The sequence below is a fragment of the Pelagerythrobacter rhizovicinus genome, assembly GCF_004135625.1.
GTDB lineage: Bacteria > Pseudomonadota > Alphaproteobacteria > Sphingomonadales > Sphingomonadaceae > Pelagerythrobacter > Pelagerythrobacter rhizovicinus.
Genome location: NZ_SDPV01000001.1, coordinates 1452023 through 1563515 on the forward strand (window position 1 = coordinate 1452023; position 111493 = coordinate 1563515).

Below are 111493 nucleotides of genomic sequence, written 5' to 3' on the forward strand. Positions count from 1 at the left end.
AGCAGCCGAGATAGACAGCCACAGCCAGGAGAAAGACGTTGAGGAAGGTGCCCGGGCCCACTGTGCCCATGACCCAGGCGACGAGGGCGAACACACCGAACGGCGCGAACTCCATCACGATCCCGGTGACCTTGAGCATGGTTTCCGAACCGGCGTCGAACAGGTCCACAAGGGGTTTACCCCGCTCGGCCGCGAGAATCAGCCCGGCGCCGACCATGATCGCAAAGAAGATCACTGCCAGCACGTTGCCTTCGGCGAATGCTGCGAATGGATTTTCGGGCACGATGCCGAGCAGGCGATCCGCCAGCGAGCCGGGCTCGCCCACTGGCCTGGCTTCCGCGCCGCTCAGGTCGATTCCGTCCCCCGGTCGGAAGATGAGGGCGAGCATGATACCGATCACGATGGCGAAGAAGGTCGTGCCGAGATAGAGCGCGATCGCCTTGCCGCCGATCGAGCCGAGGCGCTTCGGGTCCTTCATGGCGGTGACACCGGCAACGAGCGTCACGAAAACGAGCGGCACGATCAGCATGCGGATCATCCGGATGAAGAGATCGCCGATCCACTTGATCTGCTCCGCTGCCTGCCCGAGCACGAGCCCGGCGAGGGCGCCGAGCACCAAGGCCGCCAGAATCCGCTTCCACAGGACGATGGCAAACCAGCGACGAGCGAGCGAGCGGATCATGGGCAGGTTCCTCGTGAAGGCTGGCGCAGCAGGACGCGCCCGGAGTGCACACCCGTAGGCCGGCCGTTCTCGATGGCCAAGCTGCCGTTGACGATGAGGTGGACGACGCCTTCCGAGAGCTCCTCTGGATTGGCATATCCAGCCCGCGGCACGAACCGCTCTGCATCAATGATGACGATGTCGGCGAACGCATCCGCTTCCAGATAGCCCCGGTTGGTCAAGCCGAGCGTGTCGGCGACCAGTCCACTGCTTCGCCTGACGAACGTAGGCAGATCGAGCTTTCCCGATGTGACGAGATCGCGATAGGCCTTGGGATAAGTCGCATACTTGCGTGGGTGGCCGGTGCTGCCGTCCGAACCGGTCATAACCCAGGGCTGCACTGCAAATGCCTCGATGTCGGACCGATCCATGTTGAAGGAGGCGACGCGCGCGTCCGAGCGTCGCAGGATCGCAATGGCAGCTTCGATCGGCTTCGACCCCATCGCCGCGGCGACTTCGGCCAGGGTCTTGCCGTCCCATCTGTCGGCATCACCGATCCCCCGTGTGATCAGAAGCGTCTCCGCCCCTCCACGACGACGAAGATTCTCCGCCATTTCCGTGCGTAGACGTGCGGCGGCCTCCGGATCGTCGAATCGTGCCCGCAGCCCCGGCATGCCACCGTCGAGCGCCCAGCGCGGGACGAGTGCATTGCTGATACGCGTGCCGGAGGCGCGCCACGGATACTGGTCCGCCGTAACTCGCTGTCCGCGAGCTCGCGCCTCGTCTACCATATCGATGATCTCGCCGCTCGAACCCCACACGTCGGGGCCAAGTGCCTTGATGTGGGCGATGTGGACTGGCGCGCCGGCCTCCCGCCCGATCGCAATCGCTTCGGCTACGGATGCCTTGAGGCCGGTCGAATAGCTGCTTTCGTCGCGCAGATGGCTATCGTAGATCGCGCCGCGTTTGCCCGCCTCGCGAGTGAGGGCGACGATTTCACCGGTTTCGGCAAACGTTTGCGGCGCGTAGTGCAGCCCGGTCGAGAATCCCAGCGCACCTTGGCAGATGGCGCGCGCGACCCGCCGCTGCATCCTGGCAAGCTCGTCAGCTGTCGGCGCGCGGTTCGTTTCGCCGAGCACTTCTTCCCTCACCGGCCCGAACCCGACCATCAGCCCCACATTCGTGCCGACGCCTGCGTTCTCGAGCCCGGCGGCTTTCTCCGCGATGTCCGGAGAGCCACCGCCGTCATTCCCGATCACCACGGTTGTTACACCCTGATGCAGGTAGGCGGGATTCTCCCGTCGGTCGGGATCGCTGGACAGGAGGTCGCCGTCGGCGTGTGTGTGCGGATCGATAAAACCGGGCATGACCAGCAATCCGGACGCATCTAGGATCCGGGCGGCATGCACTGCCCGTTCCCCGTCGGGTCCCACGTACACGATGCGGTCGTCTCGCACCGCGATGTCCGCTGTCCGCCCGGCCGCGCCCGTGCCGTCGTGAACTTCACCGCCAACGATGAGCAGGTCTGCCGCCGGCAGTTCCGCCGCCGCCGCCGAAGGAACAGCGAGCAGGGCCGCCGCCAGACGGCTCGCCATCTTGCACCGAGACTTCATGCCTTTTGCGCTCAGAACCGCTTCCGGATCGAGGCGTACCAGTAGCGGCCCCGGCTCGAATGCAGCGCTCCCAGATAGCCGAAACTGCTATCGGCAAGCGGCGGCTCCTCGTTCGTCACGTTGCGCACGCCCAGGCGAAGCCGTGTGTTGTCGAGCGCCCCCTTGTCGAACGTATATTGCACATAGACGTTGGCGTAGGCCCAGTCGTCCACCACCCACTGCGTGCCGTCGTCCAGCGTTGCACCGGTATCCTTGACCGAACTGACGTAGCGGCCGAACACGCCGGCGCCGAAGTTGCCGAGGCGCCAGGTGAGCGAGGTTGAAAGCCGCCAGCGCGGGTTGCCATCCTGCCGCAGCAGACCTTCCGCGCCGTCGACCACAAAGCCCTGGAAGATCTCGCCCGCCGCCTGGGCGTCGATGATCTCCTGCGCTTCAGGCGAGGGTTCCTGGTCGAACCGCAGCAGGTGGGCCGCGTTGACGTTCAGTGTAAAGTCGCCAACCGCGGTATCGTCGAGTTCGTAGAGCAGCGTAAAATCGATTCCCTCGATCCGGCGCGGCAGCAGATTCATGTACCGGTCGCTCACGAAGAGGATTTCGCCCACCGGCTCCAAGCCGGTCCCTGCGAAGTTATCGATATCTTCCTGCGTCGGTGTATCGCGGACGACCGCGGGATTCGATGAGCCGCGGGTGCGTAGGAGATAATCGTAGGCGATCTGGTTGTCGTCGCCGAAGATGCCGACCACGTCCCTCTGATTGATCCGCCAGTAATCGACTGTCGCCGTGATCCGTCCAAAGCGGTTGTTGGCGATCATGGGCTGGAACACGACGCCAAGGCTATAGGAATCGTTCGTTTCCGGCCCCAGTTCGTCACTGCCCTCGCGCTGACTCACGACCGACTGCGACCGGCCGCAATCGTCGAGGCTGGCGATCCGACCCGCGCGCAGGTCCGCCTCGCAGCGCACGTAGTCGAGCCGTCCGTTGCTGCGCTCCAGCCCGTTCTCGTTGATCTGCACCAGGTTCGGTGCGCGGAAACCTTCCGAATAGGAGCCGCGGAACTTGAGCCAGGGAAACACCGTCCAGGCCGCCGCCACCTTGGGTTTCAGAATCTCTCCGACGTCGGAGTAGCTTTCGAAACGGGCTGCGGCCTGTACTTCGAACGCCCGGACGAGCGGGATTTCCATTGACGGGCTGATGACCGGAATGGCGAACTCGAGATAGGCCGAGGCGACATCCCGCTCCCCCGAAGAGTCGGGCGTAGCGCTGGAACCCAGCAGGTCGCTGGTGGAAATGTCGCCCGACACGGGATTGGTGAAGGTGATGGTCCCGTCGAGCCGCTCGTCGCGGTCGTCTTTGAACGCCTCGTAGCGGAACTCACCGCCGAACGCGACGCCAACGTCGCCGGCAGGCAGAGCGAACAGGTCAGGCCGCGAGACGCGCAGGTCCCAGAGGCCGAGCTGGGATTTGTTCGTGCGATAGGCGTCTACCGTGATCGCATCGATGATCGCCTGGTCATTGCGCGTGGTGTCGCCGTTGGAGAAATCCTCCAGATTGCCGCCGTTGAAGACGTTGTAGGCCATCGGCGTTTCCAGCGCGAGCGACTGCTGCAGCAGCGTGTTGCTGATCCGGTTGGACTTGTCCTCCGTCTCGGCTTCGGACCAGAGGAGAGCCGATTCCCAATTCCATCCCTCGACTTCCCCCCGCAGGCCGGCAAGCAAGCGATAGCTGGTGTTCTTGACCTCGATCACCTCCGGACCGGCGTCGACGAAGCGATAGTCGTTGAGGACCATCGCCACGCCTTCATCGGGGATATCGAGCCCGGGCAGGCGATTGGGGTTCACGCTGCCGTCGGAAAAGTGCGTCGGACCGAACGGATTCCAGTAGTTGTTGGCCGGCACGATGATGTCGACTGCGGTCAGCGGCGCATCTGCTTCCCGATGGGTCGTGTAATCCGACAGGTAGAGGCCGGCTTCGGCAAAAAGCTCCAACCCGCTGTCGAACTCGTGGTTGGCGAACAGGAACGAATTGAAGCGCTGTGTATCGCCCACGATCCAGCGATCGTGCGCCAGATTGTAGCGGTACATCCGGTCCTCGTCGTTGACCGAGTTCTGCGTGCTGTTGTCGGCGCACAGACCGTTACCGAGGTCCGCGAGGCAGCCGGCGATCGTGTCGGGCTGGATATGCCAATAGTCGCTCGGCGAGGTGATGGCCGTTCCGTTCTGATGGACGGTCGCCGTATAGCCGTAGAGCTGGAATTCGCCGAACGGCGAGTTGGTCGAACGGTTGTCGAAATCGGTATCGCCCTCGAACGGTGTTCCGTCGACGAGCCATCGGGTATCGTAATTGCGCGCATAGCGCCGATCGCTTGCTGGCATTCCCTCCCGGGCGAGATAATCGACGAACAGCGAGACATTCGTGCGGCCTTGGTTGAAGGTATGCCCCAGCGCCGCGTTGCCGCTGAACTCGCGCAGCGACGTACCCTCGGACCCGCCGTACTGGACCTCTGCGGTCACGCCGTCGAAATTGTCGCGCAGCACGGTGTTGACGACGCCGCCCACGGCATCGGTGCCGTAGATCGCGGCCGCGCCGTCGCGCAGCACCTCTAGCCGGCGGACACCAGCAACCGGGATCGCGTTCGCGTTGACCGACGTGACCGGGACGAGGTTTTCCGTCTGATATCCGGGATGAAGCACCATCCGGCGACCGTTCAGCAGGACGAGAGTATTTCCCGTCCCGAGCGACCGCAGATTGATCGAAGCGACATCGCCGCGCGCGTCGTTGATGCCGCCGGTAGTGCGCTGTTCGTTGAACCCCACATCGCCGGCTTGGGGGATGGCGCGAAACAGCTCATCACCGGAGGATGCGGCGATTGCGTCGATACCGTCTGCATCGAGCACGGTGACCGGCAGCGTCTCGGTGATCTTCGACCCCCTGATCTGGGTGCCGACGACCACGATTTCGGCGTTCTCCTCCGCTTCCTGCGGCTCGGGAACGGCGACCGGCTCCGGCTGCGCAAGCGCCGGGGCTGCTAGACCGGCCGTGGTCGCCATGAAGAATGCGCGCATGAGCGTGCGCTTGGAGCGTGTCATCAGCTTCCCTCCCCTGGAAGAATGAGTGTCTAGCGGCCCGGCCGCCTGTTGCACTTTTGTGGCACCGCAGCGATCGAGAAGGCAAGAAAGCCCGTCCGATAAACAGTTCGCATCGATATAGCCTGAGGTTATACTCTCTGCCCGGGCCTCGTGCTCAGAATGTCCTCTACCGTGTCGAGAAATCCCGACAGCAACGGTGCCTCTGCATTCTCCTGGAGGAAATACGCCGACACCGGTGCGACGATCGGTGTTCGGAACCGATAGAGCCCGATGACATCGCTGCGCATGTCGCGTGCGGTGAACTCGTCGACCACCGTCACTCCCACGCCGCGCTCCGCCAATGCGAGGGCGACGTAGTAGGTTCGCGCCGTGACAACCTCGCGCGGTACGACCCCGAGGCGGTCGATCTCATCGACCAGCACGGCGCCCGACGGTCCGCTGTCGCGAAGCCCAATGAAGTCCCGATCTGAAAGGTCCTCGATGTCGACCACTCCGTCGGCAGGCACGTACTGGTCCTTTCGTGCCGCGACCAAGAGCTCGATCTCGCCGATCTGGCGAACCGCCAGTCTGGACTTGGCGGCGGCTCCGTAGCCGATCGCCACATCACATCCGCGCTCGTACAGCGACGAGGCGATGTCGCGCGTGTGAAGCGTGTCGAGTTCGAAGCTGACGTCGGGATGCTCTGCCCGAAGGCGGGCAATCGCCTCCGGGATCACGCCAAAGCCCAGCGAAGGCAAGAGCCCCAGCTTTATATGTCCGCCCCTGCGCGAACCGATGTTCTGCGCAGTCCGCCTCAGCGAACGGATCATCCGGTAGACCTCGTCCACTTCGCCGAACAGTTCGTGTCCGGCTTCGGTCGGCTCGAGCCGCCCCTTGCTGCGCCGGAAGAGTGGATAGCCGAGCTGGTCCTCAGCATGGCGCAGCACTTTGCTGACCGAGGGCTGGGAGACGTTCAGCTCTTGAGCGGCGCCGGTGACCGAACCTGTGCGATAAACGGCGTAGAAAACTTCGATATGTCTGAGGCGCATCGGCTCCCTTTAATGGCCGTCCGACAGCACGCAACCGTTCGCGGCCCCGCCGATTGCCGGCATCGTGCAGCATTTGCCGCAGCAATCCATCGGACGCCGCGGATTGTCGCTGCCCTTGAGCGATGCTTCCTCGACAGTGACGCCGCCAGCGACAAGCTGGCGATGATAGCCAGTGATCCGCTAGTTCGCGCCACCCGGCTTTCTCGATCGGAAGGCCGGAACGCTCCGAGCTCAGTTCTATATTGGTTTTTGCCCGCGCAAATGCGCCGTTTGACGCGCCGACCTTCTTCCCTGCCCGGAACGATCACACGAATTCTCACACGAGTGACGTCAAAGCGGGGGCAAAGAATGGCCGATCTGACCATGCGACGAGTGTGCGAAATGTATGATTCCGGCGCGCTTCGCCACCTCAAGGCCGACGGAAAACCGCCGAAAATGCGACGTCCTGGAAGCGATTCGCGAATGGTAGCGGAGGAGGGACTCGAACCCCCGACACGCGGATTATGATTCCGCTGCTCTAACCACCTGAGCTACTCCGCCCCACGGGGCTTATGCCGGCCGCGCAGCGGCTTCGGCGCCCCCGCGGGTGCGGGGGCAGGCGGCGCATTTAGGGCGGGCTTGCGAGCCGGTCAACCTCGGTTTTTGCCGCGGAACGGCCAGCGCTTGACGAACTCCCACGGCCCGCCGCGATAGTAGTACAGCGCAAGCGCGGGAAAGCTGAAGCCGCGCGGCTCGATCTCGGCCGCGAGCGTGCGTTGAAGCTCGCGCGCCGCCCGCACCGGCACTTTGTTCTGGATGGTGACGTGGAGGCGCGGCTGGTGCGCGTCCTGCGCTGTCAGCAGGCCGTGAAACCGCGCGGCCAGCTCCTCACGAAGCATCAGCATCGCGGGACTGAAAAGGCGCAGTGCGGTGCCCTCCCCAAGCGGCAGGATTCCCTCGAGTCGCGCTGCGGGCGGCGCGTACCGGGCCGCGGCCGCGGCGAGCTCGTCGCGAACCTCGTTCTCGGCACTTGGCGGAAGCACGTGGAACAGGGTGACATGCGCTTCCAGAACGTTGCGCTCGGGCGGGTAGTGCGCTGTGCGCAATCGCGTCGCCCAGCGGTGGAGGTCCGGCGGCAGTTCTGCCGTGACGATCAACGGCGCAGATGCCGCTCCGGTCACATCTCTCCACGTGCGCGGCGAATGGCGAACCACTTGTCGACCGCTTCCTGGTGCGCGGCATAGTCCGAATTAAACACGTGCCCGCCCGTGCCGTCGGCGACCATGTAAAGCGCGTCGGTTTTCGCGGGATTGAGTACCGCGGCAATGCTCTCCCGCCCCGGGTTGGTGATCGGGCCCTTCGGAAGGCCCGCCATCGAATAGGTGTTGTAGTCGTTGATCGCCGCAATCTCCGACTGGCGGATGCGGCGGCCGAGCGGTTTGCCCTTCGTGATCGGGTAGATGATCGTCGGATCCGCCTGGAGGAACATGCCGTCCTTTACCCGGTTCGAGTAGAGCCCCGCGACCATCCGCCGCTCCTTCGGCAGCGCGGTTTCCTTCTCGACGATCGAAGCCAACGTCACCGCCTCCTCGATCGTATCGACGGCGATGTCCTCCCCGCGTTTGGGCCACGCCTCAGCGAGATAGTTACGCATCGCCGCCTGCATCCGCGCGAGAACCGCGGTCCGCGCCTCCCCTCGCTCGAAAGCATACGTGTCGGGCAGGACGGAGCCTTCTTCAGGCACCGGAATCTCGCCGGTCAGCAGCGGCTCCGCCATCAGCTTCTCGTAGACGAGAATCGACGGCATGCCCTCGGGAATGGTGATGAAGCGGCGGATCACCTCACCGTGCTGGAACGTGTCGAGAATGCCGCCCTGCCCGATCCCTGCCGGGAGGCGGAACTCGCCGGCCTGTATCGGGTCGGAGCTGCCGAGCAGCTTGGCACGCAGCAGGAAGCCGTCGGCCGAAGTGATCAGCCCCTCGTTCTCCAGCTTGTGCGCGACGGCTGTCAGCGTCGCGCCCGACGGGACGATGAACGCCGTATCCTTCTGCACCTGCGCGGAGCCGAAGGCCAGGCTGCCGAACACCACGGCCGTGAGCAACGCCAGGGCGGCGAGCGCCCCGGCGACGATGCAGCCGCGCCGGCGCATGTCAGTCGACCTTCTTCATCACCAGGCTGGCGTTGGTCCCACCGAAGCCGAAGCTGTTGTTGAGCACGGCGCGAACCTCCCGCTTCTTCGCCTCGTGCGGGACAAGGTCGACGCCTTCGGTCCCCTCGTCGGGGTTATCGAGGTTGAGCGTGGGCGGAACGATCTGGTCGCGGATGGCGAGGATGCAGAAGATGCTCTCCACGGCACCGGCGCCGCCCAGAAGGTGCCCGATGGCGGACTTGGTGCTGCTCATCGACGCGCCGCCGAGGTCGTCGCCCATTACGCGCTTGACCGCGGCGAGCTCGATCGTATCCGCCATCGTCGAAGTGCCGTGCGCGTTGACGTAGTCGATCTCGGAAGGCTCGAGACCCGACTTTCGGATCGCCATGCGCATCGCGAGTTCGGCGCCCTTCCCTTCCGGATGCGGCGCCGTGACGTGGTAGGCGTCGCCCGAGAGACCGTAGCCGACCACCTCGGCATAGATCTTCGCACCGCGCGCCTTGGCGTGCTCGTACTCCTCGAGCACCAGCACGCCCGCCCCTTCGCCCATGACGAAACCGTCGCGGTCCTTGTCGTAGGGGCGGCTCGCTTCGGTCGGGCGGTCGTTCATGCTCATGTTGAGCGCGCGTGCCTGCGCGAAGCCCGCGACGCCCAGCGGGTTGATCGTGCCTTCCGCGCCGCCTGCGAGCATCACGTCGGCGTCACCCTCGCGGATCATCCGTGCGGCGTCTCCGATCGAGTGCGCGCCAGTGGAGCACGCGGTCACGACGGAGTGGTTCGGCCCCATCAGGCCGTACTTGATCGAGACCTGTCCGGAGATGAGGTTGATCAGCCGGCCGTGAACGAAGTGGGGACTCACGCGGCCGGGACCGCGCTCGTGCAGCACGATCGATTCGCTCTCGATTCCGGGCAGACCGCCGATGCCCGAACCGATCGAGACGCCGGTGCGCTGCTTGAGATCGTCATCCATCTCGGCGAGGCCGGCGTCCTCGAGCGCCTGACCGGCGGCATCGATGCCATAAATGATGAACGGATCGACCTGCCGCTGGACCTTATGATCAACGCGCTTGTCGGGGTCGAAGCCCCATTCGTGATCCTTCGCCTTCACTTCGCAGGCAATGGTGCACTTCTGGTTGCTCGCGTCGAAGCGGGTGATCTGCCCCGCTCCGCTCTTGCCGGCGATGAGGTTCTTCCATGTCGTCTCGACGTCGCCCCCCAAAGGGGTCACGAGGCCCAGACCGGTTACGACCACACGGCGCATCTGCTTCTCCAAACTCAATCGGCCCCTGTCTGAACGCACAACAGGCCCAACCCGTTCGGGCTGAGCCTGTCGAAGCCCCGCTTTTTCTTCTGGTGTTTCGACCGAAAGAAGAACGGCCCCTCGACAAGCTCGGGGCGAACGGGGGATGAGGCTTGCGCGTTAGCCCTTGTGCTCTTCGATGTACTTCGTCGCATCGCCGACGGTGGTGATCTTCTCGGCCGCGTCGTCGGGAATCTCGACGCCGAATTCTTCCTCGAAAGCCATCACCAGCTCGACGATGTCGAGGCTGTCGGCGCCGAGATCGTCGATGAAGCTCGCATCCTGGGTCACCTTGTCGGCTTCGACGCCCAGATGCTCGACGACGATCTTCTGCACGCGGTCGGCGGTATCGCTCATACTATGCCCTCTGTGTATTGGGGTTAAATGTTGCTTTCGCCCTAATGAACGGCGAACGCGCTGGCAAGTGCCCGCTCAAGCGTCCCCGGCCCGATCGACGCGCGTATCCTCGCCCGGCTGCGGCTTCGGCGCATCGACGGTGCGGATGTGCACGTCCCGAAGCTGGCGCGGGCTCACCATGGAGGGGGCACCCATCATCAGATCCTGTGCACGCTGGTTGAGCGGGAAAGCGATGACTTCGCGGATGTTGGGCTCGTCGGCCAGCAGCATGACGATGCGGTCGATCCCCGGGGCCGAGCCGCCGTGCGGCGGCGCACCGAGCTTGAACGCCTCGATCATGCCCGAGAAGTTCGCGTCGACGTCCTCCTTCGAATAGCCGGCGATCTCGAACGCCTTGTACATGATGTCCGGCCGGTGGTTCCGGATCGCGCCCGAGGACAGCTCGTAGCCGTTGCAGACGATGTCGTACTGCCAGGCCTTGATGGTCAGCGGGTCCTCGTTCTCCAGCGCCTCCATCTCGCCCTGCGGCATCGAGAAGGGATTGTGGCTGAAGTCGACCTTCTTCTGCTCCTCGTCATACTCGAACATCGGGAAGTCGACGATCCAGCAGAACTTGAAGCAGCCCTGCTCGATCAGGCCGAGCTCCTCGGCGACGCGGGTCCGCGCAGCACCGGCGAGCTTGGCCGCGTCCTTCTCCTTGCCCGCGGCGAAGAACAGGCCGTCGTTCTCGCCTAGCCCGAGTTCGGCATAGAGCTTCTCCATGCCTTCGGTGCCGTGGTTCTTGGCGATCGGGCCGCCGAACTCGCCGCCCTTGCGGGTGACGTAACCTAGCCCGGCGAAGCCTTCGCGCCGCGCCCAATCATTCATGTCGTCGAAGAATTTGCGGCTCTTCTCGTGCGTGTTCGGCGCGGGAACGACGCGAACGCGCCCGCCGGAGCCGACGATCTTCTCGAACAGGCCGAAGCCGGACGTTTGGAAGTGATCGGTGACATCCGAAATGATCAGCGGATTGCGCAGATCCGGCTTGTCGGTGCCGTACTTCAGAATCGCCTCGGCATAGGGGATACGCGGGAACTCGCCCGCGGGCGTCACGCTCTTGCCGTTCGCGAATTCCTCGAACACGCCGGCAAGCACCGGCTCGATCGCCTGGAACACGTCTTCCTGCGTGACGAAGCTCATCTCGAAATCGAGCTGGTAGAACTCGGGGCTGCGGTCTGCGCGCAGATCCTCGTCCCGGAAGCACGGTGCGATCTGGAAATAGCGGTCGAAGCCGGCGACCATCAGAAGCTGCTTGAACATCTGCGGCGCCTGCGGGAGCGCGTAGAAGCGGCCCGGGTGCAAGCGGCTGGGCACGAGATAGTCGCGCGCGCCCTCGGGGCTGGAGGCGCCGAGGATCGGTGTCTGGAACTCGGTGAAACCCTGCGCAGTCATACGGCGACGGATCGAAGTGATGACCTGACTGCGCAGCATGATGTTGCGGTGCATGGTCTCGCGGCGAAGGTCGACGAAGCGATACTTGAGGCGGATATCCTCCGGATATTCTTGTTCGCCGGCGACCGGCAGCGGAAGTTCTTCGGCGCGGCTTTGCACCGCCACCCCACGCGCGAAGACCTCGATCTCGCCCGTCGGCAGGTTCGGGTTCACCGTACCCTCGGCCCGCGCCTTGACCTCGCCGTCGATGGTGACGACCGACTCCAATTTGAGCCCGTCCAGCACCCCCAGCGCCGGGCTGTCCTCGTCCGCGACGATCTGGGTCAATCCGTAGTGGTCGCGCAGATCGACGAACAGCACCCCGCCGTGATCGCGCTTGCGATGGATCCAGCCCGAGAGACGAACAGTTTCGCCGACGTTCGCCTTCGCCAGTTGTGCGCAGTTGTGGGTACGATAGGCGTGCATCTAAAATCTTTCCATTTTCGGAGCTATGGCGCTAAGGGCGCGCCACCGATGGCGCACCGCGGCATGTCGCGCGCGCTAACAGGGGAAGCACGGGCCTTTGTCAAGGCACCGGGCACCCGAGTGGCGGTACTCCGCCCCACGACAGAAAAGATCGAATGAAGATACACGACCTGATTACCACCACCGACGCGCTCGCTGCGCTGTGCGAACGTCTTGCGAAGTCCGACTTCGTCACCGTCGATACCGAATTCATGCGCGAGAACACCTACTGGCCGGAACTGTGCCTGGTGCAGATCGCCAATGACGAGGAAGCCGCGGCGATCGACCCGCTGGCAGACGGGATCGACCTCGCCCCCCTGCTCGACCTGATGTGCGACAACGAGGACGTGCTCAAGGTTTTCCATGCGGGCGGGCAGGACGTCGAGATCATCTACAACCTGACCGGCAAGACCCCGCATCCGATCTTCGACACGCAGATCGCCATGATGGCGGTCAGTCAGTCGGAGCAGATCGGCTATGCCAACCTTGTCGAAGCGTGGCTCGGCATCACGGTCGACAAGGGCGCCCGCTTCACCGACTGGAGCCGCCGCCCGTTGACCGCCCGACAGATCGAATACGCGATTGGCGACGTCACGCATCTTTCCAGGATCTTCCCCAAGATCCTGAAGAAGCTGATGAAGACCGGACGCGGCGAATGGCTCGATGCCGAGATGGAGAAGCTCGCCGATCCGGCCAATTACCGCAACGACGCGGGCGAGGCGTGGCGCCGTATCCGCCAGGCCGGCCGCAATCCGGCCGTGCTCGGCCGGCTGAAGGCGCTTGCCGCCTGGCGCGAGAGCGAGGCGCAGCACAAGAACATCCCCCGCGGTCGCATTATGCGCGACGAAACGCTGGCCGACATTGCAAGCCATCCGCCGAAGCAGCAGGCCGATCTCGTCAAGGTGCGCGGACTTTCCAACGCCTGGAAAGACAACGACATCGGCAAGCGGCTGATGAAGGTGCTCGAAAAGGCCGAGCCGCTGCCCGCCGACGAGATGCCCGACAAGCCCAAGCGCGGCGCGCCGCTCGGCAAGGAAGGCGCGCTGGTCGCCGATCTGCTCAAGCTGCTTCTCAAGATTCGCACACGCGAGATCGACGTTGCAGCCCGGCTGCTCACCCGCTCGGATGAAATGGAGGCGCTCGCCGCAGGCGTACGCAAGCTGCCGGTCCTCCAGGGGTGGCGTTACGAGGTATTCGGACGGGATGCGCTCGACCTGGTCGAAGGCAAGCTCGCCTTCGCGGTCAAGGGCGGCAAGCTGAATATGACGCACATCGACGACGCGGCAGACGACATGGCCGAGGCGGAAGCGGCCGAGTAATCCTTCGGGGGTCTTCGCGATGCCGCTCGGCCACTCCCAAGCCGCTCCTCGGAATGAGGGATGTGTTCCTTAGAGGGCCCGTTATCTAGCAATGTCCACCTATCTCCCCACGATCAAGCAGCTCCAGTATCTCGTGGCGCTGCACGAGCATGGCCATTTCGGGCGCGCGGCGGAGGCGAGCTTCGTCTCCCAGTCGACCCTTTCGGCCGGCATCCGCGAGCTCGAATCGCTGCTCGGCGTGACGCTCGTCGAGCGCAGCCGCCGCGTGGTGCGCTTCACCACGCTGGGCGAGCAGGTGGTCGAGAAGGCACACCGCCTGCTGCGCGAGGCGGAGGAACTGTCGGACCTCGTCCGCGCGAGCGGCAAGCCGCTGTCGGGCACGCTGCGGATGAGCGTGATCCCCACGATCGCCCCCTTCATGCTGCCGCGCATCCTGCCGCGGCTGCGCCGCGAACGTCCGGATCTCAAGCTCTTCCTGCGCGAGGAGACGAGCAACGACGCGGTGGAGAGCCTACACCACGGACGGGTCGACTGCGTGCTGCTCGCCCTTCCGTTCGCGACCGGCGAAGTCGACATGGCGCATATCGCCGACGACCGGCTCTATGTCGCCTTCCCGAAGGACGATCCGCGCGATCCGCCCGCAGCCATCCCGCCTTCGATGATCGACGAGGGGCGACTGCTGCTGCTCGAGGACGGGCACTGCCTCAAGGAACACGCGCTCGCCGCCTGCAACCGGCCCGAACTGCGCGCCTCGGCGACGATGATCGGCACAAGCCTGCACACGCTGGTGCAAATGGTGAACAATGATCTGGGACTCACGATGCTGCCCGAAATGGCGATCGATGCGGGTATCCTTCACGAAACGGAGGTCGTCGCCCGCCCGCTCAAGTCGCAAGCCGCCAGCCGCGAGATCGCGCTCATCTGGCGCAAGAACTCGCCCCGCAAGGCCGATTTCGAGCTGCTGGCTGAGGAACTGAGGGCCGGCTAGGACGCGTTGAGGGCCCGTGAGCGCCGCTTAGTCCATGTGCTTGATACCGACCCGCAGGTAGTCCCAGCCGGTAATCACCGTCAGCACGGCGGCCGTCCAGAGGGTCACAATGCCAACGAGGTGCGGCACGTTGAAGCTCGTATCGCCAAACGCCATCATCCAGCCCGGCAGCGCGCCGCCCAGAATGAGCGCTCCGAGCGAGATCATCTGCGCTGCGGTCTTCCATTTGGCAAGTTTGCTGACCGGCACCGAAACCTGCAGCGGCCCGAGAAATTCCCGCAGGCCGGACACGGCGATCTCGCGCATCAGGATGACAAGGCCCGCGATGACATGGAAATCGCCCGCCACCGGACCGCGCAGCCACCCCTGCGCCGTCAGCACCAGGATCACCGCGGCGACCATGATCTTGTCGGCAATGGGATCGAGAAACACGCCCAGCTTCGAAACCGTACCGCTCGCACGCGCCAGATAACCGTCGAAATAGTCGGTAACGCCCATCAGACAGTAGAGCGCGAAGGCGAGGAGATATCCGAAAGCCCAACTTGGCCACCACAACAGCGCTACGAGGAGCGGTATCGTCACAATACGCGACAGTGTCAGGATGTTCGGCAGGTTGAGCACGGCCACCTTCCTAACGCCTCCTTCCGCAGGGAAAAAGCCATGCTTTCCACTTGTCCGCGCTGTCCTGCACTCTACAGGAAGCGCAGGCCGCAACGGGATCGGACGCAAGACGCATGACCACATCGACGCATATCCTGCGCCGCCGCCGATTCCTGCCCCTGTTTGCAACGCAGCTTTTCAACGCGTTCAACGACAACCTCTACAAGACGGCGATGGTCCTGTTCGTGGTCTACGTCGTCTACAATTCCGAGGCTGAAGAGGCGATGTTCAGCGCGGTCGCGTCGGGCGTATTCATTCTCCCCTTCTTCGTTCTCTCTGCGCTGGCCGGTCAGCTCGCCGACATGAGCGACAAGGCCCGTATCATACGTGTGGTGAAAGCCTGCGAGATAGGGATCATGGCGGTGGGCGGCGCGGGTCTGCTCATCGCCTGGCAGGACGTCGAATGCGCCGCCACGGCCGGACGATGCGTCATTGCCCCTCCGTCGGTCCTTGCGGATGTGGCAATTCCGCTGCTGCTTGCCGCCCTGTTCGCGATGGGCGTTCATTCGACCTTCTTCGGTCCGATCAAGTACGCGATCCTGCCCCAGCACCTGAAGCCGGAGGAGGTTCTCGCCGGCACCGGCCTGGTCGAGGCGGGAACTTACATCGCGATCCTGTTCGGCACGATTCTCGCTGGCTGGATTCCGGTGGAAGCAGCCGCCGCGTTGGTTTTCGCCGTCGCGATCGTCGGATATCTGGCCTCCCGTCACGTCCCGCCTGCTCCAGCGCAGGGCGAGATCGAGCCGATCGACTTCAATATCTTTCGATCCTCGTTCGTGCTGGTACGCAATACGATGCACGACAGTCGCGTGTTCCTGGCGATCATGGCGATCAGCTTCTTCTGGACGATCGGCGCGGTCCTGTTCATCCAGTTCCCTCCTCTCGCCAAGAACGTGCTCACCGCGAGCCCGGAGGTTGCCAGCCTCTTCCTGGTGGTGTTCTCGGTGGGCGTCGCGATTGGCTCGGTCTCGGTCAATGCGCTGCTCAAGGGCACCGTATCCGCCCGCTATTCGCCGCGCTCGGTAATCGTGATGGCGATGTTCGTGGTCGCGTTCTACGTCGTGTGTCGCGCGTGGACACCAGCGCCCGGCGACATGCTGATGAATGTCGGCCAGTTCATGGCGCAACCACTGGCGATCCCGCTCCTCGTCTGCCTGCTCGGGATCGCAGTCGCTGGCGGAATGTTCGTCGTGCCGCTCTATGCCTTCCTGACGACCTTCGTGCCGCAGACACAAACCGCACGCACGATCGCGGCGAACAATATCGTCAACTCCGGCGCCATGGTGGCGGGCGCGATACTCGCGATGGGGCTGAGCGCGGCGGACGTCGCGATCGTGGACCAGCTCCTGCTGAGCGCCGGCATGTGCCTGATCTCAAGCTGGCTGGGAAAGAAGCTCTACCTCGCGGAGTCGCCTGCGGCGGCGGATTGAACGGTCAGGCGATGAACGCGGTGATCCCGACAACGCCGCTGACGTAAACAGCTGCGAAAGAACGCACTTCTGCGATGGATGGGCGCCACCGGGGGGGACGCAAGAGATCTCCCTCCGTTCGCGTGACATGCGGAGGCAGGCTCGCCCGAAACGGATGGCGGGCGGCTTCGTCGGTGAGGACAAGAGATCGGCGCATGGCGGGTGATTAACGTTCTGCTAACCATTCGGCTCCCACCCTCTGCAGAATGTCGCACCGCGGGACGGTTTGACCGGCGCCGCATACGAAAAAGGGCCGCATGACGAGCGGCCCTTTCGCGTCCGTAGCTCGGCTAATCAGACCTTGTCGCCGACCGCGCCTTTCACCTCGCCCTTGAGGTTCTGCGCCTGCCCCTTGCGCTCCTGCGCCTTGCCTTCGGCGTCGAGCCGCGGATTGCCGATCACTTCGGCAGCCGCCCGCTTCGCATTGCCAGCGATCTCGTTGCCGAGGCCCTTCGCCTTGTCCTTGAATTCACCCATGAGGAACTCTCCTGCGTTATCTGCCGGCGGGCGGGATTGCGCGCCATCTTGCAGGACCAACGCGGACGAATGTGCCTCGTTCCGCTCGCTAAGCTCCTGCCATAGACAGAATTTTCTTCCATTCTGCGGGGCGCACTTCGGACACGGACAGCCGCGACTGACGGACAAGCTCCATGTCCGCTAGCGCGGGCTCGGCCTTGACTTGCTTGAGCGTCACCGGCCGTGGCAGCTTCTCTTTCGGCTTGACCTTCACTGCCGCCCACTTCCCCTCCGGGTCGGTCGGGTCAGCGATCCCGGCCACGCTGATCTCGACGACGCCGACGATTTCGAGCCCGATGTTGGAATGGTAGAAGAACGCCTGATCGCCGATCTTCATCGCGGCGAGATTGTTCTTCGCCCGGTGGTTGCGCACTCCGTCCCACGTCCCCTCGCCTTCCGCGACGAGATCATCCCAACCGTAGACGTCGGGTTCGGATTTCATCAGCCAGTAGCGGGGCACGCAAACACTCTCCTTCGATCGCTTGTCGGACGCCGACGTGCGATAGCGGCCGGAGCGGCGCCTGACTACCGGCGGGAGCTTGCCAACGATGTCGGTCGCGGGTGCTTAACCTCTTCTTCAACTCGTTCGGGCATATGAAAGACATCGGGATATCTGGGGGCGAGGTGGCGGCGGTCGCCGATTCTATGGGGTCACGCAAGCAAACAGAACCGCACGTTCCGGCCGCCAATCGCGATCTGGTCGCGATGGGAATCGCGGCCGCGGCGATCCTGATGTTCATCGGCACAGGCGGATCGGTTCTGCCCAAGGCGATCCGCGGGTGGCTCGGCACCGGACCTGGACCGGACGACCTGCTCGTTAGCGCCATGCTGCTCAACATCGCGCTGATCATCTTCGGCTGGCGGCGCTATGTCGAACTCGTCGCCGAGATCGAGCAACGCAAGGCGGCGGAAGAGCGCGCGCGCGAGCTCGCGGATACCGATCCGCTGACCGGTTGCCTCAATCGGCGGAGCCTTCCATCTTCCGCCGAGGGCCTCATCGCACGTTGCTCAGGCACCGCGAACGCGGTCGCCTTCGTGATGATCGATCTCGACAACTTCAAGCAGATCAACGACCTGAACGGGCATATAGCCGGTGACAAGGTGCTGCGAGAGACCGCGCAGCGCCTCCGGGCCGTCCTCCCTCCCGAGACGTTGATTGCCCGGCTCGGCGGCGACGAGTTCGCCTGCGTCCTGCCCTACGATGCTGCGAACCCGAGCAGGATCGACCGGTTGACGGAGCGCATGATCGAGCGGATCGCCGAGCCGGTCGACCTGTCTGGCCATTCGGCGGAAATCACGGTGTCCATCGGGCTCGCCTCCACCCTGCACGAGCCGTTCGACGGGATATCGGACGCCCAGGCCTTCCTGCACCGCGCCGACATTGCCATGTATCACGCGAAGAAGCGGGGAAAGAATCGCTACTACTGGTTCGAACCACAGATGGAGAACGAGCGCCGCTTTCGCAATGCGCTCGAGGCCGGCATCCGCGCCGGCCTCGCCAACGGCGAATTCGTGCCCTACTACGAACAGCAGATAGATATCGAAACCGGCAGCCTCACCGGATTCGAGATGCTTGCGCGCTGGAACTCGCCCCGTTTCGGCCTGGTTTCGCCCGAGGTATTCATTCCGGTCGCCGAGGATATGGGCGTGATCCCGCTCCTGTCCGAACAGCTCATCGAACGCGCGCTTGAAGATGCGAAGCGGTGGGATCCGGCGCTGACGCTGTCGGTCAATATCTCGCCACTGCAGCTCAACGATCCCTGGTTCGCCCAGCGCATGCTCAAGCTGCTGGTGAAGCACAATTTCCCGCCGCAGCGGTTCGAAATCGAGATCACGGAGAGCTGCCTGCACGAGAATGTCGCGCTGGTCCGCTCGATGATCCTCAGTCTGCGCAACCAGGGCATAAAGATCAGCCTGGACGATTTCGGCACGGGCTATTCCAGCCTCGCACAACTGCGCTCCCTTCCGTTCGATCGGATCAAGATCGACCGCAGCTTCGTCAGCGAGATGGGGCAGGACGGCGACGGATCGAAGATCGTCGATGCGATCGTTTCGCTCGGCGAAGGGCTCGGCATGCCGATCACCGCCGAGGGTATCGAGGACGACGCTGTCCTCGCGCGCCTGCGCGAGCTGGGACAGCTCAAGGGCCAGGGATATATCTACGGCCGCCCTGAAACGATCGAACAGGTCCGCGAGCGGCTCGGTGCGCTGGGGCGGCTGACCGACAACGCACCGGACGGCGCCGAGACGATGAGCAAGAGCGCCTGACACTGGACGCGCCGCCATGCGGCGCATAGATGCGCCAGCAATGCGCGTTCCCTTCGTCAAGATGCACGGTCTCGGCAACGACTTCGTCGTGCTCGACGCACGCGGCGAACGCCTCCCGACGATGACACCGTCCACTGCTGCGGCACTGGCCAACCGGCGCACCGGGATCGGATGCGATCAGGTGATCCTCCTCGAGCCCTCCGAAGCTGCCGATTTCCGCATGCGCATCTTCAATTCCGATGGCGGCGAGGTCGAGGCCTGCGGCAATGCGTCGCGTGCGGTGGCGCTGCTGCACGGGGCGGAGGCCCTGGTCGAGACGGCGGGCGGCACGATCCGCGTCCAGCCCGCGAACGGCGGCGCGCGCGTCGACATGGGCGTGCCCCGCTTCGGCTGGGAGGACATTCCCCTCGCCTACGCGATGGACACGCTGACGATGCCGGTCGGATGGGAGGCACTCGAGAGCCCCTCGGCGGTGAACGTCGGCAATCCGCATGTCGTGTTTTTCGTCGAGGATTGCGACGCGCTGCCACTCGAAGCCCTGGGCCCGCGGATCGAGCGCGACCCGCTATTTCCCGAGCGCGTCAACGTCAACGTCGCGACGGTGGAGAGCCGCCGCCGAATTCGCCTGCGCGTCTGGGAACGCGGCGCGGGGCTCACCCGCGCCTGCGGCACCGGCGCCTGCGCCACCGCGGTCGCCGCGATGCGGCGCAGGCTCGTCGAGCGCGAGGTCGAAGTGCAACTGCCTGGCGGCGTGCTGACGATCGCCTGGGGGGAGGACGGCCGGATCACGATGGCCGGACCTGCCGCCGAGGCCTACCGCGGCAGCTTCGAGTGGGACGATTTCGCATGAGCGCCGGCCCCGAGGTGATCTCGCTCGGCTGCCGCCTCAACATCGCCGAGAGCGAGCATATACGCGCCATGCTGGCCGGCGAACGCGACGTGGTGGTGGTCAATAGCTGCGCCGTGACGGCCGAGGCGGTCCGCACCACGCGCCAGGCGATCCGCAAGGCGCGCCGCGAGCGGCCGGACGCGCGCCTGCTCGTCACCGGCTGCGCTGCGGAGGTCGAGCGCGAACAGCTCGCCGCCATGCCCGAGGTCGACGGGCTGGTCGCGAATACGAGCAAGCTGGACCGGCGAGCCTGGAACGCGCCCGAGCGCGCGCCCGCAATTCCCCCGCGCCGCACGCGCGCCTTCGTCGCGGTCCAGAACGGGTGCGATCATAGCTGCACCTTCTGCGTCATCCCCGCGGGCCGCGGCGCGAGCCGTTCGCTGACGATCTCGCAGGTCCTCGCCGAAATCGACGGCCACCTGGCGCAGGGCGCGCCCGAGGTGGTGCTGACCGGCGTGGACGTGACCTCGTGGGGCCACGACCTGCCCGACCGCCCTCCTCTCGGCCGACTCGTACAGGCCATCCTCGATCGCTTTCCTGAGCTCCGCCGTCTGCGGATGTCGTCGCTCGATGGCATAGAGATCGATCCCCTGCTGTTCGATCTCTTCGCCGGCGAACCGCGGCTCATGCCGCACCTTCATCTCTCCCTGCAGCACGGCAACGACCTGATCCTCAAGCGCATGAAGCGCCGTCACTTGCGCGCCGACGCGGTGACGCTGGTCGCGCGACTCAAGCAGGCGCGCGCCGAGATCGCCATCGGCGCGGACCTGATTGCCGGGTTCCCGACGGAGGACGAGGCCGCGCACGCTGATAGCCTTTCGATCGTGCGCGAGCTAGGCATCGTCCACGGACACGTGTTTCCCTACTCACCGCGACCGGGCACTCCGGCCGCCCGCATGCCGCAAGTGGCGCGCGCCACTGTGAAAGCGCGCGCCGCGGAATTGCGCGCCGAGGTCGCCCGCACGCGCGACGCCTGGCTGGACACGCTCGTAGGCGCGCCGCAATCGGTGCTCGTCGAAAGCGACGGCACCGGCTATGCGCCCAACTTCGCCCGCGTCACCGTGCCGCAGGGGACCGCGAGCGGCGCAACCGTGACAATCACCCCGCAGCGACACGAGAAAGGCCTGCTCTCATGAGCGAGACGAGCTGGAGCGAGCGGCTCTTCGGCGGCTTCCGCAAGACATCCGAACGCCTTTCGAGCAATCTCACCGGCGTGGTCGGCACCGCGCGGCTCGACGACACGACGCTCGACGATGTCGAGGATGCGCTGATCCTCTCCGACCTCGGCCCCTCGGCTGCCGCGCGCATCCGTGCGCGGCTGGCCGAGAAGCGCTTCGGTCTCGAAATCTCGGAGCGGGAGCTGAAGGAGGCGGTGGCCGAGGAGATCGCCGCAATCCTGCGCCCGGTCGCCAGGCCGCTCGAGATCGTCGCCTTCCCGCGCCCGCAGGTGATCCTCGTGATCGGCGTCAACGGGAGCGGCAAGACGACCACGATCGCCAAGCTCGCGCACTGGTTCCAGGAGGAGGACTACGGGGTCATGCTGGCGGCAGGCGACACCTTCCGCGCGGCGGCGATCGGGCAGCTTGCCACCTGGGCCGACCGGATCGGGGCGCCGATCGTGCGCGGGCCCGAGGGCGGCGACCCGGCCTCGGTCGTGTTCGACGGAGTCAAGGCCGCAACCGAACAGGGGATCGACGCGCTGGTGGTCGACACCGCCGGCCGGCTGCAGAACAAGCGCGAGCTGATGGACGAGCTGGCCAAGATCCGCCGCGTTCTCGGCCGCCTCAATCCCGAAGCGCCGCACGATGTCGTGCTCGTGCTCGACGCGACCAACGGGCAGAACGCGCTCAGCCAGATCGACGTGTTCAAGGAAGTCGCAGGGGTCACCGGCCTCATCATGACCAAGCTCGACGGCACCGCGCGCGGCGGCGTGCTCGTCGCCGCCGCCGAGCAGTACGGCCTGCCGATCCACGCGATCGGGGTGGGCGAGAAGATCGACGACTTGCGCCCGTTCGACCCCGATCTCGTCGCGCGCGTGATTGCAGGAGTGGCATGATGGCAGACGACGCAAAGCCGAAGTCCGGCTGGCTCAACATCCTGGTCGATTACGGACCGCTGCTCGTCTTCCTCGGGACCTACAAGTTCTACGCGCCGGAGGAATCCAGCCCGCTGGGCGAGATCGCCGCGGTCATCCGCGGCACCGTCGCGTTCATGGTCGCCGCGGTCGTCGCCCTGGTCTTCTCCAAGTGGAAGTTCGGCCGCGTCTCGCCGATGCTGTGGCTGTCGACCGCGCTGATCGTCGGTTTCGGCGCGCTGACCATCTGGCTGCGCGACGAGAGCTTCATCCAGATCAAGCCCACCGTGATCTACGTGCTCTTCGGCCTCGCGCTGATAATCGGCTGGCTGCGCGGCCGCGCCCTGCTCGAGATTCTCCTCGGCGCCGCGTTCGAGGGGCTGGACGAGCAGGGCTGGCTCAAGCTCTCGCGCAACTGGGGCCTGTTCTTCTTCGCCCTCGCCGCGCTCAACGAGGTCCTGCGCGCGACGCTGTCGTTCGAAAGCTGGCTCTGGGCCAAGCTCTGGGTGTTCCTGCCGCTGAGCTTCCTCTTCACCTTCACCCAGATCCCGATGCTGCTGCGGCACGGGCTCGCCGCGGAAGGGGTGAAGGAGGAAGAGCAGACTCCGCCGCCGACCGCCTGACCCCTACCCCCTCGGATAGCGGTCGCCCCGCGAAGACACGGAGGCGAGGCTGGCCGAATCCCGCCCTCACGAGAGCGATGGGGTCGATGGTTGGCGCTCTTTCAGCCACTAGATCTCGACCTGGCTCCCCAGCTCCACCACGCGGTTCGTTGGCAGGCGGAAAAACTCCATTGCGGTCGCCGCATTGCGCAGCATCCACGAGAATATCTTCTCGCGCCAGATCATCATGCTCGGATTCTTCGACGGCAGCAGAGTTTGGCGACTGAGAAAGAAGCTGGTCTGCATCATGTCGAACTCGCCCCCGCAGTGGCGCACTTGCTTGAGCGCCGCGGGTACATCCGTTTCCTCCATGAAGCCGTAGCGCAGCACCATGCGGTAGAATCCCTCGCCGAGATCGTCGAACTCGATCCGGTTTTCGGGATCGACGTAGGGTTCCTCGGCGATCTCGACCGTCAGGATTACCACCCGCTCGTGCAGCACCTTGTTGTGCTTGATGTTGTGCAGCAGCGCGGAGGGTACACCGGCAGTGGTCGAGGCCATGAAGATCGCCGTTCCGGGCACGCGAATAGCGCTGTTTTGCGCGGACTTTGCGAAAATCTCGATCGGCAGCGCCACCTCGCTCATCCGGTCGCGCATCAGCTTGCGTCCGCGCGCCCAGGTGGTGAGGAAGGTAAAGGCGATCGCCCCCACCAGCAGAGGGAACCACCCCCCGTCGGGCACCTTCGTCAGATTCGCGCCGAAGAACGCCCCGTCGACCACGAAGAACGCCGCCGCGGCCGGAATCACGATCCACATCTTCCAGCGCCACACCGCAACGAACAGCACCGCCATCAGGCAGGTGTCGATCAGCATCGCGCCGGTTACCGCGATGCCATAGGCGCTCGCGAGGTTGGATGAGTTCCCGAAGGTGAGGACGAGCAGGATCACCGCGACCATCAGCACCCAGTTCACGAAGGGGATATAGATCTGTCCGTGCTCTGTTTCGCTGGTGTGCAGAATCGAGAGGCGCGGAACGTAGCCAAGCTGGATCGCCTGATGGGTGACCGAAAACGCGCCCGTGATCACCGCCTGGCTTGCGATGAAGGTTGCGCACGTCGCCAGCAGAACGAGCGGCAGACGATAGGCTTCCGGCGCCATGAGGAAGAACGGGTTCCGGATTGCCTCCGCCGCAGCCGCGGCTTCGAGGCCCATGATCATCGCTGCCTGGCCGAAATAGTTGAGCAGCAGGCAAGGCATGACGAAGCCGAACCACCCGATCCTGAGCGCCCCGCGACCGAAGTGCCCCATATCGGCGTAGAGCGCCTCCGCCCCTGTGACCGCCAGCACTACCGAACCCAGCGCCAGGAAGGCGAGTAGCTTGTCGGTCATGAAGAACTGCACTGCGTACCACGGGTTGAGCGCCGCCAGCACGCCCGGGTTCTGCACGATCTGGATCAGGCCCAGCACGGCCAGCACGCTGAAGTAGATCAGCATGACCGGCGCGAAGAGCCTGCCCACTCTGGCGGTCCCGCGCCGTTGAATAAGGAAGAGCCCGATCAGCAGCACCAGGGCAATTGGAATGACGTAAGGCTCGAAGCGATCCTCGACCGTGGTCAGGCCTTCCACTGCCGAGAGCACCGAGATCGCCGGAGTGATCATGCTGTCGCCGTAGAACAACGCTGTTGCAAAGACGCCGAGCATTACAGCGACCCAGCCGTAGCCCGTCCTTCCGACACGGCCCGAGATGAGTGCGACGAGCGCCAGCGTGCCACCCTGCCCCTTGTTGTCGGCACGCATCATGATGGTGACGTACTGGAGCGAGACGATAATCGTCATCGACCAGAAGATCAGACTGAGCACGCCGAGCAGATGCAGCGTGTCGAGCGCGAGGGGATGGGGCCCGGCAAAAGTTTCGCGAAAAGCGTATATCGGGCTCGTACCGATGTCGCCAAAGACGATCCCGATCGCCCCCAGGACGAGCGCCGCCTTCGGCGACGGCGCACCCTGTCCTCGCGCGCCGCCGTCTGGCGACGAGTCCCGTGTCGAGGAAAGTTCGCTCATAGAAACGGCATTCCCGAATTCGCCCGGTGGTGCCTGAATGCGGCCTGTTGCAGGGCGGCGGCGCTTAGCACCGCGTTTTCGCAGGTGCAACATGCACGGCGCCCATAGCTATCGCTCCTCCGCGGCCGCGATCAGGGCCTCCAGCTTCTCAAGCCGTTGTTCCATCGGCTCGACCCATTCGGCGCCCGCGGGCGCTTCAGCGATGGCCTGCGCCCACAGCGCGCTCGCTTCGCGCGGACGGCCCGCGCGCAACAGGGCGAGTCCGTGGAAGTATGGCGCGGCCGGATGCCCAGGCGCGGCCTGCTCCGCCCGAGCGTAGGCGTAGACCGCCGCACGGGTGAGATTTCCGTCCGCGTGCTCGACCAGCGCGTTGCCGAGCGCGACCCAGGCTTCGGCATGGCCGGGGTTCTCCCGCACCACGCTGCGCAGCATCTGCGCCGCATCGGCATATTGCCCGCGCCGCGCGAAGCCATCGGAGACGAGGACGAAGTCGCTCGCCTGCATCGTGGAATCGAACATCGCGCGGCGTGCCTCGATCATCGCAGCGCTCGTCTCGTTCACTTCCGGCACAGCGGCCTTCGGCGCGGCGGGCACGTCCGGGTTCGCCTGAAAAGCATAGCCGGCCAGCCCGAACAACAGCGCCGCGCCGAACGCCGCCCAGCCCCCGCGCGGCAGGCGCAGCGCGAACGCGGCGATCAGGAACAGCGCACCCGCCAGCGCGATGGCCGGAAGCCAGCTCATCGCGCCCTCCGCAGACGCCGCCAGAGAATCGCCCCTGCCCCCGCGGCTAGCAGCAGCGGGACCGCGAAGAGCGGCCAGGTAGTCTCGCTCACCACCGGCGCGTAGCTGACGTAATCGCCGTAGCGCTCGACCAGCCAGGCACGGATCGCCTCCGGCGTCTCACCGGCAGCGATACGCGTGCGGACCTGGTGGCGCATGTCGCCCGCCATCGCGGCGTCACTGTCGGCAATCGACTGGCTCTGGCAGGTCAGACAGCGCAGTGTCTCCATCAGGGCTTGCGCCTCGGCTTCCTTCGCCGGGTCCTCGAGCTGGCGGTAAGCGTAAGGTGCAGGCGGAAGCGATTGCTGAGCGGCCAGCTGCGGCGCAAGCAAACCTATCAAAAACAACGCCATCGCAGCGAAAGCTGAGGTCGCTTTCCACGCGCTCCGAAGGTGCCGCACGCGATCCCCGCTTTCGCGGGGATCACGGATAAGGCGAAGGCGCGCCAGACTCACTCCCCAGCCTCCTGCAGCTTCTCCAGCAGGATCGGCACGTGTTCGGCGCGGATGTCGCCGATGTGCTGATAGCGGATCACGCCCCGGCCATCGATCACGAAGGTCTCGGGCACGCCCGAGGAGCCGATCGCGAGCTGTACTTGGGAGAGGTCGTCTCCCCCGATCCGGGTGTAGGGGTTGCCGTGGCGCGCCAGGAAAGCCGCGACATCCTCGGGCCGGTCGCGGATGGCAATGCCGACAATCTCGGCACCCTCCTGCTTCAGCCTCTCAAGCTGCGGCGCCTCGGCGATGCAAGGCAGGCACCAGCTTGCCCAGATATTCAGCAGACGCGGCTTGCCGTCGCGGAAATCCGCCGTCGATACGCCGGGCATCCCCTCGGCCGCGGCGCGCAGATCGAATTCTGGCAGCGGCTTGCCGACCATTGCGCTGGGCACGAGGTCGTCCTTCGGCTGCGTGAGCTGATATGTCGCCACGCCGAGAAAGCCGGCAAAGAGCAGCAGGGGGAGCCACCACCACCAACGCATCAGACCGGCTCCTCGCCTCGGCGCTGGGCGATCCGCGCACGAACCGCGCGGCGTCGAAGATCGTCGATCACCCGCCCGATCAGCGCGAGAGCGCCACCGAGCGCCACCAGCATGCCACCATACCAGATGAAGGTCACGAACGGCTTCCACCACAGGCGCAACTGCCAGCGCCCGGCACCGGCCTCGCTACCCACCACCGCGTAGAGCTGGCCGTTCCAGCGGGTCGCCAGCGCGCTTTCGGTGGTCTCCTGCGGCGGGGCCCAGAAGCTGCGCGATTGCGGATCCAACTCGATCGGATCGCCGCCGGCGTAGCTTGCCAGCAAGTGCCCTTCGATCGCGGTCCAGTTCGGCCCGGCGGCGGGCAGGACGTCGGAGAGCGTGACCTCCCATGGACCCACTTGCGCAGTGCCTCCTGCAGCGACTGCTGCCAGCCGCTCCTCGGAAAAGGCGCTTTCGCTTGCCATACCGAACAGCGCGACCGCCAGACCAAAGTGTGCGACCACCATGCCCCAGACGGCGAGCGGCACGCGTGTGAGCCGGCGCCCGCGCAGCGGCAGGAAGCTGGCCACGGCGAGCCCTACCGCGATCGCAAGGCCAAGCAGCGGCAGAACCCCCGTTTCGTCCAGCGCCAGCGCGCCGATGAGCGCCACCAGCATGATCGCACCGATCAGGATCAGCGGACGGTGGACTCGCTCCATCGAATCCCGCCGCCAGCGCAGCAGCGGACCGACGGCCATCACCAGCAGCATCGGAATAACGAAGATCGCCCCTACCGCATTGAAATAGGGCGGTCCCACCGAAACACGCACGTCGAAAGCTTCGGTCAGCAGCGGGTAAAGCGTGCCGAGCAGCACGATTCCCAGGATAGCGCTCAGCATCACGTTGTTGAACACCAGCGCTCCCTCCCGACTGGTGACGGCGAAGCGCTGCCCCTCGCTTACCGTTCCTGCGCGCAGGGCGAACAGCGCCAGCGCACCGCCGATGTAGAGCGTCAGGAGCACCAGGATGAAGCTGCCGCGTTCGGGGTCGACCGCGAAGGCGTGGACGCTCGTCAGAATGCCCGAGCGCACGAGGAACGTGCCGAGCATGCTCATCGAGAAGGCGACCACTCCCAGCATGATCGTCCAGGCGCGCAGCGCGTCGCGCGCAGCGAGCACGCTCGCCGAGTGGAGCAGCGCGGTCGCGGCCAGCCAGGGCATGAGCGAGGCGTTCTCGACCGGATCCCAGAACCACCAGCCGCCCCAGCCGAGCTCGTAGTAGGCCCAATACGACCCCGCGGTGATGCCGAGCGTGAGGAACACCCAGGCGCCGAGCACCCACGGCCGCATCACGCGTGCGAACTCGGGCGTGACCTGCCGTGTGAGCAGCGCTCCGACCGCGAAACTGAACGCGACCGAGAGCCCCACGTAGCCGAAGTAAAGCGTCGGCGGATGGAGCGCGAGGCCGATGTCCTGCAGCAGCGGATTGAGCCCCAGCCCCTCGATCGGTGGCTGCGGCAGCCGCTCGAACGGGTTCGAGCTGACGATCAGGAAGGCGTAGAAGCCGAGCCCGACGAAGGCCTGCGCGGCGAGTGTCGCAAGCATGGTCTTCTCCGGCAGGCGCCGCTCCACCAGAGCGATCAGCGCGCCCGACAGCGCCATGACGGCGACCCACAACAGCATCGAGCCTTCGTGGTTGCCCCAAGCACCGGCGAGCTTGAAGATCATCGGCTTGGCAGAATGCGAGTTCGCAGCGACGAGCTTCACCGAAAGATCGGTGATTGCGAACAGCCACAGCAGCACCAAGAAAGCGAACGCGCAGGCGATCCCCTGGATGACCGCCGCTGGCCGCACAAGCGCCGCAACACCCTCTCCGCCCGGCCGCAACGCCATCGCCCCGGCATAGAGCTGCAGGGCAGCTAGCGCCGCAGCCAGCCACAGGGCGGCCAGGCCGAGTTCGGCGATCACGCGCCGCCCTCGGTCTCGGCGACCACTTCGCGCTTCTGGTGCTCGCTCATCTCCTGCAGTTCGCGCGGCACGTAGTTCTCGTCATGCTTGGCGAGCAGGTTGTCGGCGAGGAACGTGCCATCGGGGCCAAGCCGCCCTTCTGCCACGACGCCCGAGCCCTCGACGAACAGATCCGGCAGGATGCCGGCGAACCGCACCGGCACCCGCGCCTCGCCGTCGCCGACGACAAAGGCGACCGTCACACCATCAGACAGCGTGCGGATCGAGCCTTCCTCGACCATGCCGCCCAGCCGCACGGCGCGACCCGGGTCGGGCGGTTCGGCGACGATCTCTTCGGGCACGTAGAAATAGCTCGCCTGGCTGCGCAGCGCCCAGGCGGCAAGCAGGCCGGCCGCGACCAAGGCAATCAGCGCGATGACGACCAGCACGAGCCGCTGGTGCTTCGGTTTGAGCGTACTCACTTGCGGCGCGCCTCCTCGCGGCGGCGCTCGGCGCGCTTCATGTCCCACCATGCCCAGGCGACCAGCGCCAGCGTCGCGAGAATGCCTACCGCATAAGCCGCGATGACGAAGTCCCACTGATCGAGCGACTCGCGCATCACGCTGCCTCGTTCGCTTTGCGCCGCAGCCGCGCCTCGGCCTGGATGTCGCCCAGCAGCGCGCGCATCCGGGCCAGGAGGACCCCGCCGAAAATCAGCGAAAAGCCGAGCACGGCAACGAGCAATGGCACGAGGAACTCGGCATCGATCGCGCTCTTGCCGGCGGTGATGCTCGGTGGCTGGTGGAGCGAATTCCACCACACGACGGAGCGGTTGATGATCGGGATGTTGATCGCGCCGACAAGGCCGAAGATCGCCGGAATCCGGCTCGACCCTCCCTCGCGCGCGACGGCCTGTGCCAGCGCGATATAGCCGAAATAGAGGAACAGCAGAACGAGCATCGAGGTCAGTCGCCCGTCCCACACCCACCAGGTGCCCCAGGTCGGCCGGCCCCAGATCGATCCGGTGGCGAGACAGACCGCAGTGAAGACCATTCCCGGCACTGCCGCCGCCCGCGCGGCAAGGTCGGCCAGCGGGTGGCGCCAGACGAGGTAGGCCGCGCTGGCAATTGCGATCGCGGTCCAACCGCCCATGCCGAGCCAGGCGGTGGGCACGTGCAGGAAGAGGATGCGCACCGTCTCGCCCATCAGCTGGTCGGGCGGCACCACGAATAGGCCCCACGCCAATGCCGCGCCTGCAAGCACGAGCCCGCTCACGAGCAACAGCGGGGTCAACCAGCGCGCGAGCGACAGGAACCTCTTGGGATTGGCGAAGCCGTGCATGATGACATCCGTATGCCGCGCGCAATGGCAGTCCGCGCCAGCGGGGGCAAGGGATTCGCGATGTCAGCGACCGATCAGCTTCTGCGCCATCCGGTCGGCAACGACATCGGGCGAGACGCCGCTCGCGTCGCTCTCCTGCCAAATCTCCTTCAGCCGGCCAGGAATCTGCGCGATGCGCTTGCGCACCTCGTTGATGTCGCAGGCCGTGCCGTCGCGGCGAGCGAGGTACTCCAGCGTCACACTGATGATGCCGCCCGCGTTGATCACATAGTCGGGGGCGTAGAGGATGCCGCGCTCGGCCAACGTCTCGCCGTGGTGGGCGCGCGCGAGCTGGTTATTCGCGCCCCCCGCCACGATCGGCGCGTCGAGCCGCGCGATTCCGGCGTCGTCGAGGATCGCACCAAGCGCATTGGGGCTGAACACATCGCACGCCACGCCCATCACGGCATCGGGTGCCGCAGTTTCGCCTTCCAGTTCGTCCGCGAGTGCTGCCGCTCGGTCCATGTCGATATCAGAAAGCGTCAGTTTCGCTCCGTCCTTCGACAGCAGGCGCGCAACGCCACCGCCGACACTGCCAACGCCCTGGATGGCGACGTGCACGCCCCTCACCGAATCCTTGCCTAGCTTGTGGCGCACCGCCGCCTTGATACCGTGATAGATACCCATCGCCGTGAACGGCCCCGGGTCACCGCCGGCCGCACCCTCACCGTCGACCGGGAGGCCGGTGACGTATTGCGTGCGCCGCGATACCGCGACCATGTCGGCTTCCCCGATGCCTACGTCTTCCGCGGTGACGTACGCGCCCCCCAAAGTCTCGACGGCCTCGCCGAAGGCCTCGAGCATCTGGGGCGTCTTGGTTCGCTCGCGGTCGGCGAGAATCACTGCTTTGCCGCCGCCCATGGGCAGGCCGGCCATCGCGTTCTTGTAGCTCATTCCCCGGCTGAGCCGCAGGGCGTCGCGCATTGCGTCCTGAGGATCGGCGTAGTGCCAGAAGCGCGTCCCGCCCGCGCCGGGACCGAGATGCGTCGAATGGAGCGCGATGATCGCGGTCAGCCCCGATACGCGGTCACGCACCAGTTGAACGAGTTCGTGATCGTCGTAGTCCGGTTCGGTCCAGAATGCCGTCATTTTAGGAGAAAGTCCCGCTGTAACCAACGGCGAAGATCGGGGAAATGGGGCGATCGACGGGGTTCGAACCCGCGACCTCCGGTACCACAAACCGGCGCTCTAACCAACTGAGCTACGATCGCCACATGCCCCGGCCCGAGATCGGACCTGCCGTGCAAGGCGGGCTGATACGCCCGTGCGGCGCGCGGTCAAGTCGCGAACGGTGCGGGCGCGCGCCTGTTGCATAAGGATGCCCGTTTGCAAAGTAAAAACTACGTACCTCCTTCACAAACGCAAGATTGTTTCGTGGTCGCCTGAGTACCCCGCCCCGGCCACGCGCCGAACGTCCGGGACCGCGAATCCGGCGTTACGTTTCGGGTTCGGCTCGACTGCTCGTAAGCGGGGCGCCCTAAACGCGAGAAAGGCGGCCCGACCCGGACCGCCCTCCCTTGTTTCCTGGCCCAGCGAAAGCCGGATCGAGCAACCTCGCGCCCCGGAAAGCGACCACAGCTTTCGCCGCGACCGCGAGGCAGGAGAGCCTCCGCGTCAGCTCTTCTTAAGGGACAGCCCGCCGAAGCGCTTGTTGAACGCCGCGACACGGCCGCCTTCCTGAACCTGCTGCTTGCCACCGGTCCAGGCCGGGTGGCTGGTCGGATCGATATCGAGCGTCAGCGTGTCACCCTCGCTGCCCCAAGTGGAGCGCGTCTGGAACTCCGTCCCGTCGGTCATCTTGACGGTGATCATGTGGTAATCGGGATGCGTATCGGCCTTCATGGCATCGGGTCCTTTTGCATATGACCGGTTCCGACCGGCCGGCAATGTCGGGAAAGCGGCGCCCTTAGGGCGCTGCGAGTGATTTGGCAAGCCGTTCCCCTCCCGCCGGCGGGAGGACGAGATCAGTCGCTCGGTGGATCGGCAACCATCGCCGTAAACTCGGCTTCGGAGGTGGTCTTCCCCTCCACGCTGGCCCTGCCCTTGAACTTGTAGACCCGGCTGCGCTTCTGGAGGAACTCGACTTCGAGGTCGAGCAGGCAGCCAGGCGTCACGGGAGCACGGAACTTGGCGTTCTCGATCCCCATGAAATAGACCAGCTTGCCTGTTCCCGCGAGTTCGAGAGTCTCGATCCCGAGGATCGCCGCGGCCTGCGCGAGCGCTTCGATCTGAAGCACCCCGGGCATGATTGGCGCCCCAGGGAAATGCCCTTGGAAGAAGCCTTCGTTGAAGCTGACCGCCTTGACCGCGTGAATCCGCTCGCCGAGCTCGATCGACTTGACGCGATCGACCAGCAGGAGCGGGTAACGGTGCGGCAGGGCCTTGAGCACCTTGCGGATATCGTACGGCTGCGCGCCCGTTGCCTCGCTCATCGCCCTGCCTTCTTCGCGTTCCGTATCAACGGCCCGTCGGCTGCTGCTGCTGCGGCTGCTGTGCAGGTTGCGCGCCCTGTGCCGCCTGGGCCGCTTGCTGCTGCTCGCGAATCTCGCGGGGCACCCAACCCTGCGGCGGGGTGACTTGCACGCTCGGCACCAAGGCGTTCAGCTCGTTCAGGACGTCCTGCGTGAGGTTGTGCTGCGCGCCGGCATAGATCACCTGACCCGATGTTGCGTCCAGGATCAGCGAGACATTCTTCTTCTGCGCCGCGGCCTGCACGGCCTCGTCCAGGCGATCCTCGATCTGCTCCTGGGCGTAGGCGCGGCTCAGCGAGACGGGCGCCAGGATCTGCTGCAACTCACGCTGCCCGGACTGTTCGATCTGCTGGATCTGCGCGGCCTGCTGCTGCAGCGCCTGCTGGTCCGGATTCGCGGCCTGACGATCGGTGTTGAACTTCTGGATCATCGGCGTGAGCTGCGCTTCGAGTTGCTGGCGACGCGCCTCGGCCTGGTCGATCTGCGCCTTGTAGGTCGTCTGGCGCTGCTGCTCGGCTGTCTGATAGGCGTTGGAATTGGCGATCACGGCAGGGAGGCTGACAACGCCGACGCCTCGTGCGTCCTGCGCCACGGCCGGAGCAGCGAGCATCGGGGCGGAAGCCGCCGTGAGCATGAGCCCGGCCGCGACGACCGGCTTGAGAAGGTTCTTCATCAGAATTGAGTTCCTACGTTGAAAGTGAAGGTCTTTGTATCGTCGCCCGGCTCCTTCTTGAGCACGTGGGCGAAGTCGATGCGGAACGGCCCGAAGGGAGAGTTCCAGTTCACGCCAATGCCCACCGAGATGCGCGGGCTTGCGGTGTCGCCCAGGAAAACTTCCTGGAACGGGCTGGCAACCTGGTATGTGAAGGGGTCATTAGGATTGCCGTTGGCATCCGTTGGATCGGTCGTCGTCTCGTTCGGGTCCGTGGGATCGATGTAGAGCGGATTCCCGTCGCTATCGAACGCCTGGCGCCGAATTCCGTCAGGGTATGGGGCGCTTTGCAGGTCCGGGCGCGTCACGTTGAACAGCGCCCCCACGTCGAGGAAGATCGACGGCCGCAGGCCCATCTCTCGCGCGCCCGAGCCAAGCGGAATCTCGAGTTCGGCACGGCCGAGATAGTAGGCATTGCCACCTAGCGCGTCGTCGCCGACCTGATCGCGATCTGTGATCACCACGGGATTGCCGTCCTCATCCTCGCGGATCGGCTGACGCAGCACGCGCGGTCCGACACCGCGAATGTCGAAGCCGCGGAACTGCGGCTCGCCCAGGAAGAAACGGTCGGTCAGCCGCACGTCATCGACGCCGGGGCCGCGATCCTCGAGCCCCTTGATCACGCCCCCCTCACCTTGCAGCGAGAAAATGAAACCGCCGAATACCGGCCAGTACTTGGCGCCTTTGGCGCGCAGGCGCAGGTACTTCACCGATCCGCCCAAGCCGGCATATTGGGTGCTTAGCGACAGCGACTCACCACGCGTTGGCCGGTAGTTGTTGTCGAGGCTGTTATAAGCGATCGTCAATCCGACAATGGAGCTGGTTCGCTTGCCCACGGCCTCGCACAGGTAGCGGCCCGCCAGGACGGGGTCGCATTCGGTCACGCCGTCGCCGTCGATGTCGCTGTAGTAGGTGAACTCGTCGAGCGAGACGTTGTCGTAATTGAGCGTATAGCTGCCGATCGCCGAGATGTACTCGGTCAGCGGCACGCCGGCGCGAACTTCGAAACCGGTCGTCGACTGCTCAAATGTGCGGTTCCGGTCGTTGTTGAGGAAATTGAAGCTGTTGTAGTCCTTGCGGTAGATGTCGACGCCCATCGAGATGTTGCGATCGAACACATACGGCTCGGAGAAGCTCAACGCCGCCGACCGCGAGTAGCGCGACCAGTTGACCGACGCGCCCACCGTCTGTCCGCGGCCGCGGAAGTTGCGCTGGCGGATCGAGCCGGCGAGAATGAAGTTCTCGATCGACGAGAAGCCTGCGGAGAGCTGCAGCTCGCCGGTCGGCTGCTCCTCCACGTTCGCTTCGAGGATGATGCGGTCGGGGGCGCTGCCCTCCTTCTGCTCGATCTCGAAGTTTTCCTGGAAGTAGCCGAGCGAGTTGATCCGGTTGCTCGACCGCTTGACCTGGAGCGAGTTGAACGCGTCGCCCTCGGCCACGCGGAACTCGCGGCGGACGACCTTGTCCTGCGTCAGCGTGTTGCCGTTCACGTCGATCTGCTCGACATAGACGCGCGGCGCCTCACGCAGGACGAATGTAACGTCCATCGTGAGGTCTTCCTGATTTCGAACAAACTGCGGCTGCGTGTCGGCGAAGGCATAGCCGAAGGTGCCGGCAAGCTCGTTGAGCTGCTCCACCGTATCTTCGACCAGCTTGGCATTGTACCAGTCGCCGCTCTTCATCGGCAGGTTCTGCGTCATCCGCTCGCTGTCGAAGTCGCGAATCTGGCTGTCGACCGAGACATCCCCGAACTTGTAGCGCTCGCCCTCTTCGAGGACGTAGGTGATGATGAAGTCTTCCTTGTCCGGCGTCAGCTCGGCCACGGCGGAGACGACACGGAAGTCGGCATAGCCTTCGGTCAGATAGAACTGGCGCAGCTTCTGCTGGTCGAACGCCAGGCGGTCGGGATCATAGCTGGTATTCGAGCTGAAGAAGCGGAAGAAGCGCGCTTCCTTGGTGACCATCTCTCCCTTGAGTTCGCCATCATCGAAGTCCTCGTTGCCGAGGATGTTGATCTGGCGGACCTTCGACTTGGGACCCTCGCTGATCTCGAACACGACATCGACGCGGTTCTGGCTAAGCTCGACCGTTTGCGGCTCCACCGAAGCGGCAAAGCGGCCCTGGCGCTTGTAGAGCTCGATGATTCGCGCGGTGTCCGCCCGGACTTTCGAGCGCGTGAATATCTGGCGCGGGGCGAGGCGGATTTCAGGCAGGATCTTGTCGTTCTTGATCCGCCGATTGCCTTCCAGGATGATACGGTTGATGACCGGATTTTCGGTGACCTCGATAACGACATTGCCGTTGTCGTTGCGCACACTGGCTTCGGAGAAGAGCTCGGTAGCGTAAAGATCCTTCAGCGCCTGGTCGGCCACGGCCTGCGTGTAGGTGTCGCCGGCCCGCATCTCGATGTACGACAGGATCGTCGAGGGCTCGAGCCGTTGCGCACCGACTACGGTGATGGAGCGTATAATCTGCCCCTGTGGCGCCACGGCGGGCGCGGGCTGTGCCGCGGGTTGCTGCGTAGCGGGCTGCGGCGTCTGCGCGGCAGCCGGTGCGGACGTCTCTTCCTCCTGTGCCAGCAGCGGCGCAGGAACGCCGGCCAGCATGGTGCCGCAGAGCAGGGCCAGCGCGAAGCCCGTGCCGGTCTTGCCGAATGCGCCGGCGGCTTTCTCGCGTTCAATCATCGACACGGCGATCCCGTCCAATCCTTACCAAATGCACCATCTGGGCCGCTGCCCAAGCATCGGAGCGACGGCGAATGCCGCCCTTGCCCGATGCCGTGCCCCCAATCAAGCAAAGGAAGGAACCATTCCCCCGCGCTTTTCCGCCCCCCGGATCGGTCAGCTCCCGAATATCGGCAGCGAAACCAGATCGTTGATCGTGACGAACACCATCAGCGCGAGCACCACCGCAATGCCGGTGCGGAACGCCAATTCCTGTCCGCGCGGACCGACCGGCTTCCGGCGGACAGCCTCCGCCGCGTAGAAAGCCAGATGGCCACCGTCCAGCGCCGGAATTGGCAAGAGATTGATGAATGCCAAATTAAGCGAGATCAGCGCGATGAAGTTGATGAAGGCGAGCGGACCGAGGCTGAACTGCTCGCCCGAATACTTGGCGATCTTGATCGGGCCGCCAAGCTCCCGCACCGAGCGATCGCCGGAGACGATCTGCTTCACCCCGGTCACCATCATGTGCGCGATGCCGATGCTGTGATCGACCGCGATGGCTGTGGCGGCGATCAGGCCCTGCCGCTCGAAGGCGAATTCAGCCTGCGCCGGGCGAATGCCGAGCAGCCCGATCTGGGAAGTGTTCCCGAACCCATCGGTCACTTCGTGGCTATCCGCGGTAACCGTGATCGGCAGGCGCTGCCCGTCGCGGTCGACCACGATCCGGAACGTGCGCCCCGGATAGAGCATCACCGCGTCCTGAATGTCGCGGAAATCGTTCATCCGCTCGCCGTCGATCGAGACGATGCGATCGCCGACCTCGAAGCCGGCCTCTTCCGCTGCCGAACCTTCGGAGAACTCCGCGACCGTGAGTTGCCGGTCCGTCTCGACGGGCACGGGCCTACCGACAACCATGAAGAAGGCCGCGAAGATCGCCAATGCGACCAGAATATTCGTCGCCGGCCCCGCGAAGACGATCAGCGCGCGTTGCCAGAGCGGCTTGAAGTGGAACGAGCCTTCGCGCTCATGCTCGGGAATGTCCGCGAGCTTCCCTTCGTCGGGAATGCTCGCCGGGTTCATGTCGCCCTTGAACTGGACATAGCCGCCGAGCGGCAGCGCGGAGAGCTTCCAACGCGTGCCACGGCGGTCGGTCCAGCCGGCGAGCTCCTTGCCGAAGCCGACCGAGAACGCCTCCGCCTGAACGCCGAACAGGCGCCCGACAAGGTAGTGACCGAACTCATGGATCGTGATCAGCGGCCCCAGCACCAGCAGGAAGCCGACGATGTACATCCAGAATGAAGGTGAATCAGCCAATTGGCATTGTCTCCAGCAGCTCGCGAGCCCGACTGCGCGCCTCGGCATCCACACCAAGGACGTCATCCAGGCTCGAAGGCGCCATGGGGGTATAACGTTCGAGAGTTTGCTCGACCACTAACGCGATCCGCGTGAACGCCATCTGACCGGCGAGGAACGCGGCAACCGCGACCTCGTTTGCTGCGTTGAGCACGGCCGGAGACGCCCCGCCCGCATGCGCCGCCTCGCGCGCCAGCCGGGTCGCCGGGAAGCGCACCTCGTCGAGCGGCTCGAACGTCAGCGAACCGAGCGCCGCGAGGTCGAGCGGCGCGCACGGCGTGTCCATCCGCGCGGGATATGCCAGGCACGAGGCGATCGGCACGCGCATGTCCGAAGGGCCGAGTTGGGCCAGGGTCGAACCGTCGCGGTACTCGACCATCGAATGCACAACGCTCTGCGGATGGACGATGATGCGCAGCGCCTCGAGCCCGACCGGGAACAGGTGATGCGCCTCGATGAATTCGAGCCCCTTGTTCATCATCGTCGCCGAATCGACGCTGATCTTCGCGCCCATGCTCCAGTTGGGATGCGCGACCGCCTGCGCGGGCGTGGCGAGAGCGAGCTGCTCCGCCGTCCAGGTGCGCAAGGGGCCGCCGCTCGCTGTCAGGGTGATCGCGCGCACGTCCTCGATCCTGCCGCCCTGCAGGCACTGGAAGATCGCGTTGTGCTCCGAATCGACGGGCAGCAGCGTGGCGCCGTGCTGGGCAACCGCCGCGGTCATGACGTCACCTGCGGAGACGAGCGCTTCCTTGTTCGCCAGCGCGATCGCGCCGCCGCGGCGAATTGCCGTCATGGTCGGGCGGAGGCCCGCGCAGCCGACGATCGCCGCGACTGTCAGGTCGACCGGCCGCGACGCGGCCTCGCACAGCGCCGACGGCCCGCCCGCGGCCTCGATCTCCGACCCCGAGAGCGCCTCGCGCAGATCGCGAAGGCACGCCTCGTCGCCCACCACCGCGATCTCGGCGTCGAACTCGCGCGCGAGCGCCGCGAGCTCACGCGCGCTGCAATTGGCGGTCAGCGCCACCACTCGCCATTCGTCACGGTTGCGACGCACGAGGTCCAGCGTCGAAGCGCCGACCGAGCCGGTCGCGCCGAGAATAGAGATCGAGCGGGTCAATTGGCGACGCCCGCCGTAAGCACGCCGACCGCGATCGCCACGGGGAGCAGCCCGTCTATGCGGTCGAAGATGCCCCCGTGCCCCGGAATAAGGTGCGAGCTGTCCTTCACCCCGGCGCGCCGCTTGAGCCAGCTTTCGAAGAAGTCGCCGGCCTGCGCCAGAACCGCGAGTCCTGCGCCCAGCAGCGCGGCCGTGCCGAGGTTCTGCGCGTTCAGCGCGAGGCCGAGCTCGAACCGCGGGCCCAGCCAGTCGATGCCGGAATCGATCGCCAGCACCCACAGCACCACCCACAGGGCCGAGGCGGCCATGCCGCCCAGTAGCCCGGCCCAGGTTTTCGACGGGCTCACGCGCGGCGCGATCTTCGGCCCGCCGATCGCGCGGCCGGTGAAGTAGGCGCCCGTGTCGGTGAAGATCGTGACGCCGAGCACGAGCGCGATCAGGAAGTCCCCCGCCCCTGTCAGGATACCGGCAGCCATGCCGATGTAGAGCGCACCGGCGATCAGCGCGGCAAGCCGGTAGGGTACGTTCGCCGTCGCACGGGAGACGAGCACCACGAACTCCGCGAAGCAGACCAGCGCGACGATGCCGACGAACAGGTCGAACACCCGCCCGCCCTGCCAGAACGCAGCGCCCGCAACGGCCAGCATGACCACCGCCGATGCCAGGCGCACCGGCAGGTCTGCGCTGCGGGTCTTCAGCGGTACGGGCTCGCTCTCACCGGTCATCGCTCTCCTCGCTCTTTCGCAGCAACGATCAGGGAACGAAAAGCGTCACCGGCCGCCATAACGGCGCTCCCTCCGCGCGAACTCGTCCAGCGCTTCCTGCAAGTGCGCGGGCGTGAAGTCGGGCCATAGCGTGTCGACGAAAATCATCTCGGCATAGGCCGCCTGCCACAGCAGGAAATTGGACAGCCGCACTTCCCCGCTCGTGCGGATCAACAGATCGAGCGGGGGCAGGTCGGCGGTGTCGAGATGTGCCGCGATCGTCTCGGGTGTGATCTCGCCCTCGGCCGCCGCCTTCGCTGCGGCGCGTGCGATCTCCTGCTGCGAGCCATAATTGAGCGCGACAGCCAGCGTCCGGGAGCCCCCGCTCGTCCTCACCAGCGCATCCTCGAGCATTTCAACGATGTCGGGCGCAAGGCTTTCCCAATCACCGATAATCTTGAGCTTTACGTCGTTGGCGACGAACTCCGGCAGGTCCGATTTCACGAACTTGCGCATCAGATTCATCAAGTCGTCGACCTCCTCGCCAGGCCGCTTCCAGTTCTCGGAACTGAAGGCGTAGAGGGTCAGGCACCGGATGCCTGTCCCGGCGAGGCCGCGCACCAGCGTGCGCACCGCCTCTACCCCGCGCTGATGCCCCAGCGCGCGCGGCAGATGCCGGCGCTTCGCCCAACGGCCGTTGCCGTCCATGATGATGGCAACATGGCGGGCGTTCTGGCTGGCGCGATCATTGGACACCGGGCTCATAGCTCTCAATCCGTTCGGGCTGAGCCTGTCGAAGCCCCGCTCTTCTTCCGAGTGCGGCGCGCGACGCAAGAGCGGCCCTTCGACAAGCTCAGGGCGAACGGGTCGACTGTTCGCGAGCCCCTCACTGGGTCAGGATTTCCTTCTCCTTCTGCGCGGCGGCGGCATCGGCGTCGGCGACGTACTTGTCGGTCAGCTTCTGCACTTCGTCTTCGCCGCGCTTGCGGTCGTCCTCGGAGATTTCCTTCTTCTTCTCGTCTTCCTTGAGCGCTTCCATGCCGTCGCGGCGGACGTTGCGGATCGCAATCTTCGCGTTCTCCGCATACTTGCCGGCGATCTTGGCCAGCTCGCGTCGGCGCTCCTCTGTCAGGTCGGGCAGCGGCAAGCGGATGGTCTGGCCGTCGATCATCGGGTTGAGACCAAGGTTCGCATGCGCGATCCCCTTCTCCACCGCGGTGACGTTGGCCTTGTCCCACACCTGCACGGCCAGCATACGCGGTTCGGGCGCGTTGACCGTTGCGACCTGATTCAGCGGCATCATCGAGCCGTAGACCTCGACCTGCACAGGATCGAGCAGGCTGGTGTTGGCGCGTCCGGTGCGCAGACCCGAAAGGTCGCTCTTCAGGCTTTCCACCGCGCCTTGCATGCGGCGCTCGATGTCGTTCTTGTCGTACTTCGCCATTCCTCAGGCTTCCTCTTTCACTACCGTGCGGACGCCGTCGCCGGCGAGCACCCGCGCGAGATTGCCCTTTTCGCGGATCGAGAAGACCACGATCGGAATCCCGTTGTCGCGGCACAGCGCCACGGCGGAAGCGTCCATCACTTTGAGATTGTTTGCCAGAACCTTGTCGTAACTGACCGTATCAAAACGCTTTGCCGAAGCGTTCGTCTTCGGGTCCGCGTCGTAGATTCCATCCACGCTCGTGCCCTTGAACAGGGCGTCGCAGCGCATTTCGGCGGCACGCAGCGCAGCGCCGCTGTCGGTGGTGAAGTAGGGCGCGCCGACGCCGGCGGCGAAAATCACCACCCTGCCTTTCTCCAGATGCCGCTCGGCCCGGCGGCGGATCACCGGTTCGCATACCTTGTCCATCTCGATCGCGGACTGCACGCGGGTCGGGACACCGAGTTGCTCGAGCGCGCTCTGCATCGCCAGCGCGTTCATCACCGTCGCGAGCATGCCCATATAGTCGGCCTGGGCGCGATCCATTCCCTGCGCCGCGCCGGCCATGCCGCGGAAGATGTTGCCGCCGCCGATCACCAGGCACAGTTCCAGCCCCGTGTCCTTGGCCGCCTTCACTTCCTGCGCGAGCTCAGAGACGAAGGCGGGATCGATGCCGAACTGCTGATCCCCCATCAGCACCTCGCCCGAAAGCTTGAGCAGTATGCGCTTGTATTTGGGGGATGGCATGGGCGATGGGTTTTCCGGATTCACTTGCGGGTTGCCGGCGTCCTTAGCCGCCTCGCCCCCCGTGCGCAAAGGGAAAGCCGGTGATGGGAAGAGGATCGCGGTGGGGCGTACTGCGCTGGGCGCTCATCGTGCTGCTGGCCGCCGCGGCGGCGTTGGCCGCGAAGGCGTGGAGCGACACGGTAGCCGACCCCGAAGTAATGCGTCTCACCGCCCAGCTCGAGGGCCTTCCCCCGGGCACCCCTCCGATGCGTCTGCTGCTGCTTTCCGACATTCATGTGGCCGGCCCCGACATGCCGCCGGAGCGGTTGGTGCGGATCGTCAAGCAGGCGAATGCGCTCCGGCCCGACATGGTGCTGATCGCGGGCGATTTCGTCAGCGAGAAACGCACCGCAACACGGCTCTACCCGGCCGACGCCGCGATCGCTCCGCTCGCCGCGCTGGAGGCGCCGCTCGGCAAGATCGCGGTGCCCGGCAATCACGATCACTGGTTCGGCATCGCGGACGTCCGCCGCGAGCTGGAGCGGGCCGAATTTACCGTTCTCGCCAACGCGGCCGTGCGCGCCGGCCCGCTCGCGATCGGCGGGATCGATGATGACTACACCGGACGTGCGGACCTGTCCGCGACACTTGCGGCGGTGGACCGGCTCGACGGCGGCCGGGTCCTGCTCAGCCACAGCCCCGATCCCTTCCCCGACCTTCCCGCCGACTTCGGGCTCATGCTCGCCGGACACACCCATTGTGGACAGATCCGCTATCCCTGGGGCGGCTCTCCGGCGACGATGTCGGCCTATGGCGACCGCTACGCCTGCGGCGCAGTGCGAGAGAACGGGAACCTGCTCGTCACCACCGCGGGCCTGGGCACCAGCGTGCTCCCGTTCCGACTGTTTTCCCGACCCGAAATGTGGCTGATCGAAGTCGTCCCGGCCGCCCGCTGAAAGCCTCTGCAAGCCGGCGCAGCACATACGAAAACGGCCGCCGAACCGAAGTCCGGCGGCCGTGCATTTCGCTCGCTTGTGCGGCCGGTCAGCCGGCGACGGCGGCGGCAACCTCGGCTGCGAAGTCGCTCTCTTCCTTCTCGATGCCTTCGCCGAGCTGGAAGCGGACATAGTCCTTGAGCACGATCTCGTGCCCCGCGTCCTTGCCGGCCTTGGCGACGACGTCCGAGATCGGGGTCTTGTTGTCCATCACGAAGAGCTGGCTGAGAAGCGCGTTCTCCTTGGCGAACTTCTTCACCGCGCCTTCGACCATCTTCGCCTGCACGTCGGCCGGCTTGCCGCTTTCGGCGGCCTTTTCCGCGGCGACCTTGCGCTCGCGCTCGATCACGTCGGCGTCGAGGCCGTCGGCATCGAGCGCCTGCGGGAACGCGGCGGCGATGTGCATCGCAAGCTGCTTGCCGAGCGTCTCGAGCGTACCGGCATCGGCCTCGCTCTCGAGTGCGACGAGCACGCCGATCTTGCCGAGGTTCGGCGCGGCGGCGTTATGGACGTAGGGCACGACCACGCCGTTGGCGACCGAGACGGTCTTCATCCGGCGGAGCTGCTGGTTCTCGCCGATCGTCGCGACGTTGTCGGTCAGCTTGTCGGCGACGGTGCCGCCATCGGGATAGGAGGCCGCCTTCAGCGCCTCGATATCGTCACCCTCGACGCCGAGGGCGACTTCGGTGGTCTTGCGCACGAAGTCCTGGAACTTGTCGTTCTTGGCGACGAAGTCCGTCTCCGAGTTGACTTCGACCGCGACGCCGCGGGTGCCTTCGACGGCGACGCCGACAAGACCCTCGGCCGCGGTGCGGCTCGACTTCTTCTGGGCGGTGGCGAGACCCTTGGCGCGCAGCGCGTCGACCGCGGCTTCGATGTCGCCGCCGGTTTCCTCGAGCGCCTTCTTCGCGTCCATCATGCCCGCGCCGGTCTTCTCGCGCAGGGCCTTCACGTCAGCGGCAGTGAATGCAGCCATTGTCGTTTCCTTTGATAATCTCTGGGCACCGGGCCCGTGTGTCGGCCCGGCGCACTAGGTCGTGTTTATGACGGCCGTGTGGAAGCTCAGGCAGCCGCTTCGGAAGCGGCAGCCTCCGCCGGCGGTTCTTCCATCGCACCGACATCGTCGCCCGTGTCGGCGGCCTTGCCGCCACGACCGGCGATCGCCGCGTCGCGCACGGCCTCGCAATAGAGCCGCACGGCACGGCTGGCGTCGTCGTTGCCCGGCACCGGGAACGCGATGCCGGTCGGATCGACGTTGGTATCGAGAACTGCGACGACGGGGATGCCGAGCACGTTGGCTTCCTTGATCGCCAGATCTTCCTTGTTCGCGTCGATCACGAACATGACGTCCGGAATACCGCCCATGTCGCGAATGCCGCCGAGCGAAAGCTCGAGCTTGTCACGTTCGCGGGTAAGCTGAAGGACTTCCTTCTTGGTGAAGCCCGAGGTGTCGCCCGAAAGCTGCTCTTCCAGCGTCTTGAGGCGCTTGATCGAGCCCGAGATCGTCTTCCAGTTGGTAAGCATACCGCCCAGCCAGCGGTGATTGACGAAGTGCTGACCCGCGGCGCGCGCCGCCTCGGCGATCGGCTCCTGCGCCTGGCGCTTGGTGCCGACGAACAGCACCTTGCCGCCCGAACGCACGGTCGATTCGATGAAATCGAGCGCGCGCGCGAACAGCGGCACGGTCTGCGACAGATCGATGATGTGGACACCGTTGCGCGCGCCGAAGATGTACGGCTTCATGCGCGGATTCCAGCGGTGGGTCTGGTGGCCGAAGTGTGCGCCGGCCTCGATCAATTGCTGCATGGTGACGGTGGAAGCCGCCATAGGTATTTCCTTTCCGGTTGAGCCTCTGGAGAGCTGGAACCCGTGCGGAGATCCCGCGGCAGGCACCGGTATGTGGCGCTCTCCATGTGGATTTGCGTGAGAGAAACCGGACAAATCGGGTCCGGAATCGCCCCGCGGGCGCGCCCTTACCCGGGATCGCAGGAAGAATCCACCCTCGATTCGCCGCACGAAATGCGGACCCCAGCGCAACAGCGCTTGACATGTGGGAACAAATAGGGAACATTGCCCCTGTCGCCCGGAACGAGTCGTGCGACAACCCGGTTATCCACAGCGAACCCACAGTCTGTCAACAGCCACGGGATCGCATTCGCAAGGATCAGGAATCATGCTCGGCGTCACTCTGTTTGCACTGTTTCTGTCCGCCGCCGTGGGTGCAGCCGTAGTGCTGGCGGACAGCTTCGTTCGCGGTCGGGAAGCGTTCGCGCGTCTCCGCCGGGAAATGGCGCAGGCCGAACAATCCGTCAGCCGCGTCCATGCCGTGATCGTGAGTTTACCGGAGAACGAGCCGCTCCCCGTCTGGCGCCCTCGCTCGATCAGTCGAGCAGGTGGTCGTCCGCAGCGGCAGGTGTCGGCCCGGATGCAGACGCCGCTGCCCGCGGCCGCCTGACCCGCGAATAGCGCACCAGCGCGTAAGGCATCATGGCGAGATAGCCGACGCAGATCGCGACGAGCGTCCACCAGGGCTCCAGCAACAAGGCAGCGAAGAGGATCCCAACCCCGGCGATCAGTTCCAGCCGGACATTGCGCCGCGGGCGAATCGAGGTCCAGCTCAGCGTCGCGATGTTGGAGATCATCAGGAACGCGATCGCCACCATCCAGATCGCGCAGACGATCGGCTCACGGAACTGCTCCCACCCGGTCGCCATCCACAAGTAGAACGGCAGGAAAGCCAGCCCCGCCCCGATCGGCGCGGGAACGCCGGTGAGAAAGCCGGCCGACTTGTGCGGCTGATCGTCGACGTCGATCTGCGCATTGAATCGTGCGAGCCGCAGCGCGCAGCAGATGGCGAAGGCCAGCGCTGCGAACCAGCCGAGTCGCGGCAGGTCCTGCAAGGTCCAGAGGTAAAAGATGATTGCCGGCGCCATCCCGAACGAGAGCGAATCGGCCAGGCTATCGAGCTCGGCACCGAAACGCGATTGCGCCTTGAGCAGGCGTGCGATCCGCCCATCGATTCCGTCGAGCAATCCGGCGAGAATCACCGCGAAGATCGCCAGCCGCCAGTTTTCGGCGATCGCAAAGCGGATTCCGGTGAGACCGGAGCACAGCGCCGCGGCCGTTATCGCGTTGGGCAGCACCGCCCGCAACGAAAGGCCCCGCACGCCGCCGTCTGCAACCGGAACCTCGTCTTCCGCCGCCTTCGGGCCGACACGCGGATAGCGGTCACTCACTGGGCGATGCCCTCGATCAGCTTCTGCTCGCCGATTTCGGCAAGGATCGTCTCGCCCGCGACGACCTTCTGCCCCACCAGCACCTTCGAATCGGTTCCCGCAGGAAGATAGACATCGACCCGGCTGCCGAAGCGGATCAGGCCCACGCGCGCACCTGCCGCCAGCGTATCGCCCGGCTTGACGAAAGGCACGATTCGCCGTGCGATCAGCCCGGCGATCTGGGTGAAGCCGATCGACACCCCATCCTGCCGCTCGATCAGGATATGCTGGCGCTCGTTCTCCTCGCTCGCCTTGTCGAGGTCGGCGTTGACGAACTTGCCGGGGATATAGACCAGCCGCCGCACAGTGCCGCCGATGGGCGCGCGATTGATGTGCACATCAAACACGCTCATGAAGATCGACACGCGCGTGACGGGCTGATTGGGGAGCCCGGACGTTCCGCTGCCGTCGTCCATTGTCAGTTCCGCCGGCGGTTCGACCTGCGCGATCAGCGAGACAAGCCCGTCGGCCGGCGAGACGATCGCCCGCTCATCCTGCGGAACGACGCGCTCAGGATCGCGAAAGAAGGCGAATACGCCGAGTGAGAGAAAGGCCATTGGCCAAGCGACCGTCTCCCACGCCAGGAAGGCCGCCAGCAGGCTGATGCCCACAGCGATCAATCCGAACTTGCGCCCTTCGGGATGGATCGACGGCCATTGCCAGCCGACATCACCGCGCCCCTTGTTGTCGACCAATTCACCAGCCATGCCCGTCATCTAGAGGCTCGCGCCGATCCAAACAAGCCGCACGACCAACACCGCCTGCGCGTTAGGACGATGCTTACCATCTTCCGCTATTCGCCCCGGCGCGATGAATATGCGCGACGAGAGCACCCGCCGCTGGGCCGGCGAGGTTCCGATCTACGGGACGGCGCTGGCGCTGTTCGCGGTGTGCGCCGTGCTGCTCGCGAGCCGGGGAATTGCGCTGGATGCCGAGCCCGCGCTTGCCAACGCATGGCTCTACCTTGTCGCGATCATCGCCTGGATCTCGGTAGATGCTGCGCTGCACCTCGCCCGTCGTCGCCCAGGCGAGCCGATTGCCGCCCTGCACCGGCGTTACGCGGGGCCCGCGGCTGCCAAGCGCTGGCTTGCCGGAACGCCGCTGCTCGCGCTCTGCGTACTGCTGATGCCGTTCTTCTCGAAGATGAAGGCGGCGATCCCGCTGTTCAACGATTATGCGTGGGACGGCGCCTTCATCGTCTGGGACCGCGCAATCTTCTTCGGCCACGACGCCTGGCAGGTGTTGCAGCCGTTGTTCGGTTATCCTCCGATCACCGCTGCGCTCGCAGTTCTGTACCATGCGTGGTTCCTGCTGCTCTACTTCGGCTGCCTCTACTTCGCCTTCGCCACGATCGATCCGGCGATCCGGCGCCGCTTCTTTCTCACCTACGTGCTTGCGTGGTCGGTGATCGGAGGAGGCGCCGCCACCCTGCTCGCTTCGGTCGGGCCGTGCTTCGTCGGTCCGCTGCTCGGCGATTCGTCATTCGACGCGCAGATGGCCTATCTGCGCGCGGCCGACGCTCAGGTGCCGGTGATGACGCTGTCGGTGCAGGAAATGCTGCTGGAGTGGCATCTGGCCGACGCCAACGGCCTCGGCAGCGGGATTACCGCAATGCCGTCGATGCACGTGGCGATTGCTTTCCTGTTCTGGCTCGCCGCTCGCCGCGTTTCGCGGACGGCGGGGCGGTGGCTCCTCGCCTTCTTCCTCGCGATCTGGATCGGCTCTGTCCATCTGGCCTACCACTATGCGGTCGACGGGCTCGTCTCGGTCGTGCTGGTCGCGATCCTGTGGCGCGCCTCCGCCTTGATCTTCCACTGGTGGGACGGACGCCTTGCCGCCTCCGCCGCGCGGATTCAGCCCATCCTGCGGACGAAAACCGTACCGGCCGAATAGCCGGCGCCGAAGCTGCAGATCAGCCCGGTATCGCCGGCCTCGAGGTCGTCGCTGTGCAGATGGAAAGCGATGATCGACCCCGCACTGGAGGTATTGCCGTAGGTGTCGAGCACCGTGGGGCTCTCGTCTTCGTCCGCCTCGTGCCCCAGCACGCGGTGCGCGATCAGGCGGTTCATGCCGGTGTTGGCCTGGTGAAGCCACAGGCGGCGCAAGGCCTGGGGATCAATGCCAAGCCGCCCCGCCTCGTCGAGGATCATCTGAGCAACCATCGGAACGACTTCCTTGAACACCTTGCGCCCCTGCTGGACGAAGAGCTTGTCGGGCTGGTCGGCGGTCTCCGGATGCGCACGATTAAGGAAGCCGAAGTTGTTGCGGATATTGTTCGAGAACACGGTCTTCAGCCGTGTGCCGAGGATGTCCCAGTGCTGGGCTGGCGCAATCGCCGCATCCTCCACCAGCACCGCCGTGGCGACGTCGCCGAAGATGAAGTGGCTGTCGCGGTCGCGCCAGTTGAGGTGGCCGCTGGTGATCTCGGGACTTACGACGAGCACCGAACGCGCGTTACCCGCACGGATGTAATCCGCCGCGGTCTGGATTCCGAAGGTCGCCGAGGAGCAGGCGACGTTCATGTCGAATCCGAAACCTTCGATCCCCAGCGCCTGCTGGATCTCGATCGCCATCGCCGGATAGGGGCGCTGCATGTTCGACGCGGCGCACAGCACGGCATCGACATCCGCCGCGTCGCGCCCTGCCCGCGACAGTGCATCGCGCGCGGCCGCCACACCGATCTCCGCGAGGATCGAGAGAGCTTCGTTCGGCCTTTCCTCCCACCGCGGCGCCATGATCTCCGGATCGAGCACCGGCGCCTTCGCCATCACGTGGCGTGCCTTGATGCCGCTGGCCTTCTCGATGAACTCGACCGAACTCGGCTCAAGCGGCTCGACCTCGCCGGCCGCGATTGCCTCCGCATTTCGCGCGTTGAACCGTTCGACGTAGGCGTTGAAGCTGGCGACCAGTTCCTCGTTGGAAATGCTCTCTTCCGGCGTGAACAGGCCGGTCGCGGAAATCACGGGGCGATATGAGGATTGCATTGCGCTCAACTAAAGCCGCGCGACCAGACCGGCAAGCGCCGACGCTGCAGTAAGCGAGGAGCGAAGGCGTGGTGGACAGGGCTGGATTCGAACCAGCGTACGCTTGCGCGGGCAGATTTACAGTCTGCTGCCTTTAACCACTCGGCCACCTGTCCACATGCCTGGCGTGCGGGAAATGGCGCCCCTCGAAGGAGGCGCCGTCTGCCGAGAGGCGCCCCTTTGGCGAAGCGGCGCTTGCCTGTCAATGGGGCCGCTGGCATGGCCGGACCCGAGCGAAAGATCGAGCGAAGATACGGAGTTTCGATTGGCCAAAGGTGATCGCAAGCGAGCGCTGCGCGGGCGCGCCGGGCGGATGCAGGGCGGGCGCGGCAGCGGACGTGCGAGCACCGGCCAGGTGCGCCTGTGGGGTCGCCACGCCGTCGAGGCCGCGCTGAAGAACCCGGCACGGTCGCATCGCAAGCTCTGGGCCACCCGCGAGGGGATCGAATCGCTCGATGGCGAGCTGCCGCCCGATTTTCCGGTCGAGTTCGCCGACGGCCCCGATCTTGCGCGCCTCGTCGCGCGCGATGCACCGCACCAGGGGCTGGTGCTCGAATGCGCGCCGCTCGAGGACATGCATCTCGATGACGTGCTCTCGGGCGATCCCGCGCGTCCCCTCGTGGTTCTCGATCAGGTGACCGATCCGCACAACGTGGGCGCGATCCTGCGCTCGGCCGCGGCGTTCGACGCCTGCGCCATCGTGACGCAGGATCGCCACGCCCCGCCCGAGTCGGGTGTCGTGGGCAAGGCGGCCTCGGGTGCGCTCGAGATCGTGCCCTGGGTTCGCGTGGTGAACCTCGCGCGTGCGCTGGAGAGCGCGGCCGAGGCGGGATACTGGCGTATCGGGCTGGCCGGCGAAGCGGAGGCAACATTGCCCGAGGCGCTGCCGGCAGGACCCGTCGCACTGGTGCTCGGGGCAGAAGGCGAAGGCATGCGCCACAACATCGCCGCGCATTGCGATGCGCTCGCGCGGCTCCCGATCAGCGAGGCAATGGAAAGTCTGAACGTGTCGAACGCGGCTGCGATCGCACTCTATGCGACCGCAACCCGCTGACGACCGAATGGAGGGGGCGACACGATGAACATTCCGACCAAGATCCGCCGCGTTGCTGCGGCGAGCGTGACCGGCGCCATGGCCTTGTTGCTGACCGGTTGCCTGCTGTCACCGGGGACGTTCACCTCGCAGCTCGATCTGCGGAAGAACGGCGCCTTCGCCTACAGCTATCAGGGCGAGATCCACCTTCTCGCGCTGAGCGAGCTTGCCGAACTCGATGACGCGGCCGAGAACGCTGCCGACGGTTTCGTCGAACAGCCCTGCTACGACGACTCGTTCGAGGAACGGGAGTGCACGGAAGAGGAACTCGCCCAGCAGAAGAGCGACTGGGAAGAGCAAGCCGAGGAGCGCAAGCGCGAGCGGGAGAGAGAAGCCGAGATGACGCGGGCGATGCTCGGCGGCATCGACCCCGCCGATCCCGAGGCAGCCCGGGAATTTGCCGAACGGCTGGAGCGGCAGGCCGGCTGGGAAAGCGTCGAATACAAGGGCGACGGACTGTTCGAGGTGAACTTCCGCATCGCGGGCTCCCTCGACCACGACTTCCTGTTCCCCACTATCGAACGTCTTCCGATGATGAACTTCTTCGTGCTCGTTGCGAAACGCGATGGGGGAACGGTTCGGGTGGATGCGCCGGGGTTCGCCCCGCAGAGCACCGGTAATCCGTTCCGGGGCATGATGGCGGGAATGGCCGGCGCCCTCCCCGGCGAGGGATCGGGGGCGGAGGACATGCCCTCGGTGCCCAAGCTCGAGGGCACCTTCCGCATTGTAACCGACGGAGAGATCCTCGCGAACAACACCGACGAAGGACCCGCCGACACGCCCGCCGGCCTCGCGCTCGAGTGGAACGTAAACGAGCGGTCCACGGCCGCCCCGACGGCGCTGATCAAGCTGACCGAATGAACCAGCACTCGCACCGATCGCGGGATCGAGGCGATGTCCGCCCCGATCCCGCGAGACGCGCGTTCAGCGTTTTCCGAACAGGTTGCTGGCGAAACCGGCGATGTCGTCGAAGGGATTGCCGTCGTGATCCTGGTCGAGAATCTGGGTGAAGCGCGCGAGCGAACCCTCACCGCCGATCTGCTCGACGATCTGCTGGAGCACACCTGCATTCAGACCCGTCTGCTGCGCGGCAAGACCGACGGTGTCGCCATCCTCGTGGTGCGCAGCGCCAAGCGCGGCGATCGCTTTCTCCGCGTCTGCCGGGTCGATGCCGAGTTTGTCGGCCATGTTCTTCACCGTGGGATGGTCGTGCGCCGCGCCGAGCAGCTGATCGAAAAGGGCCATTGTCGTCCTCCTGCTGAATGATGCGCCCGCGCTCGATTGTACGCGCGCGTGCCCGAAACGAAAGGCCCCCGCTCCGGTTTCCCGGGCGGGGGCTCTCCTCTCCAACTGGTGGTAACCGAAGCGCTGCCTCAGGCGGCGATCGGTGCGTTCGGCGCAGCGTCGCGGACGCCCTGATCGACATGATCGGCGAAGGGCGCGAAATTGTCGATGAAAAGCTGGACGAGCTTCCGCGCTGTACGATCGTATTCCTCCTGGTCCGCCCAGGTGGAACGCGGGTCGAGAATCGCATCGTCGACCCCGGGGACGCTCACCGGCACTTCGAATCCGAAGTTGGGATCCTTGCGAAACTCCGCGTCGTTGAGGCTCCCGTCGAGCGCGGCGTTGAGCAGCGCGCGCGTCGCCTTGATCGGCATACGATGCCCGGTTCCGTACTTGCCGCCGGTCCAGCCGGTGTTGACCAGCCAGCACTGCACCCCGCCCTCGGCAATGCGCTTCTTGAGCAGGTTCCCGTAGACGCTGGGATGTCGCGGCATGAAAGGCGCGCCGAAGCAGGTGCTGAAAGTCGCCTCGGGCTCGGTCACGCCGATCTCGGTCCCGGCAACCTTGGCGGTGTAGCCGGACAGGAAGTGATACATCGCCTGATCGGGTGTCAGCCGCGCGATCGGCGGCAGCACGCCGAAGGCATCCGCGGTGAGCATGATCACGTTGCTCGGCGGCGGCCCCATGTTCTCTTCGCTGGTGTTGGGGATCGAGCTTAGCGGGTAGGCGCCGCGGGTGTTCTCCGCGAGGCTGTTGTCGTCGAGATCGATCTCGCCGTTCTCGTCCATCACCACGTTCTCGAGCACCGTGCCCTCCATGCGCGTGGTGGCGTAGATCTCGGGCTCGGCCTCGGGGTTGAGGCGGATCATCTTGGCGTAGCAGCCGCCTTCGAAGTTGAAGACCGCCGTGTCCGACCAGCCGTGCTCGTCGTCGCCGATCAACGTGCGACTCGCGTCGGCCGAAAGGGTCGTCTTTCCGGTGCCCGAGAGGCCGAAGAATACCGCGCTCTTGCCGTCGGGGCCGATGTTGGCACTGCAGTGCATCGGCATCACGCCCTCGGGCGGCAGCAGGTAGTTCAGGATGCCGAAGACGCTCTTCTTCATCTCGCCGGCGTATTTGGTGCCGCCGATCAGCACGAGCTTTTCGGACAGGCTGACCGCTATCACCGTCTCGCTGCGTGTTCCGTGCCGCGCCGGGTCCGCCCGGAAGCTCGGCAGGTCGATGATCGTGTATTCCGGCACGAAGCCCTCGAGCTCGGCAGCGGTCGGGCGAACCAGCAGCGTACGGATGAACTGGTTGTGCCAGGCGAGTTCGTTCACGACACGCACGTTGACGCGGTGTTCGGGCTGCGAGCCGCCGAACAGATCCGCGACGTAGAGCGTACCCTTCTCTGCCACCGCGGCGAGGAAATCCGCCTTCAGGGCCGCGAAGTGCTCGGGCGTCATCGAAGCGTTGTTGTCCCACCACACGGTGTTCTCGGTCTCGGCATCGCGAACGATGAACTTGTCCTTCGCGCTGCGCCCGGTGTGCTTGCCGGTCTCGACAACCAGCGGGCCGTGCCTGGCGCGCCGCCCCTCCCCGTTCGCGAGCGCGTGGCGGGTCAGCTCTTCGGAGGACAGATTCGCGTGGATGGTGGCACGGGTCTCGATACCCTGGCTGGAAAGCGGGTGGGACAGCGGGATGCTCACTCTAATCTCCTGATCGCACCGGAAGCGCCCGCCCAGGGCGCCGCCGGTGATTCGTTCGCATACGAATGCACGGAATGTCCTGCGCGCATAATCGTGCGGTGCCGCTGCGTCAAACGCCGACCGGCCCGTGCGCGTTGTCTCGCCGCGCCGAAGCGTCTAACCGTCGGATCGTTCATCACGACCAGACGATGGAGGCGAAATGGCTGAGGCAGAGCGGTCTCGATCGGGTGGAGAAAAGGTCATCGCACTGGTCGATGACGACCGCAATATCCTGACCACGGTTTCTATCGCGCTGCAGGCCGAAGGCTACGCCACACGCCTTTATTCCGACGGCGAGACCGCGCTCAAGGCGCTGCTCGAAGATCCGCCCGATCTGGCGGTGTTCGATATCAAGATGCCGCGCATGGACGGCATGGAACTGCTCAACCGGTTGCGGCGCCATTCGAAGCTGCCGGTGATCTTCCTGACCAGCAAGGATGACGAGCAGGACGAGGAGGCGGGGCTCGAACTCGGCGCGGACGACTATATCGCCAAGCCGTTCAGCCTGCGCCTGCTGCTCGCGCGGATCCGCGCGATCCTGCGCCGAACCGAGCTGCTCGGCGAAGGCGCCGAGCGGACGGCGGACGGAGGCGAGGAGCCCGGGGAACCGCTCGTCCGCGGCCGGCTGACGATGGATCCGGCCCGGCATCACGTGACCTGGGATGGCAAGCTGGTTTCGTTGACGGTTACCGAATTCCTCCTGCTCGAGGCACTCGCCGTGCGGCCGGGCGTGATCAAGTCGCGCAATTCGCTGATGGATGCGGCTTACCCGGATGACGTGTTCGTCGACGACCGGACCGTCGACAGCCATATCAAGCGCATGCGCCGCAAGTTCCGCGCGGCCGATCCGGAGTTCACGGCGATCGAGACGCTCTACGGGGCCGGCTACAGCTTCAACGATGGCTGACACCGGATTCCGCGACCGGATCGATGCGCGACTCGACCGGCTGAGCTGGTCGCGACGCCTTTCGCTCACCACGCGCATTCTTGCAGTCAACCTGCTGCCGCTCGCCCTGCTCGGCGGGGGCATCTTCTATCTGGATACGTACCGCAAGCAGCTCCTCTCCGAGCGCTACAAGCTCGCGCGGATCGAGGCGCAGATCACCGCCGAGGCGCTCGCGGGAGCCTCCCGCCAGCGGCAGGAGGCGCTGCTGATCCAGATCGGCAAGGAACAGAAGATGCGGCTGCGCATGTTCGATGCCGAAGGCCGCCTGTGGGCGGACAGCTTCGAACTCGACGAGCCCGCATTCGAGTTCGACGACGTGGGCGACGATCCCTTCTCGATCGAATTTGCCCGAATGCTCGACCGATGGGTGGACACGATTGTCGGGGCCGACCCCATTCCCGATTATATCGAGCCGGAACAGCCTGTGGCCGACGCCTGGCCCGAGCTTGCACGTGCCCGCGAGGAAGGCTTGTCGCAGATCCAGCTCCGCGATGCGCCCGACGGAACTCCGGTCATCAACGCCGCGGTGCCGGTAGGCCTCAACGGTGCGACCCTGCTGACCACGCGCAATGCCATCGACATCACCGAGAAGGTGCGCCAGGCACGCTCGACGCTGGGCATCGCGGTGTTCGTCGCCCTGCTCGGCTCGATCTTCCTCTCGCTTTATCTCGCGCGCACGATCGTTCGCCCGCTGCAGTCGCTCGCGCGGGCGGCGGTGCGCGTGCGGCTCGGGCGCGAGCGCGAGGTCGAGGTGCCGCGCCTCCCCGATCGCCGCGACGAGATCGGCGCCCTTGCCCGTGCCGTGTCCGACATGACCAACGCCCTGCGCCAGCGTATCGATGCGGTCGAGCACTTCGCAGCCGACGTCGCGCACGAGATCAAGAACCCGCTCGCCAGCCTGCGCAGCGCGATCGAATCGCTCGGCAAGGTCGACGATCCCGATCTGCGCCAGCAGCTGACCGGGATAGCGGCGCACGACATCCGCAGGATCGACCGGCTAGTCACCGAGATTTCCGATGCGAGCCGCGTCGACGCGGAGATTTCGCGCACGACGTTCGAACGCTTCGATCTCGGTGACCTCGCGGCGGCGATCATTGCCGCGCGGGAGGACCGGGCGGAGAACGACCAGCGGCGGGTCGAGCTGAGCCGGCCGATGGGCGGCGCGCAGGTGATGGGTGTCCCGCTGCGGCTGGAACGCGTGATCGAGAACCTGCTCGACAACGCGGTGTCGTTCTCGCCCCCCGGCGGCGTGATCGAGGTCACGGTGTCTCACGACGACCACGAGCGCGTGGTGCTGTCCGTCTGCGACCAAGGGCCCGGCATTCCCGAGGACTCGCGCGAGAAGGTCTTCCAACGGTTCCATTCCGTGCGCCCGGACGCGGAAGCGTTCGGCAATCATAGCGGGCTCGGGCTGGCCATAGCGCGCACGATCGTCGAAGCGCACGACGGCACGCTGGAAGCGCGCGGCCGGCCCGACGGGACGACGGGCGCATGCCTCGTCCTCAGCCTGCCGGCAGCGATACGGTCGCGTCATTGAGCGAGCGACTGCTCCACCAGGCGACCTGCGTCGCGATCGGCGGCCGCGCGGTGCTGATCGAGGGGCCGCCCGGCGCCGGGAAGAGCGGACTGGCGCTCGCGCTGATCGACCGCGGAGCGGTGCTCGTCGGCGACGACGGCGTCGCCCTGGAGCGGCGCGGAGATGCGCTTTGGTCGCGCCCGCCCGCCAATATCCGGGGAATGCTGGAGGCGCGCAACCTCGGCCTGCTGACCTTTCCGACCACCGAGGCGCCCGTGGCCCTGAGGCTCGTGCTCGATCCCGACGCCCCGCGCTTCGTCGAAGCCGCCGCCCGCGCCATGATCGCCGGCGTTCCGATCCCCTCGCTCCGGTTCGATCCGCGGATCGCGCCGGCTCCGATGCGGGCCGAGCTGGCGCTGCGCACATATGGCCTGCCCGGGGTGTCGGGAGGACTTCCCGCAGACCGAAACCATCGGTGATCGTGCGGCGCCATGCCACCCAATCCCGCGCGAGCCGCGCATCGGTGACGCGTATCGGCGCGCTTTGCGACGAGCGGTTGACTTATCCACCCCTGTCCACAGCGAATTCTGCGGAAAGTGGATAACCAGGGGCTTGCCAACTTGCGCGACTCGCTTCGGCGGCGCAATCTCAAACCATCGAAAGGGCGCGGAAAGCTTCGAGTTCGATAGTCTAGCGACTTGAAAACACTGAAACTTTCCAGACCATTTCGACGTGACGGAAACTGTCCGCGCGCTCTTCGAGGGACACCTGCAGAAGGTTTCGACCGGATGCAAGGGCACCGCTTGAGAAGGACGCGAAAGCAACGCCGTCGCGAGGCCGGACGATCCGGCCGGAGGTCGAGGGACCGCAAGGCGCGAGCTGCGCGGGACCGTTCGAGACAGCCGGCCATCAGGTTCGACCGGTCGCGGAACTGCCGAGCGGCTGAGGAAAGGTCTTCGGACCCGCACTCGCCGCCCGACGGAACCGGATGCCGGTGCGAGCGCCGGTGACAGAAGCGAGAGGTCCGGTTCGCCGGACAGCCGCTGAAACACCGGGCGCCAAGCGCTTCCGCAAATGGCTCTGCCAGGACGGAAGACCACGCATCGGTGAGAGTGGGGTCGGCAGCGATGCCGGCCCCATTTGCTTTCCGGCCCTGATTTTCCTCGCTTTCTTTCTCTTCCCTCCGCTCCGCCACCCGAAAACAGGCCTGCGAATCGGCGTCCGAACGGCCCGGCGAGGCAGGTTCGGCGGCACGATCGCATCGGTTGCGGCGCCCGAAAACGCCGTCCGGCGTTCCCCGAAGCGGGACGAGTCGAACGAGATTCGGGGCGAGCGGCCGGCCGGGTGGTGCCCCGGCCGGATCGCAGCGGGTATAGCCCCACCGCTATGGACGGGACCAAAGCCCACCTCCGCCGCCAGCGGATGCGCGCACTCGCCGGGCTCGGCGCGGCGCTGATGCTGACCGCCCCTGCCGGCGGTCCGGCGCTGGCCGATACCGGCGCAGCGACCGGCAAGGACACCACTCCCCTCGCCGCGCAGTACACCGTGCCGACCGCGACGATGATCCGCATCGCGCCGACCGTGAGCGCGGTCGAGACGATCGCGCTCGACCCGCCGGCCGCGCCGGAGGAACCAGCGATGCGCTCGCTCGGCAACGGCATCGCATCGTACTACGGTCGCCGGTTCCACGGCCGGCCGACGGCGAGCGGCGAGCGGTTCGACATGAACGGCCTGACCGCCGCGCACCGCACCCTGCCCTTCGGCAGCAAGGTCCGCGTGACCAATCCGCGCACCGGCAAGTCGGTCGTGGTGCGGATCAACGACCGCGGCCCGTTCTCCGGCAAGCGCACGATCGACCTCTCGCGCGCCGCGGCCGAGGAAATCGGCCTGATCCGCGCGGGGCACGGCCGGGTCGAGCTCGAGCTGTTCGAAGAGTAATCACCCGGGCGCCTGCCGCCCTCCCCCCACATCCTCCACCACCGCCGCAAGCAGGGACCCCGTCGGGTGCGAGGCCCCTGCCGCGCGACGTACCGGCGTTCCGGTCGACGTGCTGTCCTGGCGGACGCGAGACGGCGCGCGAGCCCGGGGGAGGGGGAGAGGGAAGGCCGCGCGCCGCCTCTCCCCGCAGCAATCCCGCCCCGCCCCGCCGGGTCCCGCCGCAATCGGCGAGCCGTGCGCGGGCTGCGACGGCAGCGGCGGGCGCACCCCGGCGCGGGACGAGCCGCACCTCCTCCGCCTCCGCCGTCGCCGGCGGCATGCTGTTGACACCTGCGACACGGTCCAGGGCTCCGGCGCGCGAGGCCGGGGCGAGACCGAGTTCGAGCGACTTGTACTCGAGCGGCGGCTCGGCCGCGGGCGAAGGCGCGGCGGCTGCGGCGCGGCGGGTGGCGCGGGCCTTGGCCGCCTGGCGCCGCTTCGCCCGCTTGCCGCAGCGGTGGGCGCGGAGGGGCTTGGCGGCAGGTGTGGGGGTCTTGTCGGGCGAGGTGGCGGGTGTGGGAGGGGCTTCCGGCGGAGCGCCAGCGGCTTGAGGTCCCTGCCTGCCGCGAAGCGGCAGCCTGTCCTGAGCGACGCCGCAGGCGGCGTCGAAGGGCAGGGACTCGGTCCGGGCCTTGTCCCCCTCCTCCAACCCCTCGCCCGAGCCCCAGCGCAGGCTGGGGCCTCCCGCCACCTGGTCGTCGGGTGCGGGAGTGTCCTCGGTCGGAGCGCCGGCGGCCTGAGGTCCCTGCCTGCCGCGAAGCGGCAGCCTGTCCTGAGCGACGCCGCAGGCGGCGTCGAAGGGCAGGGACTCGGGCTCGTTCGCCTCCTCTCCGCCGGGCGTCCCTTCACCCAGCATCGCATCGAGCTTCGCCAGGCCTTGCGCCTGCCAGGCGTCGTAGCGCGCGGCGACCTCGGCTTCGGCGCTGGCGACGGCGGCGCAGCGGGCGGCGTGGTGTTCCTCCTCGGCGCGCAGGGCTTCCTCCGCGGCCGGATCGGGCAGGTCCTCCGCGGCGTGGTCCTCCTCCGCCCCGCCCTCGCCGGCATCGTCCCAGACGTCCCACCGGTCGTCGGGCTCGGCGAAGAGATCGAGCGTGCGGTCGCGGACATGGGCGAGGCACTCCTCGCGCGTCGGCGGCAGGTCCGCGTGCGCCGCGAGGCCGTAGGGATCGCGGGCGCGGGCCGCCCCGGCCAGATCCTCCGCCAGCGCCTCGGGCGGCGCGTGCCCGGCCAGCGCCGCGAGCAGCTCGTCGAACCGCTCGGCGCGCGCGGTGGCGGCATGGTCCTGCTCCACCCGCCGGTCGAGCCGGCCGAGGTGCGCGAGGAGCAGCCGCGCGTCGTGCCGGCGCCAGGTGGCGACGTGCTCGCCGCGCACGAAGACCGGCACCTCGATGCCGTGGAGCGCGCGCGTGGCGAGCTCCGCCTCGGCCTGGGCACGCGCATGGACCAGCGCCGCATCCCACAGCCGCTTGAAATCGGGATCGCGCCGCCGCGCGCGGTAGCACGTCTCGCGGCTCACCCCGACCCGCGCCGCCGCCGCGCGCACCTCGCCGCAGGTCGCCAGCGCATCGAGAAACCGCACCCGCCGCTCGGTATCGAACACGCGGGAGGCGGCGTAGGGATCGGCCGCATCGCCCGTGTCGCCGGTGTCGATCAGGATCGGCGGATCGCCCGGCAGCCATCCGCCGGGCCACGGCTTGTCCCCCGCCGGCGGCCGCAGCGCGACGCCGTATTCGGCGAGCCGGGCGTTGAGGGCGCTGTCGGAGAGCGGAGCGCTGGGGGCAGGCTCCACCTCCCACCCCCGCCCCGCCGGATGCTTGAGCCCGCGCGCGAGCCAGTCCTGCACGGGGGCGCGGTCATCCCCCTCCCGTTTACGGGAGGGGTTAGGGGTGGGCCTGTCCTCAGGCACCCCCTCGGAACCCACCCCGCTGCGACTAACCGCGACTGCGTCGCGGCAAGTCTCGCTCCCCTCCCGCGAGCGGGAGGGGGCGGAGCCGGGCTCATCGGGAATGTCGCCGGGGAGCGTAAAGCGGTCGAAAGTCTGCTCGGACATCGGTTCTCCTCCTTATGGAACAAAGAGAGAACCAAGCCCTTATGCAGAAAAGGGGCATGTAGGAAAATGGTTTTTACGGGGCCGGCACCAGCCGCGCCCGCGGAGGTCGGACGGCGCGGTCAGCTCGGCGCGGGATCATCGTCCCGCGCCGCGCCGCCGCGGCCACGCCGGACAAGCCACTCGGAAAGCACGAGCGCGCCCGCAAGGAAGAGAGCGGCGATGGCGATAAAAGCTGTAATGGAAATCGGGGACATGGCTGTGCTCCGGTTCGTGGCGGGAGCTCATCCAAGTCTCTCGACGCCGGCTGCCAGGGCAAATGGCCGGCGATGCGAGCGGTATAGCGTAGTTCGGGGCTGGTGGCCAATCAATTCGGGCGAGCGGTGGGAGGCGCGGCCGCGAAGCGAGCGACGCAACTCGCCCAGCGTCGGTGCGCTGCGCCCAACTTGATGTTGGAAGCAAGTTGATGCAGTTCATTGCCTAATGGGGGGGGTGGAAAATGCGCGACGACCAAATCTCAAGGGTAAAGAGCCGTTCAGCTGCAATTGAGAAGAGTTTTGACACCTTTCTCAGGTTCCTCGGTGAAACCACGGATAAGGACGGAAGGGCCTTTGATATATCCCGACCTATTCCTCAGACAGACAGCTCGCTAAGCGATCTTCGTGCCCGAGCGGCGGCTGTTGCTGGGCTGGTCACGAAGTTTGATGAGAAGGGCGGTGCGCTAACCCCACTCGCGGATTTTGCGGCGATGGTAAACGCCGGAAACGCAATTACAAATGCCATCACCCAGACGACGGATTCTATAGAAAACCATCTAAAGTCATCTGGAGGCCTCCATTCCATAGACTATGACAGTCTTGTTTTCACGACAGAGAACGGCCAAACTGTAAGTTTCCAAGGAAACTTTAAAACTCTCTTTGATAGTACAGAATCTTATATTAAATCATTCCAAGATGTCTTTCAGACAGTAAATCCCTCTAGAGCGTCATTTAATTTTTCATCTGCCACTGAGTCTCTCTCGAAGATAATATCTCGAGCAACTGAGGCTCGAGAGAACTTGCAAGCAGCCCTAAACACGACAAGAAAGCAGTTAGATGAGGTGACAGCGAAGCAAGTAGTTTTTGACTCTATTCTAGATGATGTACGAGTAAAGCAAGCCAGATTGGATGAACAATCGGCCACTGCAAACGAAGCCATCGCGAGTATCTCAGCCAAGAACGACGAAGCAAGCAGCCTGGAGGCCGTCACCGCAACGCTTAGAGAGCGGGTGGGGGCATATGAATCTGAGTTCAAAGCGTTTCAGGACCAGCTTGGCGCAATGAAGCAAAACTATGAGACAAGCGATAAGAATCTCACCTTACTCATCGAAAGATTCAATACACAAGCAACGTCATTTGATGAGATGATTGAGAAATCAAATCAAATGCTAAGCTCCTCAACCGTCTCGGGTCTAGCATCCGAATTCGGTACTATTCGAAACGACCTTGACAATAAATTGACAGACGCGCACACTTCTTTCAACCGAGCCATAATATTCTTGTTTCTATCAGCTCTTCCATTAATACTTTTCGTATTCGCTCCTTTTTTGGTGGCTATATTTCCTGACAATTCCAATATTGTAGCAGCTATTTCCGGAATGACCGGAGAGCGATCAGGCTGGCAATATATCGGGCAAGTTGTTGCACGATTTGTTGTTCTTCTTCCAGCTATATGGTATGTAACGTTCTGTACCGCACGCTATAACTCTCTATTTAAATTGAAAGAGCATTACTCTTATAAGTACTCTATGGCCGTAGCAGTTGACGGATTTAAAAAACAAGCACCCGACTATCAAGACATGATTGCCGCGTTGGTCTTTGAGCAGCTTGCGTTCAACCCCGTTGATAAATTGGGCAAGCGGCACGATGGGCCTGAGAGTCCCCCGAACCCGATCGCCAGCATGTTGGTCAAGATGCTGCGACGTGACGCTAGAGCGGCGACTGAGTAAACTCTTGCGCTCAGGACAGGCTTCCGCCATCGTCATTCGACCGCCTCCGCACGGCGTGTCAGTAGCGGGGCGAGGTATTGGCCGGTGAAGCTGCGCGGCTCCTCGACCACCTGTTCAGGTGTCCCCGCGGCGACGATCTCCCCGCCCCGCACGCCGCCGCCGGGGCCGAGGTCGATGATGTGGTCGGCGGTCTTGATGACGTCGAGGTTGCGTTCGATCGCCACCGTCCTCCGACTGCGCTACGAACTACGCTCTCCGCTCCGCTCAGGACACGCTTCCGCCATCGTCATTCGACCGCCTCCGCACGGCGTGTCAGTAGCGGGGCGAGGTACCGGCCGGTGAAGCTGCGCGGCTCCTTGACCACCTGTTCGGGCGTCCCCTCCGCGACGATCTCCCCGCCCCTGACCCCGCCGCCGGGGCCGAGGTCGAGGATGTAGTCCGCCGTCTTGATGACATCGAGGTTGTGCTCGATGACGACGACCGAATTGCCCTGGTCCACCAGGCGGTGGAGCACTTCGAGGAGCTTGCGGACGTCCTCGAAATGGAGGCCGGTGGTCGGCTCGTCGAGGATGTAGAGGGTCTGGCCGGTGCTGCGGCGGCTGAGTTCCTTGGCGAGCTTCACCCGCTGCGCCTCCCCGCCCGACAGCGTGGTCGCCTGCTGGCCGACCTTGACATAGCTGAGGCCGACCTCGTTCAGCATGTGCATCTTGTCGCGGATCGGGGGGACGGCCTTGAAGAACTCCTCCGCATCCTCGATGGTCATGTCGAGCACGTCGGCGATCGAGAGGCCCTTGAACTTCACCTCCAGCGTCTCGCGGTTGTAGCGCTTGCCGTGGCATTCCTCGCAGGTGACGTAGACGTCGGGCAGGAAGTGCATCTCGATCTTGATCAGCCCGTCGCCCTGGCACGCCTCGCACCGGCCGCCCTTGACGTTGAAGCTGAAGCGGCCCGGCTTGTAGCCGCGCGCCTGGCTTTCGGGCAGGCCGGCGAACCAGTCGCGGATCTGGGTGAAGGCGCCGGTGTAGGTCGCCGGGTTGGAGCGCGGGGTGCGGCCGATCGGCGACTGGTCGATCTCGATCACCTTGTCGCAGAATTCGAGGCCGGTGACCTTGTCGTGCGGGCCGGCGATCACGCGCGCGCCGTTCAATGCGCGGGCGGCGGCGGCGTAGAGCGTGTCGATGGTGAAGCTCGACTTGCCCGAGCCGGAGACGCCGGTGACGCAGGTGAAGGTGCCGAGCGGGATCGAGGCGGTCACGTCGCGCAGGTTGTTCGCGCGGGCGCCGTGGACGGTGAGCTGGTGCCCGTTGCCCTTGCGGCGCTTGGCCGGGACCGCGATCTCGCGCCGGCCCGTGAGATAGTCCGCGGTGAGCGAGCCCCTGGCCTTGAGGATCTGCTTGAGCGTGCCCTGCGCGACCACCTCGCCCCCGTGGACGCCGGCGCCGGGGCCGAGGTCGACCACATGATCGGCGGCGCGGATCGCGTCCTCGTCATGCTCGACCACGATCACCGTGTTGCCGAGATCGCGCAGGCGCTTGAGGGTTTCGAGCAGCCGGTCGTTGTCGCGCTGGTGGAGGCCGATGCTCGGCTCGTCGAGCACGTAGAGCACGCCCGAGAGGCCGGAGCCGATCTGGCTGGCGAGGCGGATGCGCTGGCTCTCCCCGCCCGAGAGGGTGCCCGAGGTGCGGTCGAGGTTGAGGTAGTCGAGCCCCACGTTGTCGAGGAAGCCGAGCCGCTCGTTGATCTCCTTGAGGATGGCGCGGGCGATCTGCGCCTGGGTCTCGCTGAGCTGGCCCTCGAGCGCGAGGAACCAGCCCTTGGCGTCGGCGACGCTCATGCGCGTGGGGGTGGCGATGTCGGTCGGGCCGTCGGCGCTGGGGACCTTCACCGCCAGTGCCTTCTCGTTCAGGCGCTTGCCGCCGCAGGTCTCGCACGGCTGCGCGGCCTGGAACTTGCTGAGCTCCTCGCGCATCCACGCGCTCTCGGTCTGGAGCATGCGGCGGTTGAGGTTGCCGATCACCCCCTCGAACGCCTTGTTGACCGTGTACTGCTTGCGCCCGTCCTTGAAGGTGAGCGGGACCGCGCGGCCGCGGGTGCCGTGGAGGATGATGTCGCGGTGCTCCTCGCTGAGCTCGTTCCACGGCGTCGTCAGGTCGAACCCGAACTCGGCCGCGAGGCTGGCGAGGACCTGCATGTAGTAGGGACTCGGCGGATTGGACTTGGCCCACGGCACCACCGCGCCCTGCTTGAGCGTCAACGCCTCGTTCGGGACGACGAGCTGCGGGTCGAACAGCTGCTTCTCCCCCAGCCCGTCGCAGGTGGCGCAGGCGCCCTGCGGGGCGTTGAACGAGAACAGGCGCGGTTCGACTTCCTCGATCGTGAAGCCCGAGACCGGGCAGGCGAAGCGCTCGGAGAAGACGATGCGGTTGGGCGGGAGGCCGGCGCCCTTCATCTTCCCTCCATCACTCCCCCTCCCGCTTGCGGGAGGGGGCTGGGGGGTGGGTGAGTCCGGCGCTGGCCCACCCCCGGCCCCTCCCGCAAGCGGGAGGGGAGAAGTGACCTCCGCCACCGTCGCGTCCGCCAGATCCACATACGCCAGCCCGTCCGCCAGCTTGAGCGCCTGCTCGAAGCTGTCGGCCAGCCGCGTCTCGATCCCCGGCTTCACCGCGAGCCGGTCGACCACCACTTCGATGTCGTGCTTGTACTTCTTGTCGAGCGCCGGGGCCTGCTCGATCTCGTACATCTCGCCGTCGATGCGAACGCGGGTGAAGCCGGCCTTCTGCCATTCGGCGAGCTCCTTGCGGTACTCGCCCTTGCGCCCCCGCACGACCGGGGCGAGCAGGTAGAGCCGCGTCCCCTCGGGCAGGGCCATCACGCGGTCGACCATGTTGGAGACGGTCTGCGCCTCGATCGGCAGGCCGGTCGCGGGCGAATAGGGCACCCCGACCCGCGCCCACAGCAGGCGCATGTAGTCGTAGATCTCGGTCACCGTCGCGACGGTCGAGCGCGGGTTGCGGCTGGTCGTCTTCTGCTCGATCGAGATCGCGGGGCTGAGGCCATCGATATGCTCGACGTCGGGCTTCTGCATCATCTCGAGGAACTGGCGCGCGTAGGCGCTGAGCGATTCGACGTAGCGCCGCTGCCCTTCGGCATAGATCGTGTCGAACGCGAGGCTCGACTTGCCCGAGCCGGAGAGCCCCGTGATCACGATCAGCGAATCGCGCGGCAGATCGATGTCGATGCCCTTGAGGTTATGCTCGCGCGCGCCGCGCACGGAGATTTTCGTGAGAGCCATGGAGTGCCGTGTTCCTGAAATGTTCGTCGCCGTCAAGAGGTGGCGGAGGGGCGGCGGAGGAGGTGCGATATGGTCGCCGCCGGCCGATTTGCAACGGGGCGGAACCGGCACGGTGACGGCACATTCTCGAGAGCAGACGATTTGTCTCAAGGAGAGGGCTCGTGGTTACCTCCGAAACGTCACCCGCCGGCACGTCCATGTCCCGGCATGACCCGCTCGACCATCTCCCCGCGCGCAACTGGGGCTGGTTTGCGCTGCGCGGCGTGCTGCTGCTGGTGCTGGGCGGGCTGTCGCTCGCCTTTCCGGCTGCGGCGCTGTTCACCTTCGCACTGGTCTTTGCCGTCTACTGCTTCATCGACGGAATATTCGCCCTCGCCAGCGGTATCCGGGGGGCACGGCGGAAGGAGGAGCGCTGGTGGGCGCTGATCCTCGCCGGGCTGCTGGGGATCGCGGTGGGCGTGATCTTCGTGCTGTTCCCCGGCCTCGGCACGCTCGCCTACGCCCTCACCGCCATCGCCGTGATCGCAGGCTGGGCCGTGGCGACCGGGGTGCTGCAGATCGCCGCCGCCTGGCGCCTGCGGCGGGCGATCGAGGGCGAATGGCTGCTGATCGCCTCGGGCGCGCTCACGGTCTTGCTCGGCATCGGGCTGATCGCCTTGCTGATGGTCGCGCCGGAGCCCACGCTGATGTCGGTCGCGTGGATGATCGGCATCTGGGCGCTGATCGCCGGCATGGCCCTGCTGGTGCTGGCGTTTCGCCTGCGGCGGCATGGAGGCGAGCGTGTGGTGGGCGCGGCGAATGGCGACCGTGGAGTATAGGGTGGCTTGGCCTGCGGCACCGGCACCGGGCCCACCCCGCTGCGACTAGGCTCGCTGCGCTCACCAAGTCTCGCTCCCCTCCCGCAAGCGGGAGGGGCTGGGCGTGTGGGCTCACCTCGCTGTGACTGGCCTCCCCCTCCCGCTTGCGGGAGGGGTCGGGGGTGGGCACAGTGCTACGGTGACGACGTTCAAGCCGCGGAACACGAAGCGGGCGCGGGAGCTTCGCAACCGGGCCACTCCGGCGGAGCGGGTTCTGTGGCAGCATCTTTCGAAGTCGCAGCTTGGGGTGAAGTTCAGCAGGCAGATGCCGGTCGGACCTTATTTTGCGGATTTTCTTTGCCGCGAGCGCAAGCTGGTGGTGGAGCTCGACGGGTGGTCGCATGATGTGGCGCCGGAGCGGGATGTGGTGCGGGATCGATATCTGCGGGGTCAGGGGTATCGGGTGCTGCGCTTTATGAACGAGGATGTTCGCGACAATGTCGAAGGGGTTGTGACTGCCATTCGGCTGGCATTGCGCGAGGGCCCACCCCGCTGCGACTAGGCTCGCTTGCGGCACCCGGCCCACCCCGCTGCGACTAGCTTCGCCTCCGGCTCAGCAAGTCTCGCTCCCCTCCCGCAAGCGGGAGGGGTGGGGCGACTGGCCTCCCCCCTCCCGCTTGCGGGAGGGGTCGGGGGTGGGCTGGCCGGGAAAGAGCCAACCACTACGGATGCAGCCCGAGCCGCCACCTGCTAAGGCCAACCCATGCACCGACTGTTTGCCGCCCTGCCCCTGCCGCCAGACATAACCGATACCCTGCTCGATACCATGGACGGGATCGAGGGGGCGCGGTGGCAGTCGGAGGAGCAGCTTCATGTGACCTTGCGGTTCGCGGGCGAGCTCGATCCGCGGCAGGGGGAGGATCTGGTCACCGCGCTGTCGCGGGTGGAAAGCCCTGCATTCGATCTCGAGCTCCGCGGCGTCGGGCACTTCGAGCGCAAGGGACGGCCGCATACCCTGTGGGCCGGGATCGCGCCGAGCGAGCCGCTGGCCGTGCTCCAGCGGCGGGTCGAGCGGGCGTGCCGTGCGGCAGGCCTGCGGCCCGAGACGCGCAAGTTCGTGCCGCATGTCACGCTTGCCCGGCTCAACAGCGGCAGCGGGCCGATCGGCGCCTGGCTGGCGGACAATGCGCTGCTCACGGCCGGGCCGTGGCGGGTGGACGGCTTCGCGCTCTACGAAAGCCGGCTGACGCCCTACGGCGCCGATTACGAGCGGCTGGAGGATTTCGCTTTCGACTGACCGGGCGCTCGGCTGACGGGGCAGCCCTGCCTCGGCCCAAGCCCTTGCATTCGCCCTCGATCTCCGGTTCAAGCGGGCGCAGGAAGATTCCGTCGCATGCCGGGCACGCCGTGCCGGTGCGGTCCGAAACAGAGATTGGAGAGACGATGAAGGCCCACATTCTGGCCACCACCGCCATTGCGTTCGCGCTCGCGGGTTGTTCGACCATGCAGGAGGGTAACGTGCAGTCCGCCAGCGATAGCTCGCCCGCCGCCACCGCCGACATTCCCGAGGCGACCGGCTATTTCGCGCAGCCGAGCACGCTGCCGTTCCACGCGCCCGACTTCACCAAGATCCAGGACAGCGATTTCAAGCCCGCGTTCGAGCAGGCGATGGCGATCCACAGCGCCGAGATCGAGGCGATCAAGAACAACCCCGAGCCGCCGACGTTCGAGAACACGATCGTCGCGCTCGAGACCTCGGGCCAGATGCTCAACCGGGTCGCGACCGTGTTCTTCGCGCTGACCGGGGCCAACACCAACGACACGCTCGACGCGGTCCAGGCCGAGATGGGGCCGAAGCTGTCGCAGCATTCGGACGCGATCACGCTCGACCCGGTGTTATTCGAGCGGGTCAAGGCGGTTTACGACAACCGCGCGGCGATGAGCATGACGCCCGAGGACGCCAAGCTGCTCGAGGAAACCTACGAGCAGATGGTCCACGCCGGCGCGTTGCTGACCCCGGCGCAGAAGGAACAGGTCAAGGCGATCAACTCGAGCCTGTCCGAGCTGACCACCGAGTTTTCCCAAAAAGTGCGCGAGGCCACCGTGGCCGGCGCGCTGGTGGTCGAGGATCCGGCCGAGCTTGCGGGGCTGTCCGAGGCGGAGATCGAGGCCGCGGCCAAGCTCGGCGTCGAGCGAGGTCTGCCCGGCAAGTACGTGATCGCGCTGCAGAATACGACGCAGCAGCCGCTCCTGCCCGAGTTGGAGAACCGCGCCACGCGCGAGAAGCTGTTCATGAACAGCTTCCACCGCGCCGATCGCGGCGGTGAGAACGACACGCGCACGCTGCTGGCCGAGATCGCCGAGCTGCGCGCGAAGAAGGCGGCGCTGTTCGGCCAGCCCGACTGGGCGAGCTACGTCATGTACGACCGCATGGCGGAGAACCCGAAGACCGCGCTCGACTTCATGCAGCAGATGGTCCCCGCTCTCGCCGCGACGCAGCGGCGCGAGGCGGCCATGCTCAACGAGCAGATCAGGGCCGAAGGCGGCGACTTCGAAGTTCAGCCGTGGGACTGGTACCGCTACGCCGAAAAGGTCCGCAAGGCGAAGTACGACATCGACGAGAATGCGGTGAAGCCGTATTTCGAGATCACCAGCGTGCTCGAGAACGGCGTGTTCTATGCCGCCAACAAGCTCTACGGCCTGAGCTTCAAGAAGCGCGCCGACCTGCCGGTCTATCACCCCGACGTCACGACCTACACCGTCTATGACGCCGACGGCAGCGAGCTCGGCATCTTCTACTTCGACCCCTACCAGCGCCCGAGCAAGCGCGGCGGGGCGTGGATGAGCAACTTCGTCGAGCAGAGCCACCTCTACGGCACCAAGCCGGTGATCTACAACGTGCTCAACATCCCCAAGGCGGCCGAGGGCGAGCCGCAGCTGGTGAGCTTCGACAACGTCAACACGATGTTCCACGAGTTCGGCCACGCGCTGCACGGGTTCTTCGCGGACCAGAAGTACGCCTCGCTCTCGGGCACGGCGACGGCGCGCGACTTTGTCGAGTACCCGAGCCAGGTGAACGAGCTGTGGGCGACTTATCCGGAAGTGCTGCGCAACTATGCCAAGCACTACCAGACCGGCGCGACGATCCCGGCCGAGCTGATCCAGAAGATCGAGGCGGCGGCGAAGTTCAACCAGGGCTACGACTTCGGCGAAGTGGTCGAAGCCGCGCTGCTCGACATGAAGTGGCACGCGCTGACGCCGCAGCAGGCCGCGGCGATCGACACACCCGAGGAAGTCGACGCATTCGAGCGCCAGTCGCTGGAGGAGCTGGGGCTGGAAGTCGACCTGGTGCCGCCGCGCTACCGCTCGAGCTACTTCAACCACATCTTCTCGAGCCCGGCGGGCTACAGCGCCGGGTACTACTCGTACCTGTGGACCGAGATGCTCGACCGCGACAGCCGCAAGTGGTTCCTCGAGAACGGCGGCCTGACGCGCGCCAACGGCGACCACTACCGCAAGACCGTGCTCAGCCGCGGCGGGACGATGAACTACTTCGAGATGTTCGAGAACTTCGCCGGCCGCCAGCCGGACGTGACCCCGATGCTCGAGGCGCGCGGCCTGGTCGGCAACGATCCGACCGCGGAGCCGGCCACGTCCGACGGCCCGCTGCCGCCCGAGACGACCGAGGACGGCGCCGACTGACCGGCCGTTCCTCCGGGAAAAACAATCGAGCGCCCGGCCTCCCGCGAGGCCGGGCGCTTTTTCATGGTCAGAACCGCGCGCGGGCGCCGATGTAGGCGCTGCGGCCGGGCGTGCCGTAGCCGGCGGCGGTCTGGTAGTCGGTGTCGAACAGGTTCTCGACCCGTCCGAACAGCTCGAACCGCTCGCCGAAGGGCAGCGAGGCGCGCACCGAGGCGAGCGCGTAGCCCTCGAGCGGGGTGGTGTTGGCCGCGTTCTCGAACGAGTCGCTGACCATCCGCACATCACCGCCGATCGTGAAGTCGTTGAGCGGGGTGCGCCAGTCGGCCGACAGGGTCAGCGCGTGCTGCGGACGGCGGGCGAGGACGTTGCCCTGGTTGGCGGAGCCCGCCGTGCGGTTCTCGGTATCAACGTAGGCGTAGGCCGCACGCGTGGTCACCCGGTCGGACGGGCGCGCGCCGAGTTCGACTTCGACGCCCTGCGCGCGGGCGCGGTCGGTGTTGGCGTAGAAACCGTTCGGCCGCTCGTCGCAGAACCCGGGCCGCTCGGCACTGAAGCAGCTCACGAACTCGATCTGGTCGCGCGCGTCGCGGCGGAACGCGGTGAGCGCGCCGTAGAAGCGGGACCGGGTCAGCGAGCGGTCGCCGTGGATCAGGCCGATGTCGTAGCTGGTGCTGCGTTCGGGCTGGAGCGCCGGGTTCCCGTAGTCGGAGAAGAGCTGGTAGAGCGTCGGCGCCTTGAAGCCCTCGCCCACGCTGGCGCGCAGGCGCAGGTCGCGGGTCAGCGCGTAGCTGATGTCGCCGCCGAAGCTCGTCTCGCTGCCGAAGCGGGCGTGGTCGTCCAGCCGCACGCCGGCATGCGCGGCGAGCGGGCCCATCTCGATGCCGACCTGGGTATAGGCGCCGAAGATGCGCGTGGTCTGGCGCTCCGGCTCGAACAGGGTGCGGAAGGCCTCCCACTCGTTCTCGGCGCCGAAGTTGACCAGCAGCGGGCCGATCGGGCGCCACTCGCCGCGCACCTCGACCCGGTCCGAATGGCCGTCGCTGGAGAAGGTCGGCTCGCCGGCCGCATCGCGGTTCACCCGCTCGGTGTCGGCGAAGGAGTAGGCCGCGCTGACGAACAGCGGGCCGGTGTCGTAGATCGCGCCCGCGGAGCCCGAATACTGCTGCGTGTGCTGCGTATCCTCGGTGTCGCCGAAGGAGAAGTCGGGTTGATAGCCGTCGAGGTCGAGGTCACCTTCGGCCCAGCGGCCGCGCGCGAAGATCTCGAAGCTGGGCGAGAGGTAGAGGCGGCCCTGCCCGCCGGCGGTCCACTGCTCGAACCCGTCGGCCTCGGTGCCGTTCGCGGCCTGCGAGAAGCCGTCGGTGCGGTAGTAGCTGGCCGAGGCGCCGAGGAAGCCGCGGTCGCCGCCGATCCCGCCCGAGACGGCGCCGGTGGCGGTGTCGCGCGATCCGTATTCGGCACTCGCCTGGAGGCCGCTTTCCGCGCGGGTCGAGGCGACGATCACCCCGCCGATCGCGTCCGAGCCCCAGATCGTGCTGTTCGAGCCGCGCAGCACCTCGATCTTGGCGAGATTGCTGGTGAGCAGGTTGCCGAAATCGAACCCGCCGCCGGGCGAGGCCGGATCGGCCACGCGCACGCCGTCGATCAGGACAAGAAGCTGCTCGCCCTCTGCGCCGCGCAGGCCGACGTTGGTGACCGCACCGACGCCGCCGTCGCGGCTGACGGCAAGGCCCGGCACGCGCTCGAGCACCCGCGTCAGGTCGGCGCCCTGGATGCTGCGGATTTCCTGCTCGCCGATCACGGTGACGGCCTGACCGGTGTCCTCGATCTCGATCCGCGTGCCGGTGGCGGTGACGGTGATCTCCGTTTCCTCCGGCCGGAAGTCGGCGAAGGGATCGGACGAGATCTTGGGAGCTTCGGCCGCCGCATCGTCGCTGTCCTGCGCCTGAAGCGGCGCGGCGAGCGCCACGAGACTTGCACCGATAATCAAGTAATTACGCATGTATCCTCCTGTCACGAACGAACTGCCGCTCATGACGGAGCGAGGGCGCACGCCCTCCCCGCTTGCTTCCGGTGCACCCCGCCCGGCAGCGCGAACGACCGTCATCGGCAGGTCTCCTGGCTCCCGGATCGTAGCGGCCCGCTCCGCCTTCCCGGTCGTCCGACGGACGAGCCAGTGGCGCGTGGGAGCGGGCGCTCCCCGGTCACAGTTGCGGGGGCAGCGGGGGCATCCGACCCCCTTCCCTCTTCGGTCCGCCCTCCCTCGCGAAAGGGAGGCGGACAACCCATGACGTGGGCGCGCACTAGCGGGGCTCTCCCAAAGCGGCAAGACGCATCGCGAGAAGCAAATATTCAGCATCCCGATTAACCGGCGCTTGCGATCTGTACCGCCAAGGGACGCCCGCGACGGGGCGGTCGAAGCGCGCCTTCGCTGCTGATACGCGCTGGCCGCGCGCCCGCATTGCCTCTCGAATCAAGGACAGCCGTGATCCCTGCCCCCGCCTCCGCTGCGAAGTTCCGCACGCGCCGCAAGCCGGCGACGCTGTGGGCGCGCCTGACGCGGAGCCTTGGCGGGCGGCGGATCCTGGCGCTGGCCGCGGCGATCGGCGTGCCCGCAATGGCGGCGCCGGCCGACTGGACCGTTTTCGGCGAGCCCGCCGCCGCGCTGACTCAGGCGGAGGCGGTGCAGCCGCTCGCCTACGAACGCCCGGGGCAGAACTTCCCCGGCTCCGCTTTCTACTTCCTCGAGGACACGCCGCGCCTCGCCTACGCCCTGCCCGAGAATGCCGCGACGCTCTACGACCCGACCGGCACCGGCGACGGCGTCGCAGCCGAACTGGCCGCCGCGCGGGTCGCCGGGCCTGCCGCCGCGGCGTTCCGGCTGTCCGGCACCGGCATCGACAAGGCGCGCGCCCTGCACTGCCTGACAAGCGCGGTTTACTACGAGGCGGCGAGCGAAGCCATCGGCGGGCAGCGCGCAGTGGCGCAAGTCGTGCTCAACCGCGTCGCGCACCCGAGCTATCCGAACAGCGTGTGCGGCGTGGTGTTCCAGGGGTCGGAGCGCAAGACCGGCTGCCAGTTCACCTTCACCTGCGACGGCTCGCTCGCGCGCAAGCCGATGAAGGCCGCGTGGGACCGGGCGCTGACGGTCGCGCAACAGGCGCTGGCGGGCGAGGTCTACGAGCCGGTCGGCCTCGCGACACATTACCACACGATCTGGATCAACCCGTACTGGGCTCCGAGCCTCGACACGGTCGGCACGATCGGCGCGCACCGCTTCTACCGCTGGCGCGGCGCGGCGGGGCGGCCTGCGGCGTTCACGGCCAGCTATCGCGGTGCCGAGCCGGCGGCCGCGCCCCATCCGCGCAGTGCCGCTCCGGAGCCGACCGCGGCGGCTGATCCCGTGGCCCTCGCCCGCGCTTACGAGGAAGCGCGGGCCAGCGCGGCGGCCGCCAGCCCGGGAACGGCTGCCCGCACGCCGGCTCCCGATTATGCGTCACCGGTCGAAGCGCGCGGCGGCGACGCGGCGTTCACCGCGGGCAATCTGCCTTCGGGCGGCACCGTCAGGCCCGAATACGCCAACAGCGGGCGGTGGATTGCGCAACCGAACTGACCGGCTCGCAGGCCGGCAGGCCAAACCTTAACGCCGCGGAAACCTTAGCGCCAAACGCTCGCTTAGGGGCTGGCGCGCTAGATCCATCGCAAGTCGCAACCGGCCCCGCCCCGGCGGGAGCCTGATGGAAGGCCCCTCGGCATGACATTCCATTTCGCAGCATCGCGCTCTGCCGCGAATGCACCGCTCGCGCGGATTCTGCAGCGCCGCAGAGCGGCTTCTGCTGCGAACGACAACTGTGCCGCGCACGGCGGCGACCGCATGTTGCACGCGGCCTTGCGGCACTTCGCGCGCCACGGTCTCGGCGCCGCGCGCGAGGCGCGTCGCCAGGCGGAGCGCGCCTTCTTCGCCGGCGACCGCGAAAGCTACGACTGGTGGCTCGGCGTCTGCCGCGCGCTCGATGCGCGGATCGCGCGGTCGCTCGAGCAGGAAACCCGTGAAAGGCCGCAGCCAGCGGTTCGGCCTGCGTCGGATGGCTCGGGGTAGCGGGCGGCTGCCGTGACGCGCGCCGTAAGGTGCCTGTTAACTATGCAGTGACCACTTCCCGTTATGGCCCGGCACATGGCGAGCAGCAATCCCGAGGGGAAGGCCTTCAGTGCCTTGTCCTACTTCGAGAGGGGCGACGCGTTGTCGGAGCGCGTGCGCCGGACCCTGGTCCGCACGCTGTACACGCAACCCAGCAGCCTCGCCGCCGGGGCGGCAAGCGGCATCGTCTCCTCGCTGGTGGTCGCCTACATCAGCGAGTCCACGGTCATGTACGTGCTCACGCTGGTGCTGTGCATCGTCGCGATCGCGCGGGTGGTGCTGGCGTTCAGCCATTCTCCCGACAGCGACACGAGCACGAACGAACTCGAGATCGTCTACGAGGTCGGCGCATTCACCTACGCGTTCCTGCTCGGCACCGCCGCCGCGGCGGCGCTGGTGCTGCGCGTCCATCCCGAGGCCGAAGTCCTGATCGCGGTAAACGCGGTGGGCTACGGCGTCGCCATTTGCGCCCGGAACGCGGGTCGGCCGGTCATCGCGATCGGCCAGCTCGTCCTCGTCTGCGCGCCGATGATCGCGGCGTGCCTCTATCTGAACACGCTCGCATTCAACGTGTTCGCGATCACCATCGTGCTCATGATCCCGGCGATGGCTGCGATCACGATGAGCGTGTTCAAGGTGCTGCGCGACAATATCGCCGCGGCCGAAACCAGCGCCCGGCTGGCGGAGACGATGCAGCGGCTCGCGCGGACCGACGCGGTGACCGGCCTCGCCAATCGCGCGGGGCTCAACCACGCGATGGTGGAAAAGCTGATGGACGTGACGGACGACCAGATGATGGGCATGATCTGGATCGACCTCGACCGGTTCAAGGAAGTGAACGACCTGCTCGGCCACCCGGTCGGCGATCGCGTGCTGCAGACGGTGGCCAAGCGTCTGCAGGAGATCACCCCGGACGGTGCGACCGTGGCGCGGTTCGGCGGCGATGAGTTCATCGTCTTCTGCGAGGTCGACGACCGCGCCGACTGCATGCGGCTGGCGAGCGAAGTCCATGCCGAGATCATGCGTCCGGTGCGGATCGACGGCGAGCGGCTCGAGATCGGCGCCTCGCTCGGCGTCGCGGTGCTGCCCGACGATGGCGGCGATGCCGACAGCGTGATGCAGGCCGCCGACCTCGCGCTCTATCATGCGAAGGTCAACGGCCGCCGGCAGACGTGCTTCTTCGACAGCTCGATGAGCCGCGATCTCGCGCGGCGCCGCGAGATCGAGGACGAGCTGCGCAGCGCGATCCAGAAGAACGAGCTGTCGATCTTCTTCCAGCCGATCGTCGACCTTTCGACCGGACGCATCCGCACGTTCGAGGCGCTGGTGCGCTGGTTCCACCCCCAGAAGGGAGAGATGCGGCCGGACGAGTTCATTCCGGTCGCGGAAGAAACCGGCGTGATCGTCACGCTCGGCAACTGGATCACCGCGCAGGCGGCCCGCGCTGCGGCGCAGTGGCCGCAGGACGTGACGCTGGCGGTCAACCTCTCGCCGCTGCAGATCAAGGCCCCGGGCGCGGCGCTCGGCGTGATCAACGCGCTGCGCGAAGCGGGGCTCGATCCCGCCCGCCTCGAACTGGAAGTGACCGAAAGCCTGTTTCTCGACGACAGCGAGGCGACCGACGACTTCATCAGGGAGCTGTCCGCCCGCGGCGTGCGCTTCGCGCTCGACGACTTCGGGACCGGCTATTCCTCGCTCGCCTACGTCAACAAGTATCCGTTCCGGAAGATCAAGGTCGACCGCAGCTTCGTGTCCGGCCCCGACGTGTCGCGGCGGACCGAGGCGATCATCCGCGCCGTCGCCGAAATGGGCGCACAGCTCGACATGGAGATCGTCGCCGAGGGGCTCGAGACGATCGAGCAGGTTACCGCCGTCCGCAACGCAGGCTGCACGCTCGGCCAGGGCTACTACTTCAGCCGCGCCGTGCCCGACTATCTCGCGGCCATGCTGCTGGCGCAAGAGCGCGACGAGGAGCTGCTGCGCAGGACCGCCTCCTGACGCTCGGCGCGGGAGCAGCCGGGAACCGGAAGCGCAACGATCGATTGGTATACGATGGCTGGCGAACGCCAGGCTATCGGTCCATTTCAATCCTTTATCGCAAATGCGAACCAATCGCAAAGATAGTTCCGTGCGCGGGGCCTTTCGCGGTTGCAATCGCCATTCGCGGGGCCTAGGTCGCATGCCGTTCAACCGGCGCGGCTTCCTCGCGGGACACGGGGCTGCGCGTATCACGGCCAGGCATGACGTCCCGCGCATTGGAAGGACAGACGCTCAGCCATGGCTCGCAAGAAGATCGCCCTCGTCGGCGCCGGCATGATCGGCGGCACTCTCGCCCACCTCGCAGCGATGAAGGAAATGGGCGACGTCGTCCTGTTCGACATCGCCGAAGGCATGCCCGCGGGCAAGGCGCTCGACCTCAGCCAGGCGGGCCCGGTCGAAGGCTTCGACGCGAACCTCAAGGGCACGAGCGACTACAAGGACATCGCCGGCGCCGACGTGGTGATCGTGACCGCCGGCGTGCCGCGCAAGCCCGGCATGAGCCGCGACGACCTGCTCGGCATCAACCTCAAGGTCATGAAGGCCGTCGGCGAAGGCATCAAGGCCAACTGCCCCGACGCTTTCGTGATCTGCATCACCAACCCGCTCGACGCGATGGTCTGGGCGCTGCGCGAATTCTCCGGCCTGCCGCACAACAAGGTCGTGGGCATGGCCGGTGTGCTCGACAGCGCGCGCTTCCGCCACTTCCTCGCCGAAGAGTTCGACGTCTCGATGGAAGACGTCACCGCCTTCGTCCTCGGCGGCCACGGCGATACCATGGTCCCGGTGCTCGAGTACTCGACCGTCGCCGGCATCCCCGTGCCCGACCTGATCAAGATGGGCTGGTCCACGCAGGAAAAGATGGACGCGATCGTCCAGCGCACCCGCTCGGGCGGCGGCGAGATCGTCCAGCTCCTCGGCAACGGCTCGGCCTACTACGCGCCGGCGACGAGCGCGATCCAGATGGCCGAGAGCTACCTCAAGGACAAGAAGCGGGTCCTCCCCTGCGCCGCGCACCTGACCGGGCAGTACGGCGTCGACGGCCTCTACGTGGGCGTGCCGATCGTGATCGGCGCGAACGGCGTCGAGCGTGTGGTCGAGATCGAGCTGAACGGCGAGGCCAAGGCCAATTTCCAGAAGAGCGTCGACGCGGTCAAGGAACTGCTGGTGGCGTGCAAGGGCATCGATAGCTCGCTGGGATGAGCTGGCAGGCAACCCTCCTACTTTGTTCCTATATAGGATGGGTGGGCCTCCACTCGTGGCTCGGAAAGAAGCGTTTTCTCCGCACACTCGCCGCGCTGGTCGTTCTCGAGCTTACAGCTTTCGTCGGCCTTTTCATCTGGCTTCAAAAGCAGGATTACCATGCTTCAGCAGGCGCAGTAGTCGTACTTGCTCTCTTCGCGGGAGCTTTCGTTCTGCTCGTCCCAGCGGTTGTAGGCGCATATTCGTTCTGGAAGAACGGAACAGCGCGCTCTCTGTGAGAGCGGTCAAATCTTGAAATACACGAAGGAAAATCAATGAGCATCCTCGTCGACAAGAACACCAAGGTCATCACCCAGGGCATGACCGGTGACACCGGCACGTTCCACACGCAGCAGGCGCTCGACTACGGGACGCAGATGGTTGCGGGCGTGACGCCGGGCAAAGGCGGCACCGAGCACATCGGCCTGCCGGTCTACAACACCGTCGCCGAGGCCAAGGCCGCGACCGGCGCGACCGCGAGCTGCATCTACGTGCCGCCGCCGTTCGCCGCGGACTCGATCCTTGAGGCGATCGACGCCGAGATCGAGCTGATCGTCGCGATCACCGAAGGCGTTCCGGTGCTCGACATGGTCCGCGTGAAGCGCGCGCTCGACGGTTCGAAGTCGCGCCTGATCGGCCCGAACTGCCCCGGCGTGCTGACCCCAGGCGAGTGCAAGATCGGCATCATGCCGGGCTCGATCTTCAAGAAGGGTTCGGTCGGCGTCGTCAGCCGCTCGGGCACGCTCACTTACGAGGCCGTGCACCAGACCACGCAGGTCGGCCTCGGCCAGACGACCGCGGTCGGCATCGGCGGCGACCCGGTCAACGGCACCAACTTCATCGACGTGCTCGACCTGTTCCTTTCCGACGACGAGACCAAGTCGATCATCATGATCGGCGAGATCGGCGGATCGGCCGAGGAAGAGGCGGCCGAGTTCATCAAGGACCAGGCGAAGAAGGGCCGCAAGAAGCCGATGGTCGGCTTCATCGCCGGCCGCACGGCCCCTCCGGGCCGCCGTATGGGCCACGCGGGCGCGATCGTGAGCGGCGGCCAGGGCGGCGCCGAGGACAAGATCGCTGCGATGGAAGCCGCGGGCATCCGCGTCTCCCCCTCGCCCAGCGAACTCGGCACGACGCTCGACGCGATGCTGAAGGAGCTTGCCTGAGCGCAGGCGCGGACCGCCCTCCTCCCCGGGAGCATCCGCGCCGCTCGGACATTGGTTTTGCTGAGCCGGTAACGTAGCCGGCGCGAGAGGTGACCCGGATGGGTAACGAGAGCCACGATTTTCTCCCCGAACTTTCCGATCAGGGAGGGCCGCAGCCCGGGCCGAGCTGGGGGAATCCCCGCTGGCCGCTGAGCGCGATCGATTCGGAGAGCGACCTGACCCAGGCGCTCGACCCGACGACGATGAAAGTCGCGGTCAAGGCCGCGGCGGAGAAGGCCGGCAAGGCGACCGATCCGAAGGCGATCGAGGAAGCCGCGGCGGACTCGATCCGCGCCATGCTGCTCATCCGGCTCTACCGCGTGCGCGGGCATCTGGCGGCGGATCTCGACCCGCTCGGCCTCAGCAACCGCGAGCTGCCGGAAGATCTCCAGATCGAGTGGCACGGCTTCGCCGGGCAGGAGGATAAGGAAGTCTACGTCGGCGGGCTGATGGGCCGCGACTGGCTGAAGGTCGGCGAGCTCGCCGAGATCCTGCGCTCGAGCTACTGCGGCAAAGTCGGCCTCGAATACATGCACATCGCCGATGTCGAGGAACGGCGCTTCCTGCAAGAGAAGTTCGAAGGGCCGGAAGACGTCATCCAGTTCACGCCCGAGGGCAAGCGCGCGATCCTCGCCGCCGTGGTCCGCGGCGAACAGTACGAAGCGTTCCTCGCGAAGAAATACGTCGGCACCAAGCGCTTCGGCCTCGATGGCGGCGAATCGATGATCCCCGCGCTCGAGGCGGTGATCAAGTACGGCGGCCAGTCGGGCGTGCGCGAGATCATCTACGGCATGGCCCACCGCGGCCGGCTGAACGTCCTCGCGAATGTCATGGGCAAGCCCTACAAGGTGATCTTCCATGAGTTCTCCGGCGGCAGCGCCAACCCGGAGGACGTTGGCGGATCCGGCGACGTGAAGTACCACCTCGGCACCAGCACCGACCGCGAGTTCGACGGCATCGACGTGCACATGAGCCTGGTGCCCAACCCCTCGCACCTCGAGGCGGTGGACCCCGTCGTGCTCGGCAAGACACGCGCCCAGCAGGCGATCCGCGACGACCTGAAGAAGCACGAGCAGGTCCTGCCCGTGCTGATCCACGGCGACGCGGCCTTCGCCGGCCAGGGCATCGTGTGGGAGTGCTTCGGCTTCTCGGGCGTCGCCGGGTACAACACCGGCGGCTGCATCCACTTCGTCATCAACAACCAGATCGGGTTCACGACGAGCCCCCGCTTCGCCAGATCTTCCCCCTATCCTTCAGATGTGGCGAAAGGCGTTCAGGCCCCAATCCTGCACGTCAACGGCGACGATCCGGAAGCGGTGACGTTCGCCTGCAAGCTGGCCGTCGAATACCGCCAGCGGTTCGGCCGCGACATCGTGATCGACATGTGGTGCTATCGCCGCTTCGGCCACAACGAGGGCGACGAGCCCAAGTTCACCCAGCCGCTGATGTACGACGCGATCAAGGGCCATCCGAAGGTCAGCGAGATCTACGCCGCGCGGCTCGTCGAGCAGGGCGTGATCGAGGAAGGCGAGCGCGACAAGCTGAGCGCCGAGTTCGTCGATACTCTCGAGCAGGAGTTCGAGGCGGCGAAGAGCTACAAGCCGAACGAGGCCGACTGGTTCGGCGGCCGCTGGGCCGGGCTCAACAAGCCGGCCGATCCGGAAACCGCGCGCCGCAACATCGATACCGGAATGGAGCGCAAGCTGTTCGACAGCCTCGGCCGCACGCTGACCACCGTGCCCGAGGGTCTGACGATCCACAAGACGCTGGGCCGCGTGCTCGATGCCAAGCGCAAGATGTTCGAAAGCGGCGAAGGGTTCGACTGGGCGACGGCCGAAGCGCTCGCCTTCGGCAGCCTCGTGACCGAGGGCTTCGGCGTGCGCCTGTCGGGACAGGATTCGGGCCGCGGCACCTTCAGCCAGCGCCACGCGGTCTGGATCGACCAGACCGACGAGCACAAGTACATCCCGCTCACCCAGTTGCCGCACGGCAAGTTCGAGGTCTACGACAGCCCGCTGAGCGAATATGGCGTGCTCGGCTTCGAATACGGCTTCGCCATGGCGGACCCCAAGACGCTGGTGCTGTGGGAGGCGCAGTTCGGCGATTTCGCCAACGGCGCGCAGATCATGATCGACCAGTATATCGCCGCGGGCGAGGTCAAGTGGCTGCGGGCCAACGGCCTCGTGCTCCTGCTGCCGCATGGCTACGAGGGTCAGGGGCCCGAGCACTCCTCGGCCCGCCTGGAGCGGTTCCTGCAGCTCTGCGCGAACGACAACATCCAGGTGTGCAACATCACCGTGCCGGCGAACTATTTCCACGTCCTGCGCCGGCAGATGAAGCGCTCGTTCCGCAAGCCGCTGATCATCATGACGCCCAAGTCGCTGCTGCGGCACCCGATGGCCAAGAGCAGCGCCGACGAATTCCTGGGCGAAAGCCACTTCCGCCGCATCGTCAGCGACACGACCGAGATCGCCGACGAGAAAATCCGCCGCCTCGTGCTATGTTCGGGCAAGGTCGCCTACGACCTGATCGAGAAGCGCGACGAGGAAGGGCTGGACGACGTCTCGATCGTGCGAATCGAGCAGCTCTATCCCTTCCCCGGCGAAGCGCTCGCGCTGCGCCTGGGCCGGATGACCAATCTGGAAGAGGTGATCTGGTGTCAGGAGGAGCCGAAGAACAACGGCGCCTGGTTCTTCGTCGAGAGCAAGATCGAGGAAACGCTCGCTTCGGCCGGGCATCGGGGCATGCGGCCGCGCTATGCCGGGCGCGAGGTCGCGGCCTCCCCCGCCACCGGGCTCGCCAAGCGGCATGAGGAGCAGCAGCGCTGCCTCGTCTCGATGGCGCTTGGACTGAACGATGGCGGCGAGGCCGCGCGCAATGGCAAGACTGCCGGCAAGAAGAAGGCTTGAGGAACGCGAATATGGCCAGCGAAGTCAAAGTCCCCACGCTTGGTGAATCGGTCACCGAAGGCACGATCGGCGAGTGGCTGAAGAAACCCGGCGACACGGTGAAGGTCGACGAGCCGATCGTCAGCCTCGAGACCGACAAGGTCGCCGTCGAAGTCCCCTCCCCCGTCGGCGGCGTCCTGGGCGAGCAGAAGTTCGCGGTCGGCGACACGGTCGAAGTCGGCGCGGTGATCGCGACGATCGAGGACGACGTGGCCGCGGGCGAGAGCACCAAGGTCGAACCGCGCGAGGAGAAGTCGTCCGACAAGCCGGCGTCCGAGGAGAAGAAGGACGAAAAGCCAGCCCCAGCCCCAGCCGCGGCCAAGGAAGCCGCGCCCGTGGACACTCAGACGCTCTCGCCCGCGGTGCGCCGCGCAGTGCTCGAGCACGGGGTCGACCCGACGACGATCAAAGGCACCGGCAAGGACGGGCGCCTGACGAAGGAAGACGTGCTCGCCGCCGCCGAAGCCAAGAAGGGCGGCGCGGACACGATCGACGAGGCCGCGCCCGCGCAGGCCAAGATCGACATTCCCGCCCCCGCGGCGGAAGGCGGCGAACGGCGCGAGGAGCGCGTCAAGATGACGCGCATGCGCCAGACGATCGCCAAGCGGCTCAAGAGCGCGCAGGACAACGCCGCGCTGCTCACGACCTTCAACGACTGCGACATGAGCGCGGTGATCGAGGCGCGCGAGAAGTACAAGGACCTGTTCGCCAAGAAGCACGACATCAAGCTCGGCTTCATGGGCTTCTTCGCCAAGGCCGCCTGCCTCGCGCTGAAGGACGTGCCCTCGGCCAACGCCTATATCGAGGGCGACGAGATCGTCTATCACGACTTCGTCGACATCTCGGTCGCGGTCAGCGCGCCCAACGGGCTCGTGGTGCCGGTGGTGCGCGATGCGCACGCCAAGAGCTTCGCCCAGATCGAGAAGGACATCGCCGACTTCGGCAAGCGCGCCCGCGAAGGCACGCTGACGATGGAGGACATGAGGGGCGGCACCTTCACCATCTCCAACGGGGGCGTGTTCGGCAGCCTGATGTCCACCCCGATCATCAACCCGCCGCAGAGCGCGGTGCTCGGCCTGCACCGGATCGAGGACCGTGCCGTCGTGGTCGACGGCGAGATCGTGGTGCGCCCGATGATGTACATCGCGCTCTCCTACGATCACCGCCTGATCGACGGCCGCGAGGCGGTAACCGCGCTGAAGATCATGAAGGAAGCGATCGAGGATCCAACGCGGATGCTGATCGATCTTTGAACCAACCCAAATCCGTTCGGGCTGAGCTTGTCGAAGCCCTGCTCTTCTTCTGGAGCGACGGATCAAACAAAGTACGGCCCTTCGACAAGCTCAGGGCGAACGGAGTTTGACATGTCGGATTTTGACTACGACGTCCTCGTCATCGGTGCCGGCCCCGGCGGCTATGTCGCGGCGATCCGCGCGGCCCAGCTCGGGCTGAAGACGGCCTGCGCGGAGAGCCGCGAGACGCTCGGCGGCACCTGTCTCAACGTGGGGTGCATCCCCTCGAAGGCGATGCTCCACGCGAGCGAGTACTTCGACGCCGCGGCGAACGGCGCGATGGCGAAGATGGGCGTCGAAGTGACGCCCAAGCTCAACCTCGAGGCGATGCACGGCCAGCGCAAGGACGCGGTCAAGCAGCTCACCGGCGGGATCGAGTTTCTGTTCAAGAAGAACAAGGTGACCTGGTTCAAGGGCCGCGCCGCGTTCGAGGATGCACACACGGTGAAAGTCGGCGACGAGACGGTGACGGCGAAGAACGTCGTGATCGCCACCGGCTCCTCGGTAACCGAACTCAAGGGTGTCGAGGTCGACAACGACAAGGGCGTGGTGGTCGACAGCACCGGCGCGCTTGAGCTCGCCGCGGTCCCGAAGAAGATGGTCGTCATCGGCGGCGGGGTGATCGGGCTCGAACTCGGCTCGGTTTGGCGCCGGCTTGGCGCAGAGGTGACGGTGGTCGAGTTCCTCGACCAGCTCCTCCCCGGCATGGATGGCGACGTGCGCAAGGAAGCGGCCAAGATCTTCAAGAAGCAGGGCATGGAACTGCGCCTCTCGACCAAGGTCACCGGCTGCACGGTCAAGGGCAAGAAGGCGACGCTGACGCTCGAACCTGCGGACGGCGGGGAGAGCGAGGCGCTGGAGGCCGATTGCGTGCTCGTCTCGATCGGGCGGCGGCCAAACACCGAAGGCCTCGGGCTCGACGCGATCGGGCTGGAGACCAACCGGCGCGGCCAGATCGAGACCGACCACGACTTCCGCACAAAGGTCGACGGCGTCTGGGCGATCGGCGACGTGATCCCCGGCCCTATGCTCGCGCACAAGGCCGAGGACGAGGGCATCGCCGTCGCCGAGAACATCGCGGGCCAGACCGGCATCGTGAACCACGCCGTGATCCCGAGCGTCGTCTACACCTGGCCCGAAATCGCCGGCGTCGGCCTGACCGAAGAGCAGGCGAAGGAAAAGGCCCAAGAAACTGGCGTCAAGGTCGGCAAGTTCCCGATGCTCGCCAACAGCCGTGCCAAGACCAACCACGAGCCCGAGGGCTTCGTGAAAGTGATCGCCGATGCCGAAACCGACCGCGTGCTCGGCGTGTGGTGCATCGCCAGCGTCGCCGGCACGATGATCGCGCAGGCCGCCCAGGCGATGGAATTCGGCGCCACCAGCGAGGACATCGCCTACACCTGCCATGCCCATCCGACACACAGCGAGGCGATCAAGGAAGCGGCGATGGCGGTGACCGGCAAGCCGATCCACATCTGACGATCATGTGGACCGGGGGCGAGGACGGACAACCGTGGTTGTCCGCATTCGCGCTAATCGCAGCGGTGGGCGCGAGCCTGCTCCTGTTCCACGCCGGCGGCGCGCCGTCGGCCTACTCGCTCGTCAACGCAGCTACGCTGGCGCTGGCCTTGATCGTCATGGTTGCCTCCCGCCGGCTTCATCTAGCCACGCGTGGCGCAACATGGGTGGTTGGCCTGGGCTTGAGCGGAATCTGCATCACGCTCATCAGCGGCGTCGATGTGGAAGGCGTCCGCCGGTGGATCCCGCTCGGACCCGTTCGACTGCATGCCGCCATGCTGCTTCTACCGGCTGTGCTTGCCGCCCTGCCCTGTCTCCCGGACCGGTGGCGGCTCGCATGCGTTGCCTTGGCAGCGGCGGTCTTTGTCTGGCAGCCGGACCCGGCGGCGGCGCTGACGCTCGCTTTCGGCTGTCTGTTGGCCGAATGGCGCAATCGGCGATCGGCCGTGGCGATGATCCTTGTCGCCGCGTCCGTTGCCGGCGTGATCGCCGCGGCCGCTCGCGCCGTGCCGCTGGCGCCGGTGCCGTTCGTCGAGAGCGTCCTTGCACAGGGGTTCAAGCTGCACGCCGCTCTCGGGATGGCACTTGCAGCAGCACTCCTGTTCGCGGTCTTCGCTCCGCTGCTCGATAACGCCGATCGCGCGAACACAGCTGCCGTATCCGTATCCGGAGGATGGCTCGGATTTTCGATTGCTTCGGTAGCCGGCCCTTATCCCACGCCGCTCGTCGGATACGGTGCGGCAGCCATTCTGGGATACGGCCTCGCAACTGCCGTGCTGAGAGCCACAGGCCAGTTTCGCGTTGGAAGCGACTGAATAACGGGTATATCTGCATCCAGGGCAACAGGATGCAGCGATCCATGGCGATCGGACGAATTGCCGCATTGGCGGCCCTCGTGGCCGCATTCGCGCTGGCGGGTTGCAACAGGGATGCCCCCGCCGGCCCTCCGCCGCGGGCGCAGGGCACGATCGAGGTCCCGCCGCAATCCTCCGTCATTGCCGTGCCGGTCACGACCGACCTGTCGGCGCTTCGCACCGCGCTCGAGCGAGAAGTGCCGCGGACGCTGTGGACGATCGACCGCAAGGGGGAGACCTGCGTCGCCTCCGAACGGGTCGAGGTCGCTTTCGTCAAGCTCAAGACGCCGAAGATCAAGTGCGACATCGTCGGCCGGGTCACCCGCGGGCGGCTGACGTTCGAAGGGCGCGGGCAGCGGATCGTGGTCACCGTGCCGATCCACGCCGAAGTGCGCGCGCAGGACATCGCCGGCGTGCTCAAGCAGGAAACCGCGACCGCCGACGCGCGGGTCCGCGCGGTGGTCGACATCGCGCTCAACCGCGACTGGAGCCCGCGCGGCACGGTCGATATCCAGTACGACTGGACCGATCCGCCGCACATAGACTTCCTCGGCCAGCGCATCGAATTCACCAGCAAAGCGGACGCCAAGCTCAAGAGCGTGGTGGCACGCCTCGAGCGCACGCTGCCGCGCGAGATCGCCAAAGTGCAGCTCCGCGGCGAGGTCGAACGGCTGTGGAGCAAGGCCTTCACCTCGCTCCAGCTCAACGAGTCGAACCCGCCGGTGTGGATGCGCATCACTCCGCAGGAACTGCAGTACGGCGGCTTCACGCTGTCGGGCAAACGGATCGAGCTGCAGCTCGGCATGAAGGCGCGCACCGAAACGTTCGTCGGCGACCGGCCCACCGATCCACCCGCCACGCCTCTGCCGCCGCTGGAGGAACTCGACGAGGAGCCCGGCAAGCTGGTGTTCTTCATTCCGGTGATCGCGGACTATGCCCAGCTCGAGCCGGTGATCGCCGAGGCCTTGGCGAAGCGCGCGCAGCGGCCTTTCACTCTCCCCGGCATCGGTGCGGTGGACGCGCGTTTCGGCCGGGTCGAGGCCTATGGCACGACCGGCGGCCGCCTGGCGGTGGGCGTCACGTTCACCGCGACGCCGCGCGACCGCGCGCTCGGCGCCGCCAGCGGCACGGTCTGGCTGACGGCGAGGCCCGTCAACGCGGAGAACTCGCGCGAGATTTCCTTCCGCGATCTCGAAGTCACCGGCGATACGGACCGCACGGGCGCGGATCTGCTGCTCGACCTCGCCAACTCGCCCGGCTTCTCCCAGACGATCGCGCTGGCCCTCGCGCAGAATTTCGAGAAGGACTACGATGACCTTCTGGTGAAAATCGGACGCGCGATCGAGAGCAAGCGCGAAGGCGACCTGCTGATCCGGGCGCGGATCGAGGAGGTGCAGACCGGCCGGCTGACGGCGGCGGGACAAGGGCTCTACCTGCCGGTCCGCGGCACGGGGACGGCGTCGATCACCCTCGCTCCGCGTTGAACCTCTGCGCTTGCAAATCAGGCCCGTTTGCCCATGCTGCGGCGGCGAACGGGAGACAAGATCGAATGATTCCGACATTGACCGACCAGCCGGGCGCAATCGCGCTCGCGGCGCAGATCCGCAGCGGGGAGCTGTCGCCGCTCGAGGCGGTCGATGCAGCGATCGCCCGGATCGAGGATCGGGACATGCAGATCGACGCGGTCGTGGTCTGCGATTTCGAACGCGCGCGCGAGACGGCCGAAGCGCTCGACGGCCAGGCGCCCGGCGAGGATCGCCCGCTGTTCGGCGTGCCGATGACGATCAAGGAAAGCTTCGACATCGCTGGCCTGCCGACCACCTGGGGGCACGAGCAGTTTGCAGGCAACATCGCCAAGCGCGACGCGCGGATCGTGCAGAAGCTCAAGGCGGCGGGCGTGATCTTCCTTGGCAAGACCAACGTGCCGCCCGATCTGGCGGACTGGCAGTCGCGCAACCCGGTCTATGGCCGCACCCGCAACCCGCACGACACCTCGCGCAGCCCCGGCGGCTCCTCCGGCGGATCGGCGGCGGCGGTCGCGAGCGGCATGGTGCCGTGCGAGTACGGCACCGACATCGGCGGATCGGTCCGCGTGCCGGCGCACTTCTGCGGGGTCTGGGGGCACAAGACGAGCTGGGGCCTCATCTCGAAGCACGGCCACGACCACCCGATGATGGCGGGCGGCGACGCACATGACGGCGCGCTTTCGATCGCCGGGCCGATCGCACGCAATGCCGACGATCTCGCTCTCCTGCTGCAACTAACCGCATCGATCCCGATGCGCGCGAGCGGCAAGCGGCTCGCCGATTGCCGGCTGCTGCTGGTGACCGACTATCCGGACAGCCCGGTCGATGCCGCGGTGCTCGGCCCGATCGAGGCGGCGGTCGCGGCGCTGGAAGCCGCAGGCGTAAGGGTAGAGCGCACGACCGACCTGCTGCCCGATCTCGCGCGGCAGCAGCAGGACTACATGAAGATGCTCAACATCGCCCTGGCGCGCGGGATGCCCGCGCCCGATGGCAAGCGCGCCACCGCGACCGACTGGTTCGACCTGCTCGACGCGCAGGCCCGCAACGAAGCGGCCTGGCACGCGCTGTTCGAGACCTACGACTTCGTCCTCGCCCCGCCCGCCCCGGTGCTCGCCATACCGCACCGCGATGAACGTGTGTTCGACGGCACGCTGACGATCAACGGGCGCGAGGAAAGCGCGGCCGCGGCGCTGGCCTGGGCGGGAATCGCGACTTTCCCCAACCTGCCCTCCACCGTCCTGCCGGTCGGGGCGACCGACGGCCTGCCCTGCGGCATGCAGGTGATCGGCCCGCGCTGGGCCGACCTCGACTGCATCGCCGCGGCCAAGGCGATCGGCGAGGTGCTGCACGGTTGACGTTCTGGGCATGGGCTGGCGGAACCCCGGCTAGAGCGGCGTGCGCCACACGCGGATCACTCTATTTCCGTTCGTGCTGAGCTTGTCGAAGCACCGCCCTTCTTCAACGCGGCGCCCGAAGTGAGGTGCGGCCCTTCGACAAGCTCATGGCGAGCGGTTGGGTTTTACGCCTGATGCAATAACGGCGGCCGACCGGGCGGCCTGAGGTCCCAGCCTTCGCTGGGACTCGGGTCATCAAGTTGAATGCCGATTGAAGTTTACGAATGGCGAGCTGAACGGCGCCGTTCCCTCGCGCGGGAAACGGGACTAGGAACAGCACCATGTTTCCCGATGCGCCCGCCCTGCCCCCTCTGCTCGATCTGGCCGGTACTGCGGTCTTCGCGCTGACCGGCGCGCTGCTTGCGGCGCGGTTGCAGCAGACGTTCGTCACCATGGCGTTCTTCGCGCTGGTGACCGGGGTGGGCGGCGGCTCCCTGCGCGACATGCTGATCGGCGCGCCGGCCTTCTGGCTGCGCGACCCCTGGGTGGCGCTGGTGATCTTCGTCACGGCGCTGATCGCCTGGTTCACGCCGCGCCGCTGGTGGGAGGGGAGCCTGCTCGAATGGGCCGATGCGGCCGGGATGGCGGCCTTCGCCGTGCTCGGCGCGGCCAAGGCGCTCGCCTATGGCGTCGATCCGTTTCCGGCTGCCGTTCTCGGCATCGTCACCGGCTGCGCGGGCGGCGTGGTGCGCGACGTGATCGCGGGCGTACCGTCGATCATCATGCGGCCCGAGCTCTACGTCACCGCCGCGGCGCTCTCGGCGAGCCTGACGGTGATCGGCACCGTGGCGGGGCTGCCCGATGCGGCGGCATGGACTGTGGCCTGGGCGGCCGGCTTCGCGCTGCGCGGTGCGGCGATCCGCTGGCAGATCGCCCTGCCCAGCTATCGTGAGCGCGAACGGCGGAAGAAAGAGGAAGCAGAGGCGGAGCGCTGACGGCTCCGCCGCGGCGCTTCAGTAGCCTTCGTAGGTCTCGCCCGGCAGCGGACCGCCGGGATAGGCCGGCAGCGGCTGCGCGGTTCCGCCGTCCACGCGGCCCCAGGCGGCCGCATAAGTCTCGTCGTCCCACTGGTTGCCGCGCGCCTCGGTGGTATAGCTCACCCCGCCCCGGCCGTAGTCGATGTCGGAAATGCGTCCGTCGTTGCCGATCCGGCAGGTGAAGCGCTCGCCGTCGTAGAGCGACCCGCTGACCCGCCAGCCGCCTGCGGTGCGGTCAACGCCATCGACCGAGGCGACGCGCACGTCGCGCTCGATCTCCGCCACGCACATGTCGGCCGCGCGGTCGAGCCCGCCGCCCTGATAGTTCGGCTGAGGATAGCGATAGTCGTCGCGCCGTTCGTCGCGATCGTTGTCGAACGCGCCCGCGAGCGCCGCGATACCGCCGATGATCACCGCGCCGGCGATCACGTCGCCCGCGTCGATGCCGTTGTCGCGATGCCGCCAATGGCGCTGCCGGTGTCGATGCCGCGAGCGTTCCGCGGCGACGCTTTCCTCGCTCCATGCGGCAGGCGACGCGCGCTCCGTCGCCGCCGAACCGCGCGAAGGCAATTCGATAGCGGCAGCGGGCGTCGCCGCCATGCCGAGCACGGCAGCGCCGGTCAGCACGGCGGAAATCCTGAAATGACGAGCCATAGGTTCAAAGCTCCTTTCGAGCGGCACCGCGCACCGGGCGATTGCAGGTACGGCTAGGCGGTTCCGGATGTCGCCATCCTGAACCGCCCTTTACCAGCCTTTCAAGCCTGTTCCTCAAAGGCCGCGAATGCCGCTGTAGTCGAGATCGTAGACGCGGCCGCGATAATCCACGCGGCAGGTGAAGTTGCCGGTGTCGTAACGCCGGTCGCGGCCATAGCCATAGCGGCCATCGACGGCGATCCTGCCCTTCACGCGAATGTTGTCGCGGTTGGTATCGACGTCGCGGATCTGCGTGACGTCGGCCCTGCGATAGCCATACCGGCGCGCGTGGTTCTCCGCGGTCGCCACGCAGCGTTCGACGGCGGCACGCGGGCTGTAACCGCGGTTGTAGCCACGATAGTTGCGGTCGCGGTAGCGGCGATCGTAGCGATCGTAGCGGTCGTCACCGTCGAACGCGCCGGCGAGCGCTGCGATACCGCCGATGATCACCGCACCGGCAATCACGTCGCCGACGTCGATGCCGCGGTCGCGGTCATAATAGTCGCGCGCCATCGCGGGCGCTGCTGAAGTCATCGCCATCGCACCTGCGGCGACGGTTCCGACCAGGGCTTTGGAAATGGTCTTCATGGGTGCATTCCTCGCTCTCCCGGGAGCGGAACTGCTCCCGGCTACGGATGCCCTTCTAGGCCATCCGCAGTGAGACGAGGCTGAATTGGCGCGACAGCCGATATTCAGAAAACCAGCACCTAACATGAACAATCTGTCGCCCCGGCGCGGGCGGGGCCAGATAAGGTCCGCATATCTGCGGCCGAGTGCCATGGGCGTTTCGCTGGTGGCATTCGGCCGCACAACATGACTGTCAGCTAGGCCCCTGCCTGCGCAGGGGCGACAGGATCATTCGGACAGGATCATTCCGACGCGGCTCCATCCGCCGGCACCGCCAGCCCCGTCCAGTGCGCGAGGAAGCCGAGCACGTCGGCCCCTTCCTCGATCGCCTTGTCGGTCGGCTTGCCGCTGCCGTGGCCGGCGCGGGTCTCGATGCGGATCAGGTGCGGCTTGTCGCCCACGTCCGCGGCCTGGAGCGCTGCGGCGTACTTGAAGCTGTGCCCCGGCACGACGCGGTCGTCGGTATCGGCGGTGGTCACAAGCATCGCCGGATAGTCCACGCCCGAGCGGATGTTGTGGTAGGGAGAGTAGGCGCGCAGCACCTTGAAATCGGTGTCCTTGGACGGATAGCCGTAATCATCGACCCAGTAGCGGCCGGCGGTCCAGCGATCGAAGCGCAACATGTCCATCACGCCCACCGCCGCATTGGCGGCATCGATCAGGTCGGGCCGCTGGTTGACCACCGCGCCGACCAGAAGGCCGCCGTTGGAGCCGCCCTGGATCGCGAGCCCGTTCGGCGTCGTGTAGCCGTTGGCCTTCAGATACTCACCGGCGGCGATAAAATCGTCGAACACGTTCTGCTTGTTGTGCAGGCGCCCGGCGTCATGCCACGCCTTGCCGTATTCGCCGCCGCCGCGAATGTTGGCGAGCGCGAAGACGCCGCCCGCCTCGAGCCACGCCATACGCGCGGCCGAGAACCCGGGGGTGAGCGAGATGTCGAAACCGCCGTAGCCATAGAGCAGCGTCGGCGCCGGCCCGGTCACGTCGTTGCGGCGGACGATGAACATCGGCACCCGCGTGCCGTCCTTGGAGGTGTAGAACTTCTGCTCGGTCACGAACCGTGCGGGATCGAAGGTCAGCTCGGGCTCGGCGAACGTGCTCGTTTCGCCCGTGTCGACGTTCAGGCGGTAGATCGTGCCCGGCCGGTTGAAGCTGGTGAAGGTGTAGAACGTCTCCGGATCGCCCGGCTTGCCGCCGAAGCCGCCCGCGGTGCCAAGCTCGCCCAGCTCGATGTCGTCGAGCGCCTTGCCCTGCAGGTCGTAGACCGCCGCGCGGGTCGTCGCGTCCTTCAGGTAGGTGACGATGAGCTTGTCACCGACGATGGAGGCGCCGTCGATCGGCTGCTCGGTCTCGGGCACGATCGTCGTCCAGGTCGGCGTCGGCGCGGAAAGATCGGTGGTGACGATGCGGTAGCGCGGCGCATCCTTGTTGGTGACGAAGAAGGCCTTGGTGCCGATCGTGTCGATCGGGTTCCAGGCGTTTTCGAACCCGGTGACGAGCGGCTTCGCATCCCACTTGCCGCTCCGGTCCTCAAGGTCGATCACGTGCACTTCGTACTTCGCGTCGGTGCCGAGCGAGCTGATGACGAAGCCCCAGCGCCCGTCGTCGGACACGCCGAGGCCGTGGCCGCGCTCTGGATGCTCGGGCGTCGCGAAGACCATCCGGTCCTCCGACTGCGGCGTGCCGAGCTTGTGGTAGTAGACCGCCTGGTTGTAGTTCAGCGCCTGGAAGTCCTGCCCTTCCTCGGGCTCGGGGAAGCGCGAGTAGAAGAAGCCTTCGTTGCCGAGCCACGAGATGCCGGTGAACTTGGCCCAGCGGATCTCGTCCTCCAGCGGCTGCCCGGTCCTGGTGTCGAGCACGCGGATGATGCGCCAGTCGGTGCCGCCGTCCTGCACGGCATAGGCGAGCAGCGTGCCGTTCTGCGACGGCTCCCACCCGGCGAGCGCGGTCGCGCCGTCATCGGCCCAGGTGTTCGGATCGATCAGCAGCCGCGGCTCGGCATCGAGGCCGTGGCGGACGTAGAGCGGGCTCTGGTTCTGCAGGCCGGTGTTGCGGGTGTAGAAGTAGTACTCGCCGGCCTTCTGCGGGATGCCGAAGCGCTCATAGTCGAGCAGGGCGCCGATGCGGGCCTTGAACCAGTCGTTGCCGGGCAGCGCCTTGAGGTACGCGTCGGTGAACTTGCTCTGCTGCTCGACCCAGGCGGCGACGTCGGCATCGTTGCGCACATCGGCCTCGAGCCAGCGGTAGGGGTCGGCGATCTCCTCACCGAAGAGCGTTTCGACGACGTCGCCGGAGCGGGTTTCGGGATATGGGGGCAAGGGAACCTCTTCGGCGGTGAGCGGCGCTGCAAGGGCGAGCGAAACGGCAGAGGCCGCGAGCGCGGCGGAACGAAGGCGCATGGTAATCTCCCGAAAGACCGATCCAGAGTCGTTGCCGATGTAACCGCCTGACGCGGCTTTGCAATCGGTCAGAGATCAGTTGTCCAGCGCGGCGAGCACGTCACGCGTGAAGGCGGCGATGTCGAAGCGGCTGCCGGGCGGATCCTCGCCGCGGCGGACGATGACGACTTCGCGGCTCGGCACGATCACGACGTATTGTCCGCGGTTGCCCATGGCGGCGAAGGTGTCGGTCGGCACGCCTTCGGATTTGTTGAACAGCCAGAAGCCCGCGCCATAGCCAAAGTCGCCGTCCGGCTGCGGGCCGGAAGGGGAGGAGACGTAGGCGGCCCAGTCCTCGGGCAGCAGGCGCTCCCCGTTCCAGACGCCGCCGTCGAGGTAGAGCTGCCCGAGCGCCGCGAGATCGCGCGCGGTCGACCAGACCTGGCTGGAGAGGATGTAGTTCCCCTGCCAGTCGGTTTCAGCAACCGTGTCGTACATGCCGAGCCTGGCGAAGAACTCCGCCGGGGGATGCTGCTCGAACGTGTCCTCGATCGCCTTCACCGCCATCAGCGTATCGTTGTTGGCGTAGCGGTAGACGGTGCCCGGCGCGTGGATCAGCGGCCAGGTCGCCGCACGCTCGCCGACGGTCGCGCCGCCGAAGTAGAGCGGGTCGGTACGGTTGCCCGGCGTGTCGGAATAGCGGCCCGAAGCCATGCGCAGGAGGTGGTCGACGGTGATCTGCGACCGGCCGTCAGTAAAGCCGTGCCCGAGCCCGGCGCTGTCGCCGATTTCGGCCTCGCCGCGTTGGACCGCCGCACCTATCACGGTAGCAGCAATGCTCTTGGCGACCGACCAGGTCCGCTGCGGCACATCCGGTCCGAAATCCTCGGCATAGAGCTCGCCGAGCACGCGGCCGTCTCGTTGAACCAGCACGGCGGTCGTCCGCGTGCCCTCCCCATAATCGCCAGCCAATCCAGCGCTCATGGCTGTTGCGAGCACGCCAGCGGCAGGCGCGACGGCTGCGTTCGATGGAGGTGGGCTCTGAGGACGGGTCGCCCTTGCTGGAGGCTGCATGCCGGCGATGGGCAGCAAGCGGCAGCCACGCTGCGAATCGTGGTCTGCGATCCGCGGAAGAACGTCGTCAGCCCATTTCACCGACACTTGTTCGATCTGTCCCTCGGGATCGGGCCGTCGGATCTCGTAAGGTAGCTCGCCGACGATCCCGTCGAGCGGGGCCTGAATGCCGGTGAGTTCCCACTGCATCACGCTCTCTGGCGTACGGTTCGCACCGGCGCGTTCGGCGTTGGCGATCGCGCTGCACAGGAACAGCGCCTTGTACCCCGCCGCGAGCGCGCGGTCGTAGCGGGCATCGAGCGCCTCCTGCTGGCTCTGCGCGAGAGCGGGAACGGGCGCGAGCAGCGCGGCGGCGGCGATGAGATGGCGGATCATGGGCCGCGTTGTGCCACGCGTTCGCGCGCAGTCAAACGAAAGGGCCGCGGAGTTTCCCCCGCGGCCTTCGTGCGAGTCCCCGCGAAGGCGGGGAGCTCAGGCAACTAAGAGAGCGCCTGTGGCACGAGGTCCCCGCCGCAGTTTATCCTGAGCGGCTGCTGCAAGCAGCCAGTCGAAGGGCGGGGAATCACGCTCTGCCTCAGGCTTCCTCGAACTCTTCCTCGTCATTCATGACAGGGCCGGAGTCCTGACCCTTCGCCTCGACATCGCGGTCGACCAGCTCGATCACCGCCATCTGCGCGGCGTCGCTGGCGCGGTAGCCGGCCTTGATCACGCGGGTGTAGCCGCCCTCGCGGTCGGCGTAGCGTTCGGCAAGAACGTCGAACAGTTTCTTGAGCTGGGTCTCGTCGCCGAGACGGCTCATCGCCAGGCGGCGGTTGCTGAGGCCGCCGCGCTTGGCGAGCGTGATCAGCTTCTCGACGTAGGGGCGCAGTTCCTTGGCCTTGGGGGCCGTGGTCATGATCTGCTCGTGCTTGATCAGCGCGGCCGCCATGTTGCGGAACAGGGCCTTGCGGTGGCCGGTCTTGCGCTGCAGCTTGCGGCCTGAAATTCCGTGACGCATTTCTCGTTACTCCGTTCGTAAGGGGGCCGTATCAGGTACCCCGGTCCTGGCCGAATTGAGGGTCGGCCGTCCCTCTCTCCCCTTCAGGGGAGAGATACGAAGACTTGCGTGCGCAGCACGCTAGTCGAAGTTGAGAGGGGCGCGCATTGCCCCTCTCCCAACCCTCTCCCCTCAAGGGGAGAGGGCTATTCGTCAGCCAAGCAGCTCCTGCTCGAGCTTCTTGGCCATTTCCTCGATGTTCTCCGGCGGCCAGCCAGGGATGTCCATGCCTAGGCGCAGGCCCATCGAGCTCAGGACTTCCTTGATCTCGTTGAGGCTCTTGCGGCCGAAGTTCGGCGTGCGGAGCATCTCGGCCTCGGTCTTCTGAACCAGGTCGCCGATGTAGATGATGTTGTCGTTCTTGAGGCAGTTGGCCGAACGGACCGACAGCTCGAGCTCGTCCACCTTCTTGAGCAGATAGCGGTTGAGCTGGTTGGCATCGCTCTCTTCCGGCTGCGCGGCGTGGCCGATCATGGCCGAGCTCGGCTGCGGAATGCCTTCCTCGAAGTGGACGAACAGCGTGAGCTGGTCCTGGAGGATGCGCGCGGCGTAGGCCACGGCGTCTTCCGGGGTCACGGTGCCGTCGGTCTCGACCGTCAGGCTCAGCTTGTCATAGTCGAGCTCCTGCCCGACGCGGGCATTCTCGACCTTGTAGCTGACCTGGCGGACCGGCGAGTAGAGCGAGTCGACCGGGATCAGGCCGATCGGCGCATCGGCCGGACGGTTCTGCACGGCGGGAACGTAGCCCTTGCCGGTGTCGGCAGTCAGTTCGACGTTGAACGTCGCGCCTTCGTCGAGGTGGCAGATCACGAGATCCTTGTTCATCACCTCGATGTCGCCCGAAACGGCAATGTCGCCGGCGGTCACCGTGCCGGGGCCGGTCTTCGAAAGCTGCAGGCGCTTGGGGCCCTCGCCTTCCATCTTGAGCGCGATCTGCTTCACGTTGAGCACGATGTCGGTCACGTCCTCGCGCACGCCGGCGAGCGAGGAGAACTCGTGCAGCACGTTCTCGATCTTGATCGAGGTGATCGCCGCGCCCTGGAGGCTGGAAAGGAGCACGCGCCGCAGTGCGTTGCCGAGCGTCAAGCCGAAGCCGCGCTCGAGCGGTTCGGCGACGAAGGTGGCCTTGCGAGACTTGTCGCCGGCGGCCTTGATCTCGAGGCTGTTGGGTTTCTTGAGTTCCTGCCAGTTCTTGGTGTTGACGGCCATGGATTTCCCCTAGGGTTCAGATACGGGCGGGACCGGCTGCGCTGGTGGGCGCGTCCGGTCCGTCAGGGTCGGCGGCACGACACCGCCGGGCAGGTACGGATCAGACGCGGCGGCGCTTCGACGGTCTCACCCCGTTGTGCGGGATCGGGGTGACGTCACGGATCGAGGTGATCGTGAACCCGACAGCAGCGAGACCGCGCAGCGCGCTCTCACGACCCGAGCCGGGGCCCTTCACTTCGACCTCGAGGGTGCGCACGCCGTGTTCGGCGGCTTTCTTGCCCGCGTCGTCCGCGGCGACCTGGGCGGCGTAGGGAGTCGACTTGCGGCTGCCCTTGAACCCCATCATGCCGGCGCTGGACCAGCTGATCGCATTGCCCTGCGCATCGGTGATGGTGATCATGGTGTTGTTGAAGCTGGCGTTGATGTGCGCGACGCCGCTCGAGATGTTCTTCTTGTCGCGCCGCCTGATCCGGCCTGGTTCGCGTGCCATGGGCTGAGTATCCTGTTCCTAAAAAGAAGTGATGAAAGCGAAGCTGCGAAAGCGTTCGCTTACTTCTTCTTGCCCGCGATGGGCTTCGCCTTGCCCTTGCGGGTGCGGGCGTTGGTGTGCGTGCGCTGACCGCGAACCGGCAACTGGTTGCGGTGACGCAGGCCGCGATAGGACCGGAGGTCCATCAGGCGCTTGATATTCATCGCGGTGTTGCGGCGAAGGTCGCCTTCGACGGTATAGTCGCTGTCGATCGTCTCGCGGATCTGCAGGACTTCCGCATCGGTCAGATCCTGCACGCGGCGCGAATGATCGATGCCCAGCTTGTTGGCGATCTCGACGGCCGTGGTGCGGCCGATACCGTGAATGTAGGTGAGCGCGATGATCACGCGCTTGTTGGTGGGGATGTTTACCCCGGCAATACGAGCCACTTACTTCTCCATGCTCCACAGGGACGCTGCCGGCCGGTCCGCTGGCGAACTGGTGGCGACCCCTATCTCAACGCTGTCGTTCATCGGCATGGCCGGAGCCGGAATGGCATGAAGCCCGGATGGCGCGCTACGAAGGCTGCCGCCTGCCAGACTTGTCCGCCCAACTATCCCGAAATGCCGAATGAACGGCGCGCTTAGGGTGATTCGCTGCGCACGTCAACCGCTATGCGCGCGCATACGAGCACGCCGCCCGATATGGGCGCGCCGCTCGAGAATGCAAGTTGTGCTATAGCAGCTTACGCCTCAGGTCAAAAGACTTCCGGCCCGTTTACCATGACGCACGCCGGGGAGCCGCGGTCAGGCGCCGTCGGAGAGGTCGCCGAAAGCGTCCTCCACGCTCGGCTTCTTCGCCGGCGGCACGTCGGACTCGTCGTCCGGCGGATCGGCCTCGTCCGCCGGCTTGGCATCGGCGCTCTCGCCCGCGGCCTTCTCCTCGGCCGGTGCGTCGACCGGGCCAAGCAGCGCCGCAAGGCCGGCGAGCTGCTGGCTCATGACGCCGTCGACCGCCTGCGAGATCGGAGGGACCTCGTACCGCATGTAGCCGCCGACGACGTACTCGAAGGTGATCGCGGTGCCCTGCTCCACCTGGGCGAGCGCGATGGTGAGTACGCCGGTCACCGCCTCGCTCTGCAGCGGCCCGAGTGCACCGCGCATCCGCAGCGCCCTGTCGGGCGCGGCATGGACCACGATCATGTGCTGCGCGCTGCCGGCGAGGCCGACGTCGGCCCTGGTCTCGACTTCGGGGATGCGTTCGCAGAAGCAGCCGCCGGCCTGCGGGGTGAGCGAAAGGTTCGCCGCATCGCCCGACCAGGTGTGCGCCTCGTTCCACCACTTCGCCGGCGAGATCAGCGCCATCCACGTTTCGCGCGGCGTGGCTTCGACCACCACCGTGTCGCGGGTGACGAAACCCGCCGCGTCCTGCTTCACCACTTTCGCTGCTACGGTAGCCGGCGCCAGCGCCGCGGCCCCGGCCGCCATCGCCAGCATGGCCATGCGAATCTTCGGCATCGTCAGTCCTCCCCTGCCGCGCAGCTATTCCATAGCTTGCGGCGTGCGCAAAGGCCCGCCGGCGATTGCGAGGGGGACAGCGGTCAGCCGAGGATCGCGTCGATCGCGCGGGTCACGTCCTCGATGCCGGCCATGCCGTCGACCCGGCTGACGATCCCGCGTTCCTCGTAGATCGGCAGGATCGGCGCAGTCTTGGCCCGGTACTCGGCCATCCGGGTGCGGACGGTTTCCTCGTTGTCGTCGGGCCGGCGCTTGAACTCGGTGCTGCCGCACTTGTCGCACACGCCCGGAACTTCGGGCTGCTTGAACGTGTCGTGGTAGCCCGTGCCGCACTGGGCGCAGGTGAAGCGGCCGGTGATGCGCTCGACCAGTGCATCCTCGTCGACCTCGAGCTCGATCACGTGATCGAGCGCGCGGCCGTGGCTGGCGAGAATGCGATCGAGTGACTCGGCCTGGCCGGCGGTGCGGGGATAACCGTCGAAGATCGCGCCGACGTCATCGCCCATCGCGGTCAGCTCGGCATCGATCAGCTCGGATACGATCTCGTCCGAGACGAGCTCGCCGCGATCCATCACTTCCTTGGCCTTGAGACCGACGGGCGTGCCGTGCTTGACGGCGCCGCGCAGCATGTCGCCGGTCGAAAGCTGGCGCATGCCGCGCCGCTGCTCGAGCCGTTGCGCCTGCGTACCCTTGCCCGCCCCCGGAGGGCCCAAGAGGATGATGTCCAAACCGCTTCCCCTACTTTCTCGCCGGTTCGATCAGCGCATGCGGCCCTTGAGCTTCGCCTTCTTGATCAGGTCGCCATACTGGTGCGCCAGAAGGTGCGACTGGATCTGCGTGATCGTGTCGACGGTGACGTTGACCACGATCAGCAGGCTCGTGCCGCCCAGGAACAGCGGGATGCCCGTCTGCGCGATCATGTATTCGGGGATCACGCAGACCAGGGTCAGGTAGATCGCGCCGATCACGGTGATGCGCGTGAGAACGTAGTCGAGATATTCGGTGGTCCGCTTGCCCGGCCGGATGCCGGGAATGAAGCCGCCGTTCTTCTTCAGGTTCTCGGCCGTCTCCTCCGGGTTGAAGACCACGGCGGTGTAGAAGAACGTGAAGAAGATGATGCCCGCGGCATAGAGCGCCATGTAGATCGGCTGTCCGTGCGCGAGGTACTGGTTGAGCCAGACGATCACGCTGCCAAACGTGCTCTCGGTGTCGACCTGGTTGCCGGCGAACTGGCTGATCGTCAGCGGCAGCAGCAGCAGCGAGCTGGCGAAGATCGGCGGAATGACGCCCGCCGTGTTGAGCTTGAGTGGCAGGTGCGAGCGGTCGGCCTGCATCATGCCGCGCTGCGTCGCACGCTTCGGATACTGGATCAGCAGGCGGCGCTGCGAACGCTCCATGAAGCAGATGAACAGAATCAGGATCACGACCATCGCCAGGAAGCCGACGATGAGCACCGGCGAGATCGAGCCGCTGCGGCCGCCCTCGAACAGGTTTGCCGCGAAACCCGGGAACTGCGCGACGATACCGGCCATGATGATCAGCGAAACGCCATTGCCGATGCCGCGGCTGGTGATCTGCTCGCCCAGCCAGAGGAGGAACATCGTGCCGCCCACGAGGCTGACCACCGCGCCCACGCGGAACATCACGCCGGGCTGGACGACCGCCTGCAGCCCGCTCTGCGCGCCATAGGCTTCGAGGCCCGAGGCGAGGAACCAGCCCTGGATCGCGCACAGGAACACGGTGCCGTAGCGCGTATACTGGTTGAGCTTCTGCCGCCCGGTCGCGCCTTCCTTCTTCAGCGCGGCAAGCGAGGGGTGGAGCGCGGCAGCGAGCTGCACCACGATGGACGCGGTGATGTAGGGCATGACGCCCAGCGCGATGAGGCTCATGCGCTCCAGGCTGCCGCCCGAGAAAGTGTTGAAGAGATCGAGGATCCCGCCACGCGCAGTGTCGTAGAGGTCCTGCAGCACCAGCGGATTGACGCCGGGAAGCGGAACGAAGCTCAGGAAACGGAAGACGATCAGCGCACCGATGGTGAACCAGATACGCTTCTTGAGCTCGGTCGCTTTCGAGAAGTTGGCGAGACTGAGATTGCTCGCGATATTGTCGGCGCGTGATGCCATGAGAAATGCTTGTGCCCTAACTCGGCGCCGGACCCTCCCGGCTCGGACAGGCTAGATAGGGTGCGGGGAGCGCGATGTCGAACCCCCCGCCCCTATTTTTGCCGCTTACTCGGCCTTGGCGGCCTTGTTGGCGTCGCGACGAGCGGTCTTCTTCTCGTGCTCCGAAGGCTTTTCCCCGGGCAGCTCGACCGAGCCGCCGGCCTTCTCGACCGCTTCGATCGCGCCCTTGCTGGCGCCGGCGACCTTGAACTGGACCTTGGTCTTGAGTTCGCCCTTGCCCAGCAGGCGGACGCCATCCTTGCCGCCGCGTGCGAGGCCGGCGGCCTTCAGTGCCTCGTGGTCGATGACCTTCTTGGCATCGAGCTTCTTGGCGTCGATGAACTTCTGCACCATGCCGATGTTCACCTCGGCGAAGTCCTTGCCGAACGGGTTGTTGAAGCCGCGCTTCGGCAGGCGCATGTGGAGCGGCATCTGGCCGCCCTCGAAGCCCTTCACGGCGACGCCCGAACGGCTCTTCTGGCCCTTCTGGCCGCGGCCGCCGGTCTTGCCCTTGCCCGAACCGATGCCGCGTCCGACGCGGATCCGGCCCTTGCGGGCGCCGGGGTTGTCACGGATGTCTGTCAGTTTCATGGTCTTGCACTCGCTTTCGCTTTGTTCGCGCTGTCGCTCTCTCCCCTTCAGGGGAGAGATACGGAGACTTGTGCCCACGCACGTGGGTACTAGTCGGAGTTGAGAGGGGATCGCATTGCCCCCTCTCCCAACCCTCTCCCCTCAAGGGGAGAGGGCTTAAGCTCAATCGACGATCGTCACCAGATGCGGGATCTTGGCGATCGCGCCGCGCACCTCGGGGGTGTCCTGACGCTCGACGACCTTGTGCATCTTGTCGAGGCCCAGGCCAACGAGGATCTTGCGCTGGCTTTCGGGGCGACGGATCGGCGAACCGATCTGCTTGATCTTGATGGTTTTCTTGTCGGCCATCTCGATTACTCCGCCATAGCCGCAGCGTCGGCCTCGGCCTCCGCCGCGCTGGCGCCACCGCGACCGAGCAGGTCGGCGACCTTCTTGCCGCGACGCTGGGCGACCGACTTCGGCGAAGTCTGGTCCTGCAGCGCGTCGAAGGTGGCGCGGATCATGTTGTAGGGGTTCGAGGTGCCGACCGACTTGGTCACCACGTCGGCAACGCCCAGGCTCTCGAACACGGCGCGCATCGGACCGCCGGCGATGATGCCGGTACCCGGAGGCGCAGTGCGGACGGTCACCTTGCCGGCACCGAAACGGCCGTTGCCGTCATGGTGCAGCGTGCGGCCTTCCTTGAGCGGAACGCGGATCATCTTCTTGCGCGCGGCAGCGGTCGCCTTCGAGATCGCCTCAGGCACCTCGCGCGCCTTGCCGTGGCCGAAGCCGACCCGGCCCGAGCCGTCGCCGACCACGACCAGTGCCGCGAAGCCGAAACGCTTGCCGCCCTTCACCGTCTTCGACACGCGGTTGATGTGGACGAGCTTCTCGATGATGCCGTCGTCTTCTTCCTCGCGCCGGTTGCCGCGACGGTCGTCCCGGCCACGGCCACGGCCACGACCGCGGCCGCCGCCATCGCGTCCACCGCGATCGCCGCCGCCACGGCCACCACGGCCGCGCGGCTGCGAGGGATCGCCGCCTTCGGCAGACTGGTTGTCCGCCGCTTCGGTGGAGGCGGTGGTCGAGGTCGGCGTCGAGCCGGCGTTGTCGACCTTCGGCTCCTCCGCGGCAGCCGGAGCGGCTTCGGTCTCGCCCGCAGCTTCGGCCTTCGCCTCGGTCGTTTCCGCCTGGGTCTCTTCGACCTTGGCGTCCTCGACCTTGGGAGTCTCGGTGTTCTCGGTGTTGTTTTCTTCAGCCATCATCAGAACTCCAGCCCGCCTTCGCGGGCGGCGTCGGCCAGCGCCTTGACGCGGCCATGGAACAGGAAGCCGCCGCGGTCGAACACGACGGCGGTCACGCCCGCCTTCTTGGCGGCCGCGGCGATGTCCTTGCCGACCTGCTTGGCAGCTTCGACATTGGCGCCCGAGCTCTTCCCGCCCAGCGTCGATGCCGCGGCAAGCGTCTTGCCCTGGGCGTCGTCGATGATCTGGGCGTAGATGTGCTTGCCGGTGCGGTGCACCGACAGACGGGCGCGATCGCCGGCGCGGCTGCGCAGAGCCGTGCGGACACGGCGACGGCGGCGTGCGAACAGGGAAAGCTTGGCCATCTTACTTCTTCTTCCCTTCCTTGCGGAAGATATACTCGCCGCGGTACTTGATGCCCTTGCCCTTGTAGGGCTCGGGCTTGCGCCAGCGGCGAACTTCGGCGGCGAACTGGCCCACGGCCTGCTTGTCGATCCCGCTGATCTCGACCGTGGTCTGATCGGGGGTCTTCACGTCCAGGCCTTCGGGCACGTCGAGGTCGACGTCGTGGCTGTAGCCGAGCTGAAGCTTGAGCTTCCTGCCCTGCGCCTGCGCACGGTAACCGACGCCCGAGATCTCGAGCACCTTGGTGTATCCCTCGGTCACGCCTTCGACCAGGTTGGACACGAGCGTGCGCTGCATGCCCCAGAAGTCGCGCGAGCGACGGGTGTCGTTCGCCGGCTTGACGCTGATCTCGTCGCCTTCGAGCTTGTACTCGACTTCGTCGGCCAGCCCCATCGCGAGCGTGCCCTTCGGCCCCTTCACGGTGAGGGTGCCGTTATCGATCGTGGCGGTGACACCGCTCGGGATCGCCACCGACCTTTTGCCGATGCGGCTCATCAGAACACCTCCGCCAGCACTTCGCCGCCGACGTTCTGCGAACGGGCTTCCGCATCGGAAAGCACGCCGCGGGGCGTCGAGACGATGGTGATGCCGAGGCCGTTGCGGACGGTCGGGAGTTCCTTGGAACCCGAGTAGATCCGGCGGCCGGGCTTGGAGACGCGGGCGACGTGCTTGATCGCAGGCTCGCCCTCGAAATACTTCAGTTCGATCCGCAGCGCAGGGTGCTTGCCGGTCGAGTCCTCGCTGTAGCCACGGATGTAGCCTTCGCGCTGGAGGACCTCGAGAACGTTTGCACGCAGCTTGGACGCCGGCGAAAGGACGCTGTCCTTCTTCGCCTGCTGCCCGTTGCGGATGCGGGTGAGCATGTCACCCAGGGGATCGGTCATAGCCATCTGTCAGATCCTCACCAGCTCGACTTGGTCAGGCCCGGAATCAGGCCCTTGTTGCCGAGGTCGCGCAGTTCGATGCGGTTGAGGCCGAACTTGCGGTAATAGCCGCGCGGGCGGCCGGTGGTGGTGCAGCGGTTGCGCACGCGGGTCGGATTCGCGTTGCGCGGGATTTCCGCCATCTTCAGGCGCGCGATCAGACGCTCGCTCTCGTCGAGCGACTCGTCATCCGCGATCGCCTTCAGCTGGGCGTACTTCGCAGCGTACTTCTTCACGAGCTTCTTGCGACGCTCGTTCTTGTTGATGGAACTCAGTTTCGCCATTGGACTTAAGCTCTCTTTGCTTTCCTAGCGTTCAGGGGGCCGCTCACGCGGCCTCCTTCTCTTCGGCGCCCTGCTCGGCAGGGAACGGGAAGCCGAACAGACGCAGCAGTTCGCGGGCTTCCTCGTCGGTCTTCGCCGTCGTGGTCACGATGATATCCATGCCCCGGACCTTCTCGATCTTGTCATACGAGATTTCCGGGAAGATGATCTGTTCCTTCAGGCCCATCGCATAGTTGCCGTGCCCGTCGAAGCTCTTCGGGTTCAGTCCGCGGAAGTCGCGGATGCGCGGCATGGCTACGGTCACCAGGCGGTCGAGGAACTCGTACATGCGCTCGCGGCGCAAGGTGACCTTGCAGCCGATCGGCATGCCCTCGCGCAGCTTGAACTGCGCGATCGACTTCTTGGCCTTGGTGATCACCGGCTTCTGGCCGGCGATCAGGGCCATTTCCTCGGCCGCGGTCTGGACCTTCTTCTTGTCCTGGCTCGCCTCGCCCACGCCCATGTTGAGCGTGATCTTCTCGAGCCGCGGGACTTCGAAGCGGTTCTTGTAACCGAACTTCTCGGTCATCGCCTTGACGATCTGTTCGTCGTAGCGGGCCTTGAGGCGCGGGGTGTAGTTATCAGCCATCGATGGTCTCCCCGGACTTGACGGCGACGCGGACCTTCTTCCCGTCGCGCTCTTCGAAGCGGACGCGGGTCGGCTTGCCGTCCTTGGGATCGGCCACGGCAACCTTGGAGATCGGCATCGGCGCTTCGAAGCGGTCGATGCCACCCTGCGGGTTGGCCTGGCTCGGCTTGCGGTGACGGGCAGCGACGTTCACGCCCTCGACGACGATCTTGCCATCCTTCGGCAGGACCTTCTGGACGGTGCCGGTGCGGCCCTTGTCCTTGCCCGAGAGCACGACGACGCTGTCGCCCTTCTTGATCTTGGCGGCGGCCATTACAGCACCTCCGGAGCGAGCGAGATGATCTTCATGAACCCGCGGCCACGCAGCTCGCGCACGACGGGGCCGAAGATACGCGTGCCGATCGGCTCCTCGTTCTTGTTGACGAGGACCGCGGCATTCGAATCGAAGCGGATCACGCTGCCGTCGGGACGGCGCACGTCCTTCTTGGTGCGAACGATCACCGCGCGGTGAACGTCGCCCTTCTTCACGCGGGCGCGCGGCTGCGCTTCCTTCACGGAAACGACGATCACGTCGCCGACGCTCGCGGTGCGGCGCTTCGACCCGCCCAGCACCTTGATGCACTGGACGCGCTTCGCGCCGCTGTTGTCCGCGACGTCTAGGTTCGATTGCATCTGAATCATCGATGCGGTTCCTTCTTACCTGGCTTGCCGGAACCCGTCCGGCAGTTCCAAAAACGCCTGTCCTCGCCAAGGCGGGGACCTGTTGATATCGCTCGCCGGCGATCAGGCCTCGAGATCGGCCTCGACCGCCTGCACGCCACCGGACTTGACCTGGTCGATCACCTTCCAGGTCTTGGTCTTGGAGATCGGCTTGGTCTCCTCGATCCGGACGGTGTCGCCCAGCTTGTATTCGTTCGCTTCGTCGTGCGCGTGGTACTTCTTCGAGCGGCGGATGATCTTCCCGTACAGCGGGTGCTTCACCTTTCGCTCGACCAGCACGGTGACGGTCTTGTCGGTCTTGTCGGAGGTGACAGTCCCGATCAGGATACGCTTCGGCATTGTCTAGCTCCTCAAGCCTTGGCTGCCGCCGCGGCGGCGCGCTCGTTCTGCAGAGTCTTGATCTGCGCGATCGAGCGGCGAACCTGGCGGATCCGCGCCGGGGCTTCCAACTGATTGGTCGCCGCCTGGAAGCGGAGGTTGAACTGCTCGCGCTTGAGCTCGGTGAGCTGCGCGTCGAGCTGGTCGTCGGACTTCGTGCGGAGGTCTTCAATCTTCGTCATGATCAACCCTCCAGGTGCGAGGTGTCGCCGAGACGGGCGACGACCTTGGTCTTGATCGGCAGCTTCATCGCCGCGCGCTCGAACGCTTCGGCGGCGAGCGGACCGGCGACACCGTCGAGCTCGAACAGGATCCGGCCCGGCTTCACGCGGGCGGCCCAGTATTCGACCGAACCCTTGCCCTTACCCTGACGGACTTCGGCAGGCTTCTTCGACACCGGCACGTCGGGGAACACGCGGATCCACAGGCGCCCCTGGCGCTTGATGTGGCGCGTGATCGCACGGCGGGCAGCCTCGATCTGGCGTGCGGTGATCCGCTCCGGCTCGAGGGCCTTGAGGCCGTACGAGCCGAAGTTCAGCACGGTACCGCCCTTGGCGTCGCCCTTGATCCGGCCCTTGAAGGCCTTGCGGAACTTGGTTTTCTTCGGTTGCAGCATTGCTCTTACCTAATCTCAGCGAGCCGGACGGACGCCGGAGGTCTGCGATTCCATCATCAGGCGGTCCTGCGCCGTCGGATCGTGGCCGAGGATCTCGCCCTTGAAGACCCACACCTTGATGCCGATGATGCCGTAGGCGGTCAGCGCCTCGGCTTCGGCATAGTCGATGTTCGCGCGCAGCGTGTGCAGCGGCACGCGGCCTTCGCGGTACTGCTCGACACGCGCGATTTCCGCACCGCCGAGGCGGCCGCCGCAGACGATCTTGATGCCTTCGGCACCCAGACGCATGGCGGACTGCATCGCGCGCTTCATCGCTCGGCGGAACGCCACGCGGCGCACGAGCTGGTCGGCGATGCCCTGCGCGACGAGCTTGGCATCGACTTCCGGCTTGCGGATCTCGACGATGTTCAGCTTCACCTCGCTCTCGGTCATCGACGAGAGCCTGGCACGCAGCTTCTCGATGTCGGCGCCCTTCTTGCCGATGATGACACCGGGACGCGCCGCGTAGATCGAGATGCGGCACAGCTTGGCCGGACGTTCGATCACCACCTTCGAGATCGCCGCCTGCGGCAGGCTCTCGATGATGTGCTTGCGGATCTCGATGTCTTCCTTGAGCAGCCGCGCATAGTCACGCCCTTCGGCGTACCAGCGGCTGTCCCAGGTGCGGTTGATCTGCAGGCGCAGACCGATCGGATTGCTCTTCTGGCCCATCTTACGCCTCTTCCTGCTCGCGAACCACGATGCGCAGCCGGCTGAACGGCTTGAGGATGCGGGTGCTCTTGCCCCGTCCGCGCGTGTGGAAGCGCTTCATGGTGATCGACTTGCCGACGGAAGCTTCCGCAACCACCAGCGCGTCGACGTCCAGGTCGTGGTTGTTCTCGGCATTGGCGATCGCCGAGGCGAGCACCTTCTGCGCGTCGCGCGCCATCGCCTTCTTCGAGAAGGCGAGGATGCTCATCGCGTCCTCGGCCTTCTTGCCGCGGATCAGCTCGGCGACGAGGTTCAGCTTCTGCGCCGAACCACGGATCGTGGTGCCGACGGCCAGAGCCTCGTTGTCCGCAACGCGGCGGGGAGCTTTCTGCTTGCCCATTAGCGCTTGCCCTTCTTGTCGGCCGCGTGGCCCGGGAAGTTGCGCGTGGGCGCGAACTCGCCGAGCTTGTGACCGACCATGTCTTCCGAAACGGAGACCGGGATGAACTTCTGGCCATTGTAGACGTTGAACGTCAGGCCGACGAACTGCGGCAGGATCGTGCTGCGACGCGACCAGGTCTTGATCGGCGCACGGCCACCGGCTTCCTGTGCGTCCTCAGCCTTCTTGAGAAGGCTGAGCTCGACGAACGGACCTTTCCAGACGGAACGAGCCATGTCCGATTACCTCTTCTTCTTGGCGTGGCGCGAACGGATGATCATCTTGTCCGTCGCCTTGTTCTTGCGGGTCCGGGCGCCCTTGGTCGGCTTGCCCCACGGCGTGACCGGGTGACGGCCGCCCGACGTGCGGCCTTCACCACCCCCGTGCGGGTGGTCGACCGGGTTCTTGGCGACACCGCGGGTGAGCGGCTTGATGCCCATCCAGCGGCGACGACCGGCCTTGCCCAGGTTCTGGTTCTGGTTGTCGGGGTTCGACACCGCGCCAACCGTACCCATGCAGTCCGCCCGCACGTAGCGCTGCTCGCCCGAGTTGAGGCGCACCATGACCATTCCGCGGTCGCGACCGACGAGCTGGACGTAAGCGCCGGCCGAGCGGGCGATCTGGCCGCCCTTGCCCGGCTTCATCTCGACGTTGTGGCAGATCGTGCCGACCGGCATCTGGCCGAGCAGCATCGCGTTGCCCGGCTTGGTGTCGGTCTTCTCGCCGGCCACGACCTTGTCGCCCACGGCCAAACGCTGCGGCGCCAGGATATAGGCCAGTTCGCCGTCGGCGTACTTGATCAGCGCGATGAAGGCGGTGCGGTTGGGATCGTACTCGATCCGCTCCACGGTGCCTTCGACGTCCCACTTGCGACGCTTGAAGTCGATAAAGCGGTACTTCTGCTTGTGACCGCCGCCCATGCCGCGCGAGGTGACATGGCCCTTGTTGTTGCGGCCGCCCGTCTTGCGCTTGCCTTCCGTCAGCGACTTGACCGGCTTGCCCTTGTACAGGCCGGACTTGTCGACGAGGATGAGGCCGCGGCGCGCGGGGCTCGTCGGTTTGTAATTCTTGAGTGCCATCTGTCCTGCCCTCAGATTCCGCCGGTGACGTCGATCGAGTCACCTTCCGCCAGGGTCACAACCGCCTTCTTCAGGTCGCTGCGCTTGTAGGGCTTGCCCTTCCAGCGCTTCGTCTTGCCCTTGACGACAATCGTGTTCACGCCCTTCACCTTCACGTCGAACAGCGCTTCGACCGCTTCCTTGATCTGCGGCTTGGTCGCATCGTTCGCCACCTTGAAGACGACGCCGTTCTGCTCCGAGAGCAGGGTCGACTTCTCGGTGATGTGGGGGCTGAGGATCACGTCGTAGTGACGCGCATCGATTTCCTGCTTCTTAGCCATTGAAGCGCGCCTCCAGCTTTTCGACCGCGTCCTTGGTGAGGACCAGCGTGTCGTGCTTCAGGATGTCGTAGACGTTGGCGCCGACCGCGGGGAGCACGTTGACCCCCTTGAGGTTGCCGGCGGCCTTCTTGAAGCCTTCGTTCACGGCCTCGCCGTCGATCACCAGCACCTTGCCGTTCCAACCGTTCTTGCCGAACGCTTCGGCGACGGCCTTGGTCTTGGCGTCCTTGAGATCGAGACTGTCCACGACCACCAGGCCGTCCTTCGCCTTGCTCGAAAGCGCCATCTTGAGGCCGAGCGCGCGGACCTTCTTGTTCAGCGACACGTCGAAATCGCGCTTGCGGGCACCATGCGCCTTGCCGCCGCCGATGAAGATCGGAGCAGCGCGGTCGCCGTGACGAGCCGTGCCGCCACCCTTCTGGCGGCCGAACTTCTTGCCGGTGCGCGCGACATCGGACCGCTCGCGAGTCGGGCGGGCGGTGCCGCGCCGGTTCTCGAGCTGCCAGGTGACGACGCGGTGCAGGATGTCGGCGCGCGGCTCGACGCCGAACACGGCATCATTGAGCTCGATATCGCCCGACGCCTTGCCGTCGAGTTTCTGGACCTTGACCTTCACGATCAGGACTCCTTGCTCTCGCCGTCGGCCCCGCCAGCATTGGCAGACCCTTCGGCCTTGTTCTCTTCGCCGGCCTCGGGGGTGACGTCGTCACCGGCCCCGGCCTGCTGCTCTTCGGCGAGCTTCGCCTGCTGTTCGGCGTCGACCTGCTCATGCACTTCGTGCTCGGCAGCGCCCTCGACCAGGCCCGGTGCGGCTTCCTCGTGCTCCGGAGCGGCGCTCTTCTTCTCGAGGATCGCGCCGGGGAACGGCACGCCTTCGGGAACCGGCAGCTTCACGGCGTCACGAACGAGCAACCAGGCGTTCTTCGCGCCCGGGACCGAGCCCTTGACGAACAGCAGCCCGCGATCGGCGTCGGTGCGCACGATCTCGAGGTTCTGCTGCGTGCGCTGGCGGTCGCCCATGTGGCCGGCCATCTTCTTGTTCTTGAAGACGCGGCCCGGATCCTGGCGGTTACCGGTCGAACCGTGCGAACGGTGGCTGAGCGAAACACCGTGCGTCGCGCGCAGACCGCCGAAGCCCCAGCGCTTCATCGCGCCGGCAAAGCCCTTGCCCTGCGTGTGGCCGGTGATGTCGACCTTCTGCCCGGCGATGAAGTGCTCCGCACTGATCGTCGCGCCGACCGGCATCAGGCCTTCCTCGTTCTCCACGCGGAACTCGGCGACCTTCATCTTCAGCGGCACTTCCGCCTTCGCGAAAGCTTCGCGCTGCGGCTTGTTCACGTTCTTCTGCTTGGCCTCGCCCGAACCGACCTGAAGCGCGAAATAGCCATCGCGATCGGCGGTGCGGTGCGAAACGACCTGGCAGTCTTCCAAAGCGAGAACGGTCACGGGCACGTGCCGGCCATCCTCCTGGAACAGGCGGGTCATCCCGACTTTCTTTGCGATAACGCCGGTGCGCATCGTAAGACTCCTAAAACAGAGGCACCCCCGGCCCATCCGGAGGTGCGTGACAGCCCTGGTTATGATGCGTCGCCCCGTCCGGGCTGAATGCCTTCCGAAGAAGGCGAGACGGGGGACGCTTGCCCGGTAACAACCGGAGGTATCCCTATGTCGTCGCGGGAAACCCGCATGTGTCCCTGCGAAGGCAGGGACCTCAGGCCACCTGGGGCGGCCCATAAACTTGCCCGGTCATCTTAACGTCCGACCAGGTGGACGGAGACCCCAGCCTTCGCTGGGGCTCGCGGCAAACTGGCTCAGGCCAGTTTGATCTCCACGTTCACGCCCGCGGCGAGATCGAGCTTCATCAGCGCGTCGACCGTCTGGGCGTTGGGCTGCACGATGTCGAGCAGCCGCTTGTAGGTGCGCACCTCGAACTGCTCGCGCGACTTCTTGTCGATGTGCGGGCCGCGGTTCACGGTGAACTTCTCGATCCGCGTCGGCATGGGAATGGGGCCACGAATGAGAGCACCCGTACGACGCGCGGTATCTGCGATTTCACCAGTCGCCTGGTCGAGAACGCGGTGGTCGAACGCCTTGAGGCGAATGCGGATGTTCTGAGCTTCCATTACCTATACCGATGCGAAAGAGCCAAGGAGCGCCACCGGTTGCGGCGTTCGCCCCCAAAAAAAGAAGGCCAGCCCCGCCTCCCGGGAAACCCGGTCAGGGGCGGCCCCCTTCGAAAAATCCGACCGGCGAGGGACGAATCCCCCGCCGGTCGCGCGCCTATATTACTTCGTGATCTTGCTGACAACCCCCGAACCGACGGTGCGGCCGCCTTCACGGATGGCGAAGCGAAGACCTTCGTCCATCGCGATCGGCGCGATCAGCTTGACGCCGATCGTCACGTTGTCGCCCGGCATGACCATCTCGGTGCCCTCGGGGAGGATCACTTCGCCGGTCACGTCGGTCGTGCGGAAGTAGAACTGCGGGCGGTAGTTGGCGAAGAACGGCGTGTGACGGCCGCCTTCGTCCTTCGACAGCACGTAGACTTCCGCGCTGAACTCGGTGTGCGGCGTGACCGAACCCGGCTTGGCCAGAACCTGGCCGCGCTCCACGTCATCACGCGCCGTGCCGCGCAGCAGCGCACCGATGTTGTCGCCGGCTTCGCCGCTGTCGAGCAGCTTGCGGAACATTTCGACGCCGGTGACGGTGGTCTTCTGCGTGTCGCGGATACCGATGATCTCGACTTCGTCGCCCACGTTGACCTTGCCGGTCTCGACGCGGCCGGTGACCACGGTGCCGCGGCCCGAGATCGAGAACACGTCCTCGATCGGCATCAGGAACGGCTTGTCGACCGGACGGTCGGGCTGCGGGATGTGGTTGTCGACGGCTTCCATCAGAGCCTTGATGGAGTTCTCGCCGATTTCCGGATCGCGGCCTTCGAGAGCGGCCAGGGCCGAACCCTTGATGATCGGAATGTTGTCGCCGTCGAAGTCGTACGAGCTCAGGAGCTCACGCACTTCCAGCTCGACGAGCTCGAGGATTTCCTCGTCGTCGACCTGGTCGACCTTGTTCATGTAGACGACCAGCGCCGGCACGCCGACCTGACGGGCGAGCAGGATGTGCTCGCGGGTCTGCGGCATCGGGCCGTCGGCGGCGTTCACGACCAGGATCGCGCCGTCCATCTGCGCGGCACCGGTGATCATGTTCTTCACGTAGTCGGCGTGGCCCGGGCAGTCGACGTGCGCGTAGTGGCGCGCATCGGTCTCGTACTCGACGTGTGCGGTCGAGATGGTGATGCCGCGCTCGCGCTCTTCGGGAGCCTTGTCGATGTTCGCGAAATCGACCGCAGCGCCCTGCACCTTGGTGATCGCCGCCGTCAGCGTGGTCTTGCCGTGGTCGACGTGGCCGATGGTGCCGATGTTGCAGTGCGGCTTCGTGCGCTCGAATTTTTCCTTAGCCATTTGCGTGTAACCTCTGTCTGTCAGATTGAATTTCACCAAGTCGCGGACGGCACCCAGGTGAATCAGGCGCCGCCCCTAGACGCTTGCCCAGCCTTAGGCAAGCTTCTCCTTGACCTCGGCCGCGACGTTCGCCGGCACTTCGTCGTAGTGCGAGAACTGCATCGAGTACTGCGCACGCCCCTGCGTGAAGGAGCGCAGCTCGTTCACGTAGCCGAACATGTTGGCCAGCGGCACGAAAGCCTCGACCACTTGCGCGTTGCCGCGGGTGTCGGTGCCCTGGATCTGGCCGCGGCGGCTGTTGAGGTCGCCGATCACGTCGCCGAGATAGTCCTCCGGCGTCACGACCTCGACCTTCATGATCGGCTCGAGCAGCTTGATGCCCGCCTTCTGGGCCGCTTCGCGCATCGCGCCGCGACCGGTGATCTCGAACGCCACCGTGCTCGAGTCGACGTCGTGGTACTTGCCGTCGATCAGTTCGATGGTGAAGTCGATGATCGGGAAGCCGACCAGATAGCCGCTCTCGGCCTGCTCGCGCATGCCCTTCTCGACCGACGGGATATATTCGCGCGGAATATTGCCGCCCTTG

109 protein-coding genes, 3 tRNA genes and 1 riboswitch (2 of these 113 cut by a window edge) are annotated in these 111493 nt (G+C 66.1%); of the genes, 33 read left to right on the forward strand and 79 right to left on the reverse strand.

Features of this window, described 5'->3' with window-relative positions; translation table 11 throughout:
- From ETX26_RS06930 to aspS, 10 genes are all read right to left on the reverse strand, one after another.
- On the reverse strand, positions 1-682 hold the 5' portion of the coding sequence (locus ETX26_RS06930) for a dicarboxylate/amino acid:cation symporter (protein ID WP_129523885.1). The gene continues 575 nt to the left of window position 1, outside the view; 682 of the gene's 1257 nt are visible here — the first part of the coding sequence; it begins with the start codon at positions 680-682; its stop codon lies off the left edge, out of view.
- Positions 679-2256, reverse strand: a complete 1578-nt coding sequence (locus tag ETX26_RS06935) for an N-acyl-D-amino-acid deacylase family protein (protein ID WP_129524194.1) — start codon at positions 2254-2256, stop codon at positions 679-681. The genes ETX26_RS06930 and ETX26_RS06935 overlap by 4 nt, the downstream gene beginning before the upstream one ends.
- Before the next feature lie 29 nt (positions 2257-2285).
- Positions 2286-5360, reverse strand: coding sequence for a TonB-dependent receptor domain-containing protein (locus tag ETX26_RS06940; RefSeq protein WP_129523886.1), 3075 nt, complete (start codon positions 5358-5360; stop codon positions 2286-2288).
- A gap of 128 nt (positions 5361-5488) precedes the next feature.
- The gene (locus ETX26_RS06945) at positions 5489-6388 is read right to left on the reverse strand and encodes a LysR family transcriptional regulator (protein ID WP_129523887.1); all 900 of its coding nucleotides are present in this window, start codon (positions 6386-6388) and stop codon (positions 5489-5491) included.
- A 463-nt stretch (positions 6389-6851) separates the two neighbouring features.
- Positions 6852-6928 (reverse strand) — tRNA-Met (locus ETX26_RS06950).
- An 89-nt stretch (positions 6929-7017) separates the two neighbouring features.
- Entirely contained in the window at positions 7018-7548 is a 531-nt protein-coding gene (locus tag ETX26_RS06955; RefSeq protein ID WP_165271715.1) for a 2'-5' RNA ligase family protein, read from the reverse strand.
- On the reverse strand, positions 7545-8516 hold the full coding sequence (gene mltG / locus ETX26_RS06960) for an endolytic transglycosylase MltG (RefSeq protein ID WP_129523889.1): 972 nt from the start codon (positions 8514-8516) through the stop codon (positions 7545-7547). Before mltG ends, ETX26_RS06955 begins: the two co-directional genes overlap by 4 nt.
- A 1-nt stretch (position 8517) precedes the next feature.
- Positions 8518-9777: a beta-ketoacyl-ACP synthase II gene (gene fabF, locus ETX26_RS06965; RefSeq protein WP_129523890.1), complete on the reverse strand. Its 1260-nt coding sequence runs from the start codon at positions 9775-9777 to the stop codon at positions 8518-8520.
- A 159-nt stretch (positions 9778-9936) separates the two neighbouring features.
- Positions 9937-10173, reverse strand: a complete 237-nt coding sequence (locus ETX26_RS06970; protein ID WP_047805955.1) for an acyl carrier protein — start codon at positions 10171-10173, stop codon at positions 9937-9939.
- A 75-nt stretch (positions 10174-10248) separates the two neighbouring features.
- Positions 10249-12069 (reverse strand): aspartate--tRNA ligase, encoded by a 1821-nt coding sequence (gene aspS, locus ETX26_RS06975; protein ID WP_129523891.1) that lies wholly within the window; start codon positions 12067-12069, stop codon positions 10249-10251.
- 155 nt (positions 12070-12224) lie between these two features.
- On the opposite strand from aspS, the gene rnd reads away from it, so the two are divergent.
- Together rnd and ETX26_RS06985 are read left to right on the forward strand one after the other, a co-directional pair.
- On the forward strand, positions 12225-13427 hold the full coding sequence (rnd, locus tag ETX26_RS06980; protein WP_129523892.1) for a ribonuclease D: 1203 nt from the start codon (positions 12225-12227) through the stop codon (positions 13425-13427).
- Between the two features lie 91 nt (positions 13428-13518).
- Positions 13519-14415, forward strand: coding sequence for a hydrogen peroxide-inducible genes activator (locus ETX26_RS06985; protein ID WP_129523893.1), 897 nt, complete (start codon positions 13519-13521; stop codon positions 14413-14415).
- 27 nt (positions 14416-14442) lie between these two features.
- On the opposite strand, the gene pgsA is transcribed toward ETX26_RS06985, so the two are convergent.
- Positions 14443-15036, reverse strand: coding sequence for a CDP-diacylglycerol--glycerol-3-phosphate 3-phosphatidyltransferase (gene pgsA, locus ETX26_RS06990; protein WP_129524195.1), 594 nt, complete (start codon positions 15034-15036; stop codon positions 14443-14445).
- A 113-nt stretch (positions 15037-15149) separates the two neighbouring features.
- Here pgsA and ETX26_RS06995 point away from each other — a divergent pair, with 113 nt between their 5' ends.
- Complete coding sequence (locus ETX26_RS06995; protein ID WP_129523894.1) at positions 15150-16505, forward strand: MFS transporter; 1356 nt, start codon at positions 15150-15152, stop codon at positions 16503-16505.
- Between the two features lie 333 nt (positions 16506-16838).
- Here ETX26_RS06995 and ETX26_RS07005 read toward each other — a convergent pair whose 3' ends face one another.
- Together ETX26_RS07005 and ETX26_RS07010 are read right to left on the reverse strand one after the other, a co-directional pair.
- Positions 16839-17021, reverse strand: a complete 183-nt coding sequence (locus ETX26_RS07005; RefSeq protein ID WP_129523896.1) for a CsbD family protein — start codon at positions 17019-17021, stop codon at positions 16839-16841.
- Between the two features lie 88 nt (positions 17022-17109).
- The gene (locus ETX26_RS07010) at positions 17110-17502 is read right to left on the reverse strand and encodes an EVE domain-containing protein (protein WP_129524196.1); all 393 of its coding nucleotides are present in this window, start codon (positions 17500-17502) and stop codon (positions 17110-17112) included.
- Between the two features lie 203 nt (positions 17503-17705).
- On the opposite strand from ETX26_RS07010, the gene ETX26_RS07015 reads away from it, so the two are divergent.
- The 5 genes from ETX26_RS07015 to ETX26_RS07035 are packed head-to-tail and all read left to right on the forward strand — an operon-like array spanning position 17706 to position 22914.
- Positions 17706-19328 carry a putative bifunctional diguanylate cyclase/phosphodiesterase gene (locus tag ETX26_RS07015; RefSeq protein ID WP_129523897.1) on the forward strand — a complete coding sequence of 541 codons (1623 nt, stop codon included), beginning with the start codon at positions 17706-17708 and terminating at the stop codon, positions 19326-19328.
- Positions 19329-19368: 40 nt separating this feature from the next.
- A complete protein-coding gene (gene dapF, locus ETX26_RS07020; protein ID WP_129523898.1) occupies positions 19369-20178 on the forward strand; it encodes a diaminopimelate epimerase in 810 nt (269 codons plus the stop codon).
- A complete protein-coding gene (locus ETX26_RS07025; RefSeq protein ID WP_129523899.1) occupies positions 20175-21353 on the forward strand; it encodes a MiaB/RimO family radical SAM methylthiotransferase in 1179 nt (392 codons plus the stop codon). The genes dapF and ETX26_RS07025 overlap by 4 nt, the downstream gene beginning before the upstream one ends.
- Positions 21350-22273 (forward strand): signal recognition particle-docking protein FtsY, encoded by a 924-nt coding sequence (gene ftsY / locus ETX26_RS07030; RefSeq protein WP_129523900.1) that lies wholly within the window; start codon positions 21350-21352, stop codon positions 22271-22273. Before ETX26_RS07025 ends, ftsY begins: the two co-directional genes overlap by 4 nt.
- Complete coding sequence (locus ETX26_RS07035; protein WP_129523901.1) at positions 22270-22914, forward strand: inner membrane-spanning protein YciB; 645 nt, start codon at positions 22270-22272, stop codon at positions 22912-22914. The genes ftsY and ETX26_RS07035 overlap by 4 nt, the downstream gene beginning before the upstream one ends.
- Before the next feature lie 108 nt (positions 22915-23022).
- Here ETX26_RS07035 and ETX26_RS07040 read toward each other — a convergent pair whose 3' ends face one another.
- The 20 genes from ETX26_RS07040 to pyrH form a co-directional block, all read right to left on the reverse strand.
- Complete coding sequence (locus ETX26_RS07040; protein ID WP_129523902.1) at positions 23023-24954, reverse strand: potassium transporter Kup; 1932 nt, start codon at positions 24952-24954, stop codon at positions 23023-23025.
- A gap of 108 nt (positions 24955-25062) precedes the next feature.
- Entirely contained in the window at positions 25063-25695 is a 633-nt protein-coding gene (locus tag ETX26_RS07045) for a tetratricopeptide repeat protein (protein ID WP_129523903.1), read from the reverse strand.
- Positions 25692-26087 carry a cytochrome c-type biogenesis protein gene (locus ETX26_RS07050; protein WP_129523904.1) on the reverse strand — a complete coding sequence of 132 codons (396 nt, stop codon included), beginning with the start codon at positions 26085-26087 and terminating at the stop codon, positions 25692-25694. The genes ETX26_RS07045 and ETX26_RS07050 overlap by 4 nt, the downstream gene beginning before the upstream one ends.
- Positions 26088-26185: 98 nt before the next feature.
- Entirely contained in the window at positions 26186-26713 is a 528-nt protein-coding gene (locus tag ETX26_RS07055; protein WP_129523905.1) for a DsbE family thiol:disulfide interchange protein, read from the reverse strand.
- Positions 26713-28659 carry a heme lyase CcmF/NrfE family subunit gene (locus ETX26_RS07060; RefSeq protein ID WP_129523906.1) on the reverse strand — a complete coding sequence of 649 codons (1947 nt, stop codon included), beginning with the start codon at positions 28657-28659 and terminating at the stop codon, positions 26713-26715. Before ETX26_RS07060 ends, ETX26_RS07055 begins: the two co-directional genes overlap by 1 nt.
- Positions 28656-29171, reverse strand: a complete 516-nt coding sequence (gene ccmE, locus ETX26_RS07065; protein ID WP_129523907.1) for a cytochrome c maturation protein CcmE — start codon at positions 29169-29171, stop codon at positions 28656-28658. The genes ETX26_RS07060 and ccmE overlap by 4 nt, the downstream gene beginning before the upstream one ends.
- A complete protein-coding gene (locus ETX26_RS07070) occupies positions 29117-29257 on the reverse strand; it encodes a heme exporter protein CcmD (RefSeq protein WP_129523908.1) in 141 nt (46 codons plus the stop codon). Before ETX26_RS07070 ends, ccmE begins: the two co-directional genes overlap by 55 nt.
- Positions 29257-29979 (reverse strand): heme ABC transporter permease CcmC, encoded by a 723-nt coding sequence (gene ccmC, locus ETX26_RS07075; RefSeq protein WP_129523909.1) that lies wholly within the window; start codon positions 29977-29979, stop codon positions 29257-29259. Before ccmC ends, ETX26_RS07070 begins: the two co-directional genes overlap by 1 nt.
- Positions 29980-30042: 63 nt before the next feature.
- A complete protein-coding gene (locus ETX26_RS07080) occupies positions 30043-31107 on the reverse strand; it encodes a Leu/Phe/Val dehydrogenase (RefSeq protein ID WP_129523910.1) in 1065 nt (354 codons plus the stop codon).
- 45 nt (positions 31108-31152) lie between these two features.
- Positions 31153-31229, reverse strand: a tRNA-His gene (locus tag ETX26_RS07085).
- Positions 31230-31632: 403 nt separating this feature from the next.
- The gene (gene rpmE / locus ETX26_RS07090; RefSeq protein ID WP_129523911.1) at positions 31633-31860 is read right to left on the reverse strand and encodes a 50S ribosomal protein L31; all 228 of its coding nucleotides are present in this window, start codon (positions 31858-31860) and stop codon (positions 31633-31635) included.
- A gap of 122 nt (positions 31861-31982) precedes the next feature.
- Positions 31983-32450 carry a 3-hydroxyacyl-ACP dehydratase FabZ gene (gene fabZ / locus ETX26_RS07095; RefSeq protein WP_129523912.1) on the reverse strand — a complete coding sequence of 156 codons (468 nt, stop codon included), beginning with the start codon at positions 32448-32450 and terminating at the stop codon, positions 31983-31985.
- A 25-nt stretch (positions 32451-32475) separates the two neighbouring features.
- The gene (locus ETX26_RS07100) at positions 32476-33162 is read right to left on the reverse strand and encodes an OmpH family outer membrane protein (RefSeq protein ID WP_129523913.1); all 687 of its coding nucleotides are present in this window, start codon (positions 33160-33162) and stop codon (positions 32476-32478) included.
- Positions 33162-35885 (reverse strand): outer membrane protein assembly factor BamA, encoded by a 2724-nt coding sequence (gene bamA, locus ETX26_RS07105; RefSeq protein WP_129524197.1) that lies wholly within the window; start codon positions 35883-35885, stop codon positions 33162-33164. Before bamA ends, ETX26_RS07100 begins: the two co-directional genes overlap by 1 nt.
- Positions 35886-36041: 156 nt before the next feature.
- Positions 36042-37181, reverse strand: a complete 1140-nt coding sequence (gene rseP, locus ETX26_RS07110; protein WP_225425531.1) for an RIP metalloprotease RseP — start codon at positions 37179-37181, stop codon at positions 36042-36044.
- Complete coding sequence (locus ETX26_RS07115) at positions 37174-38337, reverse strand: 1-deoxy-D-xylulose-5-phosphate reductoisomerase (RefSeq protein WP_129523914.1); 1164 nt, start codon at positions 38335-38337, stop codon at positions 37174-37176. The genes rseP and ETX26_RS07115 overlap by 8 nt, the downstream gene beginning before the upstream one ends.
- Positions 38334-39062: a phosphatidate cytidylyltransferase gene (locus ETX26_RS07120; RefSeq protein WP_129523915.1), complete on the reverse strand. Its 729-nt coding sequence runs from the start codon at positions 39060-39062 to the stop codon at positions 38334-38336. The genes ETX26_RS07115 and ETX26_RS07120 overlap by 4 nt, the downstream gene beginning before the upstream one ends.
- Before the next feature lie 45 nt (positions 39063-39107).
- Complete coding sequence (uppS, locus tag ETX26_RS07125) at positions 39108-39806, reverse strand: polyprenyl diphosphate synthase (RefSeq protein WP_129523916.1); 699 nt, start codon at positions 39804-39806, stop codon at positions 39108-39110.
- Positions 39807-39927: 121 nt separating this feature from the next.
- Positions 39928-40485 carry a ribosome recycling factor gene (frr, locus tag ETX26_RS07130; RefSeq protein ID WP_129523917.1) on the reverse strand — a complete coding sequence of 186 codons (558 nt, stop codon included), beginning with the start codon at positions 40483-40485 and terminating at the stop codon, positions 39928-39930.
- Positions 40486-40488: 3 nt separating this feature from the next.
- Positions 40489-41211: a UMP kinase gene (pyrH, locus tag ETX26_RS07135; protein ID WP_119512641.1), complete on the reverse strand. Its 723-nt coding sequence runs from the start codon at positions 41209-41211 to the stop codon at positions 40489-40491.
- Between the two features lie 83 nt (positions 41212-41294).
- Between pyrH and ETX26_RS07140 the strand changes: the two genes are divergently transcribed.
- Positions 41295-42146 (forward strand): metallophosphoesterase, encoded by an 852-nt coding sequence (locus tag ETX26_RS07140; protein ID WP_129523918.1) that lies wholly within the window; start codon positions 41295-41297, stop codon positions 42144-42146.
- Positions 42147-42234: 88 nt separating this feature from the next.
- Here ETX26_RS07140 and tsf read toward each other — a convergent pair whose 3' ends face one another.
- From tsf to ETX26_RS07160, 5 genes are all read right to left on the reverse strand, one after another.
- Complete coding sequence (gene tsf / locus ETX26_RS07145) at positions 42235-43161, reverse strand: translation elongation factor Ts (protein WP_129523919.1); 927 nt, start codon at positions 43159-43161, stop codon at positions 42235-42237.
- 86 nt (positions 43162-43247) lie between these two features.
- Positions 43248-44012 carry a 30S ribosomal protein S2 gene (gene rpsB, locus ETX26_RS07150; RefSeq protein WP_129523920.1) on the reverse strand — a complete coding sequence of 255 codons (765 nt, stop codon included), beginning with the start codon at positions 44010-44012 and terminating at the stop codon, positions 43248-43250.
- A gap of 337 nt (positions 44013-44349) precedes the next feature.
- A complete protein-coding gene (locus ETX26_RS14275) occupies positions 44350-44508 on the reverse strand; it encodes a hypothetical protein (protein WP_165271716.1) in 159 nt (52 codons plus the stop codon).
- A 58-nt stretch (positions 44509-44566) separates the two neighbouring features.
- The gene (locus tag ETX26_RS07155; protein ID WP_129523921.1) at positions 44567-45421 is read right to left on the reverse strand and encodes a CDP-alcohol phosphatidyltransferase family protein; all 855 of its coding nucleotides are present in this window, start codon (positions 45419-45421) and stop codon (positions 44567-44569) included.
- Positions 45418-46167 carry a phosphatidylserine decarboxylase gene (locus ETX26_RS07160; protein WP_129523922.1) on the reverse strand — a complete coding sequence of 250 codons (750 nt, stop codon included), beginning with the start codon at positions 46165-46167 and terminating at the stop codon, positions 45418-45420. The genes ETX26_RS07155 and ETX26_RS07160 overlap by 4 nt, the downstream gene beginning before the upstream one ends.
- A 109-nt stretch (positions 46168-46276) precedes the next feature.
- Between ETX26_RS07160 and ETX26_RS07165 the strand changes: the two genes are divergently transcribed.
- Positions 46277-47353, forward strand: coding sequence for a phosphatase PAP2 family protein (locus ETX26_RS07165; RefSeq protein ID WP_165271717.1), 1077 nt, complete (start codon positions 46277-46279; stop codon positions 47351-47353).
- On the opposite strand, the gene ETX26_RS07170 is transcribed toward ETX26_RS07165, so the two are convergent.
- A complete protein-coding gene (locus ETX26_RS07170; RefSeq protein WP_129523924.1) occupies positions 47314-48444 on the reverse strand; it encodes a beta-ketoacyl-ACP synthase III in 1131 nt (376 codons plus the stop codon). The genes ETX26_RS07165 and ETX26_RS07170 overlap by 40 nt on opposite strands.
- Positions 48445-48513: 69 nt before the next feature.
- Positions 48514-48599: transfer RNA gene (locus tag ETX26_RS07175), tRNA-Tyr, on the reverse strand.
- Positions 48600-48748: 149 nt separating this feature from the next.
- Between ETX26_RS07175 and rlmB the strand changes: the two genes are divergently transcribed.
- Entirely contained in the window at positions 48749-49537 is a 789-nt protein-coding gene (gene rlmB / locus ETX26_RS07180; protein WP_225425532.1) for a 23S rRNA (guanosine(2251)-2'-O)-methyltransferase RlmB, read from the forward strand.
- A 24-nt stretch (positions 49538-49561) separates the two neighbouring features.
- Entirely contained in the window at positions 49562-50437 is an 876-nt protein-coding gene (locus ETX26_RS07185) for a hypothetical protein (protein ID WP_129523925.1), read from the forward strand.
- 63 nt (positions 50438-50500) lie between these two features.
- On the opposite strand, the gene ETX26_RS07190 is transcribed toward ETX26_RS07185, so the two are convergent.
- Both ETX26_RS07190 and ETX26_RS07195 read right to left on the reverse strand, forming a co-directional pair.
- The gene (locus tag ETX26_RS07190; RefSeq protein WP_129523926.1) at positions 50501-50821 is read right to left on the reverse strand and encodes a hypothetical protein; all 321 of its coding nucleotides are present in this window, start codon (positions 50819-50821) and stop codon (positions 50501-50503) included.
- 128 nt (positions 50822-50949) lie between these two features.
- The gene (locus ETX26_RS07195) at positions 50950-52548 is read right to left on the reverse strand and encodes a phosphoenolpyruvate carboxykinase (RefSeq protein WP_129523927.1); all 1599 of its coding nucleotides are present in this window, start codon (positions 52546-52548) and stop codon (positions 50950-50952) included.
- 199 nt (positions 52549-52747) lie between these two features.
- Here ETX26_RS07195 and ETX26_RS07200 point away from each other — a divergent pair, with 199 nt between their 5' ends.
- The 5 genes from ETX26_RS07200 (at position 52748) to ETX26_RS07220 (ending at position 61060) form a co-directional block, all read left to right on the forward strand.
- On the forward strand, positions 52748-53494 hold the full coding sequence (locus ETX26_RS07200; protein ID WP_129523928.1) for a response regulator transcription factor: 747 nt from the start codon (positions 52748-52750) through the stop codon (positions 53492-53494).
- On the forward strand, positions 53487-55070 hold the full coding sequence (locus ETX26_RS07205; protein ID WP_129523929.1) for a sensor histidine kinase: 1584 nt from the start codon (positions 53487-53489) through the stop codon (positions 55068-55070). Before ETX26_RS07200 ends, ETX26_RS07205 begins: the two co-directional genes overlap by 8 nt.
- Complete coding sequence (locus ETX26_RS07210; protein WP_225425533.1) at positions 55067-55528, forward strand: HPr kinase/phosphorylase; 462 nt, start codon at positions 55067-55069, stop codon at positions 55526-55528. The genes ETX26_RS07205 and ETX26_RS07210 overlap by 4 nt, the downstream gene beginning before the upstream one ends.
- A gap of 907 nt (positions 55529-56435) precedes the next feature.
- Positions 56436-56987, forward strand: coding sequence for a septal ring lytic transglycosylase RlpA family protein (locus tag ETX26_RS07215; RefSeq protein ID WP_225425534.1), 552 nt, complete (start codon positions 56436-56438; stop codon positions 56985-56987).
- Between the two features lie 2585 nt (positions 56988-59572).
- On the forward strand, positions 59573-61060 hold the full coding sequence (locus ETX26_RS07220; protein ID WP_129523932.1) for a coiled-coil domain-containing protein: 1488 nt from the start codon (positions 59573-59575) through the stop codon (positions 61058-61060).
- Positions 61061-61092: 32 nt separating this feature from the next.
- Here ETX26_RS07220 and ETX26_RS07225 read toward each other — a convergent pair whose 3' ends face one another.
- Both ETX26_RS07225 and uvrA read right to left on the reverse strand, forming a co-directional pair.
- Positions 61093-61284, reverse strand: coding sequence for a hypothetical protein (locus tag ETX26_RS07225; protein WP_191984689.1), 192 nt, complete (start codon positions 61282-61284; stop codon positions 61093-61095).
- A gap of 62 nt (positions 61285-61346) precedes the next feature.
- Positions 61347-64352 (reverse strand): excinuclease ABC subunit UvrA, encoded by a 3006-nt coding sequence (uvrA, locus tag ETX26_RS07230; RefSeq protein WP_129523933.1) that lies wholly within the window; start codon positions 64350-64352, stop codon positions 61347-61349.
- A gap of 197 nt (positions 64353-64549) precedes the next feature.
- Between uvrA and ETX26_RS07235 the strand changes: the two genes are divergently transcribed.
- The 4 genes from ETX26_RS07235 to ETX26_RS07250 all read left to right on the forward strand — a co-directional run bounded on the left by ETX26_RS07235 (position 64550) and on the right by ETX26_RS07250 (position 68851).
- Complete coding sequence (locus tag ETX26_RS07235) at positions 64550-65170, forward strand: HdeD family acid-resistance protein (RefSeq protein ID WP_129523934.1); 621 nt, start codon at positions 64550-64552, stop codon at positions 65168-65170.
- Between the two features lie 178 nt (positions 65171-65348).
- Positions 65349-65711 (forward strand): endonuclease domain-containing protein, encoded by a 363-nt coding sequence (locus ETX26_RS07240; protein WP_129523935.1) that lies wholly within the window; start codon positions 65349-65351, stop codon positions 65709-65711.
- 201 nt (positions 65712-65912) lie between these two features.
- Entirely contained in the window at positions 65913-66446 is a 534-nt protein-coding gene (thpR, locus tag ETX26_RS07245) for an RNA 2',3'-cyclic phosphodiesterase (RefSeq protein ID WP_129523936.1), read from the forward strand.
- Positions 66447-66592: 146 nt separating this feature from the next.
- Positions 66593-68851, forward strand: a complete 2259-nt coding sequence (locus ETX26_RS07250) for a M3 family metallopeptidase (RefSeq protein WP_129523937.1) — start codon at positions 66593-66595, stop codon at positions 68849-68851.
- 67 nt (positions 68852-68918) lie between these two features.
- Here ETX26_RS07250 and ETX26_RS07255 read toward each other — a convergent pair whose 3' ends face one another.
- Positions 68919-70853, reverse strand: a complete 1935-nt coding sequence (locus tag ETX26_RS07255) for a TonB-dependent receptor plug domain-containing protein (RefSeq protein WP_129523938.1) — start codon at positions 70851-70853, stop codon at positions 68919-68921.
- A gap of 89 nt (positions 70854-70942) precedes the next feature.
- Positions 70943-71155, reverse strand: a riboswitch (cobalamin riboswitch).
- Positions 71156-71336: 181 nt separating this feature from the next.
- On the opposite strand from ETX26_RS07255, the gene ETX26_RS07260 reads away from it, so the two are divergent.
- From ETX26_RS07260 to ETX26_RS07315, 12 genes are all read left to right on the forward strand, one after another.
- Positions 71337-72464 carry a cell wall hydrolase gene (locus ETX26_RS07260; RefSeq protein ID WP_225425535.1) on the forward strand — a complete coding sequence of 376 codons (1128 nt, stop codon included), beginning with the start codon at positions 71337-71339 and terminating at the stop codon, positions 72462-72464.
- Between the two features lie 141 nt (positions 72465-72605).
- Complete coding sequence (locus ETX26_RS07265) at positions 72606-72950, forward strand: heme oxygenase-like domain-containing protein (RefSeq protein WP_191984690.1); 345 nt, start codon at positions 72606-72608, stop codon at positions 72948-72950.
- Between the two features lie 75 nt (positions 72951-73025).
- Positions 73026-74987 (forward strand): putative bifunctional diguanylate cyclase/phosphodiesterase, encoded by a 1962-nt coding sequence (locus ETX26_RS07270; RefSeq protein WP_129523939.1) that lies wholly within the window; start codon positions 73026-73028, stop codon positions 74985-74987.
- A gap of 279 nt (positions 74988-75266) precedes the next feature.
- Positions 75267-76229, forward strand: a complete 963-nt coding sequence (gene mdh, locus ETX26_RS07275; RefSeq protein WP_129523940.1) for a malate dehydrogenase — start codon at positions 75267-75269, stop codon at positions 76227-76229.
- 314 nt (positions 76230-76543) lie between these two features.
- Positions 76544-77434, forward strand: coding sequence for a succinate--CoA ligase subunit alpha (sucD, locus tag ETX26_RS07280; RefSeq protein ID WP_129523941.1), 891 nt, complete (start codon positions 76544-76546; stop codon positions 77432-77434).
- Positions 77435-77532: 98 nt separating this feature from the next.
- Positions 77533-80382 (forward strand): 2-oxoglutarate dehydrogenase E1 component, encoded by a 2850-nt coding sequence (locus ETX26_RS07285; RefSeq protein ID WP_129523942.1) that lies wholly within the window; start codon positions 77533-77535, stop codon positions 80380-80382.
- 11 nt (positions 80383-80393) lie between these two features.
- Positions 80394-81674, forward strand: coding sequence for a 2-oxoglutarate dehydrogenase complex dihydrolipoyllysine-residue succinyltransferase (gene odhB, locus ETX26_RS07290; protein WP_129523943.1), 1281 nt, complete (start codon positions 80394-80396; stop codon positions 81672-81674).
- Positions 81675-81785: 111 nt separating this feature from the next.
- On the forward strand, positions 81786-83192 hold the full coding sequence (lpdA, locus tag ETX26_RS07295) for a dihydrolipoyl dehydrogenase (protein ID WP_129523944.1): 1407 nt from the start codon (positions 81786-81788) through the stop codon (positions 83190-83192).
- Positions 83193-83257: 65 nt separating this feature from the next.
- Positions 83258-84046, forward strand: a complete 789-nt coding sequence (locus ETX26_RS07300) for a hypothetical protein (RefSeq protein WP_129523945.1) — start codon at positions 83258-83260, stop codon at positions 84044-84046.
- A gap of 44 nt (positions 84047-84090) precedes the next feature.
- On the forward strand, positions 84091-85569 hold the full coding sequence (locus ETX26_RS07305) for a DUF4403 family protein (protein WP_225425536.1): 1479 nt from the start codon (positions 84091-84093) through the stop codon (positions 85567-85569).
- Positions 85570-85634: 65 nt separating this feature from the next.
- A complete protein-coding gene (locus ETX26_RS07310) occupies positions 85635-86966 on the forward strand; it encodes an amidase family protein (RefSeq protein WP_129523947.1) in 1332 nt (443 codons plus the stop codon).
- A 320-nt stretch (positions 86967-87286) separates the two neighbouring features.
- Positions 87287-87940 carry a trimeric intracellular cation channel family protein gene (locus tag ETX26_RS07315; protein WP_129523948.1) on the forward strand — a complete coding sequence of 218 codons (654 nt, stop codon included), beginning with the start codon at positions 87287-87289 and terminating at the stop codon, positions 87938-87940.
- An 18-nt stretch (positions 87941-87958) separates the two neighbouring features.
- Here the strand turns inward: ETX26_RS07315 and ETX26_RS07320 are convergent, their stop codons facing one another.
- The 34 genes from ETX26_RS07320 to fusA all read right to left on the reverse strand — a co-directional run.
- Positions 87959-88636, reverse strand: a complete 678-nt coding sequence (locus tag ETX26_RS07320) for a hypothetical protein (RefSeq protein WP_129523949.1) — start codon at positions 88634-88636, stop codon at positions 87959-87961.
- A 114-nt stretch (positions 88637-88750) separates the two neighbouring features.
- Complete coding sequence (locus ETX26_RS07325) at positions 88751-89263, reverse strand: hypothetical protein (protein WP_129523950.1); 513 nt, start codon at positions 89261-89263, stop codon at positions 88751-88753.
- A 281-nt stretch (positions 89264-89544) separates the two neighbouring features.
- Positions 89545-91701, reverse strand: a complete 2157-nt coding sequence (locus ETX26_RS07330; protein ID WP_129523951.1) for a prolyl oligopeptidase family serine peptidase — start codon at positions 91699-91701, stop codon at positions 89545-89547.
- Between the two features lie 75 nt (positions 91702-91776).
- On the reverse strand, positions 91777-93129 hold the full coding sequence (locus tag ETX26_RS07335; protein ID WP_129523952.1) for a serine hydrolase domain-containing protein: 1353 nt from the start codon (positions 93127-93129) through the stop codon (positions 91777-91779).
- Positions 93130-93328: 199 nt separating this feature from the next.
- Positions 93329-93751, reverse strand: coding sequence for a 50S ribosomal protein L17 (gene rplQ / locus ETX26_RS07340; protein ID WP_129523953.1), 423 nt, complete (start codon positions 93749-93751; stop codon positions 93329-93331).
- 192 nt (positions 93752-93943) lie between these two features.
- Positions 93944-94999: a DNA-directed RNA polymerase subunit alpha gene (locus ETX26_RS07345; protein WP_129523954.1), complete on the reverse strand. Its 1056-nt coding sequence runs from the start codon at positions 94997-94999 to the stop codon at positions 93944-93946.
- 100 nt (positions 95000-95099) lie between these two features.
- Positions 95100-95489 carry a 30S ribosomal protein S11 gene (rpsK, locus tag ETX26_RS07350; RefSeq protein ID WP_047805755.1) on the reverse strand — a complete coding sequence of 130 codons (390 nt, stop codon included), beginning with the start codon at positions 95487-95489 and terminating at the stop codon, positions 95100-95102.
- Between the two features lie 59 nt (positions 95490-95548).
- A complete protein-coding gene (gene rpsM, locus ETX26_RS07355) occupies positions 95549-95917 on the reverse strand; it encodes a 30S ribosomal protein S13 (RefSeq protein WP_129523955.1) in 369 nt (122 codons plus the stop codon).
- A 357-nt stretch (positions 95918-96274) separates the two neighbouring features.
- A complete protein-coding gene (locus ETX26_RS07360) occupies positions 96275-96985 on the reverse strand; it encodes an SRPBCC family protein (RefSeq protein ID WP_191984691.1) in 711 nt (236 codons plus the stop codon).
- Positions 96986-97068: 83 nt separating this feature from the next.
- Positions 97069-97713, reverse strand: a complete 645-nt coding sequence (locus ETX26_RS07365) for an adenylate kinase (RefSeq protein WP_129523956.1) — start codon at positions 97711-97713, stop codon at positions 97069-97071.
- A 30-nt stretch (positions 97714-97743) separates the two neighbouring features.
- Complete coding sequence (gene secY, locus ETX26_RS07370) at positions 97744-99108, reverse strand: preprotein translocase subunit SecY (RefSeq protein WP_129523957.1); 1365 nt, start codon at positions 99106-99108, stop codon at positions 97744-97746.
- Between the two features lie 105 nt (positions 99109-99213).
- On the reverse strand, positions 99214-99738 hold the full coding sequence (gene rplO / locus ETX26_RS07375; protein ID WP_129523958.1) for a 50S ribosomal protein L15: 525 nt from the start codon (positions 99736-99738) through the stop codon (positions 99214-99216).
- A gap of 162 nt (positions 99739-99900) precedes the next feature.
- On the reverse strand, positions 99901-100086 hold the full coding sequence (gene rpmD, locus ETX26_RS07380) for a 50S ribosomal protein L30 (protein ID WP_129523959.1): 186 nt from the start codon (positions 100084-100086) through the stop codon (positions 99901-99903).
- Between the two features lie 5 nt (positions 100087-100091).
- Complete coding sequence (rpsE, locus tag ETX26_RS14465) at positions 100092-100985, reverse strand: 30S ribosomal protein S5 (RefSeq protein ID WP_129523960.1); 894 nt, start codon at positions 100983-100985, stop codon at positions 100092-100094.
- Positions 100985-101329, reverse strand: coding sequence for a 50S ribosomal protein L18 (rplR, locus tag ETX26_RS07390; protein WP_129523961.1), 345 nt, complete (start codon positions 101327-101329; stop codon positions 100985-100987). The genes rpsE and rplR overlap by 1 nt, the downstream gene beginning before the upstream one ends.
- A gap of 1 nt (position 101330) precedes the next feature.
- The gene (gene rplF / locus ETX26_RS07395; protein ID WP_129523962.1) at positions 101331-101864 is read right to left on the reverse strand and encodes a 50S ribosomal protein L6; all 534 of its coding nucleotides are present in this window, start codon (positions 101862-101864) and stop codon (positions 101331-101333) included.
- Entirely contained in the window at positions 101864-102259 is a 396-nt protein-coding gene (rpsH, locus tag ETX26_RS07400; RefSeq protein WP_129523963.1) for a 30S ribosomal protein S8, read from the reverse strand. The genes rplF and rpsH overlap by 1 nt, the downstream gene beginning before the upstream one ends.
- Positions 102260-102270: 11 nt before the next feature.
- Positions 102271-102576 (reverse strand): 30S ribosomal protein S14, encoded by a 306-nt coding sequence (rpsN, locus tag ETX26_RS07405; RefSeq protein ID WP_129523964.1) that lies wholly within the window; start codon positions 102574-102576, stop codon positions 102271-102273.
- Positions 102577-102619: 43 nt separating this feature from the next.
- Positions 102620-103204 carry a 50S ribosomal protein L5 gene (gene rplE, locus ETX26_RS07410; RefSeq protein ID WP_129523965.1) on the reverse strand — a complete coding sequence of 195 codons (585 nt, stop codon included), beginning with the start codon at positions 103202-103204 and terminating at the stop codon, positions 102620-102622.
- Positions 103197-103517, reverse strand: a complete 321-nt coding sequence (gene rplX, locus ETX26_RS07415) for a 50S ribosomal protein L24 (RefSeq protein ID WP_129523966.1) — start codon at positions 103515-103517, stop codon at positions 103197-103199. The genes rplE and rplX overlap by 8 nt, the downstream gene beginning before the upstream one ends.
- Positions 103517-103885 (reverse strand): 50S ribosomal protein L14, encoded by a 369-nt coding sequence (gene rplN / locus ETX26_RS07420; protein WP_061924894.1) that lies wholly within the window; start codon positions 103883-103885, stop codon positions 103517-103519. The genes rplX and rplN overlap by 1 nt, the downstream gene beginning before the upstream one ends.
- 102 nt (positions 103886-103987) lie before the next feature.
- Positions 103988-104263 (reverse strand): 30S ribosomal protein S17, encoded by a 276-nt coding sequence (rpsQ, locus tag ETX26_RS07425; protein WP_129523967.1) that lies wholly within the window; start codon positions 104261-104263, stop codon positions 103988-103990.
- Between the two features lie 11 nt (positions 104264-104274).
- Positions 104275-104484: a 50S ribosomal protein L29 gene (rpmC, locus tag ETX26_RS07430; protein ID WP_191984692.1), complete on the reverse strand. Its 210-nt coding sequence runs from the start codon at positions 104482-104484 to the stop codon at positions 104275-104277.
- A 2-nt stretch (positions 104485-104486) separates the two neighbouring features.
- Positions 104487-104918 (reverse strand): 50S ribosomal protein L16, encoded by a 432-nt coding sequence (rplP, locus tag ETX26_RS07435; protein ID WP_119511507.1) that lies wholly within the window; start codon positions 104916-104918, stop codon positions 104487-104489.
- A gap of 15 nt (positions 104919-104933) precedes the next feature.
- Positions 104934-105629: a 30S ribosomal protein S3 gene (gene rpsC / locus ETX26_RS07440; RefSeq protein ID WP_129523968.1), complete on the reverse strand. Its 696-nt coding sequence runs from the start codon at positions 105627-105629 to the stop codon at positions 104934-104936.
- A gap of 1 nt (position 105630) precedes the next feature.
- The gene (gene rplV / locus ETX26_RS07445) at positions 105631-106008 is read right to left on the reverse strand and encodes a 50S ribosomal protein L22 (RefSeq protein ID WP_129523969.1); all 378 of its coding nucleotides are present in this window, start codon (positions 106006-106008) and stop codon (positions 105631-105633) included.
- Positions 106008-106283 (reverse strand): 30S ribosomal protein S19, encoded by a 276-nt coding sequence (rpsS, locus tag ETX26_RS07450; RefSeq protein WP_119511504.1) that lies wholly within the window; start codon positions 106281-106283, stop codon positions 106008-106010. The genes rplV and rpsS overlap by 1 nt, the downstream gene beginning before the upstream one ends.
- A 6-nt stretch (positions 106284-106289) precedes the next feature.
- Entirely contained in the window at positions 106290-107126 is an 837-nt protein-coding gene (gene rplB, locus ETX26_RS07455; protein ID WP_129523970.1) for a 50S ribosomal protein L2, read from the reverse strand.
- A gap of 11 nt (positions 107127-107137) precedes the next feature.
- Complete coding sequence (locus ETX26_RS07460) at positions 107138-107446, reverse strand: 50S ribosomal protein L23 (protein WP_119511502.1); 309 nt, start codon at positions 107444-107446, stop codon at positions 107138-107140.
- The gene (gene rplD, locus ETX26_RS07465; RefSeq protein ID WP_129523971.1) at positions 107439-108062 is read right to left on the reverse strand and encodes a 50S ribosomal protein L4; all 624 of its coding nucleotides are present in this window, start codon (positions 108060-108062) and stop codon (positions 107439-107441) included. The genes ETX26_RS07460 and rplD overlap by 8 nt, the downstream gene beginning before the upstream one ends.
- A 2-nt stretch (positions 108063-108064) precedes the next feature.
- The gene (rplC, locus tag ETX26_RS07470; RefSeq protein ID WP_129523972.1) at positions 108065-108964 is read right to left on the reverse strand and encodes a 50S ribosomal protein L3; all 900 of its coding nucleotides are present in this window, start codon (positions 108962-108964) and stop codon (positions 108065-108067) included.
- A gap of 293 nt (positions 108965-109257) precedes the next feature.
- Positions 109258-109569, reverse strand: coding sequence for a 30S ribosomal protein S10 (rpsJ, locus tag ETX26_RS07475; protein WP_006831877.1), 312 nt, complete (start codon positions 109567-109569; stop codon positions 109258-109260).
- Positions 109570-109731: 162 nt separating this feature from the next.
- A complete protein-coding gene (tuf, locus tag ETX26_RS07480; protein WP_129523973.1) occupies positions 109732-110907 on the reverse strand; it encodes an elongation factor Tu in 1176 nt (391 codons plus the stop codon).
- Between the two features lie 93 nt (positions 110908-111000).
- A protein-coding gene (fusA, locus tag ETX26_RS07485; RefSeq protein ID WP_129523974.1) for an elongation factor G crosses the window boundary here: on the reverse strand, positions 111001-111493 show its final stretch. Its footprint extends 1601 nt past the window's final position; only the last 493 of its 2094 coding nucleotides appear in the window; its start codon lies beyond the right edge, outside the window; it ends in the stop codon at positions 111001-111003.

What these genes read in the sequence shown, in the direction of transcription:
- ETX26_RS06935 (WP_129524194.1), bottom strand. Translation starts at nt 2,256, where the DNA reads ATGGCGAGCCGTCTGGCGGCGGCCCTGCTCGCTGTTCCTTCGGCGGCG.
- ETX26_RS06940 (WP_129523886.1), bottom strand. Translation starts at nt 5,360, where the DNA reads ATGACACGCTCCAAGCGCACGCTCATGCGCGCATTCTTCATGGCGACC.
- ETX26_RS06945 (WP_129523887.1), bottom strand. Translation starts at nt 6,388, where the DNA reads ATGCGCCTCAGACATATCGAAGTTTTCTACGCCGTTTATCGCACAGGT.
- mltG (WP_129523889.1), bottom strand. Translation starts at nt 8,516, where the DNA reads ATGCGCCGGCGCGGCTGCATCGTCGCCGGGGCGCTCGCCGCCCTGGCG.
- fabF (WP_129523890.1), bottom strand. Translation starts at nt 9,777, where the DNA reads ATGCGCCGTGTGGTCGTAACCGGTCTGGGCCTCGTGACCCCTTTGGGG.
- ETX26_RS06970 (WP_047805955.1), bottom strand. Translation starts at nt 10,173, where the DNA reads ATGAGCGATACCGCCGACCGCGTGCAGAAGATCGTCGTCGAGCATCTG.
- aspS (WP_129523891.1), bottom strand. Translation starts at nt 12,069, where the DNA reads ATGCACGCCTATCGTACCCACAACTGCGCACAACTGGCGAAGGCGAAC.
- rnd (WP_129523892.1), top strand. Translation starts at nt 12,225, where the DNA reads ATGAAGATACACGACCTGATTACCACCACCGACGCGCTCGCTGCGCTG.
- ETX26_RS06985 (WP_129523893.1), top strand. Translation starts at nt 13,519, where the DNA reads ATGTCCACCTATCTCCCCACGATCAAGCAGCTCCAGTATCTCGTGGCG.
- ETX26_RS06995 (WP_129523894.1), top strand. Translation starts at nt 15,150, where the DNA reads ATGACCACATCGACGCATATCCTGCGCCGCCGCCGATTCCTGCCCCTG.
- ETX26_RS07005 (WP_129523896.1), bottom strand. Translation starts at nt 17,021, where the DNA reads ATGGGTGAATTCAAGGACAAGGCGAAGGGCCTCGGCAACGAGATCGCT.
- ETX26_RS07010 (WP_129524196.1), bottom strand. Translation starts at nt 17,502, where the DNA reads ATGAAATCCGAACCCGACGTCTACGGTTGGGATGATCTCGTCGCGGAA.
- ETX26_RS07015 (WP_129523897.1), top strand. Translation starts at nt 17,706, where the DNA reads ATGGGGTCACGCAAGCAAACAGAACCGCACGTTCCGGCCGCCAATCGC.
- dapF (WP_129523898.1), top strand. Translation starts at nt 19,369, where the DNA reads ATGCGCGTTCCCTTCGTCAAGATGCACGGTCTCGGCAACGACTTCGTC.
- ETX26_RS07025 (WP_129523899.1), top strand. Translation starts at nt 20,175, where the DNA reads ATGAGCGCCGGCCCCGAGGTGATCTCGCTCGGCTGCCGCCTCAACATC.
- ftsY (WP_129523900.1), top strand. Translation starts at nt 21,350, where the DNA reads ATGAGCGAGACGAGCTGGAGCGAGCGGCTCTTCGGCGGCTTCCGCAAG.
- ETX26_RS07035 (WP_129523901.1), top strand. Translation starts at nt 22,270, where the DNA reads ATGATGGCAGACGACGCAAAGCCGAAGTCCGGCTGGCTCAACATCCTG.
- ETX26_RS07040 (WP_129523902.1), bottom strand. Translation starts at nt 24,954, where the DNA reads ATGAGCGAACTTTCCTCGACACGGGACTCGTCGCCAGACGGCGGCGCG.
- ETX26_RS07045 (WP_129523903.1), bottom strand. Translation starts at nt 25,695, where the DNA reads ATGAGCTGGCTTCCGGCCATCGCGCTGGCGGGTGCGCTGTTCCTGATC.
- ETX26_RS07050 (WP_129523904.1), bottom strand. Translation starts at nt 26,087, where the DNA reads ATGGCGTTGTTTTTGATAGGTTTGCTTGCGCCGCAGCTGGCCGCTCAG.
- ETX26_RS07055 (WP_129523905.1), bottom strand. Translation starts at nt 26,713, where the DNA reads ATGCGTTGGTGGTGGTGGCTCCCCCTGCTGCTCTTTGCCGGCTTTCTC.
- ccmE (WP_129523907.1), bottom strand. Translation starts at nt 29,171, where the DNA reads ATGGTGGGACATGAAGCGCGCCGAGCGCCGCCGCGAGGAGGCGCGCCG.
- ETX26_RS07070 (WP_129523908.1), bottom strand. Translation starts at nt 29,257, where the DNA reads ATGCGCGAGTCGCTCGATCAGTGGGACTTCGTCATCGCGGCTTATGCG.
- ccmC (WP_129523909.1), bottom strand. Translation starts at nt 29,979, where the DNA reads ATGCACGGCTTCGCCAATCCCAAGAGGTTCCTGTCGCTCGCGCGCTGG.
- ETX26_RS07080 (WP_129523910.1), bottom strand. Translation starts at nt 31,107, where the DNA reads ATGACGGCATTCTGGACCGAACCGGACTACGACGATCACGAACTCGTT.
- rpmE (WP_129523911.1), bottom strand. Translation starts at nt 31,860, where the DNA reads ATGAAGGCCGATACGCATCCCGATTACCACATGATCACCGTCAAGATG.
- fabZ (WP_129523912.1), bottom strand. Translation starts at nt 32,450, where the DNA reads ATGAGCGAGGCAACGGGCGCGCAGCCGTACGATATCCGCAAGGTGCTC.
- ETX26_RS07100 (WP_129523913.1), bottom strand. Translation starts at nt 33,162, where the DNA reads ATGAAGAACCTTCTCAAGCCGGTCGTCGCGGCCGGGCTCATGCTCACG.
- bamA (WP_129524197.1), bottom strand. Translation starts at nt 35,885, where the DNA reads ATGATTGAACGCGAGAAAGCCGCCGGCGCATTCGGCAAGACCGGCACG.
- ETX26_RS07120 (WP_129523915.1), bottom strand. Translation starts at nt 39,062, where the DNA reads ATGACCGGTGAGAGCGAGCCCGTACCGCTGAAGACCCGCAGCGCAGAC.
- uppS (WP_129523916.1), bottom strand. Translation starts at nt 39,806, where the DNA reads ATGAGCCCGGTGTCCAATGATCGCGCCAGCCAGAACGCCCGCCATGTT.
- frr (WP_129523917.1), bottom strand. Translation starts at nt 40,485, where the DNA reads ATGGCGAAGTACGACAAGAACGACATCGAGCGCCGCATGCAAGGCGCG.
- pyrH (WP_119512641.1), bottom strand. Translation starts at nt 41,211, where the DNA reads ATGCCATCCCCCAAATACAAGCGCATACTGCTCAAGCTTTCGGGCGAG.
- ETX26_RS07140 (WP_129523918.1), top strand. Translation starts at nt 41,295, where the DNA reads ATGGGAAGAGGATCGCGGTGGGGCGTACTGCGCTGGGCGCTCATCGTG.
- tsf (WP_129523919.1), bottom strand. Translation starts at nt 43,161, where the DNA reads ATGGCTGCATTCACTGCCGCTGACGTGAAGGCCCTGCGCGAGAAGACC.
- rpsB (WP_129523920.1), bottom strand. Translation starts at nt 44,012, where the DNA reads ATGGCGGCTTCCACCGTCACCATGCAGCAATTGATCGAGGCCGGCGCA.
- ETX26_RS14275 (WP_165271716.1), bottom strand. Translation starts at nt 44,508, where the DNA reads ATGGACGCGGCTGACGGATTGTTCGGCCTGCGCCATTTCCCGGCGGAG.
- ETX26_RS07160 (WP_129523922.1), bottom strand. Translation starts at nt 46,167, where the DNA reads ATGGCTGGTGAATTGGTCGACAACAAGGGGCGCGGTGATGTCGGCTGG.
- ETX26_RS07165 (WP_165271717.1), top strand. Translation starts at nt 46,277, where the DNA reads ATGCGCGACGAGAGCACCCGCCGCTGGGCCGGCGAGGTTCCGATCTAC.
- ETX26_RS07170 (WP_129523924.1), bottom strand. Translation starts at nt 48,444, where the DNA reads ATGCAATCCTCATATCGCCCCGTGATTTCCGCGACCGGCCTGTTCACG.
- ETX26_RS07185 (WP_129523925.1), top strand. Translation starts at nt 49,562, where the DNA reads ATGAACATTCCGACCAAGATCCGCCGCGTTGCTGCGGCGAGCGTGACC.
- ETX26_RS07190 (WP_129523926.1), bottom strand. Translation starts at nt 50,821, where the DNA reads ATGGCCCTTTTCGATCAGCTGCTCGGCGCGGCGCACGACCATCCCACG.
- ETX26_RS07200 (WP_129523928.1), top strand. Translation starts at nt 52,748, where the DNA reads ATGGCTGAGGCAGAGCGGTCTCGATCGGGTGGAGAAAAGGTCATCGCA.
- ETX26_RS07205 (WP_129523929.1), top strand. Translation starts at nt 53,487, where the DNA reads ATGGCTGACACCGGATTCCGCGACCGGATCGATGCGCGACTCGACCGG.
- ETX26_RS07215 (WP_225425534.1), top strand. Translation starts at nt 56,436, where the DNA reads ATGGACGGGACCAAAGCCCACCTCCGCCGCCAGCGGATGCGCGCACTC.
- ETX26_RS07220 (WP_129523932.1), top strand. Translation starts at nt 59,573, where the DNA reads ATGCGCGACGACCAAATCTCAAGGGTAAAGAGCCGTTCAGCTGCAATT.
- uvrA (WP_129523933.1), bottom strand. Translation starts at nt 64,352, where the DNA reads ATGGCTCTCACGAAAATCTCCGTGCGCGGCGCGCGCGAGCATAACCTC.
- ETX26_RS07235 (WP_129523934.1), top strand. Translation starts at nt 64,550, where the DNA reads ATGTCCCGGCATGACCCGCTCGACCATCTCCCCGCGCGCAACTGGGGC.
- thpR (WP_129523936.1), top strand. Translation starts at nt 65,913, where the DNA reads ATGCACCGACTGTTTGCCGCCCTGCCCCTGCCGCCAGACATAACCGAT.
- ETX26_RS07250 (WP_129523937.1), top strand. Translation starts at nt 66,593, where the DNA reads ATGAAGGCCCACATTCTGGCCACCACCGCCATTGCGTTCGCGCTCGCG.
- ETX26_RS07255 (WP_129523938.1), bottom strand. Translation starts at nt 70,853, where the DNA reads ATGCGTAATTACTTGATTATCGGTGCAAGTCTCGTGGCGCTCGCCGCG.
- ETX26_RS07265 (WP_191984690.1), top strand. Translation starts at nt 72,606, where the DNA reads ATGACATTCCATTTCGCAGCATCGCGCTCTGCCGCGAATGCACCGCTC.
- ETX26_RS07270 (WP_129523939.1), top strand. Translation starts at nt 73,026, where the DNA reads ATGGCGAGCAGCAATCCCGAGGGGAAGGCCTTCAGTGCCTTGTCCTAC.
- mdh (WP_129523940.1), top strand. Translation starts at nt 75,267, where the DNA reads ATGGCTCGCAAGAAGATCGCCCTCGTCGGCGCCGGCATGATCGGCGGC.
- sucD (WP_129523941.1), top strand. Translation starts at nt 76,544, where the DNA reads ATGAGCATCCTCGTCGACAAGAACACCAAGGTCATCACCCAGGGCATG.
- ETX26_RS07285 (WP_129523942.1), top strand. Translation starts at nt 77,533, where the DNA reads ATGGGTAACGAGAGCCACGATTTTCTCCCCGAACTTTCCGATCAGGGA.
- odhB (WP_129523943.1), top strand. Translation starts at nt 80,394, where the DNA reads ATGGCCAGCGAAGTCAAAGTCCCCACGCTTGGTGAATCGGTCACCGAA.
- lpdA (WP_129523944.1), top strand. Translation starts at nt 81,786, where the DNA reads ATGTCGGATTTTGACTACGACGTCCTCGTCATCGGTGCCGGCCCCGGC.
- ETX26_RS07305 (WP_225425536.1), top strand. Translation starts at nt 84,091, where the DNA reads ATGGCGATCGGACGAATTGCCGCATTGGCGGCCCTCGTGGCCGCATTC.
- ETX26_RS07310 (WP_129523947.1), top strand. Translation starts at nt 85,635, where the DNA reads ATGATTCCGACATTGACCGACCAGCCGGGCGCAATCGCGCTCGCGGCG.
- ETX26_RS07315 (WP_129523948.1), top strand. Translation starts at nt 87,287, where the DNA reads ATGTTTCCCGATGCGCCCGCCCTGCCCCCTCTGCTCGATCTGGCCGGT.
- ETX26_RS07320 (WP_129523949.1), bottom strand. Translation starts at nt 88,636, where the DNA reads ATGGCTCGTCATTTCAGGATTTCCGCCGTGCTGACCGGCGCTGCCGTG.
- ETX26_RS07325 (WP_129523950.1), bottom strand. Translation starts at nt 89,263, where the DNA reads ATGAAGACCATTTCCAAAGCCCTGGTCGGAACCGTCGCCGCAGGTGCG.
- ETX26_RS07330 (WP_129523951.1), bottom strand. Translation starts at nt 91,701, where the DNA reads ATGCGCCTTCGTTCCGCCGCGCTCGCGGCCTCTGCCGTTTCGCTCGCC.
- ETX26_RS07335 (WP_129523952.1), bottom strand. Translation starts at nt 93,129, where the DNA reads ATGATCCGCCATCTCATCGCCGCCGCCGCGCTGCTCGCGCCCGTTCCC.
- rplQ (WP_129523953.1), bottom strand. Translation starts at nt 93,751, where the DNA reads ATGCGTCACGGAATTTCAGGCCGCAAGCTGCAGCGCAAGACCGGCCAC.
- ETX26_RS07345 (WP_129523954.1), bottom strand. Translation starts at nt 94,999, where the DNA reads ATGGCCGTCAACACCAAGAACTGGCAGGAACTCAAGAAACCCAACAGC.
- rpsK (WP_047805755.1), bottom strand. Translation starts at nt 95,489, where the DNA reads ATGGCACGCGAACCAGGCCGGATCAGGCGGCGCGACAAGAAGAACATC.
- ETX26_RS07360 (WP_191984691.1), bottom strand. Translation starts at nt 96,985, where the DNA reads ATGCCGAAGATTCGCATGGCCATGCTGGCGATGGCGGCCGGGGCCGCG.
- secY (WP_129523957.1), bottom strand. Translation starts at nt 99,108, where the DNA reads ATGGCATCACGCGCCGACAATATCGCGAGCAATCTCAGTCTCGCCAAC.
- rplO (WP_129523958.1), bottom strand. Translation starts at nt 99,738, where the DNA reads ATGAAACTGACAGACATCCGTGACAACCCCGGCGCCCGCAAGGGCCGG.
- rpmD (WP_129523959.1), bottom strand. Translation starts at nt 100,086, where the DNA reads ATGGCCGACAAGAAAACCATCAAGATCAAGCAGATCGGTTCGCCGATC.
- rpsE (WP_129523960.1), bottom strand. Translation starts at nt 100,985, where the DNA reads ATGATGGCTGAAGAAAACAACACCGAGAACACCGAGACTCCCAAGGTC.
- rplR (WP_129523961.1), bottom strand. Translation starts at nt 101,329, where the DNA reads ATGGCCAAGCTTTCCCTGTTCGCACGCCGCCGTCGCCGTGTCCGCACG.
- rplF (WP_129523962.1), bottom strand. Translation starts at nt 101,864, where the DNA reads ATGAGCCGCATCGGCAAAAGGTCGGTGGCGATCCCGAGCGGTGTCACC.
- rpsH (WP_129523963.1), bottom strand. Translation starts at nt 102,259, where the DNA reads ATGGCTATGACCGATCCCCTGGGTGACATGCTCACCCGCATCCGCAAC.
- rpsN (WP_129523964.1), bottom strand. Translation starts at nt 102,576, where the DNA reads ATGGCGAAACTGAGTTCCATCAACAAGAACGAGCGTCGCAAGAAGCTC.
- rplE (WP_129523965.1), bottom strand. Translation starts at nt 103,204, where the DNA reads ATGGCTGATAACTACACCCCGCGCCTCAAGGCCCGCTACGACGAACAG.
- rplX (WP_129523966.1), bottom strand. Translation starts at nt 103,517, where the DNA reads ATGGCCGCCGCCAAGATCAAGAAGGGCGACAGCGTCGTCGTGCTCTCG.
- rplN (WP_061924894.1), bottom strand. Translation starts at nt 103,885, where the DNA reads ATGATTCAGATGCAATCGAACCTAGACGTCGCGGACAACAGCGGCGCG.
- rpsQ (WP_129523967.1), bottom strand. Translation starts at nt 104,263, where the DNA reads ATGCCGAAGCGTATCCTGATCGGGACTGTCACCTCCGACAAGACCGAC.
- rpmC (WP_191984692.1), bottom strand. Translation starts at nt 104,484, where the DNA reads ATGACGAAGATTGAAGACCTCCGCACGAAGTCCGACGACCAGCTCGAC.
- rplP (WP_119511507.1), bottom strand. Translation starts at nt 104,918, where the DNA reads ATGCTGCAACCGAAGAAAACCAAGTTCCGCAAGGCCTTCAAGGGCCGG.
- rpsC (WP_129523968.1), bottom strand. Translation starts at nt 105,629, where the DNA reads ATGGGCCAGAAGAGCAATCCGATCGGTCTGCGCCTGCAGATCAACCGC.
- rplV (WP_129523969.1), bottom strand. Translation starts at nt 106,008, where the DNA reads ATGGGCAAGCAGAAAGCTCCCCGCCGCGTTGCGGACAACGAGGCTCTG.
- rpsS (WP_119511504.1), bottom strand. Translation starts at nt 106,283, where the DNA reads ATGGCTCGTTCCGTCTGGAAAGGTCCGTTCGTCGAGCTCAGCCTTCTC.
- rplB (WP_129523970.1), bottom strand. Translation starts at nt 107,126, where the DNA reads ATGGCACTCAAGAATTACAAACCGACGAGCCCCGCGCGCCGCGGCCTC.
- ETX26_RS07460 (WP_119511502.1), bottom strand. Translation starts at nt 107,446, where the DNA reads ATGGCTAAGAAGCAGGAAATCGATGCGCGTCACTACGACGTGATCCTC.
- rplC (WP_129523972.1), bottom strand. Translation starts at nt 108,964, where the DNA reads ATGCGCACCGGCGTTATCGCAAAGAAAGTCGGGATGACCCGCCTGTTC.
- rpsJ (WP_006831877.1), bottom strand. Translation starts at nt 109,569, where the DNA reads ATGGAAGCTCAGAACATCCGCATTCGCCTCAAGGCGTTCGACCACCGC.
- tuf (WP_129523973.1), bottom strand. Translation starts at nt 110,907, where the DNA reads ATGGCTAAGGAAAAATTCGAGCGCACGAAGCCGCACTGCAACATCGGC.